Genomic DNA, 90277 nt, shown 5'->3' with positions numbered 1-90277 from the left:
TGCAGAACTACAATTCTGGCAGGTGTATCAAAATGAAGAGGTTTATCCGATCATGGAGAACATCAACAAAACTCTTGCCTCTGTATTGAAAGATACTACAGCTGCAAAACCAGCAGTTACAACAGATACAGCTGCAAAAGGCGGAAGCGCATTAGCTAACCTGGGTAAAAAATCTACTACAAAAGATTCTGCTGATCTTAAAACTCAGGAGCTTTCTAAAACCAATCCACTGTTTGCTGTTTTAAACGTCCCTACTTACCAGGCACAAAACGGACAACCAGCACTGCGTCCCGGTTCTACTGTTGGATGGGTTGCACAAAAAGATACTGCTAAAGTAAATTCTTACTTTAAAAAATCTGAAGTTGCAGCAATCATTCCGCAAAGCATGAAATTCATGTGGAGTGTAAGACCAATGGATGGCACCAAAGTTTTCGAACTATATGCGATCAAATCTGTAAATCCTGATGGAAAACCAGATTTAGGTGGCGAAGCTATCAGCGATGCCCGTCATGACTACGATCAGAAAGGTAAACCTGAGGTGACCATGTACATGACTGGCGAAGGCGCTCAGAAATGGAAAAAAATTACTGCTGAAGCTTCTGCCGATGCAAACAATAAAAAAGCAATCGCAATTGTTCTTGATAACGCAGTTTACTCTGCCCCTACTGTTCAGAATGAAATTCCTAACGGTATCTCTTCGATCACTGGTAACTTCACAGTAAACGAAACTCAGGATTTAGCGAATATCTTAAAAGCAGGTAAATTACCAGCTCCTGCACGTATCGTTGGAGAGTTTGTGGTTGGTCCTTCATTGGGACAGGCTGCAATTGACAACGGCTTGCTGTCATTCGTTCTTGCCTTTGTAGTGATCCTGATCTTTATGGCACTGTATTACAACAAAGCAGGATGGGTAGCTAACCTTGCATTGGTAATCAACCTTTTCTTTATCATGGGTATCCTGGTTTCACTGGGCGCTGTGCTTACTTTACCTGGTATCGCCGGTATCGTTCTGGTAATCGGTTTATCGGTAGATGCGAACATCCTGATCTTCGAACGTGTAAGGGAAGAGCTGAATCATGGTAAGAGCACTGCTGCTTCTATCGCAGAAGGTTTCAAACATGCAATGCCTTCGATCATCGACTCAAACGTTACGATCCTGATTTTGGGTATCATCCTTTACGTTTTTGGTAGCGGTCCTGTTCAGGGTTTTGCTACTACCTTATGTATCGGTATCCTTTCTTCACTTTTCTGTGCGGTTCTGATCTCACGTTTAGTGTTCGACTCTTTACTGAACAAAAACGCAAACATTACTTTCGGTAACAAAGCAACAATTCACGCTTTCAAAAACATTGCCTTCAACTTTGTTGGCCGCAGAAAGTTATACTACATTATCTCTTCAGTGATCATCATCCTGGGTGTGATCTTCTACTTCAAAAATGGTGGATTGAGATTAGGTATCGACTTTAAAGGCGGAAGAACTTACATCGTTCATTTCGATAAAGGAATGGATACTGAAGATGTAAAGGCTAAACTTGCACCAAGCTTCAAAAACGAAGAACTGCAGGTAAAAACTGCCGGTAACGATCAGGACTTAAAAATCACTACTACTTACCATATCACTGATCAGGACGCAGGTGCTGATAAACTGGTAGAAGATGCACTGAGAAGCGGATTAGCTACAACAGGTGTAAAATACAGTATTGAAAGTAACCAGAAAGTTGGCCCGATCATCGCAAGTGATTTAGTTTACAGCGCTTACGGGGCCATCCTGTTCTCATGCCTGGTAATGTTTATCTATATCATCGTAAGGTTCAAGAAACTGAACTATGGTCTGGGTGCGGTTATCGCATTGTTCCACGACGTGTTACTGGTATTATCATTCTATACAATCCTTGATGGTGTACTGCCTTTCTCTTTAGAGATCGGACAAGACTTTATCGCAGCGATCCTGACAGTAATGTCTTACACGATGACTGAAACAGTAGTTGTATTTGACCGTATCCGTGAGAAACTTGCTGAAGCGGGTAAAGATGACCTTTACGGAGAAGAACGCAATACGCTGATCAATTTCGCACTGAACAGTACTTTGAGTCGTACAATCCTTACTTCATTAACAGTATTCTTCGTATTACTGGTAATCTTCATCTTCGGTGGTGAAAGTATCCGTGGATTTATCTTCGCATTATTGATTGGTCGTATCATCGGTACATACTCTTCACTATGTATCTCTACTCCTATTGTAATCGACCTGGGTCAGAAAAAACCAAAATTGAACTAAGGTATTTTTATCATACTGAAAAGGCTTCCCCATAAAGGAAGCCTTTTTTTATTCTCATATTTTTGATTTAAATTGGCAGCATAACCAAATAAGCTATGAAGTTAATTGAATGTCCGAGAGACGCGATGCAGGGAATCCATGATTTTATTCCTACAGCGCTCAAAGCAAAATACATTAACCTGCTCTTACAAACAGGTTTTGATACAATTGATTTCGGAAGCTTTGTATCACCAAAAGCCATTCCCCAGCTAAAAGACACCAAAGAGGTTCTGGCACAGCTGGATCTTGAGAACACAAGCACACAGCTGCTTGCCATTGCAGCTAATCTGAGGGGTGCTCAGGAAGCGATGGCTTTCCCGGAGATCAGTTACCTTGGTTTTCCTTTTTCGATCTCAGAGAGCTTCCAGCAACGCAATACCAATTCCAGTATCCTGCAATCTTTAACTACAGTAGAACAAATGCTGGAGTTATGTGACAGTAAGGGAAAAACTGCTGTTGTGTATCTGTCTATGGGTTTTGGAAATCCTTACGGGGATGAATACAGTGCAGCAATTGTTGAAGACTGGGCCGCAGCACTGGTAGATAAGGGTACAAAAGTACTGTCACTATCGGATACCATAGGTGTTTCCACACCCGCACAGATCAATGAACTTCTGCCTATGCTAACAAATGCTTTCCCCGGTACGGAAATTGGCCTCCACTTACACAGTACCCCGGAGAGCCGGACAGAGAAGATTGAAGCTGCTTACAACAGTGGCTGTAAACGCTTTGACAGCGCACTGAGGGGATTTGGCGGCTGCCCCATGGCTAAGGACGACCTGACAGGGAATATGGCTACTGAGAACGTCATTGCCTACCTGGAACATCGGGGCGAAAGCCTTCAGCTCGATACTGTAAAATTGCAGGAAGCTTTACTGCTATCTTCCAGTATTTTCACTTCCTAGTCAGCTTTGCAGGGCAGCACAAGGTTTTCTATTTCCTTACCATTCTGAAGTGCTGGATACCTGCTTCTTCAAACTGTTCACCTTCAATAGCAAAGCCAAACTTGGTATACAAGCCAACTGCGTCAGTCTGTGCATTTAAGTATATCGGCTGGTCATCATCAGGAATATCGTCCAGCACTGCCGCAACCATTGCCAGTCCTACTCTCTTGTTGCGGAACTCTGGTAATACGGCGAAACGCTCCAGCTTGTAGCCTTTATCGGTTTTCCGGTACCGGCAGGCACCACAGGGCTGGTTATCCAGTAAAGCCAGAAAGTGAACAGAAACATCTTCATTTTCCAGTTCCAGTTCCGCAGGAACACCCTGCTCTTCCACAAAGACTTTTCTGCGTACTGCAAATGCGCTTTCAAGTTCTTCTTTTGTTCTGATCTTATTTACCTGCAATATTTCCATGTTGGTCTTTATTTGGTTTTGGCTTACGTGTATGTCTGGATTTATATTCATTCACTTCTTCCGCGGCGTCTATGGAATGAGAACAATGAATATCGGTTTCTTGTTTGGCAAGTTCAGACAATGTAACGTAGAATTTATGTAACTGGTCCAGCTCTTTTTCTGTCAGGTCTTCAATATCTACCATTCTGTTGCTCGCCCTTTCATGGGCAGCAATCAGCTCGTTCAGTTTCAGCTGTATGGCCTTGCCATCTTTATTCTGCGCTTTCTGGATCAGGAAGACCATCAGAAAGGTAATGATTGTAGTGCCTGTATTGATGACCAGCTGCCAGGTCTCTGAATAATGAAAGAGCGGGCCGGTAACTGCCCATATAATGACTGTTAATAATGCGATTACAAAAGCTGTTGAGCTGCCTGTAAATTTTGTAGCTGCGTTTGAAAATTTCTCAAAAAAATTCTTTTTACCACCTGTTGGTTCCATGATGTATGTGTTATGACGTAAAGTTGAACATTAATATGGATTAAACTTCCTGTCATTTGTTAAATACATGAAACTATTGCGCAGCAACGTAACTTTTAAAATAGCCGCAGTCCCGGAGCACCTCTTTGTAGAATGCAGTGTTGCGGTACTTCGTGTACAGATCTGCAAAATACTTTGCCGCAAATGCAGTTGTAAAATCGATGTCCCAGTAATATTTCTTCTCGTTGGCAGGATCGTTAAAGACCGCGTTATATATATCATTCCGCTCACACTTGGCAGCCATGAAAGTACAGCGTGCTTCCTGAGTACTGGTTCTGGCGGCTGTAAGTGCCCGCAGGTAATATTTTTCTGCTATAGCCGATGAGGTAAACCGGGGCCTGAATTCTGCAGGAATATCCATTGGGGATGTTGCATTTGAACCCGTGATCTGCGTTTGATAAAAATCCCTTGCATTGCCATAATGTGTAATGTTATAATACGCATTTGCTATCAGCAAATTATTGGTGTAAACGTTTTTGCCTGCAGCAATTTCAGCCTTCATGATCTTTATTGTTTTTAAAACATCCAGGGCAGTATATTTTGTCGCCTGTACGGCTTCAAAGTCGCAATCGTGGCAATCATTGATCCTGCTGTTAAAGGGGTTTGCCAATAACTCATGCGCAGCATTTCCACCGGATTTCTCAAACAGGGCAATTGCAGCATCCGTTTTCTCCTGGTATACCAGCATCAATCCCTGATGATAATAGAGGTCGCCCATAGTGTAAGGATAATACCGGAGCATAGCTTTTTCAAAAGCGGTCTTGTTTGTTTTACCCAGCAGCGTCTTCATAGCTTCAATATTGGCATTCTTTACATAAAACCTGGTACTGGCCTGAAAGCAGTCAGACTTTAGCAGGTCGCCCTGCTTTTTATAGCGGTTGCTCAAAGCACTAATACTTTCTGATAAAGCACGCTGATACCGCAGGTCAGCCACAGTATCCTTCTGGTCTCTCAGGTCAGCCAGCCAGTTGAGATCCGCAACCATTTCGCTTTCAGCCCCCGCATCAATCGTTTTAAGGGCTGACAGATGCAGATTCCAGTTCAGCAGCCTGTACTGAGCTTCCAGCAGTCTATTGTTCGCCGGCAGCTGTAATTTAGCCTCTTTGTAGAATTTCCCTGCAAGCGCATTGTCGCCGTTCAGGGCATGCAGATATCCGGCAACCATGTTCCAGTAATAGGGTCTATGGGTATTCCCTTTGCTGGCGATCGGATCTACAAGACTAATATTTTCCCTTGTCTTCTTTCGCTGTTGTGCGCTATCCAGCCCGTTATACGGACCATCAGGTATTTCTATTTTGTTCACCAGCCTGCTCAGCAAAAGGTCCAGCTTCCCGGATTTCGGATCAAGCAGGTATATATTTGCTATAGCCCTGTTTTCATCGCTGACGATGCCCATCATTTGCCAGAGGGTAATCTTTTCCTCCTTGTTTTTTGCCAGTTTCAGACTCCCCTCCCAGTCTTTTTCGTCCTGCGGATGAAAGCTCCATTTACTTGGGATCTTCATCTCTGCAGAAAAGTTATAGCATAAACTATAGAGGTAATTGGCCCGGGCAAAGTCCTGCCGTTTGTAATAGTGCCCTGCAAGGTAACCGAGCGCCCGGTAATACATGCTGTTTTTGGGAAAACTGTTTTGATCCTTTTCAAAAAGGGCAACCAGACCACTGTTATCCGGACCTGAGCTGCTATCGGCGTTGAGGGCAGGCAACTCTTCAAAGTAGGCACACCGGATCTGCTGAAACCAGTAACGCTGTTTGATAAAGGGATCCCGGCTTTTTTTATATGCCGCGGCCAGTGATACACTGATGTCAGGCTCCGGAGTTACCGGAGTTACCTTTTCATCCCAGTAATAAGTAACATTTGATACGGCAAACTGCTCACATTTCTTAGCCAGCAGCAGGTAGCTGAAGAAGGTATCTGCCTTCTTTTTGCTGAGACCTGATGTTTTAATTGATGCCAGGCTATCGGGTAAAGACCTGAGCTTGCCTTTACAATATTGATATACCGAATCTATTTTGCCATATGATGCCGTAAACAATAAAGTACTCAACTCTTTTTCCGGTATCTTTCCATCGAGGTACTGATTCCATTCTTCGGCTACCTGCTGGTTGTAGCGGGTATTGCTGTCATCATTCACCCCGCTGCCATAATAGCTTTGCCAGCTGTCGTAAAAAAACGGAGCATACTGCTTGTCTACAAAAGCCTCAGGTGCAAAATTAGAATACTCGCTTTCATCCCAGTCGCCCCCACCGCAGGCCCAGACTATGCCGGCGGCACTGGTCAATAAAAGACTAAAAATGAGCAGAAACTCCTTTGATATCTTTTGCATATAAGGAGGATAAACTGGCTGATGAGAGTTCATAATAAATGATATTTCGGTTTTTGAGTAGCGGAAGATATTGTGCCACCTGTTTTGCGGCCTGTGTAAGCTTTCCGGCATTCATACCTTCAAATTTAAACAAGTCGCCTTTTTTCACATAAACACCTTTAAGGTAAAAACTTTTGAGGGACCTGTAGGCAGGTTCGGCACCTCCCCCTGCAGGAAGAACCTCAAAATTTCCCGGATTTGATAAATCCTGAACCGTGATCTTTGCATATACCTGTGCAACCTTTCCGTCGCGGATCTGAACAGCCCAGGAAAACAAGGGTAAGGCCACATCCAGCGGCAGCTGATAATGTGGAAGGGCAGCAATGTAAGCCGCAGCATCCTTCTCATTGTATATAGAATTTCCTGCGTTTAAGTCGGCCGATATCTTGCCCATGTTATAAAACATCAGCAAGCCTTTATCCACAGGAGGTACACCTGTGCGTTCCGGATACTTTACCTGATGCAAGCGGATGGTAGCTTCCAGTGGCTTACGGTTATAACGTTTAAATGCACGCAGAAAGGCGAAATATTTCGTTTTTGTGGCTACCGACCAGTCGCAGTCGATCTGAATATTTGTATACGCAAGATGATGTTCCTTAGCTAGCCGGTCCGCCAGCCGGTTGACTTTAAAAGCGAGGCTGTCCATCTCTGTCAGACTGCTCTGTTGTAAGGATTGATTGGTGATATAAATGACTGGAGTAACCGATAGTCCCTGCAGCGGTGTTTTTACCGTAAGTACGCCATCTGGCAGAGCCTGATGTTCCTGCCTGTTCCATACAACGTCAAAAAAACGAAGATATAAATGGTTGTTTGCAGCATCGCGCAGCAGTTCTGTCTCCTTATTGTCCAACTTAAACACTGTCTTCCAGGAATAAAAAGCTGTATGCGCGGTGCCTTTTGGTCGGCAGCCATTAAACAGCAATAACAATGTACAGCAGAACACTGCAGCTGATCTGAGCCATTTGATTTGTCTGCTGCACTTTATCATCCGGATAAAGGTAAAAAAAAAGCGCTTCCCGGTTCAAACCGGAAAGCGCTTATATTTTTTTTATTGATTGCAGCTTATAATTTGTCGCTTGCGTTTTTGCAGTTCAGATCTTCGAAAGCCTGGGTCAAACGCTCAACAAAAGTTTCTTCTCCTTTACGTAACCATACGCGCGGATCATAGAATTTCTTGTTAGGCTTGTCTTCTCCTTCAGGATTTCCAATTTGTCCCTGAAGATAAGCTTCGTTTTTCTTGTAATATTCAAGGATACCTTCCCATAATGCCCATTGCATATCTGTATCAATGTTCATTTTGATCGCACCATAAGAGATCGCCTCTCTGATTTCTTCCTGAGTAGAACCCGATCCACCGTGGAATACAAAGTTGATAGGTTTTTCAGCAGTAAGGTTAAATTTCTCTTTCAGGAAATCCTGTGAGTTTTTTAAAATTACCGGCTGCAGTTTAACATTACCTGGTTTATAAACACCATGAACATTACCAAAAGCGGCTGCGATTGTGAATTTATCACTCACTTTACTTAACTCTTCGTAAGCATAAGCTACTTCAGAAGGCTGCGTATATAATTTAGAACTGTCTACATCGCTGTTATCAACTCCATCTTCTTCACCACCTGTTACTCCCAGCTCAATTTCGATCGTCATGCCCATTTTGGCCATGCGCGCTAAATATTTTGCAGAGATCTCCATGTTTTCTTCGATCGACTCTTCAGAAAGGTCAAGCATGTGTGAAGAAAATAATGGTTTTCCTGTTTCAGCGAAGAATTTCTCTCCGTGGTCTAACAAACCATCAATCCATGGCAATAATTTTTTAGCAGCGTGGTCTGTATGTAATACTACAGCTACACCATAATGCTCTGCTAATAAATGAACGTGTTTCGCTGCTGATACCGCACCTAGCACACATGCATTTAAGTTGTCATTATTTAATGTTTTTCCCGCATAAAATTGCGCGCCACCATTAGATAATTGAATCATCACTGGTGAATTCACCGCTTTAGCAGTTTCCATAACTGCATTGATCGTATTTGTACCGGTAACATTAACTGCAGGTAATGCAAATTGATGTTTTTTAGCCTGTTCGAATAGTTCTTGAAGGGCATCTCCGTAAATTACGCCTTTATAGCCTTTTAAACTCATTGTTATTAGATTTTATATCTGCCGAAGTTAGGAAAAATATCATGTCGGGCAAATCAATAGCCGATTATTTTACCTTAATCTAGGCTAAACTCTTCTAATTTTTTTTCGTTTCTTTGTAATCGCATTTTTCAACGAATAACATGGCTTGGTTTAAGAGAGAAAAAAAAGGTATCAGCACGCTGACAGAAGAGAAAAAAGAAGCGCCGGATGGCTTATGGAACAAGTGTCCAAACTGCAAAAAGGCTTTACACAGCGCTGACCTTATAGAAAATAAATACGTTTGTCACTATTGTGACTACCATTTAAGAGTTGGTTCCAAAGAATATTTCCAGGTATTATTTGATAACAATGAGTTCACAGAGCTTTTTGGCAATTTAACTTCGGGCGATCCGCTGAATTTTACAGACAGCAAACCCTATACAGAACGTCTGGTAGATACCATGTCAAAAACGGGCTTGCGGGATGCCATCCGTGCAGGCGTAGGTAAGATTGAAGGTGAAGAACTGGTAATTGCCTGTATGGACTTTAACTTTATCGGAGGCTCAATGGGTTCGGTAGTAGGAGAGAAAATCGCAAGATCGATCGATTACAGCATCAAACACAAGATCCCATTTCTGATGATCTCCAAATCGGGCGGTGCCCGTATGATGGAAGCTGCATTTTCTTTAATGCAGATGGCCAAGACTTCTGCTAAACTGGCCTTGTTAAGCCAGGCTAAGATCCCTTATATATCTTTACTTACCGATCCTACTACCGGTGGGGTAACGGCTTCATATGCCATGCTGGGCGATATCAATATCGCTGAGCCGGGAGCACTCATTGGCTTTGCCGGACCAAGGGTAATCAAGGAGACAATCAAAAAAGATCTTCCTAAAGGTTTCCAGACTGCGGAGTTTGTTCAGGAACATGGTTTCCTTGACTTTATTGTTGACAGACGCGCTATGAAGGCTAAATTGGCGACTTTCCTTAAAATGGTAAAAAATTAAATAGATTTTGTGGTTGGGGGGCTGAGATTGCCCATTTCGCAAAAAATTGGTACTCTGTTTCATTGCTGCCTGCCGCTGAAGGGCGCCAGAAGGCAATGAAACAGAGTACCAATTTTTTTGCAGTTTACCCGGGGCATAGCGCTTTAACCCATAGCCTGACCCAACAACAAAATCCACCCCGGGGGAGAGATCCAGGCAAAGTGCTTTAACCCGTTGCCAGAACCCATTCAAAATCTACTTAGTGAGTTCCTTGCAAAGTGCTTTAACCCGTTGTTGGAACCCATTTCAAAATCCACCTAGGAAGATCCTGAAATAGTGCTTTAACCCGTTGCCAGAACCCATTCAAAATCTATCAAGGAAGATCCTGGCATAGTGCTTTAACCCATTGCCGGAACCCATTTCAAAATCCACTTAGGGAGATCCTGAAATAGTGCTTTATCCCGTTGCCAGAACCCATTTCAAAATCCACCTAGGAAGATCCTGAAATAGTGCTTTAAAGCCGGATGCTGCTACTTTCTTACATAAAATTTATTATAAGGAAATATTTGTAATAATATTTGGTGCTGAGTTTTGTAATTATTAAAATTGTACATGAATTTTATTAATATTAACTAAATAGTCAATGTATGAATTTAGCACAGCAAAATACACCGGAAAAACGGATGTCAGATCACGACCGTTATTTCCCGATTCTTCAGTTATTGGCTGATGGTGTAAATCCGGTCAGCGGGGATGTTTTTCCGGCTGGCAGTATCTATCAGCAGCCAGAGATTATCAGGGCTTTATTTTATGCCGTAAATGAGGTCAGGAGCGGTGTTGGCAATACCAAACGCGGAGGTAATCAGGGCAAGCCCTGGTCTCCTGAAGAGGAGGAATTACTGATACAGCAGTTTCATGAGGAAATGAAGATCAGCGAGATTGCCAGAGTGCATGAACGTACTACCGGGTCTATTCGTGCGAGGCTTGTCAAGCTTGAATTGTTAGCTCAATAAGGATGGCTGTACTTCTGAAAATAGGGGATCTTGCTGCATAAAAAAAACTGTATGTTTTGTCAAGGCCTTTTGGTGCCATTCAGCAGCAGGCAGCCTTGACAATACATACAGTTTTTTGCAATCAGGATAACCTTGAGATTATATTGTAATCTGGTTAACCTGATAAATTATTTTGCAGTGGGGTCAGTTGATAGCGAATAGGGATAGTCCGCTTCAGCAGCTCCCCTGCTTTTATTCGGCTCTGCAGACATGTTAAAATCTAAAGTTGCTCCTTTTAAAAGTTCAGAGTGACTGATCCAGTTCTTCTGGTAATCTTTTGTATTAAATTTCATTGACTGGATATAACGGTTATCAGCATTATTTGCTGCTGCATTGATAACAACTTGTTTTCCGTTCTCCAGGTTCAGTGTTACCTTTTTGAACAATGGAGCACCAAGAACATACTGGTCCACCGCCGGTGTTACCGGGTAGAAACCCATTGAAGAGAACACGTACCATGCAGAAGTCTGCCCGTTGTCCTCATCACCGCAATAGCCGTCAGGAGTAGCTTTGTACAACCTGTTCATGGCTTCTCTTACCCAATACTGCGTCTTCCAGGGTTGTCCAGCATAATTGTACAGATAAATCATGTGCTGGATCGGCTGATTGCCATGTGCGTATTGTCCCATGTTGGCAATCTGCATTTCACGGATCTCATGGATCACAAAACCGTATTCCTTATCGTCAAAAATTGGGGGTAAAGAGAATACAGAATCCAGTTTGCTTACAAATTTTTCTTTTCCACCCATTAACTTGGAGAGGCCGTTAATGTCCTGGAAAACCGACCAGGAATAATGCCAGCTGTTTCCCTCAGTAAAGGCTCCGCCCCATTTGAAAGGGTTAAAGGGCGACTGAAACGAGCCATCCTTATTTTTGCCGCGCATCAGGCTGGTAGAAGGGTCAAAGAGGTTTTTATAGTTCATTGCTCTTTTGGCATAGATACTGGTTTCTGAAGCCGGTTTATTTAATGCCCTTCCCAGCTGATAAATGGTAAAGTCGTCATAGGAATACTCTAAAGTCCTTGCCGCATTTTCACTTACTTTAACATCAAAAGGTACATAGCCAAGTTCATTGTAATATTTAACCCCTGCCCTGCCTACAGCTTCGATAGGACCTTCATTGTTTGCACCATGTTTTAAGGCTTCGTACAGTTTCTCGATATCATAACCGCGAAGACCTTTGATATAGGCATCTGCAACTACAGAAGCAGAGTTATTACCCACCATAATGTTGGCGTAACCCGGGCTGGACCATTCCGGTAACCAGCCACCTTCTTTATAGTCGTTGATCAGACCTTCCTGCATCTCTTTGTTGATGGAAGGATAAACCAGGTTCAGGAAAGGATATAAAGCCCTGAAGGTATCCCAGAAACCGGTTCCGGCAAACATATATCCCGGTAATGTTTTACCTGTGTAGGGACTCCAGTGAACGATCTTGTTACTGGCGTTGATCTCATACATCTTATTCGGGAAGAACAGTGTGCGGTATAAGCTGGAATAAAAAGTACGGGTTTGGTCTACCGTTCCGCCTTCAACAGCGATTCTGCTGAGCGTTTTGTTCCAGACAGCTTTTGCTTTTTCCCTGGTCGTTTCAAAGTTATCATTTGCCAGTTCCCGTTTCAGACTGATGTCTGCCTGCTCTACGCTGATAAACGAAGAGGCAACTTTCATATTCACCTGTTCGCCTTTGGCTGTCCTGAAACCTATGATCGCACCGGCATGATCGCTTTGCAGCTCCAGTGTATCCTTGGCAAGGGTTTTTCCATGCCAGGTATTTGCAGATACAAAAGGTTTATCAAAGTATACAACAAAGTAGTTTTTGAAATTAGGCAGTGGCCCTCTCGCGTACTTTGTACTGTAACCTATAATTTTTCTTTCCTTTGGAATAACCTTGATATAAGAACCCTTATCAAAAGCATCAATCACCACATATGAACTGTCTGATTTGGGAAAGGTGAAACGGAATTGTGCCGCACGTTCCGTAGGAGTAATTTCGGTAGTCACATCGGCATCTGCCAGGTATACGCTGTAGTAATAAGGTTTTACTGTTTCTGCCTTGTGCGAAAACCAGCTTGCCCGGTCATCCTGGGCAAATCTCATTTTACCGGTTACTGGCATCACAGAGAACTGACCGTAGTCATTCATCCAGGGCGAAGGCTGATGCGTTTGTTTAAAGCCCCTGATCTTATCAGCGTCGTACGTGTAAGCCCAGCCGTCACCCATTTTACCGGTTTGAGGAGTCCAGAAATTCATTCCCCATGGAAGGGCAATTGCCGGATAGGTATTACCATTTGACAGATCAGGTTTACTTGCAGTACCCATTAATGGGTTAATCCATTCTACAGGATCACTGATCTTATCTGTTTTCTGCGCTAAAGCCGGCACCGCGGCAGCAATAAGTAACACTGATAAGAAGTGTTTCATCATAGTATATTAGTTTATTATTAATAATGGTGTATTTGATTTAAAAACGTTTTAGCTAACTTCAAAATATGGAGATGCTTCAGCCCATCTGAATACGACCTCTAATGTAACTGACTATCTATTACCAGACAAATTAATACCAGAATATTTACACAAAAAAAAAGAGGCTGTATATTATACAGCCTCTGATTGATATATTATTGTTTTTAGAAATCCCTTCCTGGTGTTACTCCCGGCTCATGTCCGGAACCCAGTGGTTTATTCTTTCTCTCAGGCGTGTGTGAAAACGCTGTAGAACCGGATCCTGAATTTGACGATGTTTCGCCATTGCTCAGTTCATCATTCTCATCCGTAGTCGTTTCTTTATATACAGTTTTTTTGTTTTCTTCGTCTTCGTTGTGTTCTTCAGGAGTAATCATAATCATTGGTTTTTAGTAAAAGATAAGTAGATTACAAGTACAACAGGCAAAAAAATCAAATTGTTTGTCACAATTCATTAAACACGTTTCGCAGTACATAAAAAAAGCCCTGATCCATGATCAGGGCTTCCTAAAAATATCTTTCTGTTTTTATACAGCTATATTTTGTTCTACAATTTGTTTTACCTTTTCAACTACGTAGTCGATCTCTTCTCTGGTATTGTTCTTACAGAATGAGAACCTTACAGAAGGCCTGTTAGGATCAGCTCCTATAGCCGTCAATACATGTGACCCAATATTGGAGCCCGAGGAGCAGGCACTGCCACCCGAAGCTGACACGCCATTGATATCGAGGTTAAACAATAACATATCAGACATATCCATTTCGGGGAAACATACATTTAAAACGGTATACAAACTTTTTTCGGGTGCTGTTTCTCCATTAAAGCCGATGCCCGGCACTTCGGCAAGCAACTTGTCTTTCATATAACTTTTCAATCCCTGAACATAATCCTGGTGATCCTGCATATGAGCGTAAGCCAGTTCCAGTGCTTTTGCCAGTCCTACAATACCATAAATATTTTCGGTACCGCCACGCATGTTGCGTTCCTGAGCGCCTCCATAAATAAGCGGGTTAATTTTTACAGTATGATTGATGTAGATGAATCCCACCCCTTTCGGGCCGTGTAGTTTGTGGCCCGCACAAACAATAAAATGAGCTTTCAGCTTTCTCACATCATGCACATAATGACCCATTGTCTGAACCGTGTCACTATGAAAGATCGCATCATATTTTTCGCAGATATCCCCTACCCTTTCCACATCGGTCAGCGTGCCCAGTTCATTATTGGCGTGCATCAGCGAAACCATAGAGCGCGGGTTTTCTTTCAGCAGCTGTTCCAGATGGTCGTAATCTATTGTTCCTTTATCATCAATATTTACATAGCTCAGCTTATCGATAACACCGTCTTTCAGTAACTGGTCCATCGTATGCTCCACCGCATGGTGTTCGATTCTGGAAGTAATTGCATGTTTAATACCGAATGCCGCGATCCCGCAGCGGATAGCCATATTATCGGCTTCAGTACCACCGGAAGTAAAAAAAATCTCCGCCGGTACTGCATTTAACAGACCAGCCACAGTCTTCCTGGCTTTTTCGAGCAATGTGCGTACCTCACGGCCCTGCGCATGGATAGAGGATGGGTTACCATAATAGTTTTCCATCACATGAACCATTTCAGCGATCACCTCTTTATCCAGGGGTGTAGTTGCAGCATTGTCTAAATAGATTCTGTTCATTTGTATCAATTCAATTTTAGTATTTCTTTAATGTCTGAGATAATCTTATTCGCCAGGCCTTCGGCAACCGTTTCGTTTTCAGCTTCGCTGTAAATACGGATGATCGGCTCAGTGTTTGACCTGCGCAAATGTACCCATTCATTATCAAATTCAATTTTCAGCCCGTCAATTGTACTGTTGGGCTGATTTTTATATTTCTCCTGCACCTTTAACAATAACGCATCAATATCCATCTCTGGTGTGAGCGTGATTTTATTTTTTGAGATATGGTAGGTCGGGTAGCTGCTTTTGAGCAAAGAAACAGATTTACCAAACTTCGCAAGATGGGTGAGGAACAGCGCAATACCTACCAGGGCATCCCTGCCATAATGCAGTTCAGGATAGATGACACCACCATTTCCTTCACCGCCAATAACCGCATTTGTAGCTTTCATCTGGTTCACCACATTTACTTCACCAACTGCTGCAGCATGGTATTCCATACCTGCTCTGAGTGTAACATCTTTCAATGCACGTGTTGATGACAGGTTAGAAACAGTATTACCCGGTGTATTCTTCAGTACATAATCTGCAACAGCTACCAGTGTATACTCCTCGCCAAACATCGATCCGTCTTCAGACACAAAACACAGGCGGTCTACATCAGGGTCAACCACAATACCGAGATCGGCTTGCTTAGCCTGTACAACTTTAGAGATTTCTGTAAGATTCTCAGGAAGCGGTTCCGGGTTATGCGGAAATTCTCCGTCCGGAGTACAGTACAATTCATAAACTGTTTTCACACCCAGTGCTTTCAGCAGTGCCGGAATAAAGATCCCTCCTGTGGAATTCACGCAGTCAATTACTATTTTGAAATCAGCCTTCCTGATCAGTTCCACATCTACCAGCGGCAGCGCCAGAACAGCTTCAATATGTTTCTGCAGATAGCTGTCATCATAGGTTACCCTGCCGAGATCATTGACCTCGGCAAATTCAAATTCGGCTTTCTCCGCTATCTCCAGCACTTCCTTACCATTGGCATCATCGATAAACTCGCCCTTTTCATTGAGCAGTTTTAAAGCATTCCATTGTTTCGGATTGTGACTGGCTGTCAGGATAATGCCGCCACCGGCTTTCTCCATGGGAACCGCGATTTCTACAGTAGGCGTAGTGGATAAACCAAGATCCACAACCTCTATTCCCAGCCCCTGTAAGGTACCTGTAACCAGATTATTGACCATCTCTCCAGAAATCCGTGCGTCGCGGCCAAGGATGATTTTTTTGATGCCGGTATTCCGTATTACCCATGAGCCATAGGCTGCAGTAAACTTCACGATATCAATTGGTGTAAGTCCGTTTCCGGCAGTTCCACCTATAGTTCCCCTGATTCCGGAGATAGATTTTATGAGTGTCAAGTGCTGTAAATTTTGTTTTCCAAAAGTACAAAAATTAAGAATGAATACCAATTAAACCGAATTGACTGAATATCCTGCCCTGTTTGCTATATTTGCCCTTTATAAAAATATCTTATGCAGCGTAAATGGTTTCAGTACTGGTTTAACTCTCCCTACTATCATATTTTATATAGTCAGCGAAACGACGAAGAAGCCGAATTTCTCATAGATAACCTCACCGCATTCCTCAAACCTGCGCTCCATTCAAGAATTCTTGATATAGCCTGCGGCCGCGGCCGTCATTCCGTTTACCTGAACAAGAAAGGATTTGATGTTACCGGGATAGACCTTTCTGAACAGAGCATCAAGTATGCCCGCCAGTTTGAGCAGAAACACCTGCACTTTTTTGTTCACGATATGCGCAGGCTCGGTTATATCAATTACTATGATATTGCCATGAACCTCTTCACGAGTTTCGGCTATTTCGAAACAGAAAAAGAACATGTCAATGCTTTAAAGTCATTCAGAAAGAGCATTAAAGATGAGGGTACGCTTGTGCTTGATTATTTCAATACGCAGAAGATCCTGAAGAACCTCACTCAGCGGGAAACCAAGACCGTTGAGGGTATCGAATTTGACATACACAAGTTTGTTTCCGAGGGCAAGATCATCAAACACATAAATTTTGAACATAAGAGCAAACACTTCGCTTTTGAAGAACGCGTACAGGCTTTTACACTGGAAGACTTCGAACGCATGTGCGAAAAAAGCGGATTGCAGATCACCACTACATTCGGCAGTTACAATCTTGATCCCTACGACGCGGTTAAATCTGAACGGTTAATCCTTGTTTGCAAAAAAGTATGATAGAGAGCCTATATAATTTTGATATAGCCCTTTTTTTAAAAATCAACAGGGGCCTTTCCAATGGCTTTTTCGACTGGCTGATGCCTTTGGTACGGAACCGCTTTTTCTGGTCGCCCCTCTACCTGTTCATTATCATCTTCTGCTTTAAGGAATATAAAAAGAGAGGCTGGTATATCATTGGCGGTATCTTACTGACCTTTGCCCTGGGAGACACTATCTCTTCAAAGCTGATTAAACCATTTGTTGTGCGGCTGCGTCCCTGTAACGACATTAACCTGGCCAGTGAGATTATTCACAGGGTACAGTGCGGCAGTGGTTATAGTTTTCCTTCTGCACATGCCACCAATCATTTTGGAATTGCAGTATTCCTGATCATGGTATTTTATCCGAAATGGAAGCCGGTTTTACCACTGGGCCTGGCCTGGGCATTTCTGATTTCATTTGCACAGATCTATGTGGGGGTGCATTATCCGCTGGATACAATCGGAGGAGCAGCACTGGGCACTACGGTAGGTCTTATGGTCTCCGTGTTTTATAAAAAATTACAACCGGGATTATAATGGAAATCTGGAAACTCCTTGTACTTTTCTTCTGTGCTTTTCTGGGAGGGCTGTCGATATTTTTGGTTAAAAGCGATAAGTCTCAGCTGCTGAAGCTCATCCTTTCTTTCAGTGGTGCATATTTGTTTGCCATCACTGTATTGCACCTTATACCCGAGGCTTACAGCGGGCCGGATCATGCAGAGATTGGTATTTATATCCTGATCGGATTCCTGCTGCAGATTTTTCTGGAGCAGTTTTCTGAAGGTGTTGAACACGGGCATATCCACAAACATGGCGAAGGACATACCTTTCCTTACGGGATTATGATCAGTTTATGCCTGCACGCATTTCTTGAAGGTATGCCACTGGCGGCAGATCAGCACAACGCCCTGATCTTTGGAATTTCCCTGCATCATATCCCCGCAGCCTTTGCCTTATCGAGCATCCTGATGCAAAATAATTTTAAATTTAAGGGGATTGCATTCTACCTGCTGATTTTTGCCATGATGGCTCCCATGGGCTTTTTACTGAGCTATGGCATCAGCAACGGAAGTATTGGCGGCATAGAACTATACTTCAATAAAATGATGGGTATAGTCATTGGAATATTCCTCCATATCTCCACTACCATCCTTTTTGAATCGAGTGTGGACCATAAAGTCTCAAAAAGAAAGATGATTGCTGTCCTGCTGGGGATCAGCATTGCACTGATTGGTTTTTACCTTGGCGGGCATTAAAAGAGGGAAATCAGAATTTCCCCCTCGCTTTATCCAGCAGTGCGATCAGCTGTTCTGCTTCTTCCTCCGAGATGTTCGGCGAAAGAATGCCCGACAGGCTTACCTCTCCATCTATTTTCTTTAACAGGTTCAGTCCTTTATCATTGATAAGGATATCTACCGCCCTTTTATCATAATTACTGACATTTTTTATGACCAGATCTTTATGCACCAGGCGGTCAACAATCCTTGAGGCGTCACACATCTTATCAAGCATCCTTGACTTAACAAAGTTGATAGTTGACGGATTGGGGAACTGACCGCGGAGGATCCTTAAAACATTAAACTGCTGAGAGGTAATATCGTATGGCGACACAGCTTGCTTAACTTTATCGTTACACCAGTTATGTGTGTAGGACACGTTCACAATTGCCTCATGATAAGCGCTTTCAAAACGGGGAGCTTTGGTTTCTTTCAACATTACGTAAGTTATCTAATGGTTATCAATTACTTTTCTTCTGACTATCGTTATTTTTTACCTTACCATATTTCCAGGGGCAATGTAGGCATTTGTTCTTACAGCAATATCCCCTTTTAAGGTGAAATATTTCTGTAAACACCATCATTCCAGCCTCATTGAAGTAGTAGTCGGCATTTTTTTTCATCAGTTAAGCAATTTAACATCCAAATTGTTTTGAAAATATTCCTTCAATTGAATCCCGCTCCCGTGGGTAGTCCATACCTGTGTGGGGTTTACCCGTTCAATGGTTAAAATAATATCTTTCCAGTCAACATGATCAGATATATACAATTGTAATTCATTATTGTTTTGTAAATGTTTCCAACCCGTTGCAAAAACCCTGATTACATTTACAGCCTTGATATAGCTCCGGTAAACCAATGGGGGAACAAGATAAATCATGTTTGTTAAATTGTTTTTCATGACTTTACGGTCATATACCTCATATTTCCCCATATTGATCCCCAGCGACTCATATACCTTAACGAAAGGCAGTATACTATGGTGTACAAGTATCCTTTTTTCCGGACAATGGTCACTGATCAGGCGGATCAGGCGCTGGCTCTTGCCCAGTGCATAAGCTCCCAGCATAATATTGCTTTGTGTTGAGTTCAGTTTGCGGATTTCGTCTTCCGCGTCGGGGTGGCTGGTATCGGGATTGGCAAAAGTTGTTTCCGTAATCAGCACATCGGCCTGTACAAACTCTATCGGTTCGCAGGTATCATCAGGCTGCAGTTTATAATCACCGGTATACAGGTACCTTACTCCCTTATATTCCATAAGTACCAGGGCGGAGCCAAGCATATGCCCGGCAGGTACAAAACTGATCGTCACCCCATTCAGCACAAAAGGTTGATGGAAAGCATGCACATGAAATTCGCCGGCGGCGAACTTCTTGTAGCGCTGTTTCATAAACAAAGAGGTTGCCTCTGTGCAATACACATTAATATTACCACTTACGGCATGGTCTCCGTGTGCATGTGAGACCACAGCATCCTTCACTATTTCCTTTGGATCCAGGTAAAAACTGCCATATGCGCAAAACAGCCCAATTTTAGTTGGCACCAGGAAATCATCTAATATCATCTATTCTGTAATTTTTGTAAATCGATTGTGCAGTTCCATGACTTGCAGTATCAGCGACTGACTTTCGTCGTTCCTGATCAGGAAATCTGCCATTTTCACTTTTTCTTCGTCGGTCAGTTGTTTGTTCATCCTTGCCCTCACCTGTTCTTCAGTTGAGCCGTCCCTTTGCATTACCCATTTCAAACGGGCAGCGACAGCTGCAGTAACTACTATATTATGATCACAGGATTTATAAGAACCACTCTCAAACAATAACGCAGCTTCTTTCAGGATATATGGGGCATTGCCGGAAACGCGCGCCAGCCAGCTGTCAAAAGCCCTGAAAACAGCGGGATGAACCAATGCGTTGAGTTTAGCAAGTTCAGTATTGTTATTGAAAACTATCCTGGCTATATGTTTATTATTGAGCCTGCCGGCCTGGTCATAACTCTCCTCTCCAAAGGCCGCTTTCAGCCCGGCAATGAGCAGCGGATCGCTCACCATGATTTCTTTTGCTACGGTGTCAGCATAAAAAACAGGAATTCCCAAATGCTCAAATATCCTGCAGACAGTACTTTTTCCGCTACCTATACCACCAGTAATACCAATCTTCATCATTGCTTTTCAATTATAAAGTCGACCTTCTCCGGAACCAGTTTTACCTTTTTGCAATAATCAGGGAAACGGGTCAGTTTGATACTGAGCTGATGGTGTTTCTGTAATTTCCATTCGTTGAGATCAACCGATGCTTCAATAAAATCTTCGTTCACCTGCTGGTAACTGGATAGTGCCACCATAAAAGTGATCTTGACCTTTTTGGGATAAAGCTTCACATTGTAGTATTCTGTATTATTTAAAATCTTCAGCGGTATCTCCAGTGTTTTCTCTGTGAACTCATCTACCGGCAGCTTCACCTCTATGGTAGAGGGAAAGATATTGACGTTTTTCTGCAGGTTGGGCCGCATCGCTACCCGGGCAACAGAAGCCCGCTGAACATCACGCATTTTCAAAGTGTCAGTTTTCCATTCCCTGATCTTCTCCAGCTCTTCCTGCGGCCCGGATACGGTGACATAATCCGGTGTAAATTCTATATCATCAGAGATACCAAACTGCCTGGCAAAAGTTAAACTGGAAACCAGCTTTACGGGAACCCTTTTTACGGTTCTTTTAGAGAAATCGAAATAGAGTGTATCCGGACGGACTGATATGATTTTCTGCGAAGTTTCCAGCTGACTGTTCACACTGTATAACTGTTCTGAAAAGAGGATGTAATTTCTGTTGTTCAGTTTATCGAGGCTGATATTTATGGATGGGGGACTGACGCGGAGCCTGGCAAAGAGGAGCTGCCATCCGGTTCCTTCAACAAGGAGATCTACGGTATCTGACTGCAGCGGGTGAAATGCTTTTTTTTGGGGGAAGTTCTTGTATACCAGTACAGTTTTGGCGGTATAAACGTATTTGTTGTTCAATGCCAGGAACAGCCATCCTGCGATCGCCAGCAATACGCAGGTGATCAATACCAAAACGCGCTTTCGCTCTATCTTTGTAAGTCTTATAAAAGGCATGGCTGTAAAGTAAACAAATTTAATAAAACAAAAAAGCCGCACCAGGGAAAGGAGCGGCTTCAGGTGTAAATTAATACATTACGCTTTAGGCAGTTCTGTAGTTGCTTTTGTGGCATCCAGAGAAATTGCACTTTTATCGAAACGGATCTTTGTACCGCCTTCAACTTCAATCAGGAAAGTCAGCTCGTTCATGTCAACAATCTTACCGTGGATACCAGCAGTAGTAACGATCTTATCCCCTTTTTTCAGGTCGGCAACCAATTTCTTGTGATCTTTTGCTTTTTTAACCTGTGGCCTGATCATGAAGAAGTAAAAAACTACCATGATCAGCACCATTGGAACCAATGTACTCAACATACTGCTTCCGCCGGCTGCTTGTAAAATTACTGTAGATGTCATATTTGTTTGTGTGTGTTATTATTAATTATTTAGCAGGTATTTCCTGTACCTCACCAATCAGGTGCACCTCTGTGGTTTCCGGGTTGGCATTGGAGGTAATGGTTACAATTTTGTCCTGCATACCCATTTTACCTGTACTGTTAAAAACGACCTTGATCACTCCAGAATCGCCGGGCTTAATCGGTGCCTTAGGAATATCAGGCGTAGTACAGCCACAGGTAGCCGTGGCATTGGCAATGATGAGCGGACTTTTTCCTGTGTTTTTAAACTTAAACTCGTGGTTTACCTTTTCACCCTGGCTGATTTTACCAAAGTTATACATCCCGCTTTCAAAGCTGATGACCGGGGCGTTTTCCGGCGCAACAACAGTCCTGGTTGTTGTAACCGTGCTGTCAGCACCTACTGATGATTTTGATTGCTGGCAGGCCGTAAACGATGCCGCAGCCAGGGCCAGTACAAAAAATTTCTTCATATTATTCTTCTATTAATCCGCGGCCTACTTTTTTGATACTGTTTGTACGTTTCAGGTCGCTCAAAATTTTGTCCAATATACCGTTAATAAACGAATTACTTTTCGGTGTACTGTAATCTTTGGACAGGTCAAGGTATTCGTTTATAGTTACTTTCACAGGGATCGAGGGGAAATTCATCAGTTCGCAGATGGCCATTTTCATCAGGATGGTATCCATCAGGGCAATCCTTTCAGACTCCCAGTTCTTGGTACGTTCTGCGATCAGCGCCTGGTACTCATTGTTGTTTTTCAGCGTATATACAAACAGATCTTCCACAAACTTGCCATCCTCTTTCCAGTCGGCACTGATAGGTGTCAGCTTGTTTTTAAATGGATCTTCCGAGGTAAAGTTTTTCAGCGTTTTCGCTACCATTCCCTGCATTACTTCCTTATCTACCGACCAGTTGATAAACTTATCTTCAAAAGCCTGGATAATGTTCTGGCTTTTCAGAATGATCTTCCTGAAAATAAATTTAATGATCTCTTTTGATCCCTCCAGACTGTCATCTGCATCATTCAGATAAGCGGTGTACTCCGGAGTGGATTTCAGTTTGTTGTAGATAGTTTTGATAAACTCAGGATCGGCATGCCAGTTGATCTGGTATTTGTTTACAGCCGCTTTGAACTCGGGGTTCTGCTGCAGCAGGACGATAAACCTGTTGGTCAGTAGTTTCTTGTTTGGATTCAGGTCGTCCGCCGTCGGAAAGTGCTTGTTTGCTCTTTCGATCGCATCGATCTCAGTATATTCGGTAATCTCCGAAAGCAGTGCCAGCATCCTGACATACATTTCGTATACATTATCAATACTGAGCAGCAATTCTTTCTTCGCAGAATTGAGATCCTTTTTTTCAGTCATTTGCCATGCAAAAATGTTTTGCAGAGCTTTAATTCTTAAGTGCCTTCTATTTAACATGAATGTAAGAACGAGTTGGTAATTTACCGGTTATTAAAATGATGATTTTATTTTCTTTATATCGCTTATTCTTTTTTCAACGATCCTGTTTGCCGCCAGGATGGTAGGTATATTATCTGATTTGGACATCCTGATTACATTGCGTGTAGCGTCATAAATATTTTCCGTGAGCTGCATGGTACGTTTTTTTCCGTAGCCCGTCAGTTCAGAGTAACAGTTGATCAGTCCGCCGGCATTGATCAGGTAGTCAGGAGCAAACAAAATGTTCTTCTCCAGCAGGAGCTGACCATGAACCTGCTCGTCTGCCAGCTGGTTATTGGCAGAGCCCGCAATGATGGCAAACTTCATTTTGGGTATAGTTTTGTCATTCACCGTGGCACCTAAAGCACATGGAGCATAAATGTCCACATCCAGTCCGAAGATCTTATCTGCATCCACAGGTTTCGCCTTGTACTTGCGTGCCACCTGATGCAGACGCTCCTCGTTGATATCACTGATAAATACCTCCACATTTTCCTGTCTCAGTAATTCCACCAGGTGTTCACCTGCATTGCCTATCCCCTGCACTACTACAGACCGGCCAGCAAGCGTATCTGTACCAAAGACCTCTTTTACGCATGCTTTCATTCCCAGGAATATACCTTTTGCCGTAGTCGGGGATGGATCGCCCATACCGCCAATTGACTCCGGAACCCCGGTTACATGCGTAGTTTCCATGCTGATATATTCCATATCCCTCGTCGTTGTACCTACATCTTCAGCAGTGATAAACTCACCGTTAAGATTTTTAATAAAACGTCCGAAACTGCGCATCATTGCCTCCGACTTTCCTTTTCTTGAATCGCCAATGATTACGGCCTTGCCGCCACCCAGGTTTAAGCCTGTGATCGCTGCTTTGTAGGTCATGCTTCTGGATAAGCGCAGCACATCTTCAAGTGCTTCTGTTTCTGTTGCGTAATTCCACATGCGGGTACCGCCCAAAGCAGGGCCGAGCGTAGTATCATGTACAGCTATAATAGCCTTCAAACCTGTATCAGGATCGCTGCAATAGACCACTTTTTTATGCCCTAATGCGCTTAACTGATCTAAAATTGAGGTAACCACAGAACTCTTAGCAGACATATGATTTCGTTTATCAAACAGTCTGCAAAACTAAGGATAAAAAAGTTTAATTACATTGTTTTAACTAAACAGTTTTAAAAAATCCTCCTCAATTGGCTAACTTTACCCCACCATGAAGCACCTTCTTTTTCTCAATAAATACTTCTATAAATATAAATGGTGGATCGTGCCAGGGGTGTTTTTTGTCATCATTTCCAACATATTCGGGGTCATTCCTGCACAGGTTATCGGGCATGCCTTTAACCTCATCACGGAGAACATCCAGATCTATGGCCTGTTCAATGGTTTTGAAAGACAGCAGCTCATTTATGATATTTTCAGCTACAGCCTGTTTTACTTTGGTACGCTGGTGCTGCTGCTTTATCTGGTACGTGGTTTATTCCTTTTTTTCATGCGGCAGACACTTATCCTGATGTCCAGGCACATTGAGTACGACATGAAGAATGAGATTTATGCGCATTACCAGGAACTGAGCCTTGGTTTTTACCGCAGAAACAATACGGGCGACCTGATGAACAGGGCTACCGAAGATGTTAACAGGGTAAGGATGTATGTAGGCCCGGCGATCATGTATGCCATCAATACGTTAGTCTTATTTATATTGATTGTTACTTCCATGTATTCTGTCAATCCCCGGCTCGCTACGTTCTGTCTGCTGCCCCTGCCGGTGCTTGTCATTATTATCTATTATGTAAACACACAGATCAACCACAAGAGCGAGCAGATCCAGGAACAGCTTTCCCGCCTGTCCAGCTTTGTGCAGGAACGTTTTTCAGGGATCAGGGTAATCAAATCTTATGTACGTGAAGATTATACCCGCCAGATATTTGCCGGAGAAAGTGACGGATACAAAACCAATGCAATGAGCCTTGTCCGCGTACAGGCACTATTCTATCCTACCATGCTGTTACTTGTGGGCTTAAGTACAATCCTTACCGTATATATCGGTGGAGAGCAGGTACTGGACGGTTCTATCACTGCAGGTAATATCGCAGAGTTTATCGTCTATGTGAATCAGCTTACTTTCCCGGTGACTATGCTGGGCTGGGTAACCACATTGATCCAGCGGGCGGCAGCATCCCAGAAAAGGATCAACGAATTTCTCGAACTTCAGCCGGATATCCTATCGGGCAACAATGCCCCCGGAGAACTTAGCGGCAATATCACTTTTGAAAATGTGAACTTCAGTTATCAGGATACCGGTATTGAGGCGCTGAAAGATATATCTTTTACGATTGAAGCAGGACAGTTTGTAGCTGTCATTGGACGGACAGGATCAGGAAAATCCACACTGGCAAATCTGATTATGCGGATGTACGATGCCGATTCGGGCCAGATTTCTATTGACGGACAGCCGCTCCCGCAGATCAACCTGAATTCATTCAGGAACCAGGTAGGTTTTGTGCCACAGGAAGTTTTTCTCTTTTCAGATAACATCCGGAACAATATTGCATTTGGTTTGGATAAGGTGAGCAATGATGAAATCGAAACTGCGGCCAGAAATGCAGCGGTATACCATAACATCATGGACTTTGAACTGCAGTTTGACACGATGCTGGGTGAAAGGGGTATCACACTTTCAGGCGGGCAGAAACAGCGGGTATCCATTGCCAGGGCACTGATTAAGGAACCCAAAATCCTGATCTTCGATGACTGCCTCTCGGCCGTAGATACCAGAACGGAAGAAGAAATCCTGAACAACCTCGGAAATGTCATGAAAGGAAAGACGAGCATATTGATCGCGCACAGGATTTCCACCATCAAAAAAGCTGATAAAATTATCGTACTCGAAGAAGGCAGGATCGCAGAACAGGGTACTCATGACGAATTGATTCAGCTCCATGGTATCTATGAAGAAATGTTTCTGAACCAGTTATTGGAAGAAGAAAATAAATCTCTTTAATTTCTATTTTGATCTTTACTGATTAATAGTTTATATTTACCCGAACCAAAACCAACAGTAATACCAAACATGGGAGAATTTGACAACAAAGAGAGAGAAGAGGTTTTTTCTAAAAAAGTAAGGGCCGGTAAAAGAACATATTTTTTCGACGTTAAAGCTACTCGTTCAGGCGACTACTATTTAACCCTCACTGAAAGCAAGAAAAGACTGGAAGACGGTGTATTTGTAAAACATAAAATCTTCCTGTATAAAGAGGACTTTGAAAAGTTTGCTGAAGGTTTAAACGAAACTGTGGATTATATCAAAACGCATCAGGATGTAGTTGAAAAGCGCTACGAATATTCTGAAAATCATGAGGGAAGTGGTAAAGGCCACAACGATGATTTCTCTTTTTAGAGATGCAAAATCCATTCAGAAGCTCCGTTGGGGCTTTTTTTATGCAATAACATCTGCCGACCAAATGAGCAGGGCCTGATAAGTTATCAAACCCTGCATTTTATCTCTTAGTTCTCCTTCACTGCGCATTCTTTTACCTGGGCCTGGTTTACCACGATCCAGTTTTCTTCTTCGGATACGTTGGTACCCAGGACGATCTTTTTGCTTTGGTGCAGCTGATCTTCTATTTTTGCCAGCAGCTCGGCAGAAATCACTTTATTCAGAATCCTTACCGGCTCATCCAGGGCCTCTGTTTTGATTTCAAGATCGTATATACCCGAAACCAGTGTTCTGCAAATGATCAGCTCCACATTTTTTTCATGTGTTACGCTCTTCAAAGCATCAAATGCATTGATGATCTGATCAGCATTGCCCGCCTTAAACCCCAGTATAATTGAAGGGTTTAACTCCGGCTTTTCACTGTCATTTGATAAATATATTTCATCAACATCGGCTAATATTGATTCTATTACTAATCTGTCCATAATTTACTTCTTTAGAAATCTATACTGTAAAAAGGAATGAAAGCCCGTATTGTTTGGTTAAAGATTAAAATATAACAGTGGCTTTCTTATTAAATCGATATATTCAGCTCCAAAGGGCTTCATCTGCCCGCAAAAAACAAAAACCTATGAGTATATTCCTTTTTATGGTAGGCGGCGTAAATGTCGGCACCCCCGAAATTATGATCGTGCTGCTTGCCCTCTTTGTGGTGTTCCTTGTAGTTAGAAATATTGTCTATCAGCCTAAAGAATAATTCCCGGATTCCTCAAAAGAACTACTGTATTACCTGCTGCGCAAACAATTTTATGTTAATTGTGTATTACAGATTGCCAATATTATATCTCAATTCGTTTTATGCCAGATTTTGAAGAAATAAAGCAGATACTTGATGATTCTACGATGTATTATTTGATCAGCGTAGGGATGGACAGTAACTATTCCTATGTCAACAAGAGGTATCAAAAAATCTTTAACAATGTACATGGTAACCTTGTCGGGCAGCACTATTCGGTAACTATGCATCCCGAGGATACCAAAATCTGTCAGTCAGTTTCTGAGCAGGCCTTTATGAATCCCGGTAAGGTATTTCCTGCCGTTATAAGAAAACATGACGGCGATGGCGGCTATGTGACTACAAAATGGGAGTATAAGGCAATTTTTGACAAAAATGATCTGCCAGGAGGAATGTTTTGCATCGGGCATGATATCACTGAACTGGTGCTGAACAGCTCTGAACTGAAGGATACTAAGGAGTCACTGACTAAAACGCAGTATAATCTGGCTGAAATCAATTATATACAGTCGCACGTAGTAAGAAAACCACTGGCCAATATCATGGGATTAAGTAATCTGCTGGAATCAATGGATATCACGCCGGAACTGGGGGATATTATCGGTATGATCAATGAGAGTGCGAAAGAGCTGGATCAGGTGATCAGGGATATTGCTGCAATGAAGTAACCGCAAAAGATCTATAAAAATAAGGCATATCTTATCCCGGCGGCATAATTTTGCAGGCAAAACAACGAAGGCCGGGATAAGATATGCCTTTTTTTCTAGAAGATGCTGCCGGGTTTATACCGGTAGCTTACCATGGTTTATACCAAAGTTGCATCTAAAGTGATGTCCAGGTTGTAAGCTTTACTTACAGGACAGTTAGCTTTGGCACCTGCAGTGATTTCTTTAAACTGCTCTTCTGTGATATCAGGAATACTTGCTTTCAGAACCAGGTTGGATGTAGTGATCGTTCCTGTGTTTGTATCTAAAGTGATTGTTGCTTTAGTTTCCAGGGAAGTAGGGTTAAAACCGGCTTCCGTAAGGTCAAGGCTCAGTTTCATGGTAAAACAGCCAGCATGGGCAGCTGCCATTAATTCTTCAGGATTGGTACCGATGCCATCAGCAAAACGACTGGCGAATGAATATTGAGTTTCGTTCAACACAGTACTGTCAGTGGTTAAAGTACCTTTTCCTTCTTTGATGGTGCCATTCCAAACGGCTGTTGCATTACGTTTCATATTGTTCTTTTTTTAATGGTTTGAGCTATTGTTTTATTGGTTGTTAACACATTTTTACAGCAAAATTTAGTCCATATTCCGACCGAGGAGTTTAAATCCCAGTGCACATAACAGGAGCAGAAGTATCAGCCCGATCCATAGCCAGTTATAGCCATACATTTCTGCAAGGTAAAAACCGGCAGAAGGCCCGATCACCTGTGAAATGGACCAGCTCATGGTGTAACCTGCTGCATATTGTCCTCTGTTATGGTCAGTTGTCCGGCTCATCACAAAAGTATTGATAAAAGGCAGGGCCAGCATTTCACCGATGGTAAAAGTAATGGTTACCATTACTGCAGCAACTACCGGTACGATCCCGGGCAGGAGCAGTATACAGTAAGCTAGGGCAATCATCAGGACCCCCATAACGATATATTGGATAGGTGATCGTTTATTCTCTATTCTGCTGATCATAACCATTTCAAAAAGGGCGATGATCAGGCCGTTCATGCCCAGGATCAGTCCGATCCAAAACTCATCGATATGCCAAACTTCTTTATAGAAAAGCGGAACCACTCTGAAAAGGAGAAAGAAGCATATGGTAAGCAAAATATTCAGCAGCAGAAATTTCATGAACAAAACATCCTTCCAGGGTTTGATAACCGAAGACTGTATGATCTTTTCAGCAGCAGTTTTTGCTGCCTTTTTTATGTTGGGAAGCATGAAGAAAATAGCTATGCCCGCCATTATGCTCACTCCCCCGTCTACAATGAACAGCAGGGGATAGCTAAAAAAGGCAATCATTCCCCCGATGCTGCTGCCGATGGCAAAGCCCATATTATTGGCCAGCCTGTTTAGCGAAAAGGACCTGGTAGTTGTGCCCGGAGCAGCATAAACCGTAATCGCAGCATAATTTGCGGGTTTAAATGCTTCGGAGAAAAAACCGATGAGCAGGGTAAAAAAACACAGCAGTTCAAAATGAGTAATGGTTGAATACAGGATAAAAAATACCCCACCAATAATGGAAGAATAGATCTGTACAGCGCTGAACCCTATTACATCAGTGAGCTTGCCCCCTACTGAAGCCCCTGCAAGTGAGCCTGCCCCAAAAAGTGCAATGATCAGTCCGGCGTCAGACATTGGCCTGTGCAGATACTGCGTCATGTACAGGCTCATGAAAGGCACGGCCATACTGCTGCAGCGGTTAATAAACATCACTGTGCTCAATATCCAGGTTTCGCGGCTTAGTCCGGAAAATGATTCTTTGTAAGCCGCAGCTAAATTCTTTATCATTTTTTATAACGTTCGAAGAATTCCATCGTTCGCAGCATCTGGTCTACACGCTGCCTGTTGTTCCCTGAGCGTGTCAGCTCATGCGTACCTCCGGGATGCCTTACATATTCTACATCACGACCGAGGACCTTAAGCGCCTTATACATCATTTCCGATTGGATAACACCTGTACGCAGGTCGGTTTCTCCATGAAAGATAATCAGGGGGGTATGAATTTTATCGACGAATGTAAATGGTGACTGTGCCCGCAGGAGCCCAGCAACTGAACTTTCCCAGGGATAACCGCCAAAGTAATTGGGCACCAGGCGCCAGGCATTGCCCTCACCAAAAAATGTACTGAGATCATATACCCCGCGCTGCGCACAGGCAGCCTTAAACCTATTGGTATGGCCAACTATCCAGGCTGTAAGGTAACCGGCGTAAGATCCTCCGGTGATGAACTGTTGCGTGGTATCTGCCCATCCTTCAGCAATTGTGAGGTCCAGTGCTTTGATGACATCCTTCGTCGGGCCTTCGCCCCAGTCCTTCACATTACCGCGTAAAAAAGCTTCACCATATCCGCCAGATCCGCGCGGGTTGCTGTAAACAACACCGTATCCCATGCCTGAATAGTATTGGAATTCGTGCCACATACTCGCTTCCCCCGGCCCCCACATTGCCGCAGGGCCACCATGGATCTCCAGCATTACAGGATATTTGCGCCCGGCTTCCAGACCAGCAGGTTTCATTACCCAATACTCCACTTCCATGCCCAGTTCATTTTTGAACGTCTTTTTTACCGGATAACTCAGCTGCCTGGCTGCCAGCCAGCCTGTATTCAGCTGAGTAATCACTTCAGGAGATTTATTCAGCAGGTCTGCAGCATATACTTCAGAAGGATCGGCAACACCAAGTTTAGCGTAAACCAACTGGGATTTGCTGATATCAAAAGATGTAATACCGCTATCAAAGTCAGAAAGGCGAGCTACTGATTTACCCGAAAGATTGTATCTGTGCAGTACATTTCCCCCATTGGACTGCGCCAAAAAGTAAAGGTATTTATTATCCGGACTCCAGGTAAGCGCATCCAGATTACGGTCAAGGACAATAGCGGTCTTTTCTTTACTTGCAAAATTATAAATAAATGTCCTGCTGATGTTTACTCCGTTAGCAGGCTGGGTCTGATAACTCATCCATTTTCCGTCAGGAGAAATGCTGGCTGCAGTATAGCGGTAATCCGGTTCACTGAGCAGTAACTCCGGTGTTCCGCCAATAACCGGCAGGCGGTAGATAGCAGATTCCTGAGACCTGTCCGGATGCAGGGAAACATTCAGATCTGCATTAATCAGTACATATTTACTATCCGGACTGATGTCGCCCAGGCTATAGCTGTAATAACCACCGGTCAGCGCGACCGGAACAGCATCTGCTTTCAGCAGCGACAGGCTAAACAAATGTGTATAGCGCAGTTCCGGGTTTGTAGCAGCTTCACCCTGGAAATTCAGCCTGTTAAATACTTTGGCTTTTTTATCTTTTTCATTCTGCAGCAGATAGGTTCTGATTTCCTGCAGTGTACCGTCAGCATTACCTTTAGCAGTATTCCGATACATGTCATCTGTAGTCATTCCAGGTTTTTCGGCGTTCCACAAAGGTGCCTTTTTATCCGCATTTAATACTGAATCTTTCAGTAGTTCCTCAGTGCTGAGGGAAGCAGAAAAAATCAGGACTTTACCATCAGGGCTTACCGCCGGACTGCCCGCACCATACCGGAAATCTGTCAGTTGCCTGGCTTCGCCCCCATTCAGCGGCAGGCTGAACAACTGCGGTTTACCCTTGATCATCCTTGCAAAAAACAACTGTTTCCCGTCAGCAGACCAGCAGGCTCCCGCAGTGTTTTCTTTATTATTTGTGATCGCCCTTGGCGGGGTACGCTGATCTGCCGGCGCAAGAAACCACTGATACTGGTAGTCGTATTCTCCGTTTTTATCCTCGTTTGGAACAATTGCCTGCACACTGTACACATACCATTTCCCGTCAGGAGAAAACCTGATATTCGAGGCAGTCCTGATCTGGTAAAGATCGGTTACTAAAATCCTGCCCTTTTGCTGGGCAAATGCACTGAAGGTAAACAGGAATAAAAGGAGGAAACAGCGTGATTTCATAGCAGAGACGTTAAAACCTAAATTTAGAAACATTACCTGAAAATCACACAAATACTTCTGGAATAATAATGAACTTAATTCAAACGCTGTCTGAGCAGGCACAATTGGTTAAATGCCCCGGCAACCGTTAAAGAATGTTAAAATCTTAAAAGTCAGTGCCTGATCAGATAATTTTACTTCGCAGATTGTCTCCTGCCCTATCAAAATGAATAAGAAAATCATATTCGGCTTAATGCTCATCAGCCTGGCCGGTCTTTCTGCGGAAAAAGCGCTCGCACAGCATGCAGATCCCGATGAAGATGTAAATCTGTGGATGCCGCAGCCTGTGGTAGTGGACGGCAATTCTTCGGAATGGCATGAACCTTTGAATAACTACAATACACCAACCCAGCTCGCTTTTGCACTGGCCAACGACCAGCAAAACCTGTATCTCATCATTGAATCACTCGATGCTGCAACTACAGGAAAATTACTGAGAGGCGGACTCACTTTAAATATCAATACGGCCGGAAAAAAGAAAGATGGCATAAAACTTAATTTCCTTGGAATGCAGCAACCTCCCCCGCCACATTCAGGACAAAGCGATTCGGTACAGCATCCTGAACCGGAAATGATACATCATCCCAATCCTGAGCATGCTCCGGGAGTAACTGCGATCCAGGTTTCGGGTTTCAGTCAAATTCCGGATGGGGCACTTCCTGTTCCTAACAAAGAGGGGATACAGATAGCCGCGGCATTTAATAAACAGAGAGATTATATCTGTGAACTGTCGATTCCGCTTGCACTGCTGGAATTAAAAGGTAATGAAGGCAAAGCTATCGCCTATAACATCAAAATGAATGCTTCAAACAGGCCTGAGCACCCTGAGAGTGGAAAACGTCCGCCTGAAGGTGGAGGAAGATCCGGCGGTATGGGTAGCGGAAGAATGGGCGGCGGTATGGGCGGAGGTGGAGGTATGCCTCATGGTGGAGGCGGAGGCAGGCCAGGCGGAGGCATGCACGGTGGTATGGATGCTGAGCGTTCCGGCGCCGGTAGTAAATCCTCCGATTTCTGGATAAAATATGAACTGGCTAAACCAACAGCTTCATTCCGCGCCAACTGATTTTAAAGTATTTTTCAGCTTACACAATAAACAGCATATTTAAGCGTCTTATATACGAGAGCGTTAATTAGATAACGGGGATCATCCGCCTGGATGTTCCCCGTTTCTTATTTTATAGTCCTAGCCTCTTTGTATGTTATGGCTTGCCGGAGCAGCTTTCTGCAATTGTCCGGTACGTTGAGGTGTTCTGCTGCATTGTCCCAGTGCCACATAAATCAATACAAAAATAAGTATCGTAGATAAACAGCCGCCGCCTAATTTTTTGGCTCCCCAGCCTGCAATGATAGTTTTGAAAAAAGAGTTCATAAATTTAGATTTTTACTTAGAACAAGACTTTGATCAATTAGTTTTCAGATGATGGAGATATTTTAAACGGATGAAAGCCGGCAAGATATTGCTGAACAACCGGAATATCCGCTTCAGCCCAATCAAGTGTATCCAGTTTCTCCGGCTCAAGCCAGACAATCGCAGCATGTTCTGTCAGTTGGATGTCCCCGCTTTTTATCCGGCAGATAAATGGAATTAAGCGGATTGCCTGCTGACCATTGTCGTGTTCAGAAGGCAGCATTGCACGGATAATTTCTACCTCTACATTCAGTTCCTCAGCAATCTCACGCAGCAGGCATTCCCCGGCCTCCTCACCTGCTTCTACCTTACCTCCCGGAAACTCCCATTTTAAGGGCAGACGCATGGACGAACTTCTTTGTGCGACCAGAATTTTCCCTTTATGACCTATAATCAGTGCGCAGGTTACGTCTATCATCTTTCAAAATTATAAAAATCAATTCAGAAAACAATCTCTGACAGGTCCCTTTGTCGGTACTTTTTGATCCGGGGGCGACGTGAACAGCCTTTTGGTCGGCACAATCCTGCTATTGGCAGATTCTGTCTGAGAGTTCGTTCTTTTCGGCACCCCGTTTGGAATAGACTACACAACTAACACACAAACAACAATGAAAAGAATTATTTTAGCTGTCATCTTCGGAGTAGCTTCGTTAAGCAGCATAAGCACTAAAGCGCAGGTAAGTTTAAATATCAATATAGGATCACAACCACAATGGGGCCCTACCGGTTATGACCATGTAGACTACTACTACCTGCCAGATGTAGATGCCTATTACAATGTGCCGGCTCAGCAATATGTATATTTAAATAATGGAAGCTGGATCTGGAGAAATAGCCTGCCATCACAATACAGCAATTTTGACCTGTACAATTCCTACAAAGTAGTGATGAATACACCTAAACCTTACCTGTCTCACCAGACACATGTCAGGGAGTACAGCAAATACAAAGGTACTAAAGGAAAACAAGGTAATATCAGGGACAGCAAAGATGCCAGGTATGTAAATGCAAGAAACAATAACGGCAGAGGCAATACCAATGTAAGAACTACCACAGTTAGAAATACTACTGTAAGGAACAATACCACCAACCGTAATACTCCGGCTAAAAATAACAATGCCGGTAAAAATAATGGTAAAGGAAATGACAACCGCCAGGACAACAGAGGTGGTCGCGGTCACTAAAATAAAACACACACACAATTGCAAAAAACGCCGGTTCCCCAGGGACTGGCGTTTTTGCTTTGCAGAATTTGAAAATTTAGCCAAACAAATATATATGAACAGCTATCCACAATTATTTGATGCCTATCAACAGGTTATCAACAAATAATGTGGAAAACAAGTCTATAAGCGGGAATAGACCTTATGATTTTGCCAATTGTTGAAATCACGTTTGAATATCCTGAACTTTATACACACTGCAAACCGCTGTACTTAAACTATTTATTAATGTTATCCACAATTAATGTTAATAACAAAAAACCTTTTTACACAAAAAAAGCCGGATAAATCCGGCTTCTTTCATTGTATGAAATGGTTGATATGAGGCTTATTGAACTACAACACCATCCTTGGTGATTTTGATAAAGGCTACTTCAGTACCTTTTTTCACATCAATATGGTAATACTGTGTTTTGTCTGCATTGGTTACTAGAAAAGCGGCTGTTGGTGTCCACTCTTTATACGCATCAGCTTTTAAAGTTGTTGTTACAGGTGCAGGTAATTCTTCAAGTTTAACAGGTACTTTCTGGGTGCTATCCTGCTGTACAGAAATTGCCGCCGGAGTTTTAGCTTCTGATGCTTTAACTGTTGATATACCTGCGAATGCTAATACTGTTGCTGTTAAGATGAAATTTTTCATGATGTCTGTTATTTATTGTGACCGGATGTCCTGATAGATCTGGATACTCAGCCGACTCGTTTAATATTTTAATTATTTAATTCGTTTAGGATTGTCGCATAATAATGCCATGTTTGGCACAAAACCCAAAAACCTGACTATCAGATATTTAATTTTGTCCAACTAAAATACTGGTGTGGAGGATCTCCACAACTTGTCTAAATAAGTAGCAAAGTATTGAGGGAGCAGCCGCTAATCCAGCGAAACAAATAATTCGGACTGGGTCAGCCAAACACCTTTGACTTTCCGCCACATGGCAGAGTAATTGCCCCTGAACTTTGCAGTTTTGTAGTTCCAGGTTCCTGTTTCCCAGGCCAGAATTCCACTGTCTCCTATTTTAATCTCGGCGGGAATACGTTCAAATACCGGAGGATCTGCAGCAAACATCTCTGTGAAAACTTCTACGAGGGCTTTTTTGCCAACATACTGCCCTCCCTCACCGGAGATCACAATCATATCCTCGAGCCAGTACTGTGCTACTCCAGAAACATTATGCTCACGGATAGCTTTATTTGAATTTTCGCGAGACTGACGGATATTTTCTACTGCTTCTTTCTGCTGCTGATCCATTGTGGTAGTTAAATCAGCGTAAAACTAATAAGAAATGTGCTAAATGTTCCTCCTTTATCAGCATATTTTCGGTAATTTGCTACATAATATGATGCGATGCTTATAGGAATTATTGGCCTGGGAGATATGGGCAAACTTTATGCAAAACGTTTTGCAAAAGCGGGATACCAGGTATGCGGTTCTGATCTGCCTGAGTTTTATGAAAAACTGGAAGAAGAACTTTCTCCGCTGGGGATTGAGCTGATGGTTGACGGAAGTGCTGTATCCAGAAAATCTGATATCATTTTTTATGCCGTAGAGGCCGAAAAAATTGCAGATGTGGTACAGAGATATGGCAGTGCAACTAAATATGGTGCAATTGTAGCAGGACAAACCTCTGTAAAACATCCCGAAATAGCCGCCTTTGAAGCCTACCTGCCCAAAGATGTAAATATCATTACCTGTCACTCCCTGCACGGACCCGGATTTGATACAAAAGACCAGACATTGATCGTTATCCCCTACCGCTGCGATGCAGAAGCTTACATGCGGATGGTGGATGTGCTTTCCGCACTGGAATCTGACCTGGTAGAGATGAGTGATTACCATACCCATGATAAAATTGTAGCGGATACACAGGCGGTAACACATATGGGCTTTGAAAGCATGGGCACAGCCTGGAAAAGCGCAGGATTTTTTCCCTGGGAAAATGCCTCTTACTTTGGGGGAATCGACAATGTCAAGATTCTGACCATGCTCAGGATCTTCAGTTATAAAGCACATATTTATGCCGGACTAGCCATTCTGAACCCCTATGCAAGGCAGCAGATTAAATCCTATGCCCAATCAGAATCGGATCTTTTTAAAATGATGATCACAGAAAATGAGAATGATTTTCGTGTGCGCATCATGAAGGCTAAACATTTCCTTTTTCCTGATACCAAACAGTTCCTGCTGCTGGATAATCAGGTGATGCAGGAGTTCTCCCTATCAGGCAGCGGGATACCGCGTACACCAAATTCACACTTGAGTTTACTGAGTATGGCCGATGCATGGTACCAGCTGGGAATCAACCCTTATGACAACCTGATCTGCCAGACACCTCCTTTCAGATTAAGACTTGGGATTGTAGAGTACCTTTTCAGGAATGAAGAGCTGCTTGAAGAATCTATCAATGCAGCTATCTATAATAAACAGATCCGTACGGATGATCTGGAATTCCACTCTGCGGTAAGGGAATGGTCATCTATCATAGGTTATGGTGATATGAATGGCTATAAACATCATTTCAATGATGCCAAGCTTTTCTTTGAAGACCGGCTGGAGCACGGCAGGCTGCAAAGTTCAGAACTGATCAGCAGGTTAAACCGCAGCTACTGATCAGTTCTGCATTTCATTTCCTATTCTGCCGCTGGCGCGTGAAAGGCCCTTCTGGCAATCAGCTTCCATTCGCTTTTTGTTTTCTTCCACACCAGAACAATATTCAAATGCGGGGCCGCAGGTTTACCGCCGTCATTTGTTGTTGCATTCAACTGGTGACTAACAATAGCCACATCACCTGTAATACTGATGCTTTGTTTAGTCAGGGCAATGGTCACAAAATCAGATTTCTTGGTAGAGATCTCTTCAACAAAAACTTCCTTGCTCTGAATTTTTCCGCTCGAATGAGCATAGGTCAAATCATTGGACAATACACTTTCCAGATCGGCTTTATTGCCGCTGATCATTGCTGCCCGTAGTTTCTCTACACCTGCAGCAACAAGGGTTTCATCTTTAGACTGTGCATTTGCAGCCAGGCTGCTCGCAAAAATCAGGAGTATCACAGATAATTTCTTCATAATTTATATTTGATTTTTAAAGTTATATAATAATTGGCTATTGGCAGCTATTAAACTGATTTAATTGCCTCAGAAAATGAACAGGTTATTTCACAAAATGAACAACAATTTATAACAAATAACAGTTATTTTAGTACAACGCTTCTAAACTACGAATTTATTTATGTCTAAAAAACCTCTTCCTCTGCCAGATAATGAGATAGAAAGGGTATTCAGCCTGGCAGAATTTGACATCGACTACTCCAATATGGGAGAGCAGTTCAAAGATCTTGCCACCCTCGCCGCAAAAATTGCCGGTACAAAAATGTCACTGGTGAACCTCATTGATACTTTTACACAATGGACCATAGCAGAACATGGCCTTAATATCAATCAAATGCCACGGGAAGATTCTGTCTGCCAATATACAATTGCGGAAAAACACCAGTTTGAAATTCCTGATCTTTCCGCGGATGAGCGCTTTAAAGACAAACCATATGTTTCGGGTCCATTGCAGCTGAAATACTATTTCGGCCTGCCTTTGACTACCGCTGACGGACATCACATTGGGGCGCTTTGTGTAATTGACGATGAATACAGATCGCTTGGTCCGGATAAAATCGAACTGCTGAAGATTGTAGCGGCAGAAGTGGCCAACCGCCTGAATACACTGAAAACCATTGATACGCTCAAACATAACCTGTCAGAACTTACGGAATCCCAGAAAAAGATTGCGCATGAGATCAGAGGCCCGCTGGCAGGTATCATAGGCCTATCCGGACTAATCGCAGATCAGGGATCGGAAAATACAATGGATGATATCCTTGAGGCTGCGGCACAGATCAACAGCAGCAGTAAAGATGTAATGAGCATCGCTGACCAGATTATTGCTGAGATCCAGATTGCGCCTTTAAAAAAGGACGAATTTAATCTTCATATTTTTAAAGATAAGCTGGAAAGGTTATATACCCCACAGGCAATCAATAAAGGTATAGAACTCGAAGTCAATGTAAGTGAACGCACAAAGTTTGTGGCCTTCATGAAAAATAAAGTACTTCAGATTACCGGCAATCTTATCAATTGTGCGCTTAGCTGTACTACAGAGATGGGCCTGATCACAGTTGACCTGGAAATTAAGGCCCAGGCTACTTACAACCTGCTCAAGATCAAAGTAACTGATTCTGGTTCTGGTATGAGCAATACAGCTGTAGACAAGGTGCTCACTGGAGAAGAAATTGAAACTACAGATCCATGTAGTGACAAATCCGCATTATCACTGGTAAAAAGAATGGTTGAAGACCTCAACGGGGAATTCAGGCTAAGATCAATTGATGGCAGCGGAACAATTGCAGAGGTATTTTTAAATCAAACCTATGTTTAAACCTGCTGAAGTCTGGCACCAAAGTACATCTGCATATCTACATAATGATATCAATATATAAACATGTACAGATATCTTCTAAAGATGTCTTTCAATAATGCTCTGCAGCTGATTTGCAGGGATTACGCCCGACTGCCTCCATTTCACTTCTCCGCCTTTAAACAGGATCAGTGTAGGAACACCCTGGATCTGATACTGACCTGATACTGCCGGGTTCTTGTCTACATCCACTTTGAGGATAGTTGCACGCTCTCCCATCAGTCCCTTTAACTGCTGAAGAATCGGTGCCATCATTTTACAAGGTCCGCACCATTCGGCAGAGAAGTCTACCAATACGGGTTTTTCTGATTTAATGATTTCGCTGAAGTTTGACATGATCGCTGTTTTGATGAATAACATACCGGAGGATGGTATTGTTTTAGCTGTAAAAAAGAAGCGGGGATATCACTCTCGCAACATCCCCGCCATCTAAATTAACGCTCTCGGATATATAAACGCTTAAAAAGCGAAATATTGTGTGCGGGCAGCATATTTTTTTAAATTATTTCTTCTTCAAACTTTTTATACTTAAAAACCAGCTGAGATACAGGGATTAGCAGCAGTCCGCAAGCCCCAAATACAATAAACGCGATTCTCAATCCAAAAGCGTGCGCCAGGTAACCGATCAGCGGCGGTCCCAAAAATGTGCCGGTAATATAGTAAGTGGCAATGATGGAGATTGCCATACCTGCAGAATACTTCCTGGAATTACCCGCCATGGAATAAGACATCGGGATAACTGAAGCCGTACCGAAACCCACAAGCGAAAACCCAATCATCGCGATCCAGAAATGAGGGATCACAATAGCCATCAGGATACCGGAAATAATAAACACGGCACTCATCAAGTAAGTGGCTGCCATACCAATCTTTCCAATGATCAGATCAGAAAGAAAGCGGGACATGGCCATAAATAACATGAAGATCAGGTATCCATAGGTAAAGATCTTAACATGCAGCACCTGCTGGAAATATATACCGCTCCAGTCGAACATTCCTCCTTCACAGATAGCCGAAAGGAAAGCAACGATCCCCAGACAAAGGATATAGGGATCAGGCTTGCCGATAATGATTTTATTGCCACTCGCAGAACGGTCGCCTTTCAACAGAAACCTGAAAGAATAAGCTGCCATCAGCAGGGTGATGCTGGCAACGATCAGAAAGTGAACCTGGATAGACGCGTTTAACGCCAGCAATACGGTTGAAAATGCAACCCCGGCAATCCCCCCCGTACTCCAGAAACCATGAAAAGACCCGTTGATCTTTTTAGTAAATAACTTTTGCACGGTGATGGCCTGCGTATTCATCGAAATGTTAAAGATCCTGGATGTAAAGGCGAACAGCACAACCGCAACGACCAGCGCAACTGTATTGTGCGTAAAGCCGATCAGAGCCATGGCAACTGAGTTCAATGCATAACCGACAGTCAGCGGGATACGGCTGTCATAACGCGAGACCAGCCAGCCGGTGATGGGTAAACCAATCAGAGAACCAACAGGCATAGCCAGCAGGATCGAACCCAGCTCTGCATCATTAAACCCAAAGGCCATTTTGATGGTCGGGATTCTTGAGGCCCAGGTGGAAAAGCTGAAGCCAGACATAAAGAAAAAGGTACTCAGGAATATCCTGTGGGTGTTTTTGGAGATGATATCGTTCATTTATAGCGCAAAGATAAGCAACACAAATGATTGATTAATACGATTTATCCTTTTGTATACAGCAGTAACTCCTTCCAGGCTTCAAGTTTTTGTTCGAATGATTTGGAGGCATTCGCACGACTTGGAGAGGGCAGCAAATGATAGATCTTATCCATGCTTTTTCCAACGTACTTCAGGTAAAACTCTTCAGCTTTCCTGCTGTCAAAAAAGACATGGCTGAGGTTTGGATACTGCTCATAAAAAGCCGCAAAATCATTAACCACCTCATTTTTGATATTACTGTCCAGACTACCCTCGCAGGTGCAGGACTCCAGTACATCCCAAAGGGCAATATGATGCTCAAGTAAGAATGATTTTCTCTGTTCGTAATCAGGTTGCAGCGGCTGGTCAAAAAGCGTATAAATCAATTTCCAGAAATGGTTACCTGCATGCCCGTAATATTGCTGAAGCCTCAGTGAGCGGTCACCTGGCATTGTACCCAGCAATAGCACTGTGCAGTGCTCGTCTACAATTGGTGGAAAGGCTGTTTTAATTGGGTTGATAGCTGAATTGTTCATCTGCAGGGCATAACGCTAACCGTCAGCATATGTTCTCAAAAATTAAATATAATCAGTTTTTTATAAAAAATTGAATTCTGCATAGTGGTAAGCTTTTTCAATAATTATGAAAAGGATATTTGATCGATGTCAGTTCCTGCTCCGATATTGCTACCTTTGCAGATTGAATAACAGTAAACACCAATGATACAAATAGGACAATACAACGAACTCAGAATTATAAACAAGACAGAAACAGGCCTGATACTGTCAGATGGCGATAAAGAGGCGCTGTTGCCATACAACCACGTCCCCAAAGATGCGGAAGTTGGCGAGAATATCAATGTTTTTGTATACATGCATAAGGATGGGAAATTGCATGCCACTACGCAGAAGCCTTTGGCTTGTGTGGGCGACTTTGCCTATTTGACGGTTGTAGAAGATGGCGAGAATGGTGTTTTCATGGATATTGGCATCGATAAAGATGTATATGTACCTGAGAAAGAACAGAAACGCCCGATGTTTAAGGGAGATAAACATGTTGTATATGTATTCCTTGATGACAGTAACGACCGTATGGTGGCTTCGTCGAGGTTAACCAATTATGTTGAGGAGGATGATATCAACTTTGAAGAAGGCGATGAAGTCAGTCTGTTAATTGCTGACCGCAGCGACCTGGGCTACAATGCTATTATCGATAACAAATATATTGGTCTGCTATATACAAATGAACTGTTCGACCAGTTAAATCCGGGTGAAGTAAGAAAAGGCTGGATCAAGAAAGTACGTGTAGAAGGTAAGATTGACCTGAGCCTGCAGCCAATGGGTTATGGCCATATCCTCGATATGAAAGAGGTACTGATCAGAATGCTCGAAGAAAATCAGGGCGTACTGCCTATTGGGGATAAAAGTACCCCGGATGATATTTACGACTTGCTGAAAGTCAGTAAAAAAGCATTCAAGAAAACTACCGGGGCCCTATATAAAGAAAGACTGATCACCATTGGTGATCATGAAATCAGATTGCTTTCGGAATAAATAAAAAATCTGGTTCTTTTATTGAGAACCGGATTTTTTATTTTACAGAGCCTTTACGCCAACAATCTCATTGTATACGCCGTCCCATAAATGAATACGCTGCTTTAGCGATGCCACAGTAATCTCTTCAGCGGCTTTCCAGTATGCCTCATTATCTCCGCAAAGTTCTGCAGTCATATCCAGTGCCAGGTGAGAATGATGATCGCCATCAACTTCAATGTGGCGGTCCAGGTAATATTTAATCAGCGACAGCTGGTCAGGAAACTTCTGATTCAGGTCTCTTACAATAGAAATGAACATATTCGGGATAAGATCTTCCCTGCCAAAAGTAAAAGCCGCAGACTGTAAATGGGATTGCTTTCCATTGATTACCCCAAAGGTAAAATCCATAAATTCCCTGGCCTCCTTTGGTACCTCAGCTTCTTCATAAGCTTTAAAAAACGAGCCTGTTTCTTTTAATATAGCAGTAAACTCCAGCACAGGCTTGGTATCAGCACCACATTGCTCCATAGCTTCGAGATACATCTCATAGTGGCTCTTGCGCAGGCCGGCACTGTCCACATCAGATTCTTCACCGGTAACAATCTCATTGATCAGGTATCTCGTATTTGCATTCCCTACCGGAAACCAGGGTGTAGTCGTACCCGTTAAGCCAATCTGCAGTGATTTCAGCAGTGACATAAAATCCCATACTGCATATACATGGTACTGCATAAAGATTTTCAGGTCATCTATATCATTGATAACTGAATAAACCTTGTGGTTGATAATTTCCTGTCTTAATGGTTCTATAACGGACTGTATCCTGGCGATCTGACTATTCATCGTGCTTTATCTGTTTATATTAATGCCGCAAAGGTATTTGTAATTGGGGCTATCCCCTAAAAGACTATCGGTTTTTTTAAAAGCGAAGCTAAAAATTACTTTTCAAAGAAGAATTACAACCTAAAGCTTTCGTAAACGATAGGGCCTGAACAGCAGGTTCCTTCTCAAGCCCTGCATAGCCGAGAGGATATCCGCATATCCTGCGGCGTCATAGTGATGATCTCCGGGCAAAAGCCTTAATGAAAAGTTCCTTTTCTGTATACCATCCAATGGTTTTGGATTCTCCCTTTCGCCATAAAAGCAGATGACAGGGATTTTAATCGCTTCAACCTCTGGCTGTACCTTATAAGGTTTGTCGTCCCCGCCAATATTGAGGAGATCCGAAGTATGGATCACAAAAGCAGAAGATGCAAAAGGCGACAGCAGGGTGATGGCCACTACCTTATTCTTCATTGATGGCACCAGACGGTTATAGATAAACGGAACAACATCGGCCCCAAAAGAATATCCACACAGGTAGATCCTGTTTGTTTTATACAGTGATGCATATTTACTGATCAGCTGCATGACATCATCGGCCGTAGACTGGGGTGTTCTGCCTGTCCAGAAATATGTTCTGGTATTCAACCCTATGGTCTCAAATCCTTCGGCAGCAAAACCGGAAGCGAGTTGATCGTCAAAATCCAGCCATCCCCCGTCACCGGAGAAAAAGATCAGCAATTTTTTAGATGTGGAATCGGCGCTGGAGTAAGTAATTACGGGCAGATCGAAATCATGGGTTTCGAGCCCATGATGTTTCGTTTGCCTTATCCTGGACAGGACGCCGCAACCAGAGAGCAAAATAATAAAAATCAGGACTATCCCTGGTCGCCAGCGTCTCATAAAACAGGTTTCCTATTCCACAACAATGGTAGAAATTGAGTGCGGCAGGCTGATCGTTTCAGCTGCTTTACCAGCTATCCACAAATAGTATGGAAGCTTATCATTTGATTTGTTCATCACCACTACAGCCATTTTACCATCAGGATTGATGAAAGCCGTCGTAATCAGTTTATCACGGTTGGAAGAACTTACTATTCTTTCTGCCCCGGGACGGATAAACTTTGAGAACTGCCCCATATAATAATAGGAGTTGGTATAGATCAGTTTCCCGGTTTTACTGTCTGCATGTACAGGAGCGAAACAGAAATTACCCACATGATTAGGGCCTCCTTTTTCATCCAATAGCATATTCCAGTCCGTCCATGCTGCTGTACCACTGTTGAAGTCATTGATCATCGAATAACCGTAACGCTCGCCCAATGCCCAGCTGCCGATGCTGTCAATGTTAAACTTTTCCACACATCCTTCAGTAAAGATCAGTTCCTTATCAGGAAAGGACTGTTTCACCAGTTTTTCATTATCGAATAACATGCCGCTGCCGGTCCAGGTTTCGTACCAGTGGTAACCAATTCCCCAAACATATTTAGCCGCTTCAGGATCACTTAAGATCGTGCTTGCCCGCTGGTACATCTGGTCGCGGTTATGGTCCCAGGCAATAAGTTTTTTATCAGACAAACCTTCTTTTTGCAGGGTTGGGCCTAAATATTCCTTAATAAAATCGCGTTCATCTTCTGCAGTATATACACATGATTCCCAGGTTTGCGTTGCCATAGGTTCATTCTGCACCGTCAGGCCCCAGACAGGCATACCCATTGCCTCATATGTTTTGATAAATTTAGCATAATAATTTGCCCAGTTCTGTCTAAACTCAGGTTTCAGTTTACCCCCCTTTAACATACTGCCATTGGTCTTCATAAATGCCGGCGGGCTCCATGGGCTTACAAACATAGTCAGCTTGCCACCTGCGGCCTGAATTGCCTGCTTTATCAAAGGAATACGGTACTTCTCATCATGCTTTACATTAAAAGATTTCAGTGCTGCATCATTCTCTTTGATATAGGTATAGCTGTCGCTCGAAAAATCTGTACTGTGGATACTTGTTCTGGCCAGCGTAAAACCAATGCCGCCCGACTGGTCATAATAGGCTTTCAGGAATTCCTGCTGTGCTGCCTTTGGTAACTTCGCATAGGTTTCTGCCGTAGCATCAGTTATTGCCCCGCCAATTCCTACCAGCGTTTGAAATGTTTTTGAAGGATCAACAAAGATGCAGACCTGTGTTTCCAGCGGCTGTTTCAGATCGGTAAAGTTCAGGCTTCCCGTTTTTGATATTTTGAGGTCCGAACCCCGGGCCGTGGTATATACCGTTGCCGAAGGTTGTTTCTGTTGTGCATTTGCCACCGTCCCAAAAGGGAAAAGCAATGCCATTAAATAAATCTTATTCATTTGCCGTTTATATTTATCCTGTCTGTTAACGCTATAGACAACATCACAGGGTGGTTTAATTTTTTAAATATAAAAAAATAAAGCCTAGAACAGGTTGAGCTGTCCGCCCCCGGGAGGTCTGGCATCACCAAAAATCGTTTTACCTCCATATTTCCAGGATTCACTGCGTTCTCTTTCAAGCAGTTCGTCGAAGTTGTCGTTTGGTGTAAAATCTTTTTCTGCCTGCCGCGAAAGTTCAGCTAATTTCTGAATGGCTTCCAATTTCTCCCCCTGCCCGATTTTAGCCTTGTCAATTGCTTTGGAAAGTATGCTAAGGGTTTCATCGTATACATTTACCGGAACGGGAAAAGGATGCCCGTCTTTACCCCCGTTTGCAAAAGAAAAGCGTGCAGGATCGGTAAACCTGGATGGTGTACCATAGATCACTTCACTGACCAGGGCCATCGACTGTAAAGTACGCGGGCCCATGCCCTGCAAGAGCAATAGTTCTTCAAAATCGGCGGGTTGTTTATCGTGGGTAAGCCATAACATCGCTCCTAACCGCTTCAGGTCTACATCTTTCGACCGGACATCATGATGCCTTGGCATAATCAGCTGCTGCACCTCAGCGATCATACGCGAAGGATGTTCAGCGGTCATAGACAATATTGCATCACGGGCTGGACTTGCTGCTTTTGCCACCATATTAAGGATAGGTCCCTGGTTCCTGCCGCAGATTGCAGTGTGCGGATCTTCTACAAAAGACTGCATAGCTGCCGAATGCCAGTGGTATCTCCTTGCTGTAGAACTCCCGTCCTGCATCCCCTGCTGCACGACAGTCCATAGTCCTTCGGTGTTAACCACAAAGCTGTGCATGTATAACTGGAAGCCGTCCTGCACAGCGGTATTATCTACCTTTGCACTCAGCTTGCTGCAGCGCAGCAGTTCATTCCCGTTCAATCCGTTACGATCGCTGTACAGCAGTAATTCCTGAGGGGTATTTTTAGAGGACTTGCCTTTTCCTCCACAAATATAGATACCTAGTTCTTTGGACAGCGGATTAACCGAACTCTTTAAAGCACCCATCACCGATGTGGTGATACCTGACGAATGCCAGTCCATTCCCATGACAGCGCCCAGGCTCTGGAACCAGAAAGGATCGCTTAGTCTACGCAATACCTCGGCAGTTCCGTATTCTGCTATAATGGCTTCAGTAATCGCCAGCCCAAGACGGGACATACGTTCTGCCAGCCACTTTGGAATGTGGCCGTAATGCAATGGCATATCTGCTGTCCCGGATCTTTTCATGGCTTAACCAAATTTAAACTGATCTATTCTTACCCAGTGCATTCCGGCTGCCTCAGCTGCCTTTACGCCGGGAACCCCATCTTCAAACACAAGACATTTCTTCGGGTCAACACCAAGCAGTTCTGCGGCTTTGAGAAAAGGATCTGCAAAAGGCTTGCCCTTCGGGGTTTCTCCTGCACATACGAGCACTTCTACATATTCACTTACACCAATAATTTCCAGCGTGCGCTGTACAGCTATACGGTCACCGCCAGAAACTACTGCAATACGAACTTTGCCTGCATTGGCTTTCAGGTGTTCTACTACATAGGGAATGGGCAGTACCTTACTGATATATTCATCGGCAAAAAGCTGGGCTTTCCGCGATCTGAATTCTTCAGGGTCCATTGTAGCATTATAGCGCAGGTTCAGTTCTTCTACCACATTGGCGATAGGCCATCCTGCAAGTTCATCTATAATCGCGGGGTCCATCTCCACCTGGTATTGTTTGGCTACCGCCACATAGGTTGCTGCGTGGGCAGGCATATTATCTGCCAGGGTGCCGTCACAATCATATAAAAAGGCTTCGTAATCTCCTTCTGTTAATTTACTGAGTCTTGAAAAATCGGATACTGTCATAAGTATTTCGCTTAAATTTAGTGGTCAGATATGGTATCTGTTTTTTTCTGGAAACTATAGAGAAGGTACCCCAGAGCCGGCAGGATAAATACGCTGCCAATCAGCAATGCGTAAGCCAGCGCTTCCATAGTTTTCTGTTCGCCCTGGTCGCCCAGCAGGGAAAGGTTGTCTCCGCCTTTCAGCAGCACAATATCAGGAAAGTGGCTGTATGTTGCTGCAAACAGGATCATTGTTACCTGGAAGCCCGCCAGTATCCTGAGCATAACAGGTTTATTCTTGTTCAGGAACCAGAACATGATGATCAGTGAAATTGTAGCCAGTATAATTGCAATGATACCGGGAAGATCACTAAAGATCCAGCTGAGCAAAGGAATTTTATCTATCCATGCCGCCATAAAAACAAGAGCCCCAGCTCCCATTACTACAAAAATCAGGTAGGTGGCTTTCCTGGTAAAACGCTGACGGTCAAACTCATCATCCGCCTGTCCGATAATAAATACCGCAGCAAGGTAAGCACAGATGGTAACAGTAAATATGCCCACTGCAACGGAGAACCAGTTCAGCCAGCTATAAATGTAGGCCGATACAAAATCATGCGCCTGTAAGTCTATTTTTGCAGAAACCACACTGGCAGCAATGATCCCCAGGAAAAAGGGCGTGAGCACACTGGAAAGCATAAAAATCCTGGTATAAATTTTCTGCATATCATCCTTTACGGCATCATAATTTCTGAAAACAAAGGCTGTCCCCCTGGCAATAATTCCGAGAAGCATGCAGACCAGCGGGATGTGAAGATAGATAGAAACAGTCGTATAGATCTTTGGAAAACCTACAAAAAGGATCACGATCACGATGATCAGCCACATATGGTTTGCTTCCCAGACCGGCCCTATAGCTTCGTACATATTTTTGCGGGTACGGTGCCTGTTGGCCTTCGAAGTAAACAATTCAATAATACCGGCCCCAAAATCGGCACCGCCGAGCAACAGGTATAATAATATAGCCGTCCAGAGAAAAATTATCACTACATATACCATGGTCTATTGCGTTTTGTGATCAGTGGATGAATCGTATAGTTTGCCCACCATGGTAATCTGGCGGAACAATAAAAAGCTGACAATGACAGCCAGCGAGATATAGACTGCGGTAAAAAGATAAAAGGAATAGGCAATACCCGGCATTGGGGTTACTGCATCTGCGGTCCGCATTACGCCGTAGATAATCCAGGGCTGCCGGCCAACTTCAGTTACTGTCCATCCGGCTTCGAGCGCCAGATACCCCAGAGGTGTTGCGATCACAAAAAGCTTAAGCAGCCACTTGCTGTCAGACCAGCTTTTTTTCTTTAGCAGGGCGATAAAATAAATGACTGACAAAGCCAGCATTGCCATCCCCAGTCCTACCATAATCTGGAAAGCAAAATGTGTCACCATAACCGGTGGATGATCCTTCTTAGGAAACTGATCCAGTCCTTTGACCTCAGCATTGAAATCATTGGTCGCCATAAAGCTAAGGAGCTTTGGAATCTTCAATGCATAATCAACTTTTTGGGTAGCCGTATCCGGAATGCCTCCAATGATCAGCGAGGCACCTTTTTCTGTATGGAAATGTGATTCCATGGCAGCGAGTTTTGCAGGCTGTCTTCTGGCAACATCCTTGGCAGAAACATCACCGCTTAGAGGTTGAAGACATGCTGCAATGGTAGCGAAAATTGCTGCTATGCGGAAGGCCTTGTTGTGAAATGCTACATTTTTACCTTTCAATATCATCAGTGCATGTACACCAGCTACAGCGAAACCTGTGGATACAAAAGCAGCTACACACATGTGCAGTGCCTGCGAGAACCAGGCCGCATTGAACATGGCTTTCATGGGATCTATATTCAGGTACTGACCATTTACAAAATCAAAACCCGAGGGGCTGTTCATCCAGGAGTTGGCGGCGACAACCAGTATTCCTGAGAGCAGTCCGGTGATACCCACAACAACACCTGTAAACCAGTGGAACCATGGATGAAAGCGGTTCCATCCGTACAGGTAAAACCCAAGGGCAATCGCTTCGATAAAAAATGCTGTTCCTTCGAGGGAGAAAGGCATGCCGAAGATCGGTCCTGCATGTTCCATAAACCTTGGCCAGAGCAATCCGAGCTCAAAGGAGAGTACCGTTCCTGAAACTGCTCCGGTGGCAAAAAATATGGCCACACCTTTGCTCCATGCTTTGGTTACGTCAAGATAAACGGTCTCCTTTTTCTTCAGCCAGTAATAATGGGCGGTTGACATAAAGAAGGGCATAACCATGCCAATACAGGAGAAAACAATGTGGAAACCTAAAGAAAAGGCCATCTGGAGTCGGGCAGCGAAGAAATCATCCATTCTGCAAAAATAGGTGTATTCGCTATTGCGAGATAGCCCTGGCCCTATTCTTTTGCTTACTTAATGTAATAATTACGTTCCCCCTTCAGATGACCTTCAGGATATTTTATATGTCAGCAGTCCGGGACTGCAGCTTGTACTTAAACGTCTTCAGGTTTAAACTTACTGGCTGGCCTTACGATCATTCTCAGTGACTGGTCGTTGGTAAGGTAAGCTACTCCCCAGTTATATAAGGTTCTGATCCTGTTTCTGTAATTAATCAGGGACAAAAGGTGGATGAACAACCACATAAATAAGGCAAGCACACCACTAAAGAACAACTTGGGTTTAGGCAGGTCGGCCACCGCTTTATTTTTCCCAATGATCGCCATTGAACCTTTGTCATAATAACTGAAAGGCTTCAGGGTTTCATTGGATAAAGATTTGATCAGGTTTTTACCCAGGTTTTGTCCCTGTTGAATGGCTACCTGTGCCACCTGAGGGTGCCCTTGCGGGAAATGCTCATCAGTAGTCTGGATACATGTATCACCAATCGCGTATACATCATCCATTCCTATTACTTTATTATACGCATCAACGATCATCCTTTTTCCTCTGCCATAAGCAGCTTCAGGAATTCCTTTGAAAACAATTGCAGTAACACCTGCTGCCCAGATCAGGTTTTTTGATACGATTGTATCTCCATTCGCAAAATGAACAACATCATCACTAAAATCCTTTACCAACGCGTTTAAACGAACTTTAACGCCGTTTTTAGTCAGGGTATCGTATGCATATTTTTGTGATTTCTCACTCATTGGTGTCAGTAATGCTTTCAGGCCATCAACAAGATAAATCTCACCGCTGGAACCTGCCAGTTCCGGGTAGTCTTTTGCTATGATGGTCCTTTTCATTTCGGCAAACATACCAGAGATTTCTACTCCTGTAGGGCCACCACCAGCAACCACTACTGTTAAAAGTTTCTTTCTTAACTCAGGATCTGTTGTACGTGATGCCTGCTCCAGTCTTTCCAGCAGTGTATTGCGCATCTGCAAGGCATCAGAAATGGTCTTCATTGGAATAGCATTTTTTTCAACGCTTTCCATTCCAAAATAGTTGGTCACACATCCGGTTCCAAAAACCAGGTAATCATAGCTGATTTCGCCTGTGGAAAGAATGAGTTTCTTTTGTGCCGGTAAAACCTCCTCCAACTCGCCCAGTCTGAAAGTAAAGTTCTTTTTGCCCCTGAAAAGTTTGCGGAAAGGATAGGAAATATTAGAGGTTTCAAGGTAACCTGTAGCTACCTGATAGATTAAGGGAGGGAAAAAGTTATAATTGTTTTTATCGACTAAGACAACGTCAAATGATTCGTGATCAGAAAGGTTTTTCGCAAGGTTTACACCTGCAAATCCACCGCCCACAATGACTATCTTTTTTGGAGTATGATTCATTTTTAACAGCTATTGATGATTTATAGCCCTCCAACAGCAATAAATGTGCTAAGATTGATGAAAGGCAAACATTATTTTGTCATGTTTGCTGCACAAAAACTTATTGCTGCAACGTTTTCAATCACAATTTAAGTAAATTTACAAAAACAGCCTTTATATGCCTACTTTAAGTCAAGAACACAACGAAAATCAGCCACAATTGCTTAAAAAGGGGAAATATGTTTTTGTCGGTTTATTGAAAGAAGAGCAGGAAAAAAATGCCAGTGTGCCATATTTTACTGCCAAAGCGATCATGATTGAACAAAACCATGATACTTTTACAGGTGAAATAGCTGTTTTAAAGTTGAGCGATCTGATCTTAAGACAGTCAACCTACATCGATGAAAACGGGAAGCTGATCGAGGCGCATAAATTGTATACCTGGCCACGTAATCTGGGCAGCACGGCAGAATGGACGGCTGCAAAATACGAATTTCTGGAGCAGTATATTCTGAACTTTCCCATTGAAGTACTTTCAGTGCAGGAATCAGACGGGCTGACCTGGCGGTTCATTACTCCGGAGCAGTTTAAAAAGACACCTGCCGGAATTCAGGCATCAGCGGAATTCCAGGATTACGCAGCACACCAGGATCAGTATTTCTTTTTGCGCCGACCTGTCAGCGAGCCAAAATAAAGCTCTTCCTTCCGTTTAACCGATCCTTATTACCCGCAGCTGATCCAGCATCGCCTGATTGATCTCTCCGTTCATATTCTCGTTCCAGTCTTCGAAAGACAAGCTGAGTTCATGACTCCCTTTTGTTAGTCTGAGCTGTAAAGTATTGCTGAAACCCCAGTTCGACCATTCGTCTTTTCCGCGTTGCGGAAATACAAAAGTTCCGGCAAAAGTACCGTCAATGCTGAGTGTTCTGATGGCACATTTGTTATCTGTATTGGTTGGCCCGTTACCATTTGAATACCTGAAATCAACTGCGTAAGTTCCCGATTCCGGCACATTCACAACAATGCTGACCTGCTTATTCTTTGTTTTACTGATCTCAATAAATCCTTTTCCGGAGTACCCCTGATAAGGAAGATCAGATTTATCAGTTACCAGTGAAAGGTCGATGTTATTGATTTTCTGTGCCGGAAAAATCAGTACAGGTTCACTTGCAAATGATCGCGTGCCTGCGGCATCTGTAGCCATCACCTGGTACTCACCATTCTGTACAACATGATAATTCAGTTCAGCAGTTTTAGCAATCTCTTTTCCATTATGGATAATCATGTATGCTGATGCTCCCTCAACTTTTTCCCATGAAATGAGCTGGTCCTGGTTTTTCAGCACGGGTGCTGCTACCGAAAAATAATCTTTCGTTAAGGCTACACTGCCTTTTTCCAGCGGATTGTTTGCCAGAATAATCCTTACCTGGTGTACACCCGACAGATCTGCCGGAATAGTGGCAGAAGGAAGTTCTTTGCCATCCATTGTGATGGAACGGATCTGATTTCCAAAACCAGATAAGCTGATATCAAGCACCGCATTGCGGTATTTGAAATTATTCAGGGTCCTGTCTGCCTGTAAAATTTCGGGTACAAAAGGTTTGAATACCAGTGAATTTTCGCGGATGTCTATCCCGAATATCACCTTGTAAATCATACTCAGGCTCCCGGATAAACTCCATAACATGTTGCTTGAATTGATCTGCGTCCCGGCGAAGTCGCCATTCGAAGAAACAAAGTTTTCCTTGTTCGTGAGGAATAATGCCGCAGGGCGATAAATCGCACTCATACTTTGGAGCAGCGCTTCTGCATTGCCCGTCTTTGCGATGGCTAGCGACCAGTAAGATTGTACAAAAGGCCATACCGCATCATTGTGATAGGGCGGGATATTCGGAATCTGCGGATAAATGCAGGGAATACCGAAATTGGTTACAGGCGTGTGCGCAACGACAGATTTCTGACGTTCCGGATCAGCAATATCAAACAATACGGTCAGTGCTTCTCCCAATGCCTCCGAGCGGGGCGACAGGACAGGGAACTGTCTTCCATACAGATACTGACCGTAATATCCTTTTTCAGGCATCCATAACCAGGTATTGATCCCTTTTTTGATCTGCTCTGCTATTGCGGTATATTTTTCAGCAGCCTGCTGATCCTTCATCAGTACTGCCATTTGCGACAGTACCTTATTCACCTGATAATGAACAGCATTTGTGCCCAGGTTTTCAGATGAGTAAATATCTGCAGGCTCCATCCATTTCGGATAGGTCTGGTCACGCCAGTCGAGAAAAGAAGATTCGCCCCTTACAAGACCTGTTTCCGGATCATAGATATTCTTCAGATCATCTTCCACAGAGTTTTTAATGACCTCATAAGCTTTTGCCAGCCATTGCGTATCTCCTGTAGTTTTATATACCTCCCAGGCGGCCACTGCCCAGATCATCCTGTCAGACGACACCGGCCAGGAACCGCCAGAGCCTGTATCCTGAGTGATCCTGTTGTTCTTTACTTTCTTCAGCAGGCTGTGTTCTGCTACTTTCGGCTGCAGCGTAGCCATTGATAAAATGATACTGTAACTGATATCCCGCGTCCATACACCAGCCCACTCCTTGCCGGTCCTGAATGTACTGTCAGGTTCTATTGCATTGATGGCTTCTTCCAGAGCAAGATTATACAGGGCATCCATCATAGGGATGCCTGATTTATACTGTGGAAAAGCCGAGATATCTTTAGACAGATGCCAGGAAGATGCAGTAGTTTTTTTCTGCTGTGGTTTGTTCATTTCCAGGGTGATCGTGTAGATACCATCGCCATCATTGTCATGAAGTTCCAGCTCTCTGTGATTGCCAAGGTTATCAAAATCCCAGATCAGCGGACTGGTATTGCCTGCAATAAATACACCCTTGAAATCTGTTTTATAGATTTTTGTACCATCAAAAGTGGTATAATAACCGGTTTCTTTAAATTCTTCAAGTACGTTCTTCAGGTCTAACCGGACAGTAAATTTTGTATCTGGCTGGAGGAAAATGCCTTTATCCGGGCTGTCCGGATCTGTATATTGCTGTCCGAACCTGATTACCGGGCTTTCAAAGTACCCTTTGTCAGAGATGACATTTATCAGGTGGTTCTTTCCCGAAGCCATTTCGTTGTCTTTCCCATTGATGCTGAATTTGAATGACACAGCTGGGCTGATCTCGTGGTTTACAGGACTTTCGTAATTGGAACTTATTGCAGTTGGGGATTGGGCTACTGCTTCATAAGCGCCCTGGGTAACTTTATTTTTTGATAAACTATAAAATTCAGACTGGTAGATTTTGTCCATTGGTTTTCGCGACTTACATCCCAGCAGGGAGAATAGTAAAAGGGAAGGAACAATTATTTTAAACGCTGGTTTCATTTATACTTGGGTGATACGGATACAAACATATCCGAATACAGTGATCCATTCAAACATATCACGAATAATCCTTAAAAATACTTTTCAAATGACAAGCCGTAGGTCAGCAGCAGATTTTCGCGGTCTGTTCTTGATATGCGGTTATAGTTCAGGGCTGTGGTTAAATTAAGCCATTTGCTAACTTTGAAAGAAAGTGCCGAGTTAGATCTGAAATTATAATCTTCCCACTTTTTTAAGGAGGGCTGAAAGAACGTTGAATTGTCAATTGTAATAAATTCCCTGATGGTAAACTTAAATACCACCCTTAAGGAGTTTCTGTAGGTTTGATATACATCAGGCACATCATTTTCTAACAGCAGGTCACTGCTATCAAACAAAACTCCGTCGCTGACGTTTATATAAACGTTCTTTCTGTCATAAATACTGTAGGCTACTCCTGCTCCGGCTAACAGCTGGTTATTGATTTTAAGCGACCTGCTGGTATTATATGTAGCAAGGCCCCAATAAAAGAAATGAGGAATTGCACTATACAAATTAAAATCAAGCGATGAAGAAAAATCGTTGTTGGTCAGTTCCCTGTCCTGTTTTCCATAAACCCAGCTGTTACTGAAATTTAAATTAAAAGTTTTTTTTCTGATACCAAATTTTGCTGCGTTATTCAGCAGGTATGTATCTCCGTCATTTGTTTTATTGATCGATCCGGTTGTTGTATAATTTACAGAATAATGTGTGCTGTCACTAAACTGGGCTAAAGCCGTAAATGGTAGAAAATAAAGCATTGAAAAAAGGAAGAGATGGAAAGGCTTAAACGGCATAACAGAAAAACAGCTTTTAACAGGCTAACACTGTCCGTTTTAAAATTGTTTTAAATTACACTCAGATCTGAAGTTTAGGTCAAACTATTGTCCCAATCCTTCCAAACCGGCTCATAGCCCTGCCTCCGCAACATCTCCGCGATCAGCGCAGGATTCCGTTCATCCGAGATTTCAAACTGTTCCAGAGATTCCGGCTCCACTGCATACCCTCCCGGATTAGTCTTTGAACCGGCACTGATTGCTGTAATCCCGAGGTTAACGATATGGTCACGGAACACAGTAGATTCCCGTGTAGAAATTGAAAGCTCTACCTCTTCATTCAGCAGCCGGTAAGCACAGATCAGCTGCACCAGCTCCCTGTCTGTCATTTCCACTTTTGGCTCCAGGCCCCCGCTAAAGGGCCGCAGCCGCGGAAAAGACAAACTATACTTGCTCTTCCAGTATTTTTTCTCCAGGTAACCAAGGTGCAAAGCGGTAAAGAAAGAATCTGTGCGCCAGTCTTCCAGCCCGATCAGTACACCCAATCCCATTTTATGAATCCCTGCGGCACCTAACCTGTCCGGCGTCTCTAACCTGTATTCAAAATTTGATTTCTTGCCCTTTGGATGATGTTTTCTGTAATCTTCGCGGTGATAGGTTTCCTGATAGACCAGCACAGTATTCAGGCCCAGCGGAATCAGTTCCTGATAATCCTCCAGATCCATAGGCTGTACCTCCATCGAAATATGGGAAAAATGCGGACCGATCAGTTCCAGCACTTTTTTAAAATAATCTGTATGTACGGTCTGATTGGCTTCTCCTGTTACCAGCAGCACATGGTCATACCCCATCTCTTTGATGGCTGCCACTTCCTGCATGATCTCCATTGGTGATAATGTTTTGCGCCTTACCTTATTATCGAAACTAAAGCCACAGTAAGTACAGATATTATTGCATTCATTGGAAAGATAAAGCGGAACATATAACTGCATCACTTTACCAAACCTTTTAAGCGTCAGCGCCCTGCTCAGCTGCGCCATCTGCTCCAGGTAAGGAGCGGCAGCCGGGGAGATCAGCGCCTTGAAATCCTCAAGCGTCCGCATTTTTTTTGCAAGAGCGGACTCTACATCTAAAGCATTCTTTGCATAGATACTTTTACTGGTCTGCTCCCAGCTGTAAGTATCAAAAAGTTCATTAAAGCTCATCCAGAAAAGAAGTTAAAGGACTGCTTGCAGCAGCCTGTGAACTGATAGCACCCAACTTTGCTTCAAAGGCCATCCTGCCGGCAATGACAGCGATCTTAAAAGCCTCCGCCATCCGTACAGGATCACCTGAAACTGCAATGGCCGTATTGACAAGAACTGCATCCGCACCAATTTCCATTGCGCGGGCAGCATCTGAGGGCGTGCCTATACCTGCATCAACAATTACAGGAACGTTACTCTGACTGATGATGATCTCCAGAAAATCTATTGTCTTTAATCCTTTGTTACTGCCGATGGGAGATCCCAGCGGCATTACCGCAGCTGTTCCTGCATCTTCCAGCCGCTTGCATAAAACCGGATCTGCATGGATATAGGGCAGAATGATAAATCCCAGCTTTGCCAGTTCTTCCGTTGCCTTTAATGTCTCAATCGGATCGGGCATCAGGTATTTGGGATCAGGATGAATTTCCAGTTTCAGCCAGTTGGTTTCCAGCGCTTCCCTTGCCAGCTCTGCGGCAAAAACTGCTTCTCTGGCATTGCGCACACCCGAAGTATTGGGCAGCAAACTGATATGTGAATGCTTCAGGTGATTCAAAATGTCATCGTCCTGGCTTTTCAGGTCTACCCGTTTCAAAGCTACTGTAACCAGTTCAGAACCGGAGGCCAGCAGTGCTTCCTCCATCAGCACCGCTGAATTAAATTTCCCCGTACCCGTCAGTAAACGGGAGCCAAATACTTTATCTGCTATACTGAACATAAAAATCTTCGTTTAAATTGTTACTTCCTGTTAATAATCCCGAAACTGCAATACCATGGACCCCTGCAGACAACAAAAGGTCTATATCAGGCAGTCCGATCCCACCTATCGCGATGACAGGTATAGCTATACCCGCTTTATCCATCTGTTGCAGGATACGACAGTACCCTTCCAGTCCCAGGACAGGACTCAAATTCTTCTTGGTTGTGGTAAAACAGTATGGACCCAGTCCTATATAATCCACACCTTCAGCTGCTCTTCTGAGAATATCACCGAATGTATTGGCAGTACCACCAATGCATTTGGAATGGCCCAGAATTGCCCTGGCTTCCGGGACAGGCATATCATCCAGACCCAGATGTACTCCATAAGCCCCGACCTCCAGCGCTATCCGCGGATAGTCATTGATGATCAGTTTTGCGTTGTATGCACTACAAAGCAGCCTGGCTTCCATGGCCAGTTCCAGAACTTCTTCTTCCGCCTGTTCTTTGACACGCAGCTGTATCCATTTCCCACCCTTCTTAAGTACTTTCTCTATGGCTGCCAGGTGGGAACCCTGAGCTGCTGCCTGAGAGATATAATGTAGTTTATCTATGATCATTGGTTGATTTTATCAAATTTCGCAATTCTTTGAGGGGCGAATCTGAAAGCCAGATGCTACCCAGTACAGCAGCCCCATCAAAATTCATTTGTTGTAGCTGCTGCAGTTTCCCTGCCTCCACACCCCCTATTGCAAATACCTTCAGCAGATGATCGGGTAAAACAAAGTCATCCGGCAGCACAGTATTATAACCCGTTTTAGAGATACTGTTAAACACAGGCCCGAAGAAAACATAACTGAAACCATTCAGCTTTGAAAGCTCCGCCGGATCATGCACAGAACTGCTCAGACAAAACCCATCATCCGATAGCGCCCTGCGCTGCTGCTCTTTAAAATGTAAGCGCCTGATGCCAAATTCTACTGCAAGTTCATGGTGCTGATGAATAGAGATTAAGGGATAATATTCCGGGTCAATCCCCTTCATCAGCGACCTGAATTTGACAGCGTCATTATCTGGTTTCCTGATATGCAGCAAGCGCAGTCCCTCAGCAAAAAACTGATTGATCAGCTCAGCTTCGCATTCAAAATAATCCGGCTGTGTGACTACTATGAGCTCCATGTATCCTTATAAATAGATCTCGCTTCCCTTTTCTGTAAACTCGCGCGACTTCTCCTGCATCCCCTTTGCAAGTGCAGCCTCCTCATCTACACCCTGATTAGCAGCATACTCCCGCACATCCTGTGTGATTTTCATGGAGCAGAAGTTCGGGCCGCACATCGAACAGAAATGTGCGATCTTAGCACCATCAGCCGGCAGGGTCTCATCGTGAAATTCCTTTGCCGTATCCGGATCCAGGGAAAGGTTAAACTGGTCTTCCCATCTGAACTCAAACCTCGCCTTGCTCAGTGCATTATCACGATACTGTGCACCGGGATGACCCTTTGCCAGATCCGCCGCATGGGCAGCAATTTTATAGGTAATTACGCCATCCTTTACATCTTTTTTATTTGGTAAACCGAGGTGCTCTTTAGGGGTAACGTAACACAGCATCGCCGTACCAAACCAGCCGATCATGGCTGCCCCGATTGCCGAAGTAATGTGGTCATATCCCGGAGCAATATCCGTAGTCAGCGGCCCTAATGTATAAAAGGGAGCTTCAGAACAAAACTCAAGTTGTTTTTCCATATTTGCTTTGATCAGGTGCATAGGCACATGTCCCGGCCCCTCAATGATCGTCTGTACATCATGTTTCCAGGCAATCTTTGTCAGCTCCCCCAGTGTTTCCAGTTCTGCAAACTGCGCTTCGTCATTTGCATCTGCAATACAGCCCGGCCTGAGTCCGTCACCGAGTGAAAAAGCCACATCATACGCTTTCATAAGTTCGCAGATTTCCTCAAAGTGGGTGTAAAGAAAGCTTTCCTGGTGATGCGCGAGGCACCATTTGGCCATGATAGATCCGCCACGGGACACAATACCTGTAACCCGTTTGGCTGTCAGCGGAATATAGCGCAGCAGCACACCGGCATGGATAGTAAAATAATCCACACCCTGCTCTGCCTGTTCGATCAGGGTATCCCTGAAGAGTTCCCAGGTCAGGTCTTCTGCCTTGCCGTTCACTTTTTCAAGTGCCTGGTAAATCGGTACGGTACCAATCGGCACGGGAGAATTGCGGATAATCCACTCCCGGGTTTCATGGATGTTTTTTCCGGTCGACAAGTCCATAATTGTGTCTGCGCCCCAACGGCATGCCCATACGGCTTTTTCCACTTCTTCCTCAATGCTCGATGTGACCGCAGAGTTGCCAATATTGGCATTGATCTTTACCAGGAAGTTCCTGCCAATGATCATCGGCTCCGACTCCGGGTGGTTAATGTTAGAAGGGATCACAGCCCTGCCCGCAGCAACTTCCTGACGCACAAACTCAGGGGTGATATATCCCTGTGGTGTATTGGCACCAAAACTATGTCCCTGATGCTGGTGGTTCATCGTAGCCGCCTGATCTCCCAGCTGCGCATTCACCAGGTCAATCCGCTGGTTTTCCCTGATCGCTATATATTCCATTTCGGCAGTGATAATCCCTTTCCTGGCATAGTGCATCTGGCTCACGTTACTTCCCGCTTTTGCACGGTAGGGTTGGTGCTGAAATGCAAAACGCAGATGATCAAGCGAGGGATCATTGAGGCGTTTGGTTCCGTATTCAGAGGATATCTGCGCTAACTTTTCGACATCTCCCCTGCCTGCAATCCATTGCTCCCGGATCCGGGGCAAGCCCGCTTTCACATCGATCAGCGCGTTGGGATCAGTGTAAGGCCCACTGGTATCATAAATGGTTACCGGAGGATTTTGCTCAGTAAGCCCAAAGCCATTATGGATTTTTGTTTCGCTGAGGCTGATTTCACGCATGGCAACTTCAATATCATGAAGTTCACCTTTCACAAAGATTTTTCGGGAAGCCGGGAAAGGCCTGCGGCTGATTACTTCGCCATCTGGAGTTTTTTCTGTTTTCATAGCTAATTTTTAAAATTATTAAGCGGAAAAGCGGATTAGCCCCCTTGCGTGGCTTTAATGAGGACAACCTGATCACCCTGGCGGAGCACATGTTCCGGCCAGTCAGATTTCGATACGATAGCCTGGTTAACAGCTACAGCGATCCCGGTTCCCGGAACCTGTAAAACAGCGGTAAGCAACTGCGACACAGAAGAGGGACCATCAAGCGTAAGGGGTTGGTTGTTTACAGTAATTTCCATCTTTTCATTTTTTTTTGAACGATAGGAATGACCTGTAACAGGAGAGGAAAAAGACAATCGGATATTGCCTTACTTTTCCCTTCGGCAGTACTAACTGCATCAGGTTCAAAGGGTATATCTCAGCGCAAGGCACCCCTAAAGTTTTTGTAAACCTATAAATTATATCCTGTAAAAAGAAACTATTAGTAAAAAAATCGGAAGGCATAACATCTTTTTATGTCAGGACATCTTGATGTCTTGATACAATTACATATCCGATATGATGCTGAACCCAGTCTTTAATATGTAACAATTATCAGTAAAACATCAGATGTTTCAATAATAATTCACACCTTTGAAACGTCAGATGTTTATTGCAGATACATCAGATGTTTACAAACATAAAAATATGAATCTTTCAGACAAAGTGATTGCGGGTATCAAGAAGGATATCTCGTCAGGCCGGTTAAAAAAGGGAGATAAGATTCCTGCTGAACCGGAACTCATGGAATTTTACCAGGTTGGGCGTTCTACCATTAGAGAAGCCATAAAAACCCTGGCCATTTCTGGTATACTCAAAGTACAGCAGGGATCGGGAACCATCGTCGCCTCAAAAATTAAAGACGAGTCTCTTACCCAGCGTTTGCGCAGGGCTGATTATGAGGAACTGAATACTGTACGTGCCGTGCTCGAGAATGAAATTGTCCGCCTCGCCTGTTCAAAGCGCACAACTGCTCATGTGGAACTAATGCAGGAACTGCTGATCCAGCGGAAAAAAGCCATCGAAGCCAGTCAGCTGAAAAAGTGTGCGGATACTGATATTGCTTTCCACATTGCTATCGCAAAAGCTTCAGGCAACCAGGTGCTGTCTGATCTGTATGAAAACTTCAGCCTGGTACTGCACGACTTCTTTTCTACAAGAGAGCAAAGCATCGAACATTTTCAGCGCAACCAGCAATCACACGAGGATCTCGCTGCTGCCATTGCAAATAAAGACCAGAAGTCGGCAGAACAACTTTTAAAAAGTATCTTACACCACAATTATTAATACACCATGACTATTTTCACTTTTACCCTGATCCTATTACTGGGCGCCTATCTTGCGGGACTGGCCGGCTCTCTTACCGGCCTTGGAGGCGGTGTGGTGATCATTCCATTGCTTACACTGTTCTTCCATGTAGACATACGTTATGCCATTGGCGCTGCATTGGTGGCCTCAATTGCTACTTCATCCGGTTCTGCAAGTGCTTACGTTAAGGAGGGGATTACCAATGTCCGCCTGGGAATGTTCCTCGAAATCGCGACTACAATGGGAGCGGTAATAGGCGCTATCCTTGCCATATATACCCCCGTAAATATTGTTGCGATCCTGTTTGGCGTCATGCTCATCTTTTCAGCAGCAATGACGCTGAGGAAGAAAAGCGAGGCAGCCCTACTGACAGGAAGCAAGTGGTCTTACAAACTCAAGCTCAACAGTTCTTATCCTACGAAAGAGGGAATAGTAGATTATAAACTGACCAACGTCGGTGCCGGATTTTCGATCATGACCGTCGCAGGTATGCTTTCCGGTTTGCTGGGCATCGGTTCGGGCGCACTGAAAGTTCTGGCGATGGATACCGCTATGAAAGTACCCTTCAGGGTGAGTACTACTACCAGTAATTTCATGGTTGGTGTTACTGCCGCTGCAAGTGCTGTAGTTTACCTGCAGAGAGGATATATTGATCCCGGAATTGCATTCCCGGTCATCATTGGCGTACTGGCCGGGGCATTTACCGGATCAAAATTATTGATGAAGATCAATGTCAGCTCACTTAAAATCATCTTTAGCGCAGCGATCACGCTGATAGCGCTGAATATGATCTACAATGGTTTGAACCATAAATTCTAAACATCATGACAAACAACGAAAATAAAAAAATGACCGATTATGATATGGAGCAGCTGATCGGGCAGGTACTCAGGTTAGGGGTATTTATATCAGGATCCGTAGCCATCATCGGTGGGATCTGGTACCTGTACCAGAAGGGTTCCGGGTCACCGCATTATACTACATTTAATGGCGAGCCGGCAGGTTATACAAGTCTCACAGGTATTCTTAAAGGCCTTGCAAATGGCAGCGCTGCAGAGATTATACAGCTGGGAGTGGTCATCCTGATCGCTACCCCTATTGTCCGCATTTTCTTTTCCCTGGTTTCCTTTATCATTGAAAAGGACAGGCTTTATATTGTGCTCACTGCCGTAGTTTTGTTTATCATCCTGTTCAGCATGTTTGCAGGATTGAAAGTATAATAATGCTTACAGTGCTGGTTTTTTAAGGAGCCAGCGCTGTAACTTATGCTGTCTTAACTGCTATGTCTCTCGTCTTGTAATACACAAAAACAGCAGTGGCAGTTAAACCAATTAAACCCTCTACAAGTACCGCTGGCCTTGGGCCCATTAAATGGGCCAGCCATCCGATTAAGAGGCTGCCTACAGGAATAAGTCCCTGATAAGCCATTACATAATAACTGATAGCACGGCCTCTCATTTCCGGAACAGCGTGCGTTTGGATATAGGTGTTGATCGCCGAACTCTGGCCCATCATTCCTACACCAGACAACCCCATAAACAGCAATGCAACAGGCAATTGCGGCGCATAGGAAAGTAATAACAGGCTGGTACCAAGTATCCCGCTTGCAATCATTACCAGTTTCATCAGCGTACTGTTGTTTTTCAGGTTAGCCAGATAAATAGCACTGACAATAGATCCTAAACCTGCAGCACTCTCAAACCAGCTGAAGGTCTTTGCATCTCCATTAAAAATATCTTTTGCAAAAATCGGCATCAACGTATTGAAGGGCATCACAAACAAGCTGCTGATCGCCAGCATCGTAAGCATGCTGCTAAGTTCTTTATCACCTGAAACATATTTAAAACCCTCGTTCAGTTCAGTCCAGATGCTTTTCAAAGGTTTTTCAATCACCGGCGTATGTAATTTCATCATAAACAGACAAACCAGTACAGGGATATAACTTAAGAAGTTACCGATAAAACATACATCAGTTCCGAAAGTACTCAGGATAATACCCGCCACAGCCGGCCCGGCAATACGGGCAAAATTGGTCATCGTAGAATTTAAAGCGATAGCGTTGGGAAGATCGTTTTTATCATCAACCATTTCTACCATGAGCGACTGGCGGCAGGTAACATCAAAGGCATTTATAATGCCCTGTATCAAACTCAGGCCAATGATCATCAGGATGTTATTGTATCCCAGAAAGAGCATTCCGGCAAGAACTCCGGCCTGCACCATAGAGATCACCTGAGTGATCACCATAATCCTGTAGCGGTCGTGCCTGTCTACCAGACTACCTGCATAGGGAGATAAAACCAGCGAAGGGATCAGGCTCACAAAACCAACTACTCCAAGCAACAATGCAGAACCGGTAATCTGGTATACCAGCCAGCTGACTGCCGTCTTTTGCATCCATGTCCCGATCAGGGAAATAGATTGTCCATAAAAAAAGAGCTTGAAATTACGTGATTTTAGTGATCGAAAAACAGTCATGGTTTGTTGTATTGTATTACAGCAACAAATTTCGGCAATCATAATCTATTTATAAAATTGATAGATTTAATGATTTTGATTAGTTTTAACGATCGGTTATGGAAGTCAGGCAACTCAATTATTTTATCAAAGCAGCAGAGCTGCTTCACTTTACGGATGCGGCAGCAGCTTCTTTTGTTACGCAGTCTACCCTTTCCCAGCAGATCAAACAGCTGGAAGGAGAATTGGGCACACCCCTGTTTGACCGTATCGGCAAGCAGGTTCGTCTTACGGAAGCAGGTACTGTCTTCCTCATCCATGCCCAAAAGATCATCCTGGATATCAAGAAATCCAAGCAGGCTTTGTTTGAGTATGCCAACATGATGAACGGACAACTCAACATCGGGGTAACCTATTCCTTCAGCTCCCTGATCCTGCCTGCACTTACTCCGTTTTCTGAGAAATACCCCGGCATCACTGTCCATGTAGAATCAGGCGCAGCGGGCCAACTGGAGAATAAACTGAGAATGGCCGATCTGGATATTATTCTTGCCTTTCATGAACAGACAGATGGCGACGGACTGGAGATGCAGCCCCTGTTTTCATCGCGTGTGATGATGGTGGTATCAAAAAATAATCCCCTGGCTAAACTCAGTAAGATCTCTTTAAAAGATTTAGCTAAAACCGACCTTATTCTGCAGGGCAGCGGATTCAGCTCCAGGGACATGCTCACGGAGATATTTAAGAAAAACCGCATTTCTCCCAATATTAAACTGGAGATGAATGATGTGCATTCGCTGCTTTCCATGGTAGAGGCAGGAAACTGGGTAACTATTATCAATGAGAAAGCCATCAGTACCTGGGATGGTCTTATTGCGATACCAATCTCAGGAAAAGAACTTTACCGCCAGGCCTCAATTTTATGGCAGCAGGGCGTTTACCGGAAAAGATCGGCAGTTTTATTTATGGAAGAACTGATGAAGGTAATTTAGTCCTGCAGCGACAACCTGTACTGGAATATATCTTCAATAGACACTACAGTAGTACGCTGCTCTTCAGCAAAGACGGCAATCTCCGGCAAACGTGCCATAGTACCGTCTTCATTGGTCAGTTCGCACAGCACTGCCACAGGTTTTAAGCCTGCAAGAACCATCAAATCGATACTGCCCTCAGTATGACCGCGTCTTCCAAAAACGCCATCAGCGTTAGCCCTCAACGGAAAAACATGTCCGGGCTTTGAAAGGTCATCAGCTTTGGCATGATCCGCAACAGCCGTCCTGATCGTATGAATCCTGTCGGCTGCAGAAACACCGGTAGTTACACCCTCTTTCGCTTCAATAGTTACTGTAAAAGGAGTATGGTATTTACTGGTATTCACATGGACCATCGGTGGCAGTTCCAGCAGGTCTGCCCTTTCAGGGGTAAGACACAGGCAAACAATCCCGCTACAGGTACGGATCATCAAAGCCATATCCTCTGCGGTCATTGTTGCGGCCGGGAAAATCAGGTCGCCTTCATTTTCACGGCTCTCATCATCCACAACCAGTACACCTTTACCTTCCTGGAGGCAGCTTAGCGCATTTTCAACCCGCTCTGTAAAATCTTTTCCGAAACGCGACAGCTCATTCTGGTCTTCCATAATTTATCTCTGGGTCTTAACTGCTGCAAAGGTGTATAAATAACGGCTCAATTCAAATTCAATCCGCAAAATTGATACATCAGGCCAGCCTCAGGCTGATAAAAAACGTGGTACCCTCGTTGGGTTCACTTTCAACCCATATTTTGCCTTGCTGCAGCAGGATAAATTCCCTGCACAATACCAGCCCCAGGCCTACCCCTTTCTCATTATTGGTCCCGTAAGTACTTTGAGACTGCAGTGAAAAAATATTTTGCTCATTCGATTTAGTAATGCCAACGCCATTATCCTGCACACTGATCCAACACTCAGTTCCATGATCTTCTGAAGAGATATTGATCTCTCCGCCAAAAGGCGTAAACTTAATAGCATTGTTGATGAGGTTGCGGATAACCAATTCCAGCATATCATGATCTCCGGTTACCTGTATACCTTCGCGGATCAGGTTATTAATTATTATCCCTTTTTCTTCCGCTAAACTTGCCTGCAGCAAAATGGTAGACTCCAGGGTTTCCTGCAGATCGAGTGCTGTCAGGTTCACTGACACCCCTTCCATCTGAGTCTTGCTCCAGGAGAGCAGGTTGATCAGCATCTGACGGGTATAACGGGTTTCACGCAAAAGGCTGGAATGGATCAGCTTTTTCTCTGTTTCACTGAGGTGCTCCTCCAGCGACATCTCCAGAAAGTTCTGGATCGAATTCAATGGCGAGCGCAGGTCGTGCGCCAGGATAGAAAATAATTTGTTCTTCGACTGATTGGACAGCTCAAGCAATTCTGCCCGGTTTTCTGCCAGTGTCTTTTCCCTGTTGTGGCTGTTGATAATATTGGTGATAATAAAATAGACAATCAAAAGGGTAAAGAAATAAACATAGGCAAAATCCAGAGACCTGCTAAACCCGTCCCGGTGTTTCAGAGGTACAGCCTCAGGAAATTTATATTGATAGGTGATCAGCAAAATCGCGACTATAATGTTCACCGCTACCCATAAAAAACGCTGACTGACAGGCACAATGCTCATCACCAGAAAGAAAAACAGCATGTATATGACCAGACTGGGACCATTGATACCAGAATTGTTCAGAAAGAAAATGATAAATAAAATATTGCCAAGGACGCAGAACACAAAAACGGCAAGACTATGCTGATACTTGACCTTAGAAAGATAATACAGTCCGCATGCCACAAACACTGAAGGGATCAGCAGCAGGCTCAGGTTATATAAACCAATGAAATAATTAAAAAAAATACTACAGCTAAAAAGCAGAATAGTAAAGATACAGGTAATATGAAAAATTCTCGCTTCAAGCGTATGGGTTTCAGGACTGCCGGTAAGGCTTGTCCAATGAGTCTTCATTCTATCTCTTGTGATCATATAGGGCGTTCGCAACGGGCTTCAAGATAAATAAATCAGCAGAATACATGTATATATGTTAATCATCTAACAAAAATTATATAATAATACGAAATATCACATAAATAGCTGTGATAAATTGTGACTTCTATCATCTTTTAAGCCTTCTCCGGTCATTTTACCCAGGCATTGCAGCAGCCATTTTTGTGGTTATTAAAAAAGCAGGATGAAAGAGCAGATAAACCTATCAATAGATACGCAATGTTATCATTGCGGAGACAGCCTTCCGCTTAGCCCGTTTTCTTCAGCAGACAAACAATTCTGTTGTGCCGGATGTAAAAGCGTATACCTTATTCTTTCGAGTCATCATCTTACAAGTTACTATGCCTACAATGCCGTTCCAGGAGCATCTCAAAAGAAAAAAACAACACACTTTGCTTATCTTGACGAGCCATCTATTGCGTCCGAGCTGGTAGACTATACGGACGACAATATCACTGTACTAACACTTTTTATTCCTGCAATCCATTGCAGTTCCTGTATCTGGCTGCTGGAAAACCTGTATAAAATTAATCCGGACATTTCGGGATCGCGCATCGATTTTCCCAAGAAGCTGGTCAGCATTACTTTCAAAAACCAGCATATATCCTTGCGCAGGGTAGTTGAACTGCTGGCGGCAGTAGGTTACGAACCGTTAATCAGCCTGCAGGATATGGTAAAACAGCAGCAGTCTGACCATTCAGAGAGAAACCTGGTTACCAAAATTGCTGTTGCCGGTTTTTGCTTCGCCAATGTGATGATGCTTAGCTTTCCTGATTACTTTGGATTCAGCAATTTCGAACAAAACTTTAAGTCGTTCTTTAACTGGATCAACCTGGCCCTTGGGGTACCGGTTCTGCTATACAGCGCACGTGACTACTTCATATCCGCATGGACAAATCTCAGAAAAGGAATACTGAACCTGGATTTTCCCCTTGCACTGGGCATTGCGGTGATGTTTATCCGCTCAGCTATAGAGATCATCACCCATACCGGAGCAGGCTTTATAGATACCCTCTGCTCACTTGTGTTTTTTATTCTGATCGGCAAATGGATGCAGCAGCGCACCTATCATTACCTTTCCTTTGAGCGTGATTACCGTTCCTACTTTCCGGTGGCCGTCAGCTGTATAGTCAGCGGAAAAGAACAACCGGTTCCGCTGAATGAGCTAAAAACGGGCGATCGCATCCTGATCCGCAGCAATGAGATCATTCCCGCCGATGCGTTACTGCTCAAAGGAGAGGCAAAGCTGGATTTTGGTTTTGTAACCGGCGAATCACTGCCTGTAAAAAAAGAACTGGGTGAAATCATTTATGCCGGCGGAAGACAGTTGATGGGGGCCATCGAACTTGAAGTAGTGAAACCCGTTTCACAAAGTTACCTCACCAAATTATGGAACAATGAAACCTTCGCAGGCGAAAAAGATCCTATACAGACTTTCAGTAACACTGCCAGTAAATATTTTAGCATTGCTTTGCTCCTGATCGCAACTGCTGCCGGCCTGTTCTGGATCAATACCGATAGCAACAAAGCAGCGGCATCATTTACTGCGGTGCTGATCATCGCCTGTCCCTGCGCACTGGCGCTCAGTTCTCCATTTACCCTTGCCGCCGTACTGAGCATCTTCGATAAAAGTAAATTTTACCTGAAAAGCACTGCTGTTATAGAAGAACTTGCCAGGATCAACACGGTGGTATTCGATAAAACGGGAACAATTACCAATCCGGCAGCCAATGGTTTTGAATTTACCGGCTCGCTCGGCAGAGAAGAAAAGCAGCTACTGAGCGATCTCGCACGCAATTCAGGGCATCCACTAAGCCGGGAGCTGGTAAAATGGCTGGACAGAACTGCAGTTCATCCCGTGGATCAGTACAGGGAACAGGTAGGCCGCGGCATCACCGGAATCGTCAATGGACATCAGCTAAAAATAGGCAGTGCTGCATTTTTGGGTATCAGCACAGTGGACAAAGCTAGTGTGGTCCATGTTCTGATTGATGATAAATATTATGGATACTTCCGCTCTGAACAGCGCTGGAGGGCAGGCTTTAAACAGCTTGCTTTAAAACTGGCCAGGGATCAGGACCTGCACCTGCTTTCCGGAGATCAGGACCAGGACAGGGAATTGTTAACTCCATTTTTCACAAGGATGCAGCAACTGCATTTTAAACAAAGCCCCCAAAACAAACTGGACTACATCCTTAACCTGCAAAACCACGGTGCGAAAGTCATGATGCTTGGTGATGGTTTGAACGATGCAGGTGCACTGAGACAAAGCAACCTGGGCGTAGCAGTAACGGATGATATCAATAACTTTTCCCCGGGCTGTGACGCCATTCTTGACGGAAGGGCCTTTGAAAAGCTCCCCCAATTTATTCGTCAGGCAAAAGACGCCGTAAAGGTCATTCATATGAGTTTCGTAATTTCTGTACTGTACAATGCAACAGGTTTATTCTTTGCTGTGCAGGGCTTACTCTCGCCACTTATTGCAGCGATCCTGATGCCTCTGAGTACTGTAACTATTATTCTTTTTACTACGCTCTGCGCAAGATTTTACGCGCGTAAAAACAAACTTTTATGAACATTATCTATCCCCTGCTCGGACTGAGTATTGTACTGGCTGTACTTTTTTTAATGGCATTTGTATGGGCCAACAAATCCGGTCAGAATGATGACATGTACACTCCATCCGTCAGAATGCTCTTTGACGACCCGCCGGAAGAGCCTGAAGAAAATCAAAGTGACGAAGATCATATCCAACGATAATTGAGATCACTCCCCCGCCCCCCTGCAAAACATATTTTTACCAGCACAATCATAATACGTTTTTTCACATGACCGAAAAGTTTTACTACGACAACAAAACCGTCAGGAATTTCGCTATCGCTACCGTGGTATGGGGCATAATAGGAATGACGGTTGGGCTACTGGCAGCCATGCAGCTCTTTAAGCCCGCCATGAACATGGGCAGCCAGTATACCACATTTGGACGCATCAGGCCACTGCACACCAATGCGGTTATCTTTGCATTTGTTGGCAATGCCATCTTTATGGGTGTTTACTATTCATTACAGCGCCTGCTGAAGGCCAGGATGTTCAGCGATATCCTAAGCCATATCCACTTCTGGGGCTGGCAACTGATTATCGTGGCCACCGCCATTACACTTCCACTGGGCTTTACCACATCACATGAGTATGCAGAAATGGAGTGGCCGATCGATATCGGAATTACGCTTATCTGGGTAGTATTTGGTATCAATATGTTTGGTACCATATTCAGGCGGCGTGAAAAGCATATGTATGTTGCGATCTGGTTTTACATCGCCACCTTCGTTACTGTAGCTGTACTACATATTGTGAACTCTGTAGAACTTCCTGTCTCCTTCTTTAAGAGCTATTATGTTTATGCAGGAGTTCAGGATGCACTCGTACAATGGTGGTACGGGCATAATGCAGTAGCCTTTTTCCTGACTACCCCCTATCTGGGCATGATGTATTATTACCTGCCTAAAATGGCTAACCGGCCGGTATATTCCTATAAACTGAGCATACTCCATTTCTGGTCGCTCATCTTTATTTATATCTGGGCCGGACCGCATCATCTGCTTTACACTTCATTGCCTGCCTGGGTCCAATCTTTAAGTACAGTTTTTTCTATCATGCTCATCGCACCAAGCTGGGGCGGTATGATCAATGGCCTGCTCACCCTGCGCGGTGCATGGGATAAAGTAAGGGAGGATCCGCGACTAAAATTTATGGTAGTGGGGATTACCTGTTATGGGATGGCAACTTTTGAGGGGCCAATGCTTGCCTTAAAACAGATCAATGCAATTGCACACTATACTGACTGGATAGTAGCACACGTACACGTTGGTGCTTTGGGATGGAACGGCTTCCTGACTTTTGCTGTACTGTACTGGATTATTCCAAGGATCTACAATACCACCCTGTATTCGGTAAAACTTGCTTCATTCCACTTCTGGATAGGTACACTGGGAATCATATTTTATGCCGTTCCGCTTTATTTTGCCGGTTTTACACAAGGCCTCATGTGGAAAGAATTTACTCCAGAAGGATTGCTGAAATATCCCAACTTCCTGGAGACCCTTAAACAGATCCTGCCGATGTACATGATGCGTGCGCTTGGTGGTGGATTGTATCTTACCGGCGTAATCGTGATGAGTTACAACTTAATCAAAACGATGACCGCAGGCAGTCTCGTTGCTGACGAAGCCGCAGAAGCAAGTCCTTTACCATCCGTATTTGTTGCACAGGGAACCGATAAAAAATGGCACCGCTTCCTAGAACGCAAACCATTGCTTTTCCTGGTGCTTTCACTTGTGGTGATTCTGATTGGCGGGATGGTAGAGATGATGCCTACCTTCACCATCAAATCCAATATTCCTACCATTACCAGCGTAAAACCGTATAGCCCGCTGGAACTGCAGGGGCGCGACCTGTACATTAGGGAAGGTTGTGTAAACTGCCACTCCCAGATGATCCGTCCTTTCCGCTCCGAAACTGAACGTTATGGTGAATACAGCAAAGCCGGTGAATTTGTCTATGATCACCCCTTTCTCTGGGGCTCCAAACGTACCGGCCCTGACCTGCAGCGTGAAGGTGGCAAGTATGGCAACGCCTGGCACTATAACCACCTTTTTGATCCGCAAACTATGTCTCCGGGAAGTATCATGCCGCCATACGAATGGCTGATTAATCAGCAACTGGATACTACCACTACCCGCTCAAAGATCAAAGCAATGCGTTCACTTGGTGTGCCGTACGCAACAGGATACGAACTAATGGCCAACGCTGCATTGGAAAAACAGGCGCGAAGCATAGCTGCAGACCTGAAACAAAATAACATCAAAGTGAAAAGTGACAGGGAGATCATTGCTATTGTAGCTTACCTGCAACGCCTCGGAACAGATATTAAAGCAAAGTAACATCAATACAACCAAGACATGTTCAAGCAATTTTTAGAAAATGCTGAGGGAAACCAGGGGTATCTGCTCAGCTCGTTAGCCATCTTCCTCATCTTTTTTATCCTGGTAGGCATTTTTGTGCTCAGCATGAAAAAAGATGACATCAAATATATGAGCGAACTCCCATTAAAAGACGAAGACGATGAAAGAGGTAATTAACAGCAGCTGGACTGACAGTATCACTTCTGTGGACATTGTCATCGCTATGATGGTGACCACCTCAGTAATTGTACTATGGGTTTCCCTTCTCCTGCTGCGGGTGATCCGGTTTTATGTGAAAGAAACTATTAACCCTACACCTTTTGCTAGCGCAGACGAAAAAGCACAAAGACAACTGGAAGAGGAAGCGCTGCAGGCACTTCAGAAGAAGAAACCATCAATATGGACAAAGCTGATGCAGCTGAAACCTATTAGCGAGGAAGCCGACCTCGTAATGGACCATAAATTTGACGGAATTTCTGAATTAAACAATCCTACACCGGCATGGTTCATGGCTTTATTCTACGGAACCATCATCTTCGGGATCGGCTATCTGCTGAACTACCATGTATTCCACTATGGTAAATCACAGGAGGAAGAATACGTAACGGAGCTGCAAAAAGCAGCTGATGACAAGCTCAGTTTCCTGGCCAGTCCGGAAAATGCTGCCAGTGCTGTTAATGAAAATAACATTGTACTCAGCAAGGATGCAGCAGTCCTCAAAAGCGGACAAGCCTTATTTGCCACCCGCTGCCCGCCTTGTCATGGCGACCATGCCCAGGGATTGGTCGGACCAAATCTGACCGATGAATACTGGCTGCACGGCGGAAAGATAAAAGACGTATTCAAGACTATTAAGTATGGCGTCACCGAAAAAGGAATGATCTCCTGGGAGAAATCCATGAGCGCCCAGCAAATCTCAGACATCGCCAATTACGTGTTGTCCCTACAGGGAACAAACCCTGCCGGTCCAAAAGCACCGCAAGGTAATAAGGAATAAATAAAAACCCTGAAATGTCACAAAATTCAGCAAAATTCCGAGACCAGATCAATAAGGTTACTAATGACGGAAACAAGAGGAAATGGCTTTACCCTAAACTTATTAAGGGTAAGCTGTTTCGTTATCGTGCCCTCATCAGCTACTCTTTTCTGCTCCTGCTGTTTGCCACGCCCTTCATTCGGCTAAACGGTGAACAGCTGGTTTTGTTGAATGTACCGGAACGCAAATTTGTATTTTTTGGCCTCATCTTCTGGCCACAGGATTTTTATCTTTTTGTACTGGCGCTGATTTCTTTCATGATCTTCATCGTGTTGTTCACAGTCGTATTCGGAAGGGTCTTCTGTGGCTGGATCTGCCCGCAAACGATCTTCCTGGAAATGGTATTCCGGAGGATCGAAGCTTGGGTAGAAGGCAGTCCTGCACAACGGAAGGTTCTGGATGACGGACCGTTAACCACAAAAAAGGCAGCAAAAAAAATAGCGAAGCATGGTGTGTATCTGCTGATCTCTTTCCTTATTGCCAACATCTTTTTGTCTTATCTGATCGGCAGTACTACTTTGATAACCATTATAAAGGAGCCTGTCGCTGAGCATCTGTCGGGTTTCATCTCCATCATTTTGTTTACGCTGGTTTTCTATCTTGTATTTTCCAGGATGAGGGAGCTGGTTTGCACGGTGGTTTGTCCTTACGGGCGACTCCAGGGAGTTTTACTCGATAACGAGAGCATTATTGTAGCATACGATTATCAGCGGGGAGAACCCAGAGGGAAAAAACTCAAAGGAGATTGTATCGACTGCGGTTTGTGCGTGCAGGTCTGTCCTACAGGTATTGACATTAGGAACGGTACGCAGATGGAGTGCGTTAACTGTACTGCCTGCATTGACGCCTGCGATATGGTGATGGACAAGATTGGGAGGCCAATCCGGCTGATTGGTTTTAAATCTGAAGATGAGATCCTGCAGAAAGAATCCTTAACGCTGAACAAAAGAGTTTATGGCTATGCTGCTATACTTTTCCTGTTGCTTGGTACACTGACATACCTGCTCCTGAAAAGAAGTGACGTGGAAACTACCATTCTCCGGGCTGGCGGAACACTTTATCAGCTGCGCGACAAGGAACATACAGTAAGTAACCTGTACAATGCAGAACTGGTTAACAAGACTACACATCAACTTAGATTTGAGATCGTACCGGATGACAGGGCTGCAAAAATCCAGTATATCCAGAAAGACAATCAGCTGGCCGCCGGCGCCAGTATTAAAATTACCTTTTTTGTGATCCTGCCACAGTCTTCAATCCGGCAGTATAAATCTGCCATAGGTTTCAGACTGCTGTCTGCCGGGAAACAGCTTGATCATATTGAAACCACATTTATTGCACCTCCTAACGATTAAATTATGAACTGGGGAATGAAACTCATATTAGGTATGGCCAGCTTTATGCTCTTTATCATAGTCATGGTACTGCTCATGTTCGACAGCAGGAAAGACGCGCTGGTTGATACAGATTATTACGAAAAAGGTATCAATTACAACAAGGTATATAACCGGAAAGAGCAGACTAAAAACGATCATGCTACACCGGTTGTATCTGCAAATCAGGACATGATCATTATACGGTTCATGCAGCATGCGAAGGGTACCGCCACACTCATGAGGACGTCGGACAAGGCATTGGACAGAGCTGTGCCTTTTGAAAGCAATATAAACAACCAGGTGATTATCCCTTCAAAACAGTTGAAGAACGGGTCATGGCGGTTAATCATTGAATGGATAAGCAAGGAAAAAAGTTATCTCTACGAGCAGGAAATCATTCTTTAGCAAGAAGCATAAGTCACACATCATTACATCTTTATATCTCGATATCATTACATCATGAGTTATCAAAACCTGGCTTTTATGATTGGTTTGCTTGGAAGTATACATTGCGTAGGAATGTGTGGCCCCCTTGCATTTGCAGTTCCTTCATTTCGAACAGGATGGGGATACCTGATCTTTAATAAACTCAGCTATCAGGCTGGCAGGATTACCTCGTATTGTTTACTGGGAATATTGATTGGTTTCGCTGGGAGGCAGATATGGCTGGCCGGAGTACAGCAGGGCCTGAGTATCTTATGTGGTTTGCTGATCATTACCGCAGCAGCCTCCAGAGTATTCAGGTTTTCTATTGGCCATCCGGATGCTGTTTTCATCAAACCCTTTAACAAAGTCTTTGGTTACGCGCTTAAACACAAAGCAAACCACCTGATCATTGGGATCATCAATGGTTTTCTGCCCTGTGGTTTTGTCTATCTCGCCCTGGCCGGGGCACTAAACACCGGCGCAGTAAGCTCTGCTGTAAGTTACATGTTCTGGTATGGACTGGGAACTTTGCCGCTGATGTTCATTGCAGGGATCAGCGCAGGTTTTACCACTGCGCTATTCAGGAGAAAGATCAATAATGTAGTACCTTATTTTATGATTTGCCTGGGACTTTGGTTTATATTCCGCGGACTGGAGCTGGACATCCCTTATTTTAGTCCCGCTCCTTCAGGCAGCACTGCAGCTGAGTGCAGATAAGAATTTATTTGCGCCTGTTTGCTTTTGTCATTATCCTGCCATGCTGAATAATTGCGTTTGCGCCTGGTTAGCCCACAAACGGGAATCCAGCGCCATACAAATATTCCGTAAAAAACGTTTGCCCTTCGGTGTAACTTCAAGCTGCTGTTCTTTAAGAATAACGAGTCCGTCCTCAGCAATAAGCTTCATGCGATCCAGCCCCTCAAATAATGCCGGATGCCGGTGTCCTGGCAAAGTCCATGATGTTTTGCCTGTACACATCAGATTTAAGATGTGCTTCCTGATTACCAAATCTTCATCACTGAGGATATGTCCTTTAAAAACAGGCATTTCACCTGCATTGACAAGCTCAAGATAATCTTCAACTTTTTTTACATTTTGTGCGAAAGCTGTCCAGCTGTCACTGATTGATGAAACACCTAGTCCGACCATCAGTTCGCTATACTGGTGAGTGTAGCCCATAAAATTCCGGTGCAGCCTGCCATCCTTCTCCGCAGCGTAAAGACTGTCAGATTCAAGCGTAAAATGATCCATTCCAATCTCTCCGTAACCGCCATGTTTCAGCATACCGCGGCCCAGTTCATAAAGCAATTGTTTCTGATCCGCATCCGGGAGGTCATTTTCAGTATACCTGCGCTGGCCGGGTTTCAGCCATGGCACATGTGCATAACTGTAAAACGCAATGCGGTCTGGCCGGAGTTCCAGCACAGCATCAATTGTTGCTGCCAGCCCTTCTGAGGACTGTAAAGGCAGACCATAAATCAGATCATAATTGACAGAAGTATACCCAATTGAGCGTGCCAGATCAGTCACGAAAGCAACCTCGTCCACACTTTGGGCCCTGTTGATTACCAGTTGCACTTTTGGATCGAAATCCTGGATACCTAAACTCAGGCGTTTAAAGCCAAGCTTGTATAAAGCACGAAGGTGCTCCCCGGTCGTATTTCCGGGATGTGCCTCAAAACTAAATTCCGCCTGCGGATGAACTGATGCAGGTGCAAGTATACCCTCAATCAGCAAACTCAGGTTCTCCGGATTAAAAAACGTAGGGGTACCTCCTCCAAGGTGAAGTTCCCTGATGACCGGTTTTTCATCAAAAATCTTCAGGTACATAGCCCATTCTTTAAGCAGCGCCATGATATAAGGAACTTCCACACTGTGGTTACGTGTAATCCGGGTATTACAGCCGCAATACGTACACAGGCTTTCACAGAATGGCAAATGGATATACAGGCTGATACCATCCCTGGCATTACTGAGACTGAATGAACTGCGCACCGCCGCGATCCAGCGTTCTTCGTCGAAACCTTTATTTTCCCAGTACGGAACCGTGGGGTAACTGGTATAACGCGGTGCTGCTACATGATATTTTGCAATAAGATCCTGATTATTCATGGCCCGGCGCAGTTGGTTTGACTGTCTGATCGCAGGATCCGGAACAGATACATGCCGCACCTAAACAACGATTTTCCTGCCAATGATCAAGGTTCAGGATCGTCTCTTTTGCAAGTGCAAAAGGCAATTCCTGATCTGATACCGAGAGCAAAGCTGAGGCCGGTACATTGGCAACCTTAATATTCCGCAGGGCGGCTGCATCCCGGTCAATATGCAGGGTTTCGGTAGACCTGGTCGCAAGGAATTTCACACCCAGATCTGCCAGTTTATTGATTACTGAAGCATTAACTTCATCATCTGTAAACACAATGACAGCCTCTTTCCCTTCTGCATAACTTACAGTCCCGGGACTAAGTGAATTTGATATGAGTGTGATCTCATGCTTTTTATGGTTGGCTATTGCCAATGGTTCTTTTTCAAAAGACTTTATGCTGTAAGCTACTGCTCTCATCCCGGATTGATTTGTTAATGACCAAAATTAGCAGGATAATAACTGCCCCGGAATGAGATGAATCAGTCAGAAATATGATACTGATCAGTTTTTCATCTGCTGCAGTTTGGGATAATCCAGGATACCAATCTGACTTCCCTTTCTTTCAATAATGCCTTCATCCCTGAAATCACTCAGGATCCTGCTTACAGTTTCCGTTGCCATCCCTGCCATAGCCGCAAGGTTATCACGCGAAATACGAAGGCTGATCTGGCCGTCCTGTTTCTCAAGTTTACACAGCCGGATGAGGACCTCTGCCATGCGTTTGCGCACAGAGTGATAGGCAAGCTGCAGCAACTGCTCCTCTTTATCCAGGAGATTATTGGAAAGGATATGGATAAACTGCCTCGCTACATCAGGGTAACGGTTCAGTAATTCTTCCAGCATCTCTTTAGGGAGCTGACAAACTGTGGTATCCTCGAGCGCTTCAGCGGTTTCCGCATAAGGTTCGTTGAGAAGCAAAGCTGGGATGCCGAAATATTCATCAGGTCCGTACATGCCGGTGAGCAGTTCCCTACCGTCCTCGCTCAGCTTTATCGTTTTCACTTTACCGCTCAGTACCAGATATATCCCCGATACCGTATCTCCTTCGTAATAAATGATCTGTTTCTTTTTTATGCTGCGCACCTTTCGCTCCAGGATCATCTTATCCAGTTCTTTAATCCCCGCATTGCCTGCGGCCAGATTGGTCAGCTGGGTAATAGATTTGCTGTAGAAATTCTCCTGTTTCTCTCTTTTATTCAGCCGGCTTTCAATTGCGTTCAGCAATTCGACATCATCAAAAGGTTTGACCAGGTAATCGTCTGCTCCCATCTCCATCCCTTTACGCATATCCATCCTTTCCGCTTTTGCGGTTAAGAATATAAAAGGTGTTGCGGTAGTCCGGAGATTTTTGTTTAAAAGATACAATACCCCATAACCGTCCAGTTCAGGCATCATAATATCACACAGGATCAGGTCTGGTAAATTGGTAGTGGCCAGATCAACACCAGCTTTGCCATTATTTGCCTCAAACACTTCATATCCTGCCAGTTCAAGTATTTCAGCAATGCTTTCCCTGATGTCATCATTGTCTTCGATAACCAGGATCCTAATTTTTTTCATAGCCGTCTATCTGTTAAATGTGAGAACAAATGTGGTTCCCTGGTTGAGTTTACTTTCGAAATGCACTTCGCCATTCATCAGGCCAACATACCGAAGTACGATATTCAGCCCAAGTCCTGTTCCGGGAATGCTTCCTGTATTGTGTGCCCTGAAAAAAGGCTGGAACAAGTGTTTCTGATCGGCATCGGGAATACCTATTCCATTGTCCCTGATGGTTACTATATACTGATTCCCGCTGATCTCGGTGTTAAATTCAATAAAGGTATTTTCTCCCGAATACTTGATCGCATTGTTGATCAGGTTGATCATACAGTTTTTCAGCAGGTTCTGATCCAGCTGAACAGTGCTTTCCAGTCCGGTATGCTGATAGATTATATTCTGGTCCTGCTTGGCGATCATTTGCATTTCTTCCGTGATCTCTTCGGCAAGTTTTACCAGGTCGAAGGCCTGAAATGCGGGCTGAACCCTTCCGGCCTCGAGTCTTTCCAGTGACAGGAAATCGTTCAGTATGGTAGTGAGATTGCCAACAGCATTTTTTATTTTATGTACATGTTTTGCAATCTGCGGATTCTCATAAGGCAGCGCATACTTCTCGATCAGTGAAGCCGAAAGCTGCACCGAACTGAGCGGCGTACGGAACTCATGCGACGCCATCGAAACAAAACGGCTTTTCATCTGGTTGAGTTCTTTTTCTTTTTCAAGGGAGATACTCACCTCTTCTTTGGCTTCCCTGAGGGCAGTTACCGTTTTCTTGAGTGATCTGGTACGTTCTTCTACCAGGGCTTCGAGTTCAGTTGCGTATTCCCTCAGACGTTCTTCTGCTTCTTTTTCCTTTGAAAGATCGTGGATAAAACCTGTAAAGATCTTCCGGTTTTCGTACTGTACTTCACTCACAGCAAGGCGAAAAGGGAAAGTGGAGCCATCTTTACGGAGTCCTCTTACTTCCCTTCCTTTGCCAATGATATGTTTTTCATGCGTACGGTGATAGTGACCTATATACTCATCATGGCCTGACCGGTCGGGTTCGGGCATCAGCATGGAGATATTCTTACCCAGCACTTCATCTGCATTGTAGCCGAAAAGTTTCAGGGCTGAAGGATTAAGGCTTTCCATGATACCTCTGCTGTCGATAGTGATTATCCCATCTATTGCCGTTTCGATGATCGCATGTAAAAGCCTCGCATTTTCCATAGGGTATTTTTACAAATATAGCTAAATACCGGCTACAGTGATGATCAGTATAACACTATGTATTAATAAGCTTAATCCAAAAAGAAATATCGTAGATCTTGTGTTGGCACCGCTCATATTTGCCACGATGTTTGCAAAGAAGATCACCATGCTTACTGCCAGACAAGGGATAACGTGTCCGTCCAGTGAATACACAAGTATAAACGTAATAGGCACCAGCAAAGTTGCATGTAATATAAGAGATACGAGGAACCAGGCTAATCTGTTTTCTTTCTGACCGTCGGCAAAGGTGATAAATCTTGCCCAAAATGAGAGGGTTGGTTGATTTGTTAATGCTAAAGTTGCCATAATATTTATGTTTTGATTAAGACAAATATCCGCCCTCCGGGCATAGGATTTTATGATCGCAGTCATAAACGGAATTAATGTTGATCATGCTAAATGGTGACGGCCATCATATTTTAGCTTGGAATTTCTGCAGTCTTTTGCTGCCGCACAGTTTAATTATAAGCGCATGAACCATACTTTTCACATTCCTGTTTTGGGATTAGGCTACTCGATAGATACCCCATTAAAAGTAGCCAGATATGGCATTACCTCAGTGGTCTCTATTACAGATGATGAGCTTTGTGAACGCATGCGCGAGTTTCATCTGGCAGAAAACGGAATTGAATACGTTCCCATCAGAAAAGATGAGGAAGACGGAAGGGCACGCAGAATAACAGCTTATCTTAATCTGATGCACAGGCTTGTCAATGAGCAGTTCCGGTTATTGAGGATACAAAGTTTTGATACAGGAAATGATATCAATACCTATTTTGAACTGTTGCCAGAACACTGCCGGCCAAAAATGATCTACAGGCATATGATGCAGATGGAAGAAGGCAAAGAAAAGGATGTACTGCAAAAAGAACTTCGCTGGCAGATGACGGCAGGCAATATCGATGTCAATATCATGTCCAAGGTGGATAAGGCAAATTATACAGCTGATCATGAAAACCTGGGAAATGATTATACTGATGCTGTGGCTGCAATGAGGGGCTTTGCAAATAGCACTTTATACTCATCTGTAGTTATTTCCGCAGGTTTAAACCCGCGCTTGTATGCTTACATGGAAAGCTGCAGGGATTTCTTTCCTGATAAAGCAGGACTGATCCGAAAAAAAATCATCCTGAAGGTTGGTGATTACAGATCGGCTTTGATTCAGGCAAAAATGCTCGCAAAAAAGGGTTTATGGGTAAATGAGTTCAGGATAGAATCAGGACTAAACTGCGGAGGCCATGCTTTTGCTACTGATGGCCTGCTGCTAGGCCCAATCCTGGAAGAATTTAAGCAAAAAAGAACGGATTTAAGTGATGAGCTTTATGCGATCTACCATGCTGCGCTTGAAACAAAAAACATCAGAACACCTGCGAGACCTTCATTAATGATTACTGCGCAAGGTGGAATTGGTACTGCCGAAGAACATAACTTCCTGATTAACCATTATCAACTTGATGCTGCCGGATGGGGAAGCCCGTTTTTACTGGTTCCTGAAGCAACCAATGTAGATCAGGTTACACTTGATTCACTCGTTGCAGCAACGCAGGAAGATTATTACGTAAGTAATTCCTCTCCCCTTGGTGTTCGCTACAATAACTTCCGCAAGAGTACGATGGAAGAGCAGCGTTTGCATCGTATTGCCTCGGGAAGACCGGGCAGTCCCTGTAAGAAGAAGCTGCTCTCTACAAATACAGAATTTACAGAGCTGCCTATCTGTACCGCATCACGGAAATATCAGCACCTGAAAATCAAGGAACTGGAAGCGACTGAAACTGAACCCAGCATTTTTAAGGAAAGGTTTGATGCCATCACCGCTAAGATTTGTTTATGCGAAGGCCTGTGCGCTTCGGCTTATTTAAAGAATGATATGCTTCGGCCAAGAGAAAACAAAGCAGTTAGTATCTGTCCGGGCCCAAATCTTGCTTATTTTGGGGACACCTATTCCCTCAAAGAAATGGTGAACCATATTTATGGGCGAAGCCCCATCAGTTTTAAAATCAGTCGCCCTAATCTGTTCATCAATGAGTTGAATTTATATATAGATTATCTGAAACAGGATCTGAATGCGCAGTTACATGAACTGAATGCTAAAAAAACGAAGTATCATGAAAAGTTTAGCGAGCAACTGCAGAGTGGCATCAATTACTACAGGAGAATGATACCTGAACTGAAACAGAGCACAGGCATCGCTGCCTGGGAATTACAGCAACAGTTGCTAAACGCAGAAGAAAAACTACTTTCTATTACTGCTGAAATCGCTTCTTTCAGAGACGGTTATAATCAAAAGCTTAATTAAGCCGTGCTTCGGTTTCGCCCTTTAACTCCTGATATACCCATGCTTCATGTGCCAATTCATCGATTTGAAACACACATTTCCTTTGTGAGTCCTAAGAATGATGATACACGATGAGGAGTTAGCACAATGGAAACTACGGCATTGGGTCAAATAAAAAACGGGAAGACCATTAAAATAGCCTTCCCGCATATATTAATCTAAATCAAGCTTATTTCATCCCAGCCTGAATAGCTTTTGCTTTTTCAAAATGCCCTGTAATCACAGGAATAGTTTTATTGGCAAAATCCTTTACTTCCTTGTCCTGCGCTTCTGAACCTGATTTAAACAACGCTATGGTTTTATCATGGTCAGTAACCATCATATCGATATAGTGTTTATCAAAATCAGCACCAGTCATTTTTGCCATCATATCCATATGTGCTTTTTCTTCTGAAGGATATGTAGTCGGAAGCATAATCCCTTTTTTAACTGCCAGCGCTTTTAACTCCGCATTGGCTTTAGAATGGTCTGCCACCATTTGTGCAGCAAAAGCTTTTACTTTAGCGTTGGTTGATTTCATTGCTACTTTACCAGCATCAACTTCCATCATTCCTCCTATAGCAGCTTTAGTCATAAATGCAGCCTCATCGCCGTCAACTTTCGACTGATGGGTCACATCGCCTGTTTTGCCAGCCATATTGTCGGTTGTAGAACTGTCCTGACTAGGACCAGAACCCAGTGGCACAGCACCACCCGCTGTATCAGTTTTACTTGAATCTGTCATGGCAGAATCGCCCTGGTTTGTACGGGTTTCAGGACTGTGACAAGCTTGTAATGAACAGGCGCCGATAGCAGCTATTGCAAATAAATTTAATGTTTTCATAGTAGGTTATGTTTTGTTTAACCCATAAACATCAGATATTCAAAAAGGTTTGATTACGCCGGCCGCTGTTGCATCGCAGTTGTTGTGCCAGCCTTGCTTTTAAAAAACAGTTGTATCAGCATCGCAATCAGAACAACCAGCACGCAGCCTATCAGATTGAGCCATAAATAAGCCACAACCTTTTGCCATCCGCAGACACAAACGATCACTTCCGTAATAATGGCAGCATAAAACACAGCCTTTCCGTTCACATGCCTGATATAAAAAGCGACAAGAAAAACGCCAAGGATGGTTCCATAGATATAAGAACCAAGGATATTTACGGCTTCGAGCAGATTCCCGATTTTGCTGGCGTACAAGGCCATGCCGATGCAGATCAAACCCCAGAGTACAGTAGACCATCTCGAAGCTGCCAGGTATTTTTCATCACTTGCTTCTTTGTTCAGCAGTCTTTTATAAATATCTATCACACTTGTGGAAGCGAGGGAATTGAGCGCACTGGCGGTGGAGCCCATCGAAGCCAGAAAGATGATGGCAATCAGCAATCCGATCAGTCCTTTGGGCAGATACCGTGTGACAAAGCTCAGGAAGACATAATTGTTATCATTGATATCAGCGTCCCTATCATTTTTCAGCATCAGTTCTGTTACCCGATTACGCACCGCCTTTGTATGTTCATCCGCCTGTTGCAGGAAAATCCTTTGCTGGTTGATCTCTGTCTGGTCGCCTAGTTCCAATGCTTTGCTGAGCTTGTTCACTCCGCTCTGTTTCTCTTTGAATGTCTGCTCGTACTCTGCCTTAAGCCTATTCAGCTGCGGATTATAACTGCTTCTTTCAAGCTTATTCAACTCAAAGCTGTTAAAAAAAACCGGCGGACGGTTGTACTGGTAAAATGTAAATACCAGCACCCCGATCAGCAGGATCAAAAATTGCATGGGTATTTTAACCAGCCCGTTCATTAGTAATCCCAGTCTGCTCTGGCTCACTGAAGCCCCGGTGAGATAACGCCCCACCTGACTCTGGTCTGTTCCGAAATAGGATAACTGCAGGAAGAAGCCGCCAATCAGGCCACTCCATACATTATACTGATTGTTCCAGTCGAACTTGAAATCAATAGCATTGGTACGCCCCATTTTTCCGGCAATACTGATCGCTCTGCCAAAGCCGATATCCGCTGGCAGTAAATGCACTACCATAATCCCCGCAGCAAACAGCCCCAGAAAAATGATGCTCATTTGTAGCATCTGTGTATAGGAAACTGCCTTACTGCCACCATAAACAGTATAGGCAACCACAATTCCGCCGATACACAAAGTAGTATATGTAGTATTGATATCTAGAATGGTTGATAAAATAATCGAGGGTGCATAAATCGTGATACCTGTAGAAAGTCCCCTTTGGATAAGAAATAAAAACGCTGTGAGCGCACGGGTATTCAGGTCAAAACGCTGTTCAAGGTATTCATACGCAGTGTAAACCTTTAAACGGTGAAAGATAGGCACAAAGGTGATACACAATACAATCATCGCCAGGGGCAGGCCAAAGTAGAACTGCACAAAACTCATTCCCGATGAAAATGCCAGTCCTGGCGCTGCCAAAAAAGTTATTGCACTAGCTTGTGTAGCCATTACAGAGAGGCATACGCTGTACCAGGGTGAAGACTGACTTGCCAGTAAATATCCCTGGATATTCTGGGCACCGCGACTTTTATACATCCCGTAGGATACAATCACGATCAGTGTAAAGATTAAAACAGCCCAGTCTAAACCACTCATTGGAAATATTTTGTAAAGAGGTAAAAAGCTGCAATCAAAAATATCAGCCAGCCAACTAAGAGCAGGTAAAACTGTTTCCAGGTTTTTACAAAAGGAGGAAGATCCAGATTGTTCTCTGAGGCCGAAGTATCCTCCGGGTCCTGCTGCTGTTCATGCTGAATTGACATGGCCTTAGTTTTTAGAGATCAGGTTTACAAACAGACGATATGCTCCCGGCACGCCCGCGGGCAGTTCCCTGAAAAAGGCCAGTGAAGTATATACAAATTTGCCTTTGCCATAGGGAGCAACCAGCAGTGAGCCATTATTTGCCGGCTCCCCGATATCGTTCATTCCAAGCACAGGCACATAATGTTTATCTATTTCATCTGCAAAATATAATCCGCGCTCCTGTATCCATCCGTCAAAATCCTTTGCAGTGATCTTGTTCGGGAAATTCAGTGCAGGATCGTTTGGTGCAAGGAAACTAACTTTAGCATCTTCATCTGTGACCCTGTCACGCGTAATCCTGAAAGGATAAGGCCCCAAATCATTGAGTTTCAGCGTCCCGTTAACATTGTACTGAACCAGCAGCGTACCGCCATTTTTCACGTATTCCATCAGCTTTGGCTGCATCGCGGCAACCTGTTCATTGATATTATACAAACGGACCCCGGTAATTACGGCATCATACACAGAAAGATCTCCGTCAATAACCTGTTTCTCAGTTAGCCAGGTTACGTGATAACCGATCTGAGTCAGGGATTCCGGGATCAGATCGCCCGCGCCGGCAATATAAGCTATGTTCATTCCTGAGAATTTCAGGTCTGCCCGTTCAACTTTTGCTTCGGCAGGAGGAAATAACGTTTGCAGTGGGATGTGGTCATAATTCAGTACCTTCAATCCCTGGTTATATGTTTTACCATCGACAGTGGCCAATATAGACAACTTACCGCTGGACACATTTCCTGCGGGCGTAACAATAAATTCCAGGTTCTTCAGCATTCCTTTTTCAGGCAGATCAATTTGCACTTTCTCCGGAGAAACCTTCCAGCCTTCCGGCACTTCTGGTTTGATCAGGCCTTTCAGCCCATCTTTAAAGGCCTTCAGCTGTACATTGATTTTCTTGGCGGTATTATTGGAAAATAAAAATGATTTTTCTGTCATGGTTACTGTAACCGGCGGTGCAATCACCAGAGGCTGATACAACTCTCCTTTGACAGGATCGGTATGTTTATAAACTATGGGACGTGTAATATCAATAAACTGTTTTCCGAAGCTGATTCTAAATACCCCTGCTGTTGGAGCGGCCGCTTCAGGCCTGCCCAGATGGCTCAGTGAATCTATAATATAGCTACCAATCGGATGTGTTTGCTTTAACCAGTACGGTTGAGTCAGGCCAATCGACGCGGCAGACAGAATAACTGTCTGTGTTGCCATTTGATTTGGAAGGAGATCAATGACCTTGCCGTTGCTAAGCTGCTGTAATGTGATCTTTAGCGGAAAGTCAGCTCCAACACGGGAGATAGCACTCAGCAGTACAGGAACAGAACCATCCAGCGAATACGCAGGTTCGGCCGAAACAGTTTCAACCCATATTCCCGCACAGGCAAGGATGAGCTCATCAAGCTGCTTATGTTTAAAGGGCAGTCCTTTCACTTCCTGTTTCAGTTCCAGTAATGCAGGAATAGATTTTGCCGGATTTGCCGGATCATAGGCTGCATTTACTGTATTCAGCAATTGTTGCGCTTTCTCCGTGCCTTTGTCTCTGTCCAGCCTGAAGTCTAAACCTTCAAACAGCTCATTTTTGGCGGCATCCCCGGCAACCGGGCTAAAGAATTCTATTGCAGAACCCCGTTGTAAGGCAGCGCCAAAACCCTGACTTTTATGATTAGAGCGACTTTCTGCCGCGATTTCTCCGTAACTTTTTCCTAAAAGAGGATTGAAAACGCCTACATCCAGCTTCAGCTGATCATCAGAAGTGGTGTTACCGCTACCACCAAAATTAAAGGTATTCCATACAATGCGTTTAGCCTGCCATACTTTTACAAACTTCAGCTGTTCAGGAAAGCGTTTTGGATCTGCTGCTGCTGCAAAGCCCTCCCTGGCAAGAATTGCCGAAGCCTGGTGGTGTCCATGTCCTGCACGTGCATCTTCCGGGAAACGGGTAATAATCACATCCGGTTTGAAATTTCGAATCACCCAGACTACGTCAGAAAGAATTTGTTCTTTGCCCCAAATTTTGAAAGCCTCCGCAGCGGTTTTTGAAAATCCGAAATCATTTGCACGGCTGAAAAATTGCTCCGCACCATCCGTCCGCCTTGCGGCAAGCAGCTCCTGTGTACGGATCAGTCCCAGCAGGTCTCCCTGTTCAGTTCCTATCAGATTTTGTCCGCCATCACCCCTGGTCAAGGACAAATACCCGGTGCGCACTTTCTTTTCCTTTGACAGGTAGGTAAGCAGGCGTGTATTTTCATCATCGGGATGTGCAGCGATATACAGTACACTGCCCGTTACATTTAAACCAGCCAGCCCCTGTCTGATTTCAGCAGCATTCAATTGTACTGAAGACTGGGCTTTAAGCAAAAACGGGGCAACAATCAGGAAGCATAGCAGTGACAGGCGATCATTCATACAGTAATATTAATTGCCGAAAATAATTAAAAATACTTAAGCAATTAACATCCTGCTGTTAATCAACGTAACATTAATATGTGAAGCCTTAAAGAAGTATTTTGCTGCTGAATTCTTTGTCGATAGTGATATAGCCCGGATATTTGATCAGCGCCCCTCCTACCATGATACTAGGTTTAATTTTTAGTGTTACCAGCCCTTTACGGTCTCCTCCACGCAGAAAATCAGAAATCTCTGACATTACCCTTGCATTGGAAATAAACTGATATACATTTACATTAACTGCTACCGGTACTGTAACCGTCTGGCCAGCGGCGATGCTTACCTGGCGGTCCACAAATCCATCAGCAAGTTCCTGATTATTGATCAGGATCTTATATTCAAACTGATTGATCGCTGCGAGATTTCCCGCAGGGTTATTAATCTCCATATTGATTGTTGCCCTAAGGGGTACATCTTTTCTCAATAAGCCGAAAGCCAGCGCAGGAAGACTACCCAGGTTAATATCCTGATTATTCATCAAACGTTTCACATCGGTTCCTGCAACTGAGATATTGCTGGCAGAAACTACCCTGTAGGTACATTTTTCGAGGGCTTTGATCTGCTGCGCCTGTTTATTTACTCCGCAACCGAACAGGGTTACTGCCGCTAAGCATATCACTAGTAATTTTTTCATGTCTTTTGATAAATTAAGGATAGTATCCTATGACACTATAACGGTCAAATATAGAATTATTGCGTTAAAATCCTCTTCTCGATCTCGCAGTCTTGCGGCTGATCAGTTTATCAAAGCTTATACCGCCTGCTCCTGAAATCAAAAGCACTAAATAAACCAGCAGATAATGAAGTGCAGGTTCCTGTTTACCTATTGGATCATTGGCATGTACTGTCAGCAGCGCTACCAGCATGGTGACCATTAAAGGAATGACCGCCAGCCTTGTTCCAAGCCCTAAAACGAGCAGAAACGAGCAAAACACCTCAGCAAATACTGCCAGCGCAAGCGAAACTGTCGCTCCAAACCCAAAGGGATCAGCAAACTGAATTTCGGCTCCGTCAAGCAGGGTATTTAATTTCGGGATGCCATGACTGAACATTAATCCGGCGATTCCTAAACGCAGGATCAGCAGTGCGATGTCCAAACCGCGGTGATTATAGTTTGTAGTAAAAAGTCTGTTCATGTTTTCATAACAATTGTCCAAACATATATGTTTAACAAATTACAAATTTCCCGTGCAAAGTTGCAGCAGAACAGGATTCAAATGTCCCGATCAACTTTTAATCAAAACAAATTATTATTAGATAAGTTATTCTGGCAGGAACTGATTTAATGATATACTCTGAAACTAGATAATATGGAAGCCGTAAAGAATAAAAAAATAACATTTAGTGGTCTGTGGAAAGTCTTAAAAGATTCCTTTTCAGGATTTTCGGATCATAAAGTTACCAAGCTGAGCGGCTCACTGGCTTACTACACCGTATTTTCAATGGGGCCTTTAGTTATTCTTATCATCTCCATCTGCAGTATTGTATTGAGAAGAGAAGCGATAGAAGGACAGATATATTATCAGTTGGTGGACTTTCTGGGGAAGGAAAGTGCACTGCAGATTCAGGGTATCATTAAAAATGCTGCTGTGAGCAACAAAAGCTTTTTCTCTGTAGTAGTTGGAGGGATAACCCTTCTGATAGGTGCAACGACAGTTTTCGCCGAGATACAGGATTCTATCAACAGCATATGGGGTTTAAAACCCAAACCTAAAAGAGGCTGGCTTAAAATGTTGCAAAACCGTTTTTTATCCTTTTCAGTAATTATAAGTTTAGGCTTTGTATTATTGGTTTCATTGGGCGTGACCTCCCTGATTGATGGTTTTAGCACTAAACTGGAAAAAAACTTCAGTGAGGTTTCCGTTATCTTTTTTTATATCCTCAACCAGATTATTACACTTGGAGTCATTTCATTGATCTTTGCGGTTATTTTTAAAGTATTACCAGATGCGCAAATCAAATGGAGGGATGTTATTTCAGGAGCTGTTGTTACTGCAATATTGTTTATGATCGGTAAGTTTGGAATTTCGATTTATATCAATCAAAGCAATGTAGGTTCTACTTATGGTGCAGCAGGTTCTCTTGTAGTGCTTCTGCTCTGGACTTATTATTCATCTATTATTTTGTTCTTTGGTGCTGAATTTACCAAAGCATACGCCATTAATTACGGATCGGAGATTAAGCCAAACCATTACGCAGTAACTACCAGAGAGGTAGAAATTGAGACTGGAAGTGATTCGGTACAGGAAAACGATGCGAAACCGACTGAGGTTAAAAAAGATGAGATTCAGGAGAAATAGTATGGTATTGATTTAGCTGGTTTCGCGCTGGTCATATGGAATTATCTTCTTTTAAAATCAAAGACTCCGAGATACCTTGAATTGGAGGAACGCTTCTTATCAGCAGAGACCAGGGACAGCGTTCATTGATGTTATGTTCATCCGCTTTGTGTTATAACCATCACGGACAACATAGACAAATCTGGTGTATATCCAAATAAAAAGGGGCCTGCTTGCGCAGCACCCCCTCTTAGTGTTTGTCAGGGAACATTAAGGGATCTG

The 90277-nt window shown here is 43.8% G+C and carries 91 protein-coding genes and 1 riboswitch; of the genes, 31 read left to right on the top strand and 60 right to left on the bottom strand.

What is annotated here, in order from left to right; translation table 11 throughout:
- A partial coding sequence (gene secD, locus ABWY16_RS04895; RefSeq protein WP_353903535.1) for a protein translocase subunit SecD occupies positions 1 to 2278 on the top strand: 2278 nt, incomplete at its 5' end.
- Between the two features lie 95 nt (positions 2279 to 2373).
- Positions 2374 to 3222, top strand: coding sequence for a hydroxymethylglutaryl-CoA lyase (locus tag ABWY16_RS04890; RefSeq protein WP_353903534.1), 849 nt, complete (start codon positions 2374 to 2376; stop codon positions 3220 to 3222).
- Positions 3223 to 3250: 28 nt separating this feature from the next.
- Here ABWY16_RS04890 and ABWY16_RS04885 read toward each other — a convergent pair whose 3' ends face one another.
- From ABWY16_RS04885 to fbaA, 5 genes are all read right to left on the bottom strand, one after another.
- On the bottom strand, positions 3251 to 3673 hold the full coding sequence (locus ABWY16_RS04885; protein WP_353903533.1) for a GNAT family N-acetyltransferase: 423 nt from the start codon (positions 3671 to 3673) through the stop codon (positions 3251 to 3253).
- The gene (locus ABWY16_RS04880; RefSeq protein ID WP_353903532.1) at positions 3651 to 4151 is read right to left on the bottom strand and encodes a low affinity iron permease family protein; all 501 of its coding nucleotides are present in this window, start codon (positions 4149 to 4151) and stop codon (positions 3651 to 3653) included. The genes ABWY16_RS04885 and ABWY16_RS04880 overlap by 23 nt, the downstream gene beginning before the upstream one ends.
- A 73-nt stretch (positions 4152 to 4224) precedes the next feature.
- A complete protein-coding gene (locus ABWY16_RS04875; protein WP_353903531.1) occupies positions 4225 to 6516 on the bottom strand; it encodes a hypothetical protein in 2292 nt (763 codons plus the stop codon).
- Positions 6479 to 7414, bottom strand: coding sequence for a hypothetical protein (locus tag ABWY16_RS04870; RefSeq protein WP_353903530.1), 936 nt, complete (start codon positions 7412 to 7414; stop codon positions 6479 to 6481). Before ABWY16_RS04870 ends, ABWY16_RS04875 begins: the two co-directional genes overlap by 38 nt.
- A 203-nt stretch (positions 7415 to 7617) precedes the next feature.
- On the bottom strand, positions 7618 to 8697 hold the full coding sequence (gene fbaA / locus ABWY16_RS04865) for a class II fructose-bisphosphate aldolase (RefSeq protein ID WP_353903529.1): 1080 nt from the start codon (positions 8695 to 8697) through the stop codon (positions 7618 to 7620).
- A 140-nt stretch (positions 8698 to 8837) separates the two neighbouring features.
- Here fbaA and accD point away from each other — a divergent pair, with 140 nt between their 5' ends.
- A complete protein-coding gene (accD, locus tag ABWY16_RS04860) occupies positions 8838 to 9683 on the top strand; it encodes an acetyl-CoA carboxylase, carboxyltransferase subunit beta (RefSeq protein ID WP_353903528.1) in 846 nt (281 codons plus the stop codon).
- A gap of 626 nt (positions 9684 to 10309) precedes the next feature.
- Positions 10310 to 10675 carry a hypothetical protein gene (locus ABWY16_RS04855; protein WP_353903527.1) on the top strand — a complete coding sequence of 122 codons (366 nt, stop codon included), beginning with the start codon at positions 10310 to 10312 and terminating at the stop codon, positions 10673 to 10675.
- Between the two features lie 167 nt (positions 10676 to 10842).
- Here ABWY16_RS04855 and ABWY16_RS04850 read toward each other — a convergent pair whose 3' ends face one another.
- The 4 genes from ABWY16_RS04850 to glmM all read right to left on the bottom strand — a co-directional run bounded on the left by ABWY16_RS04850 (position 10843) and on the right by glmM (position 16249).
- Positions 10843 to 13137 carry a GH92 family glycosyl hydrolase gene (locus ABWY16_RS04850; protein WP_502930984.1) on the bottom strand — a complete coding sequence of 765 codons (2295 nt, stop codon included), beginning with the start codon at positions 13135 to 13137 and terminating at the stop codon, positions 10843 to 10845.
- A gap of 206 nt (positions 13138 to 13343) precedes the next feature.
- On the bottom strand, positions 13344 to 13556 hold the full coding sequence (locus ABWY16_RS04845; RefSeq protein ID WP_353903525.1) for a hypothetical protein: 213 nt from the start codon (positions 13554 to 13556) through the stop codon (positions 13344 to 13346).
- A gap of 150 nt (positions 13557 to 13706) precedes the next feature.
- A complete protein-coding gene (locus tag ABWY16_RS04840; RefSeq protein ID WP_353903524.1) occupies positions 13707 to 14855 on the bottom strand; it encodes a cysteine desulfurase family protein in 1149 nt (382 codons plus the stop codon).
- A 5-nt stretch (positions 14856 to 14860) separates the two neighbouring features.
- The gene (gene glmM / locus ABWY16_RS04835) at positions 14861 to 16249 is read right to left on the bottom strand and encodes a phosphoglucosamine mutase (RefSeq protein WP_353903523.1); all 1389 of its coding nucleotides are present in this window, start codon (positions 16247 to 16249) and stop codon (positions 14861 to 14863) included.
- Between the two features lie 114 nt (positions 16250 to 16363).
- Here glmM and ABWY16_RS04830 point away from each other — a divergent pair, with 114 nt between their 5' ends.
- Genes ABWY16_RS04830 through ABWY16_RS04820 form a run of 3 tightly spaced genes read left to right on the top strand, consistent with a single transcriptional unit; the run spans position 16364 to position 18374 of the window.
- Positions 16364 to 17095 (top strand): class I SAM-dependent methyltransferase, encoded by a 732-nt coding sequence (locus ABWY16_RS04830; RefSeq protein ID WP_353903522.1) that lies wholly within the window; start codon positions 16364 to 16366, stop codon positions 17093 to 17095.
- Entirely contained in the window at positions 17092 to 17655 is a 564-nt protein-coding gene (locus ABWY16_RS04825; protein WP_353903521.1) for a phosphatase PAP2 family protein, read from the top strand. The genes ABWY16_RS04830 and ABWY16_RS04825 overlap by 4 nt, the downstream gene beginning before the upstream one ends.
- Positions 17655 to 18374 (top strand): ZIP family metal transporter, encoded by a 720-nt coding sequence (locus ABWY16_RS04820; protein ID WP_353903520.1) that lies wholly within the window; start codon positions 17655 to 17657, stop codon positions 18372 to 18374. The genes ABWY16_RS04825 and ABWY16_RS04820 overlap by 1 nt, the downstream gene beginning before the upstream one ends.
- A gap of 10 nt (positions 18375 to 18384) precedes the next feature.
- Here the strand turns inward: ABWY16_RS04820 and ABWY16_RS04815 are convergent, their stop codons facing one another.
- From ABWY16_RS04815 to ABWY16_RS04775, 9 genes are all read right to left on the bottom strand, one after another.
- Positions 18385 to 18834 (bottom strand): MarR family winged helix-turn-helix transcriptional regulator, encoded by a 450-nt coding sequence (locus ABWY16_RS04815; RefSeq protein WP_353903519.1) that lies wholly within the window; start codon positions 18832 to 18834, stop codon positions 18385 to 18387.
- A gap of 22 nt (positions 18835 to 18856) precedes the next feature.
- A complete protein-coding gene (locus ABWY16_RS04810) occupies positions 18857 to 19018 on the bottom strand; it encodes a DUF5522 domain-containing protein (protein WP_353903518.1) in 162 nt (53 codons plus the stop codon).
- The gene (locus tag ABWY16_RS04805) at positions 19018 to 19959 is read right to left on the bottom strand and encodes an MBL fold metallo-hydrolase (protein ID WP_353903517.1); all 942 of its coding nucleotides are present in this window, start codon (positions 19957 to 19959) and stop codon (positions 19018 to 19020) included. The genes ABWY16_RS04810 and ABWY16_RS04805 overlap by 1 nt, the downstream gene beginning before the upstream one ends.
- Positions 19960 to 20556: a dephospho-CoA kinase gene (coaE, locus tag ABWY16_RS04800; RefSeq protein ID WP_353903516.1), complete on the bottom strand. Its 597-nt coding sequence runs from the start codon at positions 20554 to 20556 to the stop codon at positions 19960 to 19962. It abuts the gene before it with no gap.
- Positions 20553 to 21503: a CdaR family protein gene (locus tag ABWY16_RS04795; protein ID WP_353903515.1), complete on the bottom strand. Its 951-nt coding sequence runs from the start codon at positions 21501 to 21503 to the stop codon at positions 20553 to 20555. The genes coaE and ABWY16_RS04795 overlap by 4 nt, the downstream gene beginning before the upstream one ends.
- A gap of 78 nt (positions 21504 to 21581) precedes the next feature.
- Positions 21582 to 21902, bottom strand: a complete 321-nt coding sequence (gene yajC, locus ABWY16_RS04790; protein WP_353903514.1) for a preprotein translocase subunit YajC — start codon at positions 21900 to 21902, stop codon at positions 21582 to 21584.
- A 25-nt stretch (positions 21903 to 21927) separates the two neighbouring features.
- Positions 21928 to 22374, bottom strand: coding sequence for a DUF1573 domain-containing protein (locus tag ABWY16_RS04785; protein WP_353903513.1), 447 nt, complete (start codon positions 22372 to 22374; stop codon positions 21928 to 21930).
- Between the two features lies 1 nt (position 22375).
- On the bottom strand, positions 22376 to 23269 hold the full coding sequence (gene nusB, locus ABWY16_RS04780; RefSeq protein WP_353903512.1) for a transcription antitermination factor NusB: 894 nt from the start codon (positions 23267 to 23269) through the stop codon (positions 22376 to 22378).
- A 90-nt stretch (positions 23270 to 23359) separates the two neighbouring features.
- Positions 23360 to 24448 carry a Glu/Leu/Phe/Val family dehydrogenase gene (locus ABWY16_RS04775; protein WP_353903511.1) on the bottom strand — a complete coding sequence of 363 codons (1089 nt, stop codon included), beginning with the start codon at positions 24446 to 24448 and terminating at the stop codon, positions 23360 to 23362.
- Between the two features lie 112 nt (positions 24449 to 24560).
- Here ABWY16_RS04775 and ABWY16_RS04770 point away from each other — a divergent pair, with 112 nt between their 5' ends.
- Together ABWY16_RS04770 and ABWY16_RS04765 are read left to right on the top strand one after the other, a co-directional pair.
- Complete coding sequence (locus ABWY16_RS04770) at positions 24561 to 26351, top strand: ABC transporter ATP-binding protein (protein ID WP_353903510.1); 1791 nt, start codon at positions 24561 to 24563, stop codon at positions 26349 to 26351.
- Positions 26352 to 26420: 69 nt separating this feature from the next.
- A complete protein-coding gene (locus tag ABWY16_RS04765; protein WP_353903509.1) occupies positions 26421 to 26747 on the top strand; it encodes a DUF3276 family protein in 327 nt (108 codons plus the stop codon).
- 107 nt (positions 26748 to 26854) lie between these two features.
- Here the strand turns inward: ABWY16_RS04765 and ABWY16_RS04760 are convergent, their stop codons facing one another.
- Positions 26855 to 27271, bottom strand: a complete 417-nt coding sequence (locus ABWY16_RS04760; protein WP_353903508.1) for a hypothetical protein — start codon at positions 27269 to 27271, stop codon at positions 26855 to 26857.
- A gap of 146 nt (positions 27272 to 27417) precedes the next feature.
- Between ABWY16_RS04760 and ABWY16_RS04755 the strand changes: the two genes are divergently transcribed.
- Positions 27418 to 27543, top strand: a complete 126-nt coding sequence (locus ABWY16_RS04755; protein ID WP_353903507.1) for a hypothetical protein — start codon at positions 27418 to 27420, stop codon at positions 27541 to 27543.
- A 101-nt stretch (positions 27544 to 27644) separates the two neighbouring features.
- Positions 27645 to 28250: a PAS domain S-box protein gene (locus tag ABWY16_RS04750; protein WP_353903506.1), complete on the top strand. Its 606-nt coding sequence runs from the start codon at positions 27645 to 27647 to the stop codon at positions 28248 to 28250.
- 137 nt (positions 28251 to 28387) lie between these two features.
- On the opposite strand, the gene ABWY16_RS04745 is transcribed toward ABWY16_RS04750, so the two are convergent.
- From ABWY16_RS04745 to ABWY16_RS04735, 3 genes are all read right to left on the bottom strand, one after another.
- Positions 28388 to 28804, bottom strand: a complete 417-nt coding sequence (locus ABWY16_RS04745) for an OsmC family protein (RefSeq protein ID WP_353903505.1) — start codon at positions 28802 to 28804, stop codon at positions 28388 to 28390.
- A gap of 66 nt (positions 28805 to 28870) precedes the next feature.
- Positions 28871 to 30076, bottom strand: a complete 1206-nt coding sequence (locus tag ABWY16_RS04740) for an MFS transporter (protein WP_353903504.1) — start codon at positions 30074 to 30076, stop codon at positions 28871 to 28873.
- A complete protein-coding gene (locus ABWY16_RS04735; protein ID WP_353903503.1) occupies positions 30073 to 32217 on the bottom strand; it encodes a S9 family peptidase in 2145 nt (714 codons plus the stop codon). The genes ABWY16_RS04740 and ABWY16_RS04735 overlap by 4 nt, the downstream gene beginning before the upstream one ends.
- Positions 32218 to 32422: 205 nt before the next feature.
- Here ABWY16_RS04735 and ABWY16_RS04730 point away from each other — a divergent pair, with 205 nt between their 5' ends.
- The gene (locus tag ABWY16_RS04730; RefSeq protein WP_353903502.1) at positions 32423 to 33319 is read left to right on the top strand and encodes a hypothetical protein; all 897 of its coding nucleotides are present in this window, start codon (positions 32423 to 32425) and stop codon (positions 33317 to 33319) included.
- 120 nt (positions 33320 to 33439) lie between these two features.
- Here ABWY16_RS04730 and ABWY16_RS04725 read toward each other — a convergent pair whose 3' ends face one another.
- Together ABWY16_RS04725 and ABWY16_RS04720 are read right to left on the bottom strand one after the other, a co-directional pair.
- On the bottom strand, positions 33440 to 33625 hold the full coding sequence (locus ABWY16_RS04725) for a hypothetical protein (protein WP_353903501.1): 186 nt from the start codon (positions 33623 to 33625) through the stop codon (positions 33440 to 33442).
- A 37-nt stretch (positions 33626 to 33662) separates the two neighbouring features.
- Positions 33663 to 34082, bottom strand: a complete 420-nt coding sequence (locus ABWY16_RS04720; RefSeq protein WP_353903500.1) for a (deoxy)nucleoside triphosphate pyrophosphohydrolase — start codon at positions 34080 to 34082, stop codon at positions 33663 to 33665.
- Positions 34083 to 34272: 190 nt separating this feature from the next.
- Between ABWY16_RS04720 and ABWY16_RS04715 the strand changes: the two genes are divergently transcribed.
- Positions 34273 to 34848: a hypothetical protein gene (locus ABWY16_RS04715; protein ID WP_353903499.1), complete on the top strand. Its 576-nt coding sequence runs from the start codon at positions 34273 to 34275 to the stop codon at positions 34846 to 34848.
- Positions 34849 to 35215: 367 nt separating this feature from the next.
- Here the strand turns inward: ABWY16_RS04715 and ABWY16_RS04710 are convergent, their stop codons facing one another.
- Together ABWY16_RS04710 and ABWY16_RS04705 are read right to left on the bottom strand one after the other, a co-directional pair.
- The gene (locus ABWY16_RS04710; protein ID WP_353903498.1) at positions 35216 to 35527 is read right to left on the bottom strand and encodes a hypothetical protein; all 312 of its coding nucleotides are present in this window, start codon (positions 35525 to 35527) and stop codon (positions 35216 to 35218) included.
- A 231-nt stretch (positions 35528 to 35758) separates the two neighbouring features.
- On the bottom strand, positions 35759 to 36136 hold the full coding sequence (locus tag ABWY16_RS04705; RefSeq protein ID WP_353903497.1) for a YybH family protein: 378 nt from the start codon (positions 36134 to 36136) through the stop codon (positions 35759 to 35761).
- 96 nt (positions 36137 to 36232) lie between these two features.
- On the opposite strand from ABWY16_RS04705, the gene ABWY16_RS04700 reads away from it, so the two are divergent.
- On the top strand, positions 36233 to 37495 hold the full coding sequence (locus ABWY16_RS04700; RefSeq protein WP_353903496.1) for an NAD(P)-binding domain-containing protein: 1263 nt from the start codon (positions 36233 to 36235) through the stop codon (positions 37493 to 37495).
- Positions 37496 to 37515: 20 nt separating this feature from the next.
- Here the strand turns inward: ABWY16_RS04700 and ABWY16_RS04695 are convergent, their stop codons facing one another.
- A complete protein-coding gene (locus ABWY16_RS04695) occupies positions 37516 to 37953 on the bottom strand; it encodes a nuclear transport factor 2 family protein (protein WP_353903495.1) in 438 nt (145 codons plus the stop codon).
- Positions 37954 to 38116: 163 nt separating this feature from the next.
- Here ABWY16_RS04695 and ABWY16_RS04690 point away from each other — a divergent pair, with 163 nt between their 5' ends.
- Positions 38117 to 39313 carry a GAF domain-containing sensor histidine kinase gene (locus ABWY16_RS04690; RefSeq protein ID WP_353903494.1) on the top strand — a complete coding sequence of 399 codons (1197 nt, stop codon included), beginning with the start codon at positions 38117 to 38119 and terminating at the stop codon, positions 39311 to 39313.
- A 78-nt stretch (positions 39314 to 39391) separates the two neighbouring features.
- Here ABWY16_RS04690 and trxA read toward each other — a convergent pair whose 3' ends face one another.
- The 3 genes from trxA to ABWY16_RS04675 form a co-directional block, all read right to left on the bottom strand.
- Positions 39392 to 39688, bottom strand: coding sequence for a thioredoxin (gene trxA / locus ABWY16_RS04685; protein ID WP_353903493.1), 297 nt, complete (start codon positions 39686 to 39688; stop codon positions 39392 to 39394).
- Between the two features lie 161 nt (positions 39689 to 39849).
- Positions 39850 to 41010 carry an MFS transporter gene (locus ABWY16_RS04680; protein WP_353903492.1) on the bottom strand — a complete coding sequence of 387 codons (1161 nt, stop codon included), beginning with the start codon at positions 41008 to 41010 and terminating at the stop codon, positions 39850 to 39852.
- A gap of 44 nt (positions 41011 to 41054) precedes the next feature.
- Positions 41055 to 41567: a DNA-deoxyinosine glycosylase gene (locus tag ABWY16_RS04675; protein WP_353903491.1), complete on the bottom strand. Its 513-nt coding sequence runs from the start codon at positions 41565 to 41567 to the stop codon at positions 41055 to 41057.
- Positions 41568 to 41750: 183 nt separating this feature from the next.
- On the opposite strand from ABWY16_RS04675, the gene ABWY16_RS04670 reads away from it, so the two are divergent.
- Complete coding sequence (locus ABWY16_RS04670) at positions 41751 to 42584, top strand: CvfB family protein (protein ID WP_353903490.1); 834 nt, start codon at positions 41751 to 41753, stop codon at positions 42582 to 42584.
- A 42-nt stretch (positions 42585 to 42626) separates the two neighbouring features.
- Here the strand turns inward: ABWY16_RS04670 and ABWY16_RS04665 are convergent, their stop codons facing one another.
- The 8 genes from ABWY16_RS04665 to ABWY16_RS04630 all read right to left on the bottom strand — a co-directional run bounded on the left by ABWY16_RS04665 (position 42627) and on the right by ABWY16_RS04630 (position 51438).
- Positions 42627 to 43409 carry a DUF3050 domain-containing protein gene (locus ABWY16_RS04665; protein ID WP_353903489.1) on the bottom strand — a complete coding sequence of 261 codons (783 nt, stop codon included), beginning with the start codon at positions 43407 to 43409 and terminating at the stop codon, positions 42627 to 42629.
- A 120-nt stretch (positions 43410 to 43529) separates the two neighbouring features.
- A complete protein-coding gene (locus tag ABWY16_RS04660) occupies positions 43530 to 44291 on the bottom strand; it encodes an AcvB/VirJ family lysyl-phosphatidylglycerol hydrolase (protein WP_353903488.1) in 762 nt (253 codons plus the stop codon).
- A 12-nt stretch (positions 44292 to 44303) separates the two neighbouring features.
- Complete coding sequence (locus ABWY16_RS04655) at positions 44304 to 45734, bottom strand: glycoside hydrolase family 30 protein (protein WP_353903487.1); 1431 nt, start codon at positions 45732 to 45734, stop codon at positions 44304 to 44306.
- 84 nt (positions 45735 to 45818) lie between these two features.
- Positions 45819 to 47021 (bottom strand): DUF763 domain-containing protein, encoded by a 1203-nt coding sequence (locus ABWY16_RS04650; protein ID WP_353903486.1) that lies wholly within the window; start codon positions 47019 to 47021, stop codon positions 45819 to 45821.
- A gap of 3 nt (positions 47022 to 47024) precedes the next feature.
- Entirely contained in the window at positions 47025 to 47639 is a 615-nt protein-coding gene (locus ABWY16_RS04645) for an HAD family hydrolase (protein WP_353903485.1), read from the bottom strand.
- Between the two features lie 17 nt (positions 47640 to 47656).
- Complete coding sequence (locus ABWY16_RS04640) at positions 47657 to 48676, bottom strand: cytochrome d ubiquinol oxidase subunit II (RefSeq protein WP_353903484.1); 1020 nt, start codon at positions 48674 to 48676, stop codon at positions 47657 to 47659.
- 3 nt (positions 48677 to 48679) lie between these two features.
- The gene (locus ABWY16_RS04635; protein WP_353903483.1) at positions 48680 to 50008 is read right to left on the bottom strand and encodes a cytochrome ubiquinol oxidase subunit I; all 1329 of its coding nucleotides are present in this window, start codon (positions 50006 to 50008) and stop codon (positions 48680 to 48682) included.
- Positions 50009 to 50148: 140 nt separating this feature from the next.
- A complete protein-coding gene (locus ABWY16_RS04630; protein ID WP_353903482.1) occupies positions 50149 to 51438 on the bottom strand; it encodes an NAD(P)/FAD-dependent oxidoreductase in 1290 nt (429 codons plus the stop codon).
- A 157-nt stretch (positions 51439 to 51595) separates the two neighbouring features.
- On the opposite strand from ABWY16_RS04630, the gene ABWY16_RS04625 reads away from it, so the two are divergent.
- Positions 51596 to 52111 (top strand): hypothetical protein, encoded by a 516-nt coding sequence (locus ABWY16_RS04625; RefSeq protein ID WP_353903481.1) that lies wholly within the window; start codon positions 51596 to 51598, stop codon positions 52109 to 52111.
- 15 nt (positions 52112 to 52126) lie between these two features.
- Here ABWY16_RS04625 and ABWY16_RS04620 read toward each other — a convergent pair whose 3' ends face one another.
- From ABWY16_RS04620 to thiS, 8 genes are all read right to left on the bottom strand, one after another.
- A complete protein-coding gene (locus ABWY16_RS04620; RefSeq protein ID WP_353903480.1) occupies positions 52127 to 54814 on the bottom strand; it encodes an alpha-L-rhamnosidase-related protein in 2688 nt (895 codons plus the stop codon).
- A gap of 71 nt (positions 54815 to 54885) precedes the next feature.
- On the bottom strand, positions 54886 to 55593 hold the full coding sequence (locus ABWY16_RS04615) for a DUF481 domain-containing protein (RefSeq protein WP_353903479.1): 708 nt from the start codon (positions 55591 to 55593) through the stop codon (positions 54886 to 54888).
- Positions 55594 to 55703: 110 nt separating this feature from the next.
- Positions 55704 to 56813: a 2-iminoacetate synthase ThiH gene (gene thiH, locus ABWY16_RS04610; RefSeq protein WP_353903478.1), complete on the bottom strand. Its 1110-nt coding sequence runs from the start codon at positions 56811 to 56813 to the stop codon at positions 55704 to 55706.
- Positions 56803 to 57570 (bottom strand): thiazole synthase, encoded by a 768-nt coding sequence (locus ABWY16_RS04605; RefSeq protein ID WP_353903477.1) that lies wholly within the window; start codon positions 57568 to 57570, stop codon positions 56803 to 56805. Before ABWY16_RS04605 ends, thiH begins: the two co-directional genes overlap by 11 nt.
- Positions 57551 to 58171, bottom strand: coding sequence for a thiamine phosphate synthase (locus ABWY16_RS04600; RefSeq protein WP_353903476.1), 621 nt, complete (start codon positions 58169 to 58171; stop codon positions 57551 to 57553). Before ABWY16_RS04600 ends, ABWY16_RS04605 begins: the two co-directional genes overlap by 20 nt.
- Positions 58158 to 58730, bottom strand: a complete 573-nt coding sequence (locus ABWY16_RS04595; protein ID WP_353903475.1) for a thiamine phosphate synthase — start codon at positions 58728 to 58730, stop codon at positions 58158 to 58160. The genes ABWY16_RS04600 and ABWY16_RS04595 overlap by 14 nt, the downstream gene beginning before the upstream one ends.
- A 6-nt stretch (positions 58731 to 58736) precedes the next feature.
- A complete protein-coding gene (thiC, locus tag ABWY16_RS04590; protein WP_353903474.1) occupies positions 58737 to 60620 on the bottom strand; it encodes a phosphomethylpyrimidine synthase ThiC in 1884 nt (627 codons plus the stop codon).
- A 35-nt stretch (positions 60621 to 60655) separates the two neighbouring features.
- Positions 60656 to 60859, bottom strand: a complete 204-nt coding sequence (gene thiS, locus ABWY16_RS04585) for a sulfur carrier protein ThiS (protein ID WP_353903473.1) — start codon at positions 60857 to 60859, stop codon at positions 60656 to 60658.
- A gap of 59 nt (positions 60860 to 60918) precedes the next feature.
- Positions 60919 to 61006, bottom strand: a riboswitch (TPP riboswitch).
- A 241-nt stretch (positions 61007 to 61247) separates the two neighbouring features.
- On the opposite strand from thiS, the gene ABWY16_RS04580 reads away from it, so the two are divergent.
- From ABWY16_RS04580 to ABWY16_RS04570, 3 genes are read left to right on the top strand one after another with little or no spacing between them, the layout of a single operon-like run.
- Complete coding sequence (locus ABWY16_RS04580) at positions 61248 to 61886, top strand: FadR/GntR family transcriptional regulator (RefSeq protein ID WP_353903472.1); 639 nt, start codon at positions 61248 to 61250, stop codon at positions 61884 to 61886.
- 6 nt (positions 61887 to 61892) lie between these two features.
- On the top strand, positions 61893 to 62726 hold the full coding sequence (locus ABWY16_RS04575) for a sulfite exporter TauE/SafE family protein (RefSeq protein ID WP_353903471.1): 834 nt from the start codon (positions 61893 to 61895) through the stop codon (positions 62724 to 62726).
- A gap of 5 nt (positions 62727 to 62731) precedes the next feature.
- Positions 62732 to 63127 carry a DUF1634 domain-containing protein gene (locus tag ABWY16_RS04570; protein ID WP_353903470.1) on the top strand — a complete coding sequence of 132 codons (396 nt, stop codon included), beginning with the start codon at positions 62732 to 62734 and terminating at the stop codon, positions 63125 to 63127.
- Between the two features lie 43 nt (positions 63128 to 63170).
- On the opposite strand, the gene ABWY16_RS04565 is transcribed toward ABWY16_RS04570, so the two are convergent.
- The gene (locus ABWY16_RS04565) at positions 63171 to 64385 is read right to left on the bottom strand and encodes an MFS transporter (RefSeq protein ID WP_353903469.1); all 1215 of its coding nucleotides are present in this window, start codon (positions 64383 to 64385) and stop codon (positions 63171 to 63173) included.
- 98 nt (positions 64386 to 64483) lie between these two features.
- On the opposite strand from ABWY16_RS04565, the gene ABWY16_RS04560 reads away from it, so the two are divergent.
- A complete protein-coding gene (locus ABWY16_RS04560) occupies positions 64484 to 65356 on the top strand; it encodes a LysR substrate-binding domain-containing protein (protein ID WP_353903468.1) in 873 nt (290 codons plus the stop codon).
- Here ABWY16_RS04560 and ribB read toward each other — a convergent pair.
- Complete coding sequence (ribB, locus tag ABWY16_RS04555) at positions 65353 to 66003, bottom strand: 3,4-dihydroxy-2-butanone-4-phosphate synthase (RefSeq protein ID WP_353903467.1); 651 nt, start codon at positions 66001 to 66003, stop codon at positions 65353 to 65355. The two genes, ABWY16_RS04560 and ribB, sit on opposite strands and share 4 nt — an antisense overlap.
- 79 nt (positions 66004 to 66082) lie before the next feature.
- The gene (locus ABWY16_RS04550) at positions 66083 to 67354 is read right to left on the bottom strand and encodes a sensor histidine kinase (protein ID WP_353903466.1); all 1272 of its coding nucleotides are present in this window, start codon (positions 67352 to 67354) and stop codon (positions 66083 to 66085) included.
- 223 nt (positions 67355 to 67577) lie between these two features.
- Between ABWY16_RS04550 and ABWY16_RS04545 the strand changes: the two genes are divergently transcribed.
- The 8 genes from ABWY16_RS04545 to ABWY16_RS04510 all read left to right on the top strand — a co-directional run bounded on the left by ABWY16_RS04545 (position 67578) and on the right by ABWY16_RS04510 (position 75909).
- Positions 67578 to 69968, top strand: a complete 2391-nt coding sequence (locus ABWY16_RS04545; protein ID WP_353903465.1) for a heavy metal translocating P-type ATPase — start codon at positions 67578 to 67580, stop codon at positions 69966 to 69968.
- Positions 69965 to 70153, top strand: coding sequence for a cbb3-type cytochrome oxidase assembly protein CcoS (ccoS, locus tag ABWY16_RS04540; protein ID WP_353903464.1), 189 nt, complete (start codon positions 69965 to 69967; stop codon positions 70151 to 70153). The genes ABWY16_RS04545 and ccoS overlap by 4 nt, the downstream gene beginning before the upstream one ends.
- 68 nt (positions 70154 to 70221) lie before the next feature.
- Entirely contained in the window at positions 70222 to 72333 is a 2112-nt protein-coding gene (gene ccoN / locus ABWY16_RS04535) for a cytochrome-c oxidase, cbb3-type subunit I (RefSeq protein WP_353903463.1), read from the top strand.
- Between the two features lie 18 nt (positions 72334 to 72351).
- Positions 72352 to 72531, top strand: coding sequence for a hypothetical protein (locus tag ABWY16_RS04530; protein WP_353903462.1), 180 nt, complete (start codon positions 72352 to 72354; stop codon positions 72529 to 72531).
- The gene (locus ABWY16_RS04525) at positions 72515 to 73351 is read left to right on the top strand and encodes a cbb3-type cytochrome c oxidase N-terminal domain-containing protein (protein WP_353903461.1); all 837 of its coding nucleotides are present in this window, start codon (positions 72515 to 72517) and stop codon (positions 73349 to 73351) included. Before ABWY16_RS04530 ends, ABWY16_RS04525 begins: the two co-directional genes overlap by 17 nt.
- Before the next feature lie 14 nt (positions 73352 to 73365).
- On the top strand, positions 73366 to 74745 hold the full coding sequence (gene ccoG, locus ABWY16_RS04520; protein ID WP_353903460.1) for a cytochrome c oxidase accessory protein CcoG: 1380 nt from the start codon (positions 73366 to 73368) through the stop codon (positions 74743 to 74745).
- A 15-nt stretch (positions 74746 to 74760) separates the two neighbouring features.
- Positions 74761 to 75171 (top strand): FixH family protein, encoded by a 411-nt coding sequence (locus tag ABWY16_RS04515; protein WP_353903459.1) that lies wholly within the window; start codon positions 74761 to 74763, stop codon positions 75169 to 75171.
- A gap of 54 nt (positions 75172 to 75225) precedes the next feature.
- Positions 75226 to 75909 carry a sulfite exporter TauE/SafE family protein gene (locus ABWY16_RS04510; protein WP_353903458.1) on the top strand — a complete coding sequence of 228 codons (684 nt, stop codon included), beginning with the start codon at positions 75226 to 75228 and terminating at the stop codon, positions 75907 to 75909.
- A gap of 30 nt (positions 75910 to 75939) precedes the next feature.
- Here the strand turns inward: ABWY16_RS04510 and hemN are convergent, their stop codons facing one another.
- From hemN to ABWY16_RS04485, 5 genes are all read right to left on the bottom strand, one after another.
- Complete coding sequence (gene hemN / locus ABWY16_RS04505) at positions 75940 to 77304, bottom strand: oxygen-independent coproporphyrinogen III oxidase (RefSeq protein WP_353903457.1); 1365 nt, start codon at positions 77302 to 77304, stop codon at positions 75940 to 75942.
- Positions 77297 to 77755, bottom strand: a complete 459-nt coding sequence (locus ABWY16_RS04500) for a Rossmann-fold NAD(P)-binding domain-containing protein (protein ID WP_353903456.1) — start codon at positions 77753 to 77755, stop codon at positions 77297 to 77299. Before ABWY16_RS04500 ends, hemN begins: the two co-directional genes overlap by 8 nt.
- 84 nt (positions 77756 to 77839) lie before the next feature.
- Positions 77840 to 78898: a response regulator gene (locus ABWY16_RS04495; RefSeq protein ID WP_353903455.1), complete on the bottom strand. Its 1059-nt coding sequence runs from the start codon at positions 78896 to 78898 to the stop codon at positions 77840 to 77842.
- 6 nt (positions 78899 to 78904) lie between these two features.
- On the bottom strand, positions 78905 to 80089 hold the full coding sequence (locus tag ABWY16_RS04490; RefSeq protein ID WP_353903454.1) for a PAS domain-containing sensor histidine kinase: 1185 nt from the start codon (positions 80087 to 80089) through the stop codon (positions 78905 to 78907).
- A 21-nt stretch (positions 80090 to 80110) separates the two neighbouring features.
- Positions 80111 to 80437, bottom strand: coding sequence for a hypothetical protein (locus tag ABWY16_RS04485; protein WP_353903453.1), 327 nt, complete (start codon positions 80435 to 80437; stop codon positions 80111 to 80113).
- A gap of 166 nt (positions 80438 to 80603) precedes the next feature.
- On the opposite strand from ABWY16_RS04485, the gene ABWY16_RS04480 reads away from it, so the two are divergent.
- A complete protein-coding gene (locus ABWY16_RS04480) occupies positions 80604 to 82427 on the top strand; it encodes a hypothetical protein (protein WP_353903452.1) in 1824 nt (607 codons plus the stop codon).
- Between the two features lie 208 nt (positions 82428 to 82635).
- Here ABWY16_RS04480 and ABWY16_RS04475 read toward each other — a convergent pair whose 3' ends face one another.
- From ABWY16_RS04475 to ABWY16_RS04450, 6 genes are all read right to left on the bottom strand, one after another.
- Complete coding sequence (locus ABWY16_RS04475) at positions 82636 to 83289, bottom strand: DUF4142 domain-containing protein (RefSeq protein ID WP_353903451.1); 654 nt, start codon at positions 83287 to 83289, stop codon at positions 82636 to 82638.
- Between the two features lie 53 nt (positions 83290 to 83342).
- On the bottom strand, positions 83343 to 85064 hold the full coding sequence (locus ABWY16_RS04470) for a sodium:solute symporter family protein (RefSeq protein ID WP_353903450.1): 1722 nt from the start codon (positions 85062 to 85064) through the stop codon (positions 83343 to 83345).
- Positions 85061 to 85231 carry a hypothetical protein gene (locus ABWY16_RS04465; protein ID WP_353903449.1) on the bottom strand — a complete coding sequence of 57 codons (171 nt, stop codon included), beginning with the start codon at positions 85229 to 85231 and terminating at the stop codon, positions 85061 to 85063. Before ABWY16_RS04465 ends, ABWY16_RS04470 begins: the two co-directional genes overlap by 4 nt.
- Before the next feature lie 4 nt (positions 85232 to 85235).
- On the bottom strand, positions 85236 to 87674 hold the full coding sequence (locus tag ABWY16_RS04460) for a PIG-L family deacetylase (protein ID WP_353903448.1): 2439 nt from the start codon (positions 87672 to 87674) through the stop codon (positions 85236 to 85238).
- A gap of 88 nt (positions 87675 to 87762) precedes the next feature.
- A complete protein-coding gene (locus ABWY16_RS04455; protein WP_353903447.1) occupies positions 87763 to 88350 on the bottom strand; it encodes a hypothetical protein in 588 nt (195 codons plus the stop codon).
- 64 nt (positions 88351 to 88414) lie between these two features.
- A complete protein-coding gene (locus tag ABWY16_RS04450; RefSeq protein ID WP_353903446.1) occupies positions 88415 to 88852 on the bottom strand; it encodes a DoxX family protein in 438 nt (145 codons plus the stop codon).
- A 174-nt stretch (positions 88853 to 89026) separates the two neighbouring features.
- On the opposite strand from ABWY16_RS04450, the gene ABWY16_RS04445 reads away from it, so the two are divergent.
- Positions 89027 to 90016 carry a YihY/virulence factor BrkB family protein gene (locus tag ABWY16_RS04445; protein ID WP_353903445.1) on the top strand — a complete coding sequence of 330 codons (990 nt, stop codon included), beginning with the start codon at positions 89027 to 89029 and terminating at the stop codon, positions 90014 to 90016.
- Positions 90017 to 90277: the final 261 nt, after the last annotated feature.

The organism is Pedobacter sp., assembly GCF_040513095.1.
Taxonomy (GTDB): Bacteria; Bacteroidota; Bacteroidia; order Sphingobacteriales; family Sphingobacteriaceae; genus Pedobacter.
Note: the sequence above shows the minus strand (reverse complement) of the source record. Positions and strands in the feature narration are given on the sequence as shown.

What these genes read in the sequence shown, in the direction of transcription:
- ABWY16_RS04890 (WP_353903534.1), top strand. Translation starts at nt 2,374, where the DNA reads ATGAAGTTAATTGAATGTCCGAGAGACGCGATGCAGGGAATCCATGAT.
- ABWY16_RS04885 (WP_353903533.1), bottom strand. Translation starts at nt 3,673, where the DNA reads ATGGAAATATTGCAGGTAAATAAGATCAGAACAAAAGAAGAACTTGAA.
- ABWY16_RS04880 (WP_353903532.1), bottom strand. Translation starts at nt 4,151, where the DNA reads ATGGAACCAACAGGTGGTAAAAAGAATTTTTTTGAGAAATTTTCAAAC.
- ABWY16_RS04875 (WP_353903531.1), bottom strand. Translation starts at nt 6,516, where the DNA reads ATGCAAAAGATATCAAAGGAGTTTCTGCTCATTTTTAGTCTTTTATTG.
- fbaA (WP_353903529.1), bottom strand. Translation starts at nt 8,697, where the DNA reads ATGAGTTTAAAAGGCTATAAAGGCGTAATTTACGGAGATGCCCTTCAA.
- accD (WP_353903528.1), top strand. Translation starts at nt 8,838, where the DNA reads ATGGCTTGGTTTAAGAGAGAAAAAAAAGGTATCAGCACGCTGACAGAA.
- ABWY16_RS04855 (WP_353903527.1), top strand. Translation starts at nt 10,310, where the DNA reads ATGAATTTAGCACAGCAAAATACACCGGAAAAACGGATGTCAGATCAC.
- ABWY16_RS04850 (WP_502930984.1), bottom strand. Translation starts at nt 13,137, where the DNA reads ATGAAACACTTCTTATCAGTGTTACTTATTGCTGCCGCGGTGCCGGCT.
- ABWY16_RS04845 (WP_353903525.1), bottom strand. Translation starts at nt 13,556, where the DNA reads ATGATTACTCCTGAAGAACACAACGAAGACGAAGAAAACAAAAAAACT.
- ABWY16_RS04840 (WP_353903524.1), bottom strand. Translation starts at nt 14,855, where the DNA reads ATGAACAGAATCTATTTAGACAATGCTGCAACTACACCCCTGGATAAA.
- ABWY16_RS04830 (WP_353903522.1), top strand. Translation starts at nt 16,364, where the DNA reads ATGCAGCGTAAATGGTTTCAGTACTGGTTTAACTCTCCCTACTATCAT.
- ABWY16_RS04825 (WP_353903521.1), top strand. Translation starts at nt 17,092, where the DNA reads ATGATAGAGAGCCTATATAATTTTGATATAGCCCTTTTTTTAAAAATC.
- ABWY16_RS04820 (WP_353903520.1), top strand. Translation starts at nt 17,655, where the DNA reads ATGGAAATCTGGAAACTCCTTGTACTTTTCTTCTGTGCTTTTCTGGGA.
- ABWY16_RS04815 (WP_353903519.1), bottom strand. Translation starts at nt 18,834, where the DNA reads ATGTTGAAAGAAACCAAAGCTCCCCGTTTTGAAAGCGCTTATCATGAG.
- ABWY16_RS04810 (WP_353903518.1), bottom strand. Translation starts at nt 19,018, where the DNA reads ATGAAAAAAAATGCCGACTACTACTTCAATGAGGCTGGAATGATGGTG.
- ABWY16_RS04805 (WP_353903517.1), bottom strand. Translation starts at nt 19,959, where the DNA reads ATGATATTAGATGATTTCCTGGTGCCAACTAAAATTGGGCTGTTTTGC.
- coaE (WP_353903516.1), bottom strand. Translation starts at nt 20,556, where the DNA reads ATGATGAAGATTGGTATTACTGGTGGTATAGGTAGCGGAAAAAGTACT.
- ABWY16_RS04795 (WP_353903515.1), bottom strand. Translation starts at nt 21,503, where the DNA reads ATGCCTTTTATAAGACTTACAAAGATAGAGCGAAAGCGCGTTTTGGTA.
- yajC (WP_353903514.1), bottom strand. Translation starts at nt 21,902, where the DNA reads ATGACATCTACAGTAATTTTACAAGCAGCCGGCGGAAGCAGTATGTTG.
- ABWY16_RS04785 (WP_353903513.1), bottom strand. Translation starts at nt 22,374, where the DNA reads ATGAAGAAATTTTTTGTACTGGCCCTGGCTGCGGCATCGTTTACGGCC.
- nusB (WP_353903512.1), bottom strand. Translation starts at nt 23,269, where the DNA reads ATGACTGAAAAAAAGGATCTCAATTCTGCGAAGAAAGAATTGCTGCTC.
- ABWY16_RS04775 (WP_353903511.1), bottom strand. Translation starts at nt 24,448, where the DNA reads ATGTCTGCTAAGAGTTCTGTGGTTACCTCAATTTTAGATCAGTTAAGC.
- ABWY16_RS04770 (WP_353903510.1), top strand. Translation starts at nt 24,561, where the DNA reads ATGAAGCACCTTCTTTTTCTCAATAAATACTTCTATAAATATAAATGG.
- ABWY16_RS04765 (WP_353903509.1), top strand. Translation starts at nt 26,421, where the DNA reads ATGGGAGAATTTGACAACAAAGAGAGAGAAGAGGTTTTTTCTAAAAAA.
- ABWY16_RS04760 (WP_353903508.1), bottom strand. Translation starts at nt 27,271, where the DNA reads ATGGACAGATTAGTAATAGAATCAATATTAGCCGATGTTGATGAAATA.
- ABWY16_RS04755 (WP_353903507.1), top strand. Translation starts at nt 27,418, where the DNA reads ATGAGTATATTCCTTTTTATGGTAGGCGGCGTAAATGTCGGCACCCCC.
- ABWY16_RS04750 (WP_353903506.1), top strand. Translation starts at nt 27,645, where the DNA reads ATGCCAGATTTTGAAGAAATAAAGCAGATACTTGATGATTCTACGATG.
- ABWY16_RS04745 (WP_353903505.1), bottom strand. Translation starts at nt 28,804, where the DNA reads ATGAAACGTAATGCAACAGCCGTTTGGAATGGCACCATCAAAGAAGGA.
- ABWY16_RS04740 (WP_353903504.1), bottom strand. Translation starts at nt 30,076, where the DNA reads ATGATAAAGAATTTAGCTGCGGCTTACAAAGAATCATTTTCCGGACTA.
- ABWY16_RS04735 (WP_353903503.1), bottom strand. Translation starts at nt 32,217, where the DNA reads ATGAAATCACGCTGTTTCCTCCTTTTATTCCTGTTTACCTTCAGTGCA.
- ABWY16_RS04730 (WP_353903502.1), top strand. Translation starts at nt 32,423, where the DNA reads ATGAATAAGAAAATCATATTCGGCTTAATGCTCATCAGCCTGGCCGGT.
- ABWY16_RS04725 (WP_353903501.1), bottom strand. Translation starts at nt 33,625, where the DNA reads ATGAACTCTTTTTTCAAAACTATCATTGCAGGCTGGGGAGCCAAAAAA.
- ABWY16_RS04720 (WP_353903500.1), bottom strand. Translation starts at nt 34,082, where the DNA reads ATGATAGACGTAACCTGCGCACTGATTATAGGTCATAAAGGGAAAATT.
- ABWY16_RS04715 (WP_353903499.1), top strand. Translation starts at nt 34,273, where the DNA reads ATGAAAAGAATTATTTTAGCTGTCATCTTCGGAGTAGCTTCGTTAAGC.
- ABWY16_RS04710 (WP_353903498.1), bottom strand. Translation starts at nt 35,527, where the DNA reads ATGAAAAATTTCATCTTAACAGCAACAGTATTAGCATTCGCAGGTATA.
- ABWY16_RS04705 (WP_353903497.1), bottom strand. Translation starts at nt 36,136, where the DNA reads ATGGATCAGCAGCAGAAAGAAGCAGTAGAAAATATCCGTCAGTCTCGC.
- ABWY16_RS04700 (WP_353903496.1), top strand. Translation starts at nt 36,233, where the DNA reads ATGCTTATAGGAATTATTGGCCTGGGAGATATGGGCAAACTTTATGCA.
- ABWY16_RS04695 (WP_353903495.1), bottom strand. Translation starts at nt 37,953, where the DNA reads ATGAAGAAATTATCTGTGATACTCCTGATTTTTGCGAGCAGCCTGGCT.
- ABWY16_RS04690 (WP_353903494.1), top strand. Translation starts at nt 38,117, where the DNA reads ATGTCTAAAAAACCTCTTCCTCTGCCAGATAATGAGATAGAAAGGGTA.
- trxA (WP_353903493.1), bottom strand. Translation starts at nt 39,688, where the DNA reads ATGTCAAACTTCAGCGAAATCATTAAATCAGAAAAACCCGTATTGGTA.
- ABWY16_RS04680 (WP_353903492.1), bottom strand. Translation starts at nt 41,010, where the DNA reads ATGAACGATATCATCTCCAAAAACACCCACAGGATATTCCTGAGTACC.
- ABWY16_RS04675 (WP_353903491.1), bottom strand. Translation starts at nt 41,567, where the DNA reads ATGAACAATTCAGCTATCAACCCAATTAAAACAGCCTTTCCACCAATT.
- ABWY16_RS04670 (WP_353903490.1), top strand. Translation starts at nt 41,751, where the DNA reads ATGATACAAATAGGACAATACAACGAACTCAGAATTATAAACAAGACA.
- ABWY16_RS04665 (WP_353903489.1), bottom strand. Translation starts at nt 43,409, where the DNA reads ATGAATAGTCAGATCGCCAGGATACAGTCCGTTATAGAACCATTAAGA.
- ABWY16_RS04660 (WP_353903488.1), bottom strand. Translation starts at nt 44,291, where the DNA reads ATGAGACGCTGGCGACCAGGGATAGTCCTGATTTTTATTATTTTGCTC.
- ABWY16_RS04655 (WP_353903487.1), bottom strand. Translation starts at nt 45,734, where the DNA reads ATGAATAAGATTTATTTAATGGCATTGCTTTTCCCTTTTGGGACGGTG.
- ABWY16_RS04650 (WP_353903486.1), bottom strand. Translation starts at nt 47,021, where the DNA reads ATGAAAAGATCCGGGACAGCAGATATGCCATTGCATTACGGCCACATT.
- ABWY16_RS04645 (WP_353903485.1), bottom strand. Translation starts at nt 47,639, where the DNA reads ATGACAGTATCCGATTTTTCAAGACTCAGTAAATTAACAGAAGGAGAT.
- ABWY16_RS04640 (WP_353903484.1), bottom strand. Translation starts at nt 48,676, where the DNA reads ATGGTATATGTAGTGATAATTTTTCTCTGGACGGCTATATTATTATAC.
- ABWY16_RS04635 (WP_353903483.1), bottom strand. Translation starts at nt 50,008, where the DNA reads ATGGATGATTTCTTCGCTGCCCGACTCCAGATGGCCTTTTCTTTAGGT.
- ABWY16_RS04630 (WP_353903482.1), bottom strand. Translation starts at nt 51,438, where the DNA reads ATGAATCATACTCCAAAAAAGATAGTCATTGTGGGCGGTGGATTTGCA.
- ABWY16_RS04625 (WP_353903481.1), top strand. Translation starts at nt 51,596, where the DNA reads ATGCCTACTTTAAGTCAAGAACACAACGAAAATCAGCCACAATTGCTT.
- ABWY16_RS04620 (WP_353903480.1), bottom strand. Translation starts at nt 54,814, where the DNA reads ATGAAACCAGCGTTTAAAATAATTGTTCCTTCCCTTTTACTATTCTCC.
- ABWY16_RS04615 (WP_353903479.1), bottom strand. Translation starts at nt 55,593, where the DNA reads ATGCTTTATTTTCTACCATTTACGGCTTTAGCCCAGTTTAGTGACAGC.
- thiH (WP_353903478.1), bottom strand. Translation starts at nt 56,813, where the DNA reads ATGAGCTTTAATGAACTTTTTGATACTTACAGCTGGGAGCAGACCAGT.
- ABWY16_RS04605 (WP_353903477.1), bottom strand. Translation starts at nt 57,570, where the DNA reads ATGTTCAGTATAGCAGATAAAGTATTTGGCTCCCGTTTACTGACGGGT.
- ABWY16_RS04600 (WP_353903476.1), bottom strand. Translation starts at nt 58,171, where the DNA reads ATGATCATAGATAAACTACATTATATCTCTCAGGCAGCAGCTCAGGGT.
- ABWY16_RS04595 (WP_353903475.1), bottom strand. Translation starts at nt 58,730, where the DNA reads ATGGAGCTCATAGTAGTCACACAGCCGGATTATTTTGAATGCGAAGCT.
- thiC (WP_353903474.1), bottom strand. Translation starts at nt 60,620, where the DNA reads ATGAAAACAGAAAAAACTCCAGATGGCGAAGTAATCAGCCGCAGGCCT.
- thiS (WP_353903473.1), bottom strand. Translation starts at nt 60,859, where the DNA reads ATGGAAATTACTGTAAACAACCAACCCCTTACGCTTGATGGTCCCTCT.
- ABWY16_RS04580 (WP_353903472.1), top strand. Translation starts at nt 61,248, where the DNA reads ATGAATCTTTCAGACAAAGTGATTGCGGGTATCAAGAAGGATATCTCG.
- ABWY16_RS04575 (WP_353903471.1), top strand. Translation starts at nt 61,893, where the DNA reads ATGACTATTTTCACTTTTACCCTGATCCTATTACTGGGCGCCTATCTT.
- ABWY16_RS04570 (WP_353903470.1), top strand. Translation starts at nt 62,732, where the DNA reads ATGACAAACAACGAAAATAAAAAAATGACCGATTATGATATGGAGCAG.
- ABWY16_RS04565 (WP_353903469.1), bottom strand. Translation starts at nt 64,385, where the DNA reads ATGACTGTTTTTCGATCACTAAAATCACGTAATTTCAAGCTCTTTTTT.
- ABWY16_RS04560 (WP_353903468.1), top strand. Translation starts at nt 64,484, where the DNA reads ATGGAAGTCAGGCAACTCAATTATTTTATCAAAGCAGCAGAGCTGCTT.
- ribB (WP_353903467.1), bottom strand. Translation starts at nt 66,003, where the DNA reads ATGGAAGACCAGAATGAGCTGTCGCGTTTCGGAAAAGATTTTACAGAG.
- ABWY16_RS04550 (WP_353903466.1), bottom strand. Translation starts at nt 67,354, where the DNA reads ATGAAGACTCATTGGACAAGCCTTACCGGCAGTCCTGAAACCCATACG.
- ABWY16_RS04545 (WP_353903465.1), top strand. Translation starts at nt 67,578, where the DNA reads ATGAAAGAGCAGATAAACCTATCAATAGATACGCAATGTTATCATTGC.
- ccoS (WP_353903464.1), top strand. Translation starts at nt 69,965, where the DNA reads ATGAACATTATCTATCCCCTGCTCGGACTGAGTATTGTACTGGCTGTA.
- ccoN (WP_353903463.1), top strand. Translation starts at nt 70,222, where the DNA reads ATGACCGAAAAGTTTTACTACGACAACAAAACCGTCAGGAATTTCGCT.
- ABWY16_RS04530 (WP_353903462.1), top strand. Translation starts at nt 72,352, where the DNA reads ATGTTCAAGCAATTTTTAGAAAATGCTGAGGGAAACCAGGGGTATCTG.
- ABWY16_RS04525 (WP_353903461.1), top strand. Translation starts at nt 72,515, where the DNA reads ATGAAAGAGGTAATTAACAGCAGCTGGACTGACAGTATCACTTCTGTG.
- ccoG (WP_353903460.1), top strand. Translation starts at nt 73,366, where the DNA reads ATGTCACAAAATTCAGCAAAATTCCGAGACCAGATCAATAAGGTTACT.
- ABWY16_RS04515 (WP_353903459.1), top strand. Translation starts at nt 74,761, where the DNA reads ATGAAACTCATATTAGGTATGGCCAGCTTTATGCTCTTTATCATAGTC.
- ABWY16_RS04510 (WP_353903458.1), top strand. Translation starts at nt 75,226, where the DNA reads ATGAGTTATCAAAACCTGGCTTTTATGATTGGTTTGCTTGGAAGTATA.
- hemN (WP_353903457.1), bottom strand. Translation starts at nt 77,304, where the DNA reads ATGAATAATCAGGATCTTATTGCAAAATATCATGTAGCAGCACCGCGT.
- ABWY16_RS04500 (WP_353903456.1), bottom strand. Translation starts at nt 77,755, where the DNA reads ATGAGAGCAGTAGCTTACAGCATAAAGTCTTTTGAAAAAGAACCATTG.
- ABWY16_RS04495 (WP_353903455.1), bottom strand. Translation starts at nt 78,898, where the DNA reads ATGAAAAAAATTAGGATCCTGGTTATCGAAGACAATGATGACATCAGG.
- ABWY16_RS04490 (WP_353903454.1), bottom strand. Translation starts at nt 80,089, where the DNA reads ATGGAAAATGCGAGGCTTTTACATGCGATCATCGAAACGGCAATAGAT.
- ABWY16_RS04485 (WP_353903453.1), bottom strand. Translation starts at nt 80,437, where the DNA reads ATGGCAACTTTAGCATTAACAAATCAACCAACCCTCTCATTTTGGGCA.
- ABWY16_RS04480 (WP_353903452.1), top strand. Translation starts at nt 80,604, where the DNA reads ATGAACCATACTTTTCACATTCCTGTTTTGGGATTAGGCTACTCGATA.
- ABWY16_RS04475 (WP_353903451.1), bottom strand. Translation starts at nt 83,289, where the DNA reads ATGAAAACATTAAATTTATTTGCAATAGCTGCTATCGGCGCCTGTTCA.
- ABWY16_RS04470 (WP_353903450.1), bottom strand. Translation starts at nt 85,064, where the DNA reads ATGAGTGGTTTAGACTGGGCTGTTTTAATCTTTACACTGATCGTGATT.
- ABWY16_RS04465 (WP_353903449.1), bottom strand. Translation starts at nt 85,231, where the DNA reads ATGTCAATTCAGCATGAACAGCAGCAGGACCCGGAGGATACTTCGGCC.
- ABWY16_RS04460 (WP_353903448.1), bottom strand. Translation starts at nt 87,674, where the DNA reads ATGAATGATCGCCTGTCACTGCTATGCTTCCTGATTGTTGCCCCGTTT.
- ABWY16_RS04455 (WP_353903447.1), bottom strand. Translation starts at nt 88,350, where the DNA reads ATGAAAAAATTACTAGTGATATGCTTAGCGGCAGTAACCCTGTTCGGT.
- ABWY16_RS04450 (WP_353903446.1), bottom strand. Translation starts at nt 88,852, where the DNA reads ATGAACAGACTTTTTACTACAAACTATAATCACCGCGGTTTGGACATC.
- ABWY16_RS04445 (WP_353903445.1), top strand. Translation starts at nt 89,027, where the DNA reads ATGGAAGCCGTAAAGAATAAAAAAATAACATTTAGTGGTCTGTGGAAA.